At 60.9% G+C, this 113,295-nt stretch carries 110 protein-coding genes and 1 riboswitch (2 of these 111 running past the window's edge); of the genes, 72 read left to right on the top strand and 38 right to left on the bottom strand.

Annotation, left to right across the window (positions count from 1 at the left end; genetic code table 11):
* Together FIV39_RS16245 and FIV39_RS16240 are read left to right on the top strand one after the other, a co-directional pair.
* Nucleotides 1–806, top strand: the 3' portion of a protein-coding gene (locus FIV39_RS16245; protein WP_090400183.1) for a carboxylate/amino acid/amine transporter. It extends 70 nt beyond the left edge of the window; the window shows 806 of its 876 coding nt (coding positions 71–876); its start codon lies off the left edge, out of view; the stop codon is at nt 804–806.
* Nucleotides 807–874: 68 nt separating this feature from the next.
* Complete coding sequence (locus FIV39_RS16240; RefSeq protein WP_027603763.1) at nt 875–1,291, top strand: Lrp/AsnC family transcriptional regulator; 417 nt, start codon at nt 875–877, stop codon at nt 1,289–1,291.
* Nucleotides 1,292–1,541: 250 nt separating this feature from the next.
* Here the strand turns inward: FIV39_RS16240 and FIV39_RS16235 are convergent, their stop codons facing one another.
* The 6 genes from FIV39_RS16235 to FIV39_RS16210 form a co-directional block, all read right to left on the bottom strand.
* Entirely contained in the window at nt 1,542–2,219 is a 678-nt protein-coding gene (locus FIV39_RS16235; protein ID WP_090400181.1) for a phenylalanine--tRNA ligase beta subunit-related protein, read from the bottom strand.
* A gap of 4 nt (nt 2,220–2,223) precedes the next feature.
* Nucleotides 2,224–3,441 (bottom strand): ATP-grasp domain-containing protein, encoded by a 1,218-nt coding sequence (locus FIV39_RS16230; RefSeq protein ID WP_090400179.1) that lies wholly within the window; start codon nt 3,439–3,441, stop codon nt 2,224–2,226.
* Between the two features lie 12 nt (nt 3,442–3,453).
* Nucleotides 3,454–4,635, bottom strand: a complete 1,182-nt coding sequence (locus FIV39_RS16225) for an MFS transporter (protein ID WP_090400176.1) — start codon at nt 4,633–4,635, stop codon at nt 3,454–3,456.
* Between the two features lie 8 nt (nt 4,636–4,643).
* Nucleotides 4,644–4,958, bottom strand: a complete 315-nt coding sequence (locus FIV39_RS16220) for a Rieske 2Fe-2S domain-containing protein (RefSeq protein WP_053133022.1) — start codon at nt 4,956–4,958, stop codon at nt 4,644–4,646.
* A 12-nt stretch (nt 4,959–4,970) separates the two neighbouring features.
* Nucleotides 4,971–6,350, bottom strand: a complete 1,380-nt coding sequence (locus tag FIV39_RS16215; RefSeq protein ID WP_244176212.1) for an iron-containing redox enzyme family protein — start codon at nt 6,348–6,350, stop codon at nt 4,971–4,973.
* 317 nt (nt 6,351–6,667) lie between these two features.
* On the bottom strand, nt 6,668–7,957 hold the full coding sequence (locus FIV39_RS16210; RefSeq protein WP_090400174.1) for a mechanosensitive ion channel family protein: 1,290 nt from the start codon (nt 7,955–7,957) through the stop codon (nt 6,668–6,670).
* Between the two features lie 193 nt (nt 7,958–8,150).
* Here FIV39_RS16210 and FIV39_RS16205 point away from each other — a divergent pair, with 193 nt between their 5' ends.
* Nucleotides 8,151–9,497, top strand: a complete 1,347-nt coding sequence (locus FIV39_RS16205) for a DEAD/DEAH box helicase (RefSeq protein WP_090400172.1) — start codon at nt 8,151–8,153, stop codon at nt 9,495–9,497.
* Nucleotides 9,498–9,549: 52 nt separating this feature from the next.
* Here the strand turns inward: FIV39_RS16205 and FIV39_RS16200 are convergent, their stop codons facing one another.
* Nucleotides 9,550–9,825, bottom strand: coding sequence for a hypothetical protein (locus FIV39_RS16200; protein WP_090400170.1), 276 nt, complete (start codon nt 9,823–9,825; stop codon nt 9,550–9,552).
* A 154-nt stretch (nt 9,826–9,979) separates the two neighbouring features.
* On the opposite strand from FIV39_RS16200, the gene FIV39_RS16195 reads away from it, so the two are divergent.
* The 5 genes from FIV39_RS16195 (at nt 9,980) to copD (ending at nt 14,366) form a co-directional block, all read left to right on the top strand.
* Nucleotides 9,980–10,369 carry a transcriptional regulator gene (locus FIV39_RS16195; protein ID WP_090400168.1) on the top strand — a complete coding sequence of 130 codons (390 nt, stop codon included), beginning with the start codon at nt 9,980–9,982 and terminating at the stop codon, nt 10,367–10,369.
* 131 nt (nt 10,370–10,500) lie between these two features.
* A complete protein-coding gene (locus FIV39_RS16190) occupies nt 10,501–12,216 on the top strand; it encodes a copper resistance system multicopper oxidase (protein ID WP_090400167.1) in 1,716 nt (571 codons plus the stop codon).
* Between the two features lie 10 nt (nt 12,217–12,226).
* Entirely contained in the window at nt 12,227–13,051 is an 825-nt protein-coding gene (locus tag FIV39_RS16185) for a copper resistance protein B (protein ID WP_090400165.1), read from the top strand.
* 50 nt (nt 13,052–13,101) lie between these two features.
* On the top strand, nt 13,102–13,488 hold the full coding sequence (copC, locus tag FIV39_RS16180) for a copper homeostasis periplasmic binding protein CopC (RefSeq protein WP_090400163.1): 387 nt from the start codon (nt 13,102–13,104) through the stop codon (nt 13,486–13,488).
* On the top strand, nt 13,485–14,366 hold the full coding sequence (copD, locus tag FIV39_RS16175; protein ID WP_090400161.1) for a copper homeostasis membrane protein CopD: 882 nt from the start codon (nt 13,485–13,487) through the stop codon (nt 14,364–14,366). The genes copC and copD overlap by 4 nt, the downstream gene beginning before the upstream one ends.
* On the opposite strand, the gene FIV39_RS16170 is transcribed toward copD, so the two are convergent.
* From FIV39_RS16170 to FIV39_RS16160, 3 genes are all read right to left on the bottom strand, one after another.
* Nucleotides 14,363–15,229, bottom strand: a complete 867-nt coding sequence (locus FIV39_RS16170; RefSeq protein ID WP_090400159.1) for a DUF6279 family lipoprotein — start codon at nt 15,227–15,229, stop codon at nt 14,363–14,365. The two genes, copD and FIV39_RS16170, sit on opposite strands and share 4 nt — an antisense overlap.
* A gap of 67 nt (nt 15,230–15,296) precedes the next feature.
* Complete coding sequence (locus FIV39_RS16165; protein ID WP_090400156.1) at nt 15,297–16,019, bottom strand: TorF family putative porin; 723 nt, start codon at nt 16,017–16,019, stop codon at nt 15,297–15,299.
* Nucleotides 16,020–16,225: 206 nt separating this feature from the next.
* A complete protein-coding gene (locus FIV39_RS16160) occupies nt 16,226–16,405 on the bottom strand; it encodes a hypothetical protein (protein WP_017527541.1) in 180 nt (59 codons plus the stop codon).
* A 320-nt stretch (nt 16,406–16,725) separates the two neighbouring features.
* Here FIV39_RS16160 and FIV39_RS16155 point away from each other — a divergent pair, with 320 nt between their 5' ends.
* The 3 genes from FIV39_RS16155 (at nt 16,726) to FIV39_RS16145 (ending at nt 19,716) form a co-directional block, all read left to right on the top strand.
* Complete coding sequence (locus tag FIV39_RS16155; protein ID WP_090400154.1) at nt 16,726–17,562, top strand: CvfB family protein; 837 nt, start codon at nt 16,726–16,728, stop codon at nt 17,560–17,562.
* 113 nt (nt 17,563–17,675) lie between these two features.
* Nucleotides 17,676–18,074 (top strand): DUF2177 family protein, encoded by a 399-nt coding sequence (locus FIV39_RS16150; RefSeq protein WP_090400152.1) that lies wholly within the window; start codon nt 17,676–17,678, stop codon nt 18,072–18,074.
* 199 nt (nt 18,075–18,273) lie between these two features.
* A complete protein-coding gene (locus FIV39_RS16145; protein WP_090400150.1) occupies nt 18,274–19,716 on the top strand; it encodes an NCS1 family nucleobase:cation symporter-1 in 1,443 nt (480 codons plus the stop codon).
* Here FIV39_RS16145 and FIV39_RS16140 read toward each other — a convergent pair.
* Nucleotides 19,628–20,836: an MFS transporter gene (locus FIV39_RS16140; protein WP_090400148.1), complete on the bottom strand. Its 1,209-nt coding sequence runs from the start codon at nt 20,834–20,836 to the stop codon at nt 19,628–19,630. The genes FIV39_RS16145 and FIV39_RS16140 overlap by 89 nt on opposite strands.
* A gap of 103 nt (nt 20,837–20,939) precedes the next feature.
* Between FIV39_RS16140 and ptrR the strand changes: the two genes are divergently transcribed.
* Both ptrR and FIV39_RS33485 read left to right on the top strand, forming a co-directional pair.
* Nucleotides 20,940–21,833: a putrescine utilization regulator PtrR gene (gene ptrR, locus FIV39_RS16135; RefSeq protein WP_090400146.1), complete on the top strand. Its 894-nt coding sequence runs from the start codon at nt 20,940–20,942 to the stop codon at nt 21,831–21,833.
* A 143-nt stretch (nt 21,834–21,976) separates the two neighbouring features.
* Complete coding sequence (locus FIV39_RS33485; protein WP_261384992.1) at nt 21,977–22,099, top strand: PA1414 family protein; 123 nt, start codon at nt 21,977–21,979, stop codon at nt 22,097–22,099.
* Between the two features lie 97 nt (nt 22,100–22,196).
* On the opposite strand, the gene FIV39_RS16130 is transcribed toward FIV39_RS33485, so the two are convergent.
* From FIV39_RS16130 to speB, 5 genes are all read right to left on the bottom strand, one after another.
* Entirely contained in the window at nt 22,197–22,502 is a 306-nt protein-coding gene (locus FIV39_RS16130) for a hypothetical protein (protein ID WP_090400144.1), read from the bottom strand.
* Between the two features lie 205 nt (nt 22,503–22,707).
* Entirely contained in the window at nt 22,708–24,090 is a 1,383-nt protein-coding gene (locus tag FIV39_RS16125) for a sodium:solute symporter (RefSeq protein WP_090400142.1), read from the bottom strand.
* Between the two features lie 25 nt (nt 24,091–24,115).
* Nucleotides 24,116–25,630, bottom strand: a complete 1,515-nt coding sequence (locus FIV39_RS16120) for a purine-cytosine permease family protein (RefSeq protein ID WP_090400140.1) — start codon at nt 25,628–25,630, stop codon at nt 24,116–24,118.
* Nucleotides 25,631–25,651: 21 nt separating this feature from the next.
* Nucleotides 25,652–26,074 (bottom strand): YybH family protein, encoded by a 423-nt coding sequence (locus FIV39_RS16115; RefSeq protein ID WP_090400138.1) that lies wholly within the window; start codon nt 26,072–26,074, stop codon nt 25,652–25,654.
* Complete coding sequence (gene speB / locus FIV39_RS16110) at nt 26,074–27,024, bottom strand: agmatinase (protein WP_027603787.1); 951 nt, start codon at nt 27,022–27,024, stop codon at nt 26,074–26,076. Before speB ends, FIV39_RS16115 begins: the two co-directional genes overlap by 1 nt.
* A gap of 149 nt (nt 27,025–27,173) precedes the next feature.
* On the opposite strand from speB, the gene FIV39_RS16105 reads away from it, so the two are divergent.
* The 7 genes from FIV39_RS16105 to FIV39_RS16075 all read left to right on the top strand — a co-directional run bounded on the left by FIV39_RS16105 (nt 27,174) and on the right by FIV39_RS16075 (nt 35,069).
* On the top strand, nt 27,174–28,067 hold the full coding sequence (locus tag FIV39_RS16105; RefSeq protein WP_090400136.1) for a LysR family transcriptional regulator: 894 nt from the start codon (nt 27,174–27,176) through the stop codon (nt 28,065–28,067).
* Between the two features lie 6 nt (nt 28,068–28,073).
* Nucleotides 28,074–28,679 (top strand): tRNA-uridine aminocarboxypropyltransferase, encoded by a 606-nt coding sequence (locus FIV39_RS16100; RefSeq protein WP_090400134.1) that lies wholly within the window; start codon nt 28,074–28,076, stop codon nt 28,677–28,679.
* A gap of 231 nt (nt 28,680–28,910) precedes the next feature.
* Nucleotides 28,911–29,813, top strand: coding sequence for a cysteine synthase CysM (gene cysM, locus FIV39_RS16095; protein ID WP_015885254.1), 903 nt, complete (start codon nt 28,911–28,913; stop codon nt 29,811–29,813).
* Entirely contained in the window at nt 29,813–31,165 is a 1,353-nt protein-coding gene (gene rlmD / locus FIV39_RS16090) for a 23S rRNA (uracil(1939)-C(5))-methyltransferase RlmD (RefSeq protein WP_090400132.1), read from the top strand. The genes cysM and rlmD overlap by 1 nt, the downstream gene beginning before the upstream one ends.
* A gap of 123 nt (nt 31,166–31,288) precedes the next feature.
* Entirely contained in the window at nt 31,289–33,532 is a 2,244-nt protein-coding gene (gene relA / locus FIV39_RS16085) for a GTP diphosphokinase (RefSeq protein ID WP_027603791.1), read from the top strand.
* Nucleotides 33,533–33,664: 132 nt separating this feature from the next.
* Complete coding sequence (gene mazG / locus FIV39_RS16080; RefSeq protein ID WP_090400130.1) at nt 33,665–34,498, top strand: nucleoside triphosphate pyrophosphohydrolase; 834 nt, start codon at nt 33,665–33,667, stop codon at nt 34,496–34,498.
* 25 nt (nt 34,499–34,523) lie between these two features.
* Nucleotides 34,524–35,069, top strand: coding sequence for a DUF2058 domain-containing protein (locus FIV39_RS16075; protein ID WP_028617375.1), 546 nt, complete (start codon nt 34,524–34,526; stop codon nt 35,067–35,069).
* A 65-nt stretch (nt 35,070–35,134) separates the two neighbouring features.
* On the opposite strand, the gene FIV39_RS16070 is transcribed toward FIV39_RS16075, so the two are convergent.
* The 7 genes from FIV39_RS16070 to purM all read right to left on the bottom strand — a co-directional run bounded on the left by FIV39_RS16070 (nt 35,135) and on the right by purM (nt 43,668).
* Entirely contained in the window at nt 35,135–37,255 is a 2,121-nt protein-coding gene (locus FIV39_RS16070) for a TonB-dependent receptor (protein ID WP_090400128.1), read from the bottom strand.
* Nucleotides 37,256–37,266: 11 nt separating this feature from the next.
* The gene (locus tag FIV39_RS16065; protein ID WP_090400126.1) at nt 37,267–38,478 is read right to left on the bottom strand and encodes an MFS transporter; all 1,212 of its coding nucleotides are present in this window, start codon (nt 38,476–38,478) and stop codon (nt 37,267–37,269) included.
* On the bottom strand, nt 38,468–40,393 hold the full coding sequence (locus FIV39_RS16060) for an IucA/IucC family protein (RefSeq protein ID WP_090400124.1): 1,926 nt from the start codon (nt 40,391–40,393) through the stop codon (nt 38,468–38,470). Before FIV39_RS16060 ends, FIV39_RS16065 begins: the two co-directional genes overlap by 11 nt.
* A 382-nt stretch (nt 40,394–40,775) precedes the next feature.
* Complete coding sequence (locus FIV39_RS16055) at nt 40,776–40,964, bottom strand: hypothetical protein (protein WP_033900685.1); 189 nt, start codon at nt 40,962–40,964, stop codon at nt 40,776–40,778.
* A gap of 273 nt (nt 40,965–41,237) precedes the next feature.
* Entirely contained in the window at nt 41,238–41,951 is a 714-nt protein-coding gene (locus tag FIV39_RS16050) for a DUF3108 domain-containing protein (protein ID WP_090400122.1), read from the bottom strand.
* A gap of 8 nt (nt 41,952–41,959) precedes the next feature.
* Nucleotides 41,960–42,610, bottom strand: coding sequence for a phosphoribosylglycinamide formyltransferase (gene purN / locus FIV39_RS16045; protein ID WP_090400120.1), 651 nt, complete (start codon nt 42,608–42,610; stop codon nt 41,960–41,962).
* The gene (gene purM, locus FIV39_RS16040; protein ID WP_014719398.1) at nt 42,610–43,668 is read right to left on the bottom strand and encodes a phosphoribosylformylglycinamidine cyclo-ligase; all 1,059 of its coding nucleotides are present in this window, start codon (nt 43,666–43,668) and stop codon (nt 42,610–42,612) included. The genes purN and purM overlap by 1 nt, the downstream gene beginning before the upstream one ends.
* A gap of 354 nt (nt 43,669–44,022) precedes the next feature.
* Between purM and FIV39_RS16035 the strand changes: the two genes are divergently transcribed.
* The 5 genes from FIV39_RS16035 (at nt 44,023) to FIV39_RS16015 (ending at nt 48,626) form a co-directional block, all read left to right on the top strand.
* Nucleotides 44,023–45,063 carry a DUF2066 domain-containing protein gene (locus FIV39_RS16035; RefSeq protein ID WP_090400119.1) on the top strand — a complete coding sequence of 347 codons (1,041 nt, stop codon included), beginning with the start codon at nt 44,023–44,025 and terminating at the stop codon, nt 45,061–45,063.
* A gap of 42 nt (nt 45,064–45,105) precedes the next feature.
* A complete protein-coding gene (locus FIV39_RS16030) occupies nt 45,106–46,179 on the top strand; it encodes an AI-2E family transporter (RefSeq protein WP_090400117.1) in 1,074 nt (357 codons plus the stop codon).
* A 203-nt stretch (nt 46,180–46,382) separates the two neighbouring features.
* Nucleotides 46,383–47,087 (top strand): DnaA regulatory inactivator Hda, encoded by a 705-nt coding sequence (gene hda, locus FIV39_RS16025; RefSeq protein WP_027603798.1) that lies wholly within the window; start codon nt 46,383–46,385, stop codon nt 47,085–47,087.
* 213 nt (nt 47,088–47,300) lie between these two features.
* On the top strand, nt 47,301–47,945 hold the full coding sequence (locus tag FIV39_RS16020; RefSeq protein WP_053133099.1) for a C40 family peptidase: 645 nt from the start codon (nt 47,301–47,303) through the stop codon (nt 47,943–47,945).
* Nucleotides 47,946–48,089: 144 nt separating this feature from the next.
* Nucleotides 48,090–48,626 (top strand): C40 family peptidase, encoded by a 537-nt coding sequence (locus FIV39_RS16015; protein WP_090400115.1) that lies wholly within the window; start codon nt 48,090–48,092, stop codon nt 48,624–48,626.
* A gap of 134 nt (nt 48,627–48,760) precedes the next feature.
* Here the strand turns inward: FIV39_RS16015 and FIV39_RS16010 are convergent, their stop codons facing one another.
* The gene (locus FIV39_RS16010; protein ID WP_090400113.1) at nt 48,761–50,074 is read right to left on the bottom strand and encodes a PQQ-dependent sugar dehydrogenase; all 1,314 of its coding nucleotides are present in this window, start codon (nt 50,072–50,074) and stop codon (nt 48,761–48,763) included.
* 99 nt (nt 50,075–50,173) lie between these two features.
* Nucleotides 50,174–50,432: riboswitch (cobalamin riboswitch) on the top strand.
* A 73-nt stretch (nt 50,433–50,505) separates the two neighbouring features.
* Here FIV39_RS16010 and cobO point away from each other — a divergent pair.
* The 14 genes from cobO to FIV39_RS15940 all read left to right on the top strand — a co-directional run bounded on the left by cobO (nt 50,506) and on the right by FIV39_RS15940 (nt 62,150).
* Entirely contained in the window at nt 50,506–51,117 is a 612-nt protein-coding gene (cobO, locus tag FIV39_RS16005; protein ID WP_027603802.1) for a cob(I)yrinic acid a,c-diamide adenosyltransferase, read from the top strand.
* Nucleotides 51,114–52,463 carry a cobyrinate a,c-diamide synthase gene (locus FIV39_RS16000; protein WP_090400111.1) on the top strand — a complete coding sequence of 450 codons (1,350 nt, stop codon included), beginning with the start codon at nt 51,114–51,116 and terminating at the stop codon, nt 52,461–52,463. Before cobO ends, FIV39_RS16000 begins: the two co-directional genes overlap by 4 nt.
* Nucleotides 52,460–53,110 carry a 5,6-dimethylbenzimidazole synthase gene (gene bluB, locus FIV39_RS15995; protein WP_090400109.1) on the top strand — a complete coding sequence of 217 codons (651 nt, stop codon included), beginning with the start codon at nt 52,460–52,462 and terminating at the stop codon, nt 53,108–53,110. The genes FIV39_RS16000 and bluB overlap by 4 nt, the downstream gene beginning before the upstream one ends.
* Entirely contained in the window at nt 53,107–54,015 is a 909-nt protein-coding gene (gene cbiB / locus FIV39_RS15990) for an adenosylcobinamide-phosphate synthase CbiB (protein ID WP_090400108.1), read from the top strand. The genes bluB and cbiB overlap by 4 nt, the downstream gene beginning before the upstream one ends.
* Nucleotides 54,008–54,997 (top strand): threonine-phosphate decarboxylase CobD, encoded by a 990-nt coding sequence (gene cobD, locus FIV39_RS15985; RefSeq protein ID WP_090400106.1) that lies wholly within the window; start codon nt 54,008–54,010, stop codon nt 54,995–54,997. The genes cbiB and cobD overlap by 8 nt, the downstream gene beginning before the upstream one ends.
* The gene (locus tag FIV39_RS15980) at nt 54,994–56,445 is read left to right on the top strand and encodes a cobyric acid synthase (RefSeq protein WP_090400103.1); all 1,452 of its coding nucleotides are present in this window, start codon (nt 54,994–54,996) and stop codon (nt 56,443–56,445) included. The genes cobD and FIV39_RS15980 overlap by 4 nt, the downstream gene beginning before the upstream one ends.
* A 412-nt stretch (nt 56,446–56,857) precedes the next feature.
* Nucleotides 56,858–57,379 (top strand): bifunctional adenosylcobinamide kinase/adenosylcobinamide-phosphate guanylyltransferase, encoded by a 522-nt coding sequence (gene cobU, locus FIV39_RS15970; protein ID WP_090400101.1) that lies wholly within the window; start codon nt 56,858–56,860, stop codon nt 57,377–57,379.
* On the top strand, nt 57,376–58,431 hold the full coding sequence (gene cobT / locus FIV39_RS15965) for a nicotinate-nucleotide--dimethylbenzimidazole phosphoribosyltransferase (RefSeq protein WP_090400099.1): 1,056 nt from the start codon (nt 57,376–57,378) through the stop codon (nt 58,429–58,431). Before cobU ends, cobT begins: the two co-directional genes overlap by 4 nt.
* The gene (gene cobC / locus FIV39_RS15960) at nt 58,428–59,003 is read left to right on the top strand and encodes an alpha-ribazole phosphatase family protein (protein ID WP_090400096.1); all 576 of its coding nucleotides are present in this window, start codon (nt 58,428–58,430) and stop codon (nt 59,001–59,003) included. The genes cobT and cobC overlap by 4 nt, the downstream gene beginning before the upstream one ends.
* Nucleotides 59,004–59,005: 2 nt before the next feature.
* Nucleotides 59,006–59,734, top strand: a complete 729-nt coding sequence (locus FIV39_RS15955; RefSeq protein ID WP_090400094.1) for an adenosylcobinamide-GDP ribazoletransferase — start codon at nt 59,006–59,008, stop codon at nt 59,732–59,734.
* A gap of 42 nt (nt 59,735–59,776) precedes the next feature.
* Entirely contained in the window at nt 59,777–60,181 is a 405-nt protein-coding gene (locus FIV39_RS15950; RefSeq protein ID WP_090400092.1) for a MarR family winged helix-turn-helix transcriptional regulator, read from the top strand.
* 63 nt (nt 60,182–60,244) lie between these two features.
* The gene (locus FIV39_RS15945; protein ID WP_167361137.1) at nt 60,245–61,444 is read left to right on the top strand and encodes an MFS transporter; all 1,200 of its coding nucleotides are present in this window, start codon (nt 60,245–60,247) and stop codon (nt 61,442–61,444) included.
* Nucleotides 61,441–61,563: a hypothetical protein gene (locus FIV39_RS33480; protein WP_261384985.1), complete on the top strand. Its 123-nt coding sequence runs from the start codon at nt 61,441–61,443 to the stop codon at nt 61,561–61,563. Before FIV39_RS15945 ends, FIV39_RS33480 begins: the two co-directional genes overlap by 4 nt.
* Before the next feature lie 35 nt (nt 61,564–61,598).
* Entirely contained in the window at nt 61,599–62,150 is a 552-nt protein-coding gene (locus FIV39_RS15940) for a glutathione peroxidase (RefSeq protein WP_090400088.1), read from the top strand.
* A 65-nt stretch (nt 62,151–62,215) separates the two neighbouring features.
* Here the strand turns inward: FIV39_RS15940 and FIV39_RS15935 are convergent, their stop codons facing one another.
* From FIV39_RS15935 to FIV39_RS15915, 4 genes are all read right to left on the bottom strand, one after another.
* Nucleotides 62,216–63,499: an OmpP1/FadL family transporter gene (locus tag FIV39_RS15935; protein WP_090400086.1), complete on the bottom strand. Its 1,284-nt coding sequence runs from the start codon at nt 63,497–63,499 to the stop codon at nt 62,216–62,218.
* Nucleotides 63,500–63,645: 146 nt separating this feature from the next.
* The gene (locus FIV39_RS15930) at nt 63,646–64,128 is read right to left on the bottom strand and encodes a hypothetical protein (RefSeq protein WP_090400082.1); all 483 of its coding nucleotides are present in this window, start codon (nt 64,126–64,128) and stop codon (nt 63,646–63,648) included.
* A gap of 279 nt (nt 64,129–64,407) precedes the next feature.
* Complete coding sequence (locus FIV39_RS15925; protein WP_010563939.1) at nt 64,408–64,629, bottom strand: hypothetical protein; 222 nt, start codon at nt 64,627–64,629, stop codon at nt 64,408–64,410.
* Between the two features lie 443 nt (nt 64,630–65,072).
* On the bottom strand, nt 65,073–65,378 hold the full coding sequence (locus FIV39_RS15915; RefSeq protein ID WP_090400080.1) for a hypothetical protein: 306 nt from the start codon (nt 65,376–65,378) through the stop codon (nt 65,073–65,075).
* 457 nt (nt 65,379–65,835) lie between these two features.
* On the opposite strand from FIV39_RS15915, the gene FIV39_RS15910 reads away from it, so the two are divergent.
* Nucleotides 65,836–66,159, top strand: coding sequence for an SEL1-like repeat protein (locus FIV39_RS15910; protein ID WP_090400077.1), 324 nt, complete (start codon nt 65,836–65,838; stop codon nt 66,157–66,159).
* Nucleotides 66,160–66,334: 175 nt separating this feature from the next.
* Complete coding sequence (gene rmuC, locus FIV39_RS15905; RefSeq protein ID WP_186731532.1) at nt 66,335–67,699, top strand: DNA recombination protein RmuC; 1,365 nt, start codon at nt 66,335–66,337, stop codon at nt 67,697–67,699.
* A 33-nt stretch (nt 67,700–67,732) separates the two neighbouring features.
* On the opposite strand, the gene FIV39_RS15900 is transcribed toward rmuC, so the two are convergent.
* The 3 genes from FIV39_RS15900 to FIV39_RS15890 all read right to left on the bottom strand — a co-directional run bounded on the left by FIV39_RS15900 (nt 67,733) and on the right by FIV39_RS15890 (nt 72,314).
* A complete protein-coding gene (locus FIV39_RS15900; protein ID WP_090400072.1) occupies nt 67,733–71,203 on the bottom strand; it encodes a hybrid sensor histidine kinase/response regulator in 3,471 nt (1,156 codons plus the stop codon).
* A 119-nt stretch (nt 71,204–71,322) separates the two neighbouring features.
* Nucleotides 71,323–71,706: a YbaN family protein gene (locus FIV39_RS15895; protein WP_027603821.1), complete on the bottom strand. Its 384-nt coding sequence runs from the start codon at nt 71,704–71,706 to the stop codon at nt 71,323–71,325.
* 20 nt (nt 71,707–71,726) lie between these two features.
* Entirely contained in the window at nt 71,727–72,314 is a 588-nt protein-coding gene (locus FIV39_RS15890; RefSeq protein ID WP_090400070.1) for a UPF0149 family protein, read from the bottom strand.
* A 279-nt stretch (nt 72,315–72,593) separates the two neighbouring features.
* Between FIV39_RS15890 and recQ the strand changes: the two genes are divergently transcribed.
* Together recQ and FIV39_RS15880 are read left to right on the top strand one after the other, a co-directional pair.
* Entirely contained in the window at nt 72,594–74,720 is a 2,127-nt protein-coding gene (gene recQ, locus FIV39_RS15885; RefSeq protein WP_090400068.1) for a DNA helicase RecQ, read from the top strand.
* 121 nt (nt 74,721–74,841) lie between these two features.
* Nucleotides 74,842–75,276, top strand: coding sequence for a MarR family transcriptional regulator (locus tag FIV39_RS15880; RefSeq protein ID WP_090400066.1), 435 nt, complete (start codon nt 74,842–74,844; stop codon nt 75,274–75,276).
* Nucleotides 75,277–75,399: 123 nt separating this feature from the next.
* On the opposite strand, the gene FIV39_RS15875 is transcribed toward FIV39_RS15880, so the two are convergent.
* A complete protein-coding gene (locus tag FIV39_RS15875) occupies nt 75,400–77,589 on the bottom strand; it encodes a patatin-like phospholipase family protein (protein ID WP_146371556.1) in 2,190 nt (729 codons plus the stop codon).
* Between the two features lie 84 nt (nt 77,590–77,673).
* On the opposite strand from FIV39_RS15875, the gene FIV39_RS15870 reads away from it, so the two are divergent.
* The gene (locus tag FIV39_RS15870; protein WP_090400062.1) at nt 77,674–77,961 is read left to right on the top strand and encodes a SelT/SelW/SelH family protein; all 288 of its coding nucleotides are present in this window, start codon (nt 77,674–77,676) and stop codon (nt 77,959–77,961) included.
* Nucleotides 77,962–78,001: 40 nt separating this feature from the next.
* Here FIV39_RS15870 and FIV39_RS15865 read toward each other — a convergent pair whose 3' ends face one another.
* From FIV39_RS15865 to FIV39_RS15855, 3 genes are all read right to left on the bottom strand, one after another.
* Entirely contained in the window at nt 78,002–78,283 is a 282-nt protein-coding gene (locus FIV39_RS15865) for a hypothetical protein (protein WP_090400060.1), read from the bottom strand.
* A 131-nt stretch (nt 78,284–78,414) separates the two neighbouring features.
* Nucleotides 78,415–79,299 carry a DMT family transporter gene (locus FIV39_RS15860; RefSeq protein ID WP_090400057.1) on the bottom strand — a complete coding sequence of 295 codons (885 nt, stop codon included), beginning with the start codon at nt 79,297–79,299 and terminating at the stop codon, nt 78,415–78,417.
* A 99-nt stretch (nt 79,300–79,398) separates the two neighbouring features.
* Complete coding sequence (locus FIV39_RS15855; RefSeq protein ID WP_090400055.1) at nt 79,399–80,148, bottom strand: AraC family transcriptional regulator; 750 nt, start codon at nt 80,146–80,148, stop codon at nt 79,399–79,401.
* A 137-nt stretch (nt 80,149–80,285) separates the two neighbouring features.
* Here FIV39_RS15855 and FIV39_RS15850 point away from each other — a divergent pair, with 137 nt between their 5' ends.
* The gene (locus FIV39_RS15850; protein WP_090400052.1) at nt 80,286–81,095 is read left to right on the top strand and encodes a UDP-2,3-diacylglucosamine diphosphatase; all 810 of its coding nucleotides are present in this window, start codon (nt 80,286–80,288) and stop codon (nt 81,093–81,095) included.
* Between the two features lie 125 nt (nt 81,096–81,220).
* On the opposite strand, the gene FIV39_RS15845 is transcribed toward FIV39_RS15850, so the two are convergent.
* The 3 genes from FIV39_RS15845 to phhA form a co-directional block, all read right to left on the bottom strand.
* Nucleotides 81,221–82,414 (bottom strand): amino acid aminotransferase, encoded by a 1,194-nt coding sequence (locus FIV39_RS15845; RefSeq protein ID WP_090400050.1) that lies wholly within the window; start codon nt 82,412–82,414, stop codon nt 81,221–81,223.
* A complete protein-coding gene (locus FIV39_RS15840) occupies nt 82,414–82,770 on the bottom strand; it encodes a 4a-hydroxytetrahydrobiopterin dehydratase (protein ID WP_010208721.1) in 357 nt (118 codons plus the stop codon). The genes FIV39_RS15845 and FIV39_RS15840 overlap by 1 nt, the downstream gene beginning before the upstream one ends.
* A 98-nt stretch (nt 82,771–82,868) precedes the next feature.
* A complete protein-coding gene (gene phhA, locus FIV39_RS15835) occupies nt 82,869–83,660 on the bottom strand; it encodes a phenylalanine 4-monooxygenase (RefSeq protein WP_090400048.1) in 792 nt (263 codons plus the stop codon).
* Nucleotides 83,661–83,918: 258 nt separating this feature from the next.
* Between phhA and FIV39_RS15830 the strand changes: the two genes are divergently transcribed.
* The 27 genes from FIV39_RS15830 to FIV39_RS15700 form a co-directional block, all read left to right on the top strand.
* Complete coding sequence (locus FIV39_RS15830; protein WP_090400046.1) at nt 83,919–85,481, top strand: sigma-54-dependent transcriptional regulator; 1,563 nt, start codon at nt 83,919–83,921, stop codon at nt 85,479–85,481.
* A 232-nt stretch (nt 85,482–85,713) separates the two neighbouring features.
* Entirely contained in the window at nt 85,714–86,454 is a 741-nt protein-coding gene (locus FIV39_RS15825; protein WP_090400044.1) for a flagellar basal body rod protein FlgF, read from the top strand.
* Nucleotides 86,455–86,526: 72 nt separating this feature from the next.
* Nucleotides 86,527–87,312, top strand: a complete 786-nt coding sequence (gene flgG / locus FIV39_RS15820) for a flagellar basal-body rod protein FlgG (RefSeq protein ID WP_027603835.1) — start codon at nt 86,527–86,529, stop codon at nt 87,310–87,312.
* A gap of 53 nt (nt 87,313–87,365) precedes the next feature.
* Nucleotides 87,366–88,061 (top strand): flagellar basal body L-ring protein FlgH, encoded by a 696-nt coding sequence (gene flgH, locus FIV39_RS15815; RefSeq protein WP_090400042.1) that lies wholly within the window; start codon nt 87,366–87,368, stop codon nt 88,059–88,061.
* Between the two features lie 27 nt (nt 88,062–88,088).
* Complete coding sequence (locus FIV39_RS15810) at nt 88,089–89,177, top strand: flagellar basal body P-ring protein FlgI (protein ID WP_033901075.1); 1,089 nt, start codon at nt 88,089–88,091, stop codon at nt 89,175–89,177.
* A 4-nt stretch (nt 89,178–89,181) separates the two neighbouring features.
* On the top strand, nt 89,182–90,450 hold the full coding sequence (gene flgJ / locus FIV39_RS15805) for a flagellar assembly peptidoglycan hydrolase FlgJ (RefSeq protein WP_090400039.1): 1,269 nt from the start codon (nt 89,182–89,184) through the stop codon (nt 90,448–90,450).
* Between the two features lie 10 nt (nt 90,451–90,460).
* Entirely contained in the window at nt 90,461–92,506 is a 2,046-nt protein-coding gene (gene flgK / locus FIV39_RS15800; protein WP_146371554.1) for a flagellar hook-associated protein FlgK, read from the top strand.
* Between the two features lie 14 nt (nt 92,507–92,520).
* Nucleotides 92,521–94,113, top strand: coding sequence for a flagellar hook-associated protein 3 (locus tag FIV39_RS15795; protein ID WP_090400037.1), 1,593 nt, complete (start codon nt 92,521–92,523; stop codon nt 94,111–94,113).
* 274 nt (nt 94,114–94,387) lie between these two features.
* The gene (locus FIV39_RS15790; protein WP_090400034.1) at nt 94,388–95,317 is read left to right on the top strand and encodes a ketoacyl-ACP synthase III; all 930 of its coding nucleotides are present in this window, start codon (nt 94,388–94,390) and stop codon (nt 95,315–95,317) included.
* A 265-nt stretch (nt 95,318–95,582) separates the two neighbouring features.
* Entirely contained in the window at nt 95,583–97,283 is a 1,701-nt protein-coding gene (locus tag FIV39_RS15785; RefSeq protein WP_090400032.1) for a flagellin N-terminal helical domain-containing protein, read from the top strand.
* A gap of 74 nt (nt 97,284–97,357) precedes the next feature.
* On the top strand, nt 97,358–97,702 hold the full coding sequence (locus FIV39_RS15780; protein ID WP_090400030.1) for a flagellar protein FlaG: 345 nt from the start codon (nt 97,358–97,360) through the stop codon (nt 97,700–97,702).
* 83 nt (nt 97,703–97,785) lie between these two features.
* Nucleotides 97,786–99,153 (top strand): flagellar filament capping protein FliD, encoded by a 1,368-nt coding sequence (gene fliD / locus FIV39_RS15775; protein ID WP_090400028.1) that lies wholly within the window; start codon nt 97,786–97,788, stop codon nt 99,151–99,153.
* Between the two features lie 127 nt (nt 99,154–99,280).
* Nucleotides 99,281–99,670, top strand: a complete 390-nt coding sequence (gene fliS, locus FIV39_RS15770) for a flagellar export chaperone FliS (protein WP_034099507.1) — start codon at nt 99,281–99,283, stop codon at nt 99,668–99,670.
* A 25-nt stretch (nt 99,671–99,695) separates the two neighbouring features.
* The gene (locus tag FIV39_RS15765; RefSeq protein ID WP_090400026.1) at nt 99,696–99,992 is read left to right on the top strand and encodes a flagellar protein FliT; all 297 of its coding nucleotides are present in this window, start codon (nt 99,696–99,698) and stop codon (nt 99,990–99,992) included.
* A gap of 171 nt (nt 99,993–100,163) precedes the next feature.
* Complete coding sequence (locus FIV39_RS15760; protein WP_090400023.1) at nt 100,164–101,639, top strand: sigma-54 dependent transcriptional regulator; 1,476 nt, start codon at nt 100,164–100,166, stop codon at nt 101,637–101,639.
* 110 nt (nt 101,640–101,749) lie between these two features.
* Nucleotides 101,750–102,961, top strand: coding sequence for a sensor histidine kinase (locus FIV39_RS15755; protein ID WP_090409760.1), 1,212 nt, complete (start codon nt 101,750–101,752; stop codon nt 102,959–102,961).
* A gap of 4 nt (nt 102,962–102,965) precedes the next feature.
* Nucleotides 102,966–104,342, top strand: coding sequence for a sigma-54-dependent transcriptional regulator (locus FIV39_RS15750; protein WP_090400020.1), 1,377 nt, complete (start codon nt 102,966–102,968; stop codon nt 104,340–104,342).
* Nucleotides 104,343–104,470: 128 nt separating this feature from the next.
* On the top strand, nt 104,471–104,800 hold the full coding sequence (fliE, locus tag FIV39_RS15745; protein WP_015885194.1) for a flagellar hook-basal body complex protein FliE: 330 nt from the start codon (nt 104,471–104,473) through the stop codon (nt 104,798–104,800).
* A 16-nt stretch (nt 104,801–104,816) separates the two neighbouring features.
* Nucleotides 104,817–106,595, top strand: a complete 1,779-nt coding sequence (fliF, locus tag FIV39_RS15740; RefSeq protein ID WP_053133228.1) for a flagellar basal-body MS-ring/collar protein FliF — start codon at nt 104,817–104,819, stop codon at nt 106,593–106,595.
* A complete protein-coding gene (gene fliG / locus FIV39_RS15735) occupies nt 106,588–107,607 on the top strand; it encodes a flagellar motor switch protein FliG (RefSeq protein ID WP_048720872.1) in 1,020 nt (339 codons plus the stop codon). Before fliF ends, fliG begins: the two co-directional genes overlap by 8 nt.
* Nucleotides 107,608–107,617: 10 nt before the next feature.
* Nucleotides 107,618–108,382, top strand: coding sequence for a flagellar assembly protein FliH (gene fliH, locus FIV39_RS15730; protein ID WP_090400018.1), 765 nt, complete (start codon nt 107,618–107,620; stop codon nt 108,380–108,382).
* Nucleotides 108,372–109,730 (top strand): flagellar protein export ATPase FliI, encoded by a 1,359-nt coding sequence (gene fliI / locus FIV39_RS15725; protein ID WP_090400016.1) that lies wholly within the window; start codon nt 108,372–108,374, stop codon nt 109,728–109,730. The genes fliH and fliI overlap by 11 nt, the downstream gene beginning before the upstream one ends.
* Nucleotides 109,731–109,733: 3 nt before the next feature.
* The gene (gene fliJ / locus FIV39_RS15720) at nt 109,734–110,183 is read left to right on the top strand and encodes a flagellar export protein FliJ (RefSeq protein WP_090400014.1); all 450 of its coding nucleotides are present in this window, start codon (nt 109,734–109,736) and stop codon (nt 110,181–110,183) included.
* Nucleotides 110,184–110,350: 167 nt separating this feature from the next.
* Complete coding sequence (locus FIV39_RS15715) at nt 110,351–110,656, top strand: STAS domain-containing protein (RefSeq protein WP_090400011.1); 306 nt, start codon at nt 110,351–110,353, stop codon at nt 110,654–110,656.
* Nucleotides 110,653–112,371, top strand: coding sequence for an ATP-binding SpoIIE family protein phosphatase (locus FIV39_RS15710; protein WP_090400009.1), 1,719 nt, complete (start codon nt 110,653–110,655; stop codon nt 112,369–112,371). The genes FIV39_RS15715 and FIV39_RS15710 overlap by 4 nt, the downstream gene beginning before the upstream one ends.
* A 30-nt stretch (nt 112,372–112,401) precedes the next feature.
* Nucleotides 112,402–112,746 carry an Hpt domain-containing protein gene (locus tag FIV39_RS15705; RefSeq protein ID WP_090400007.1) on the top strand — a complete coding sequence of 115 codons (345 nt, stop codon included), beginning with the start codon at nt 112,402–112,404 and terminating at the stop codon, nt 112,744–112,746.
* A gap of 104 nt (nt 112,747–112,850) precedes the next feature.
* Nucleotides 112,851–113,295: the 5' portion of a flagellar hook-length control protein FliK gene (locus FIV39_RS15700; RefSeq protein ID WP_090400005.1), read on the top strand. It continues 896 nt past the right edge of the window; 445 of the gene's 1,341 nt are visible here — the first part of the coding sequence; it begins with the start codon at nt 112,851–112,853; the stop codon falls past the right edge of the window.

Here is a 113,295-nt window from a genome sequence, read left to right as displayed (position 1 = left end):
GTCACGTCGACAGTTACTTCGCGGTGCTGGTGCGTGTCGTGCTGGCCGGGCTGGTATTTATCCCGCTGACCCGCTGGCGCTCGGTAGAACCTGCCTTTATGCGCGGCCTGCTGGTGATCGGCGCGCTGCAGTTTGGCGTGACCTATGTGTGCCTGTACCTGAGCTTTCGCGTGCTCACGGTGCCGGAGGTGTTGCTGTTCACCATCCTCACGCCGTTGCACGTGACCCTGATCGAAGATGCGCTCAACCGGCGTTTCAACCCGTGGGCACTGGTTGCCGCCCTGGTGGCAGTGGCGGGGGCGGCGGTGATTCGCTTCGACCAGATCACCCCGCACTTCCTGATGGGCTTCTTGCTGCTGCAATTGGCTAACTTCACCTACGCCGCCGGACAAGTGATGTACAAGCACTTGGTGGCACGCTACCCGAGTAACTTGCCGCACTACCGGCGCTTCGGCTACTTCTACCTCGGCGCGTTGCTGGTGGTGCTGCCGGCGTTCCTGATGTTCGGCAAGGCCAACTTCCTGCCCGAGGCGCCGCTGCAGTGGGGCGTGCTGGTGTTCCTCGGGCTGGTCAGCACCGCGCTGGGGATGTACTGGTGGAACAAGGGCGCCTGCCTGGTGCATGGCGGCACGCTGGCGGTGATGAACAACCTGCATGTGCCGGTAGGGTTGCTGCTGAACCTGCTGATCTGGAACCAGCACGAGCCGCTGGGCCGCCTGGCCTTGGGTGGGTTGGTGATTCTGGGGGCGGTGTGGATCAGTCGATTGGGCGTAAAGCCTGTGTCTGGCGTACAGTCTGCGAGGTGATGGGTCGAGGGCATGCGTGAGCGGCAATGAAAGTCTGCTATCGAAAAGAACGGTGTGGGGGCGGCAGAGTGGACAAGATTGATGAACTGATCATTGCAGCCTTGAAGGATGACTCCCGAGTCAGCCTGGCGCAATTGGCGCGGCAAGTTCACAAGTCTCGAACCGCAGTGGAGTCGCGCGTTCAGAAGCTGATTGAAAAAGGTATCATCCTGGGCTTCACCATCAACGTCGCCGAGGGTGATGAGACCCTGCAAGCGGCGTTCTTGATGCTGACGCTCAATGGCAGCAATTGCCATCTGGTGTTTCCGAAGATCCAGCAGTTCAGCCAGGTGGTGCATGCCTACTCACTGTTTGGCGACGTGGACATGATGCTCGACGTTCGGTACAGGAGCTTTGAAGAACTGATGGTCTTCAAGGACAGCCTGCTGAAGATCGAGCATGTGAAGGAAGTCGTGGTCAACCCCGTGCTGAAGGCCTGGCGCTAGGCGCCGGCCACCTCTGCATGGCCTGGCTTCAGTTGCATGGGTATCTATACAACTTTCAGATACTGATAAATCTCCCTGTAGCGAGCGGGCTTGTCGAATCGTCGCACCGCCCGCGTTGGGCTGCGCAGCAGCCCCAATATGAGCGCTGCAGTGTGCCAGGCAGGTCCGGGGCGGTGTTTTGGGGCTGCTTCGCAGCCCAACGCGGGGCAAGCCCGCTCGCCACAATAGCCCTATCTGCTGGATTTATGCTTCAGGCGTGATCGCGGACGGTTTCAAGAAAATGATGGCTCAGGTTCGGCATTTTCTGACGCAGGGTGTCCACGAGTTCTTCGATGACCGCCTGGTTGAATTGGAGCGACGTGTCGTCATGCCCCAGGATCACCACCAACAGCCTCGACGAGTCTTTCGTCAGCCGGAAGTCATGGGCATCGGCGTCAACCTTGCCGATGCTCGCCAACGGCACATCACCGCAGGTATAGACGATATCGCCAACGGGAATCGTGATGGCCTTCTTGGCAAACAGTGGGCGTAGCACCCTCGGCTTGTCCGAGCGCATCACGTAGATGTCATCCTTCTGATGATACGTGTGCACGCCGATGCTGACCCCATGTCGGATCGCGACCGCGTTATAGGCGTCGACGATGTTGTTGATGGGGTACACGCCTTTGGCGATGAAGCGGCGCAGCAGCTTTTCGTTGGCACTGACGGTATTTTCGTAGCCGAGTTTTTTGAGCTGCCTGGCAAACCCTTCGTACACGATGTTTGAGTCCAACTCGTTAAGACGCGAGGCCACGTGGTTCAGGTTACTTTGCAGTACCCCGACGAAGCTCTGGTCATCCGAGACGGTGATGTCTTCGATAACGGCGGCACACGCATTGTTGATGCCCAGCTCACAGGCTGACTTTCTGATGATCAAGCGACTTTTCATAACCTTAGCCCCACAGTTTTTTTCGAAGGTTCGCGGTACTGACGTCCAGTTGCTGCGCCGAAGGGTGCTGCAGCCAGAACAATCCCGGGCAGGTCGCGAAGTCGACGGTGATCGGCGTGGTATCGCTGGCGCTGATGAAGTAACGATGGCCGCAATAGGCCTCGTCCTCTTGCGCGCTTTGGACTACCTGCGGCAAGGGAGGGGTGAAAGTGCGGCGTTCGTCGGAGCAGAAGAACCCGATGCGGCCATGGCTGATCTGGCTGACAGCATCGGCTTGGGGTTTTGGTTGGTCCAGGTAGCTATCAATCGCCAGTGACAGCAAGTCTGGGTGATACACCTGTTGAAACAGCAGGGGGGCAATACCGCCGTGCAGTCGGCCACCGGCCTCGATCATCACGGGGCCGGCAGCGGACCAGATGATTTCCATGTGAATCGGCCCGACCTGCACGCCCAGGGCCGCCGCTGCCTGGCGGGCGTAGTCGGTCAGTGGTTGCAACTGCGCTGCCTGGGGGTCAAGGGTGTCCAGGCTTTCGTAGACAAACTTGCTGCCGTTTTTATGGATCTTGGTGTACTTGCACACCGTAGCAATGATGTATTCGCCGCCGAAAGCGACCATATCCACCACATACTCCGGACCAGAAATGAATGGCTGCACGATAAACCCGAGGTTGATTTCCCCCAGGTCGTTTTTCTGCTTCCAGGCCGCGTTGTTCAATGCGGTCTCAACTTCGCCTCTGCCTTGGGCAAATACCACGCCTTCGGTGGCGGCCGAATTCAGCGGTTTGACGACGTAGGTGGCGGTTTCCTCCAGCGAGTCGACCACCTTGCGAATATGGCTCTGTGAACTCAGCAGTTGTGACTCAATGTTCGCCAGCCCATGGTGTTTGAGCGCTTGCTGCATGGAGAATTTGTTGCGGCGCAAATCACTGGTGACGTGGCTGTTACCCTTGATGCACAGCACTTTCGTGAGGTAATCGGTGAGGTAGATCGCGGTTTCGCAGCCCGCGATCACGGCGTGCAGTGACAGGCTTTCGAGGTCGACCAGCAGGCTCTCTTCCCAGCGGTAGACTTCTTCGAAGTCTTCTCTTATCAGGTCATCGGTGAAGTGTTTGGGCAAGGTGTCTGTCGAGATCACGGCGTAGCACTTCACACCCTGGGCCTTGAGCAGGCGGGCATAGAGCTTGCCCGTGGAGAACGGGTCAACGATCAGTACGGTTTTCACGTCGTGTATTCCTTATTCCGTGGTGGCGGTGGGCGCGGCGGCCGGGGTCAGGTTCCACGCCAGTACGGCAGTGGCCAACAGGCCGGCGGAGACGATCATCAACAGGCGTGCGCCTTCGAGCCCGAGAAACCCCGACGTGGTGAAGAACGTCAGGATCATTGGTGCCGAACCACTGACCAGCAGGTAGTAGAGCGAACTTTTGGCGGCGATCACGTCGGCTACCCGAGCGTTGGGCGCCGACTCGATCAGGGTTTTACGCAACTGGATCCGCAGGCTGTTGATGCAAAAACCCAGCAGGAAGGCTGCGGCCATCATCACGTAGAGGTTCTGGAAGTAGACGATTGCCACGTCCGCCAGGATCACCAGCGAGATGGCCCCGTAGCTGTTGAGCTTGATGCGCGGCAACACGGCGGCGCTGAAAGCCCCCAGGCCCGCCAGGCCACTGGCTACGCCAAACAGGGTGGCATTCCACTCATTGAGTTTTTGGAAAACGATGGGCACCAGGCTGTTGAACGCACCGATATGGAAACCGATCATGCTCAACACGATGATCAGGATGTAGAGGTTTCGCGGCAGCTCCAGCGGCCGCACAGTGGAGGTGCCGGTGGCCTGTTCGGCGGCGTGTTCGTTGGGGGTGTCGGCCACCAGGAGGATGGCCGCGAGCGAGAGAATCGCCGCCAGGCTGATGATCTGCAGCGTGTGGTTGACCGAGAACACGTCCACGATCAACCCGCCCAGGAGTGCACCGCCGAAGGCACCGATCTGTATGGAGGTTTGCATCAACCGTGCGCAGGTATCGCTGTCGGTAAGGCCGGCCAGCACCAGCTTGGTATTTTTCGATTCCAAGGTGCTGATGGTGAAGTAGTCGGTGACGCCCACCACGAAGGCGATGGCCAGGAAGCCGATCGGCAGCAAGGCGGCCTGGGTAAACGACAGCCCCAGTACCGCTGCGAAGGCGGCCAGGCGAATGTACAGCAGCCGTTTCAGGCTGAGTTCAATCGTAAAGAACTTGCCGATGTATTGTTCGCACAAATAGGGCACCACGGTCGCGACGCACAAGGTCGCGCCGACCAGGAATGTCGAGCCGGTAGTCTCCAGGCCGAACCAGACCATCGCGATGACGATCGCCATGTCGAGGCCGGTGAAGAGGGTCACGATTGAATAGAACGCGGTCAGTGTCGATTTAGTCTTCATGGGCTTCATCAGTCGTAACGGGAGATTTTAAGTAACGGCACACAGCGCTCTGTGTCGCCGACGACGGTGCTGATCTGGTTCCTGACGCGCACGGTGGGCAGCGCCTTCTTTTCCAGGTTGCAGACCTTGTAGGCGTTGTCGTGCCAGGGACAGATCACACTTTGGCCGTCGCCTGTCACTTCGCCCATGTGCAGCGGGCCGCCACGATGGGGGCACGCGGTGGGCAGCAATTGCGTCGAATACGCGTGACGCTTGAGAAAGTAGGTTCTTTCCTCCACGGCCACATAGTTGGCGTGGGTGAGATTCAGGCTGATGGCTTTCATTGGGGTGCCCACTCAGATGGCGGTGACGGTGTACGTGCAGGACGGGCTGGTGATGCGGGTGCCATGCAGCATTCCCTTGGGAATCACCACGCCTTCGCCGGCCTTGAGGCGCACCGTCAGTTCGGGGCTGGCGACAAACTCCAGCTCACCGGATTCGACCCAGAACAGTTCGTCATTCGGGTGGGTATGCAGCACCGAGAGCTCGTGTTCAGGTTCGGTAATCCTCAGGTCCACGGGTTTATGGCCCTGGAGCGCCGCTGCCTTGGCGCGATGCTCATCGAACTCGTCATGCCATTTGATATGGGCATACAACTCTTCGTCGGCGATGTCCTGAAGCAGCCTGAACTCTTCAAAGCCGCGAATAAGGTCGGGGATGATCTTGGTGCCGAACTGCTTGATCATGGGAATGATCAGGCGCTGGAGGGCCATTCTTCCGTGGTGTACATCGATGTGTGCATGCTCATCGAAATAGTCGGTGGAGACGCTGCCGTTGAAGATGGTCTTGATCGCGCGTGACTGGTGCTTGGTCGTCAGCGCCAATGTGGCTTCGGTGTAGTACATGGCGCCGATATAGCGGAACAGCTCGCCATGGTTGGCCGACACATAGTGGAAGTAGTTGGTGAGCGACAGCGATGCCGGCGTATAGAACTGCCAGTAGTGATGCACGTGATGCGACATGTCCATGCCCTGGAGCATGTCTTCAAAAATGGTGCTGTGCTTCTTTTTGTCGACGCCGTAGCCATACTCGTCGATCAGGATCTTGAACAATTCGCTGGTGTACACGCCGCTGTTACCCAGCACGTTGCGGGCCATGGCCGAGGCTTCACTGAGGAAGTCTCCCGCACATTGCGTCATGAAAAACCTGGCGGCACGTTCGGGGTGGCGGCTGGTGGTCAGCACTTCATGGAGTTTGGACTCGGACTGGGCGACGTCATCCAATACTTTATCGGTGTGGGCGATAAAAGAGTCCAGGCACCAAGGGCCGTTGATATGCACTTCTTCCTTGAGCCAGTTGTACAGGTAGTGTTCCAGCAACGGGCGGATCTTTTTGCCACTGGCCGCGTGCTGGGGGTCATAGAAGTTCTTGAACGCCTTGAAATCCAGTTCCAATGGCGGCTTGGGCAAGAAGACCAAGTCTTGCTCGTAGATATTCAATAACAACCGTTGCGCCAATAGATGCTGGCTGTTTGAAAGCTGATCGCTGGTCAGGCAGGTTGTGATGATTGCGTCGGTTACATCCTGCGGCCGCGAAGGTCGTTGATAGGGGCTTTGGGTATAGAAGTCGCGAGGTTGAGCAAAGGCAGTAGCACCACAATAGTGGGTCAACGCTTCGGCATTCGAACTTAATACAAAGTCTGCTGCATTATCGGAAAGCTGAGTTGTCCATAACATGAGGGGGGCCTTTTGCTGGCGTTGTTCGATGGCCAGATGCTAAGGCGTTGGTTTTTTTTAAAACAGATTAGAAATGGTGCGCGCAAGTAGTGAAATTCACTAAAGGCGTAGGAAGAATTTTCTTTATGGGGTCAGCCGGTTGAATAATCGGCAGCGACGGCTACACATAGTTGCGTGCTTTTATCGTGGGGTGTGTCAGCGGTGGCTCAAGTTGCACGTGAACGTGCTGTTTTATCAGTGGTGTTCAGATCAATACCGCTCCAGTGTTTGTCGCACCTGCCGGCGAGGCGCTTGCCAGTGCCTCGCCGGTATCGTTGTCAGTACTCCGCGGTTTCCGGGGTGCGGGTATTTTGTGTCAGTGCCAGTATCCCAGTGCGCAAGTCGGTGCCACTGGGTTGCTGGTACAAGTTCAGTCCGAACTCCGGCAACACGGCCAGCAGGTAGTCAAAAATATCCCCCTGGATCCGCTCGTAATCGGCCCACACCGTGGTGCGGGTGAAGCAGTAGATTTCCAGCGGCACGCCTTCGGCGGTGGTTTGCATCTGGCGCACCATGCAGGTCATGTTCGGCTGGATGTCCGGATGGCTCTTAAGGTAGGCCAGGGCGTATGCGCGGAAGGTCCCGAGGTTGGTCATGCGCCGGCGGTTGGCCGACAGTTGCGCGCTGTGGCCCTGGGCTTCGTTCCAGGCCTTGAGTTCGGCCTGCTTGCGCCCGATGTAGTCGGTGAGCAGGTGCACCTGGGTCATGCGTACTTCTTCATCGTCACGCAGGAAGCGCACGCCGCTGGCATCGATGAACAGGCTGCGCTTGATACGTCGCCCACCCGAGGCCTGCATGCCGCGCCAGTTCTTGAACGACTCGGACATCAGGCGCCAGGTGGGGATGGAGACGATGGTCTTGTCGAAATTCTGCACCTTGACCGTGTGCAGGGTGATGTCCACCACATCGCCGTCGGCGCCGACCTGGGGCATTTCGATCCAGTCGCCGACGCGCAGCATGTCGTTGCTGGTCAACTGCACGCTGGCGACGAACGACAGCAGCGTGTCCTTGTAGACCAACAGGATCACCGCCGACATCGCACCCAGGCCTGACAGCAGCAACAGTGGCGAACGGTCGATCAACGTGGCGACGATGATGATCGCGCCAAACACGAACAGCACCATCTTCGCCAGTTGCACATAACCCTTGATCGAGCGGGTACGCGCGTGTTCGGTGCGGGCATAGATGTCCAGCAGGGCGTTGAGCAGGGCGCTCATCGCCAGCACCAGGAACAGGATGGTCAATGCCAGTGCCACGTTGCCGATAAACAGGATCGCGGTCTTGCTCAGGTCCGGCACCAGGTACAGGCCGAACTGGATCACCAGCGAAGGCGTCATCTGCGCCAGGCGGTGGAAGACTTTGTTGTGCCGCAGGTCGTTGAGCCAGTGCAGCGCCGGTTGCCGGCCGAGTAATTTGACGGCGTGGAGGATGAGGTAGCGCGCCACCCGTCCGAGCAGCAGGGCCACCACCAGCAACACCAGGAAACCGAGGCTGGCATGCAGCAGCGGGTGTTCGTCGAGGGCGCCCCAGAGGTCTTGGACGTTGAGCCAGAGCTGTTTGATATCCATGGATGAAACCGATTCTTCTGTAAGACAAGACGGCGCGATTAGAGCATTTAAGTGCAACAAAGTTGATGCCGTGGACAAATGCCCTGACAAAAAAGCAACAGATTAGCGCCGTTCGCGTAAAGACACTCGGTTTGGACGCCCGAAACCGGTACCCTATGCAGCTGATTTTTTGTATTTCTTCGAGGTAGCACCCGTGTTTTCCCAATTCGCCCTGCACGAACGCCTGCTCAAAGCCGTGGCCGAGCTGAAATTTGTCGAGCCTACGCCTGTGCAAGCAGCGGCCATCCCGCTCGCGCTCGAAGGGCGTGACCTGCGGGTGACGGCTCAAACCGGGAGTGGCAAGACCGCCGCTTTCGTCCTGCCGATTCTTAACCGCCTGATCGGCCCGGCCAAAGTCCGCGTCAGCATCAAGACCCTGATCCTGCTGCCAACTCGCGAGCTGGCCCAGCAGACCTTGAAGGAAGTCGAGCGCTTCTCGCAGTTCACCTTCATCAAGTCCGGCCTGATCACCGGTGGCGAAGACTTCAAGGTCCAGGCCGCCATGCTGCGCAAGGTGCCGGACATCCTGATCGGCACTCCTGGCCGCATGATCGAGCAACTCAACGCCGGCAACCTTGACCTCAAGGAAGTCGAGGTGCTGGTGCTCGACGAAGCCGACCGCATGCTCGACATGGGTTTTGCCGACGACGTGCAGCGTCTGGTGGCTGAATGCGTGAACCGCCAGCAGACCATGCTGTTCTCCGCCACCACCGGCGGTTCGACCCTGCGCGACATGGTCGCCAAGGTCCTGAACAACCCTGAGCACCTGCAGGTCAACAACGTCAGCGACCTGAACGCCACCACGCGCCAGCAGATCGTCACCGCTGACCACAACGTGCACAAAGAACAGATCCTCAACTGGTTGCTGGCCAACGAGACCTATCAGAAGGCCATCGTGTTCACCAACACCCGTGCTGCGGCCGACCGCATCTACGGTCGCCTGGTGGCGCAGGACTACAAGGCGTTCGTGCTGCACGGTGAAAAAGACCAGAAGGACCGCAAACTGGCGATCGACCGCCTCAAGGCCGGCGGCGTGAAGATCCTGGTCGCCACCGACGTCGCCGCGCGCGGCCTGGACGTGGACGGCCTGGACATGGTCATCAACTTCGACATGCCTCGCAGCGGCGACGAATACGTGCACCGTATCGGCCGAACCGGGCGTGCGGGCAACGATGGCCTGGCGATCTCGCTGATCTGCCACGGCGACTGGAACCTGATGTCGAGCATCGAGCGCTACCTCAAGCAGTCGTTCGAGCGTCGCACCATCAAGGAAGTCAAAGGCACCTACACCGGGCCGAAGAAGGTCAAGGCGTCGGGCAAGGCCGTTGGCGTGAAGAAGAAAAAGACCGACGCCAAGGGCGACAAGAAAAAGGCCGGTGCCAAGTCGCCGACCAAGCGCAAGATCGCCAACCGGCCGAAGACCGACAACCTGTCGCTCGTCAGCAAGGATGGCATGGCGCCGCTCAAGCGTCGCAAGCCAGAAGCACCTGCGGCCGAGTAAGGCTTAAGGGATGTGAAAAAACCGGACGACCTTGTCCGGTTTTTTTATGTCCTCAATTTTTAGCCTTGGCGGCAGCTTCTTTCAATTCCTTGAGCCGGGCGTCGATCAACTGGCACTTGTCAGGGAACTCTGCGCTTTCAGTATCCAGGTCCATCTTCTGCAGCTCGTCGTTCATCTCCTTGGCCTTGGTCGGGTTCTGCTCGGTGAGCTTGGCCACTTCCTGCGCCAGTTGCTCGCGCTTGGCCGTGGCCTCTTCCGGGGTGCAGGCCCAGGCGGGCAGAGCGGTGAGCAGCGTGGCGACGATGGCCAGGTTTTTCAGGGATTTCATGGTCGGACCTCCTTGGCGGTGATGCTCAGTTGAGGTGGCGAACGTCTGGAAAGTTCAGAGAAATGACGTCCGTCGGTTGGTCTGAACGGCGATAGACGCGCAGGGTCACTCCTATAGGCGGGCTACTTTCCTTAGGCCCGCAGGAGGAATCAGGATGACGACTTACAACTGGGATTTGATCGAACGTCTGCTGCATGAAGTGCAGAACGGCGAGGGTAGCTTTGCCCCGCGCAAGTACGCCGAGCAGGAAGCGGCCGAGAAGGCCACGGCGGGCGAGTCCACCGGCAACCTGGATGCGTTGAAAAAGACCGCTGCGGACTACGAAGCGCTGTTGTTCAAGCGTGGGTTTATCGAGTCGCGGCCTGAGGAAGAGGGCGGCAATGGTGAGAATTTCATTCTGACCGCACTGGGCGCGCAGCTATTGGCGCTGATCGACAGCTCGATCCCGGGCAATGATCACCCGCGCCAGGTGCTGGATGAGCAGGCCGATGCGCTGGACCCGGCGACCTTCGCGCAAGTGGCCTCCAAAGCGCAGATCGCCTGACCCCCCGCAAGCCCCGGCACTCTGGCGGTGCCGGGCACGCCGAAACTGTCGGATCGGTAATCTGCCGCTAAGGTTGCTGACAGCCGGCGAACCCTAATCTGCTGCCATTCAACTGACGGACTTGAATCGGCATGCACTCTATTACCTCCAGACGAACCTTCGTCAAAGGCCTGGCCGCCGGCGGCCTGCTGGGCGGGCTCGGGCTATGGCGCACGCCGGTATGGGCGCTGACAAGTGCGGGCGAGCCCACGGTGCTGGCGGGCACCGAATTCGATCTGTTTATCGACCAGACGCCGGTCAATCTCACCGGTCTGAAGCGCACGGCGTTGACCATCAATGGCGGCTTGCCCGGCCCCTTGCTGCGCTGGCGCGAAGGCGACACCGTGACCCTGCGCGTAAAAAATCGCCTCAGCGAGCCGACGTCGATCCACTGGCACGGCATCTTGTTGCCGTCGACCATGGACGGCGTGCCCGGCCTGAGTTTCAAGGGCATCGAGCCGGGCGGCGTGTTTGTCTATCAGTTCAAGGTCAAGCAGCATGGCACTTACTGGTACCACAGCCATTCCGGGTTCCAGGAGCAGCAGGGGGTGTACGGCCCGCTGGTCATCGATCCGTTGGAGCCCGAGCCATTCACCTATCAGCGTGACTACGTGGTGATGCTCTCGGACTGGACCGACGAAGACCCCGTCGCCCTGATGAAGACCCTCAAGAAGCAGTCCGATTACTACAACCTGCATAAGCCCACCGTGGGCGATTTCGTACGCGATGTGGGCAAGCAGGGCTGGTCGGCCACCGTTTCTGACCGGCTGATGTGGGCACAAATGAAGATGAACCCCACCGACCTCGCGGACGTCAGCGGCGAGACTTACACCTACCTGCTCAATGGCCAGCCGCCCGGGCTCAACTGGACCGGAGTATTTGAGGCCGGGGAGAAAATTCGCCTGCGTTTTATCAACGGTTCGGCGATGACCTATTTCGATGTGCGTATCCCGGGGCTGAAGATGACCGTCATCGCCGCCGATGGCCAGCCGGTCAAGCCGGTCAGCGTCGATGAATTCCGCATTGCCGTCGCCGAAACCTTCGATGTGCTGGTGGAGCCCACGGCAGCGGCCTACACGCTGTTTGCCCAGTCCATGGATCGCACGGGCTATGCCCGTGGCACGCTTGCCCGCCAGGCGGGGGCGACGGCGCCCGTACCGGTGCTTGAGCCGCGCCCGTGGATAACCATGGACGACATGGGCATGGGTGGGATGGATCACGGCGCCATGGCGGACATGCCGGATATGGCGGGCATGGATCACAGTGCGATGGGCGCGATGTCGATGCAGAGCCACCCGGCCAGCGAGCAGCACAACCCTTTGGTGGACATGCAGGCGATGAACCCGGTGCCCAAGCTCGATGACCCCGGCATCGGCCTGCGCAACAACGGTCGTCGGGTGCTGACCTACGCCGACCTGCACAGCACCTTCGACGATCCCGATGGCCGCGATCCCGCGCGTACCCTTGAATTGCATCTCACCGGGCATATGGAGAAGTTTGCCTGGTCATTCAATGGCGTGAAGTTTTCCGATGCCGAGCCCTTGCAACTGACCTATGGCGAGCGTGTCCGGCTGGTGTTGGTCAACGACACCATGATGAGCCACCCGATTCACCTGCACGGCCTGTGGAGCGACCTGGAGGACGAAAACGGCCAATTCCAGGTGCGCAAACACACCATCGACATGCCGCCAGGCTCGCGCCGCAGTTACCGCGTGACCGCCGATGCCCTGGGCCGTTGGGCCTATCACTGCCACCTGCTGTACCACATGGAAATGGGCATGTTCCGTGAAGTGCGCGTGAATGAATGAGGAAGCGAGCATGAGCCGTCGGGTGTTATTTGTGTGTATCGCGCTGGCCTGGTTGGCGTTCGGCTCGCTGGCGCAGGCTGAGGAGTTTCAGGGCATGAGCCCGGCGGTTCCGGCGCTGAGCGAAAGTCGTACGCCGATTCCGCTGCTGACCGACGCGGATCGCGCCGCTGTGTACAACGCGCCGGGCGGGCACATGGTGCATGACAGCGCCATCAACGCCATGCTGCTGATCAACCAGTTGGAATGGCAAGGCGGCGGTGAGAGCGGTGCGCTGAACTGGGACGTCAAGAGCTGGGTCGGTGGCGACATCGACCGCCTGTGGTTGCGCAGTGAGGGCGAGCGCAGTGCCGGCCGCACCGACAGCGCCGAAGCCCAGGCCTTATGGGGGCACGCCATCAGCCCTTGGTGGGACCTGGTTGGCGGTGTGCGCCAGGACTTCAAGCCCGCAGACAGCCAGACCTGGGCAGCCTTCGGCGTACAGGGCTTGGCGCTCTACAACTTCGAGGCCGAGGCGACGCTGTTTGTTGGCGAGTCGGGCCACGCCGCGGCACGCCTGGAAGGTGACTACGACATTTTGCTCACCAACCGCCTGATCCTGCAGCCGACGGCCGAACTCAATTTTTATGCGCAGAACGACCCGCAACGCAGGGTCGGCTCCGGCCTGTCGGAAAGCGAGCTGGGCCTGCGGTTGCGCTATGAGGTGCGCCGGGAGTTTGCGCCGTACGTGGGTGTCAGCTGGAACCGCAGCTATGGCCAGACGGCGCAATACGCTCGCGACGAAGACGAAGACGTCAGCCAACTGCGTTGGGTGGTCGGCGTGCGCTTGTGGTTTTAAACGGTTTCTTATTCTTATAACTCGCCGCCTTGAGCGGCCTGGAGCCTTGCATGTCAATGTTGAAAACCGCGTTAACGAGTGGTGCGCTGTGGGCCGGATTAATGATCAGCCTGCCGGCGTCGGCCCATCCGAAACTGCTGTCGTCCCTCCCTCCCGCCGGGACCCAAGGTGGCGCGCCGACAGTCATTGAACTGCGCTTCTCGGAGAACCTGCTGACGCAGTTTTCCGGGGCCAAGCTGACCATGACCGATATGCCCGGCATGCCCAATTCGCCGATGCCGGTCAAGGCCAGTGTCACGGCGAGCGCCGACCCCAAGGTGATGCTGATCAAGCCAGCCTCTGCGCTGACTACCGGCACCTATCGGGTCGATTGGCGTGCAGTGTCATCGGACACCCACCCGATCACCGGTAACGTGGTGTTCAGCGTCCAGCCATGAGTGAACTGACCCAAGTCGCACTGCGTTTTGCGCTCTATCTTGACCTGATGGTGTTGTTTGGCCTGGGGCTCTTTGGTCTTTATGGGTTGAAAGCGCCGGAGCGCGTGCTGCTGAATTTCAGGGGCCTGCTGCGGCTGACGGCTGGCCTTGGGCTAGTGCTGTCGATGGCGTCGCTGTTGACGCTGACCCAGGCCATGAGTGGTGCCACGGATTGGCAGACGCTGTGGCCGCATCTGCACATGATGCTCTGGCAGACCGACCTGGGGTTGATGTGGTGGCTACGGATGGGGGCGCTGGGCGTGGCTGTGCTTGGCACCCGCCTGCCACTGACCACGTTGTCGGGCGCCACCGCATTGGTGACACTGGCGTGGACCGGGCACGGAGTGATGCATGAAGGCACGCTGGGTGTGTGGCACATCCTCAGCGACGGCGCGCATCTGTTGGCGGCGGGAGGTTGGGTGGGGGCGTTGGCCGCGTTCGGGTTGTTGTTGAGGCGTGCGTCTTTGCACCACGCCGATCACGTTCGGGTGTTGGCAAGAGCGCTGGCGGGGTTCGAGCACGTGGGGGCGGGATTTGTCGCGGTGCTGATCGGCACCGGTGTGGCGAATTATCTGTTGGTGGTCGGACCGAATCTGGACGGCCTTACCGGTGGCGTCTACGCGATCCTGTTATGCCTGAAGCTAGGGCTGTTTGGCCTGATGTTGGGGCTGGCGGCGCTCAATCGTTTCCACCTCACCCCGCTTCTACAACGGTCTGTGGCGGCAGGTGATTATGTCGCTGCCATTGCTGCGCTGCGGCGCAGCATGGTGCTGGAGTTGAGTACGGCTGCGCTGATCCTCGCGCTGGTGGCCTGGCTGGGCACCCTGGCACCCAATTAGGACTGCGCGCTTTTCAGGCATTTGAGTGCCTGGAAGTCACTGCGTACGTTGTCGATTTTCTGGGTGAGTTTCAGCCGTTGCTGCACGCTGCTTTCGGCCATGACGTCGATGATCAGGCCGCGCGCAGCGGCCTCGGTCTGTGCATACGCCGCGCGATATTCCGGTGTCCACAGGCTTTCGCGGTCCACCAGCAGTTGCTGGATTTTCTGCGGGAAATTGGCGCTTTGGCGTTGCTGCACGGCGTCGATGAATTGTGCCTGCCAGTGGGCACGGTTGCCGATCCATTGTTCGTTTTGCTCGCCCAGGCCGATGGACCAGGCCATCACTCGGTTCTTCTGGCTATCGCTCAGTGGCCCCATCCACGTATCCAGGCGCTTGTTCATGCGCTCGGCGCGCTCCTGGATCTGCTTGGCCAGTGGCGGCTTGAGATAGTCGTCCTGGCGTTTGCGCAGGTCCTTGGCCAGGGCATCGTTCATGTCGTTGACCTGTTGGTCATCCAGCCCTTGTAACAATTCAATCGCCGACGGGGTGATTTCCCGCGCCACCTCGGCAATCGCCTGCTTGGCCTCAACCGTGCGGGTTTGCAGCGCTGCATCGGTGACCTGGTTGCTTTCGACCATTGCCTGCAGGCGGTCGAGCCAGTCGAGGTAATCCGGCAATTGCGTGGTGCAGTGCCAGGCCAGGTGTCCCTTGAGTGTGTCGTTGAACCAGCTTTTCTGCCCGGCGTTCATGTCCAGGTAGTCGTTGAGGGTCCAGGGGATGATCACGTCCAGGTTGCGATAGGCCAGGCCCACGCGGTTGCAGCCGGCGAGCACCAGGCTCAGGGTCAGGAATACCACCAGCAGTTTGAGCCGACGCAGCATGGGCGTGTCCTTGCGCAGAGGGGAGTTAATGCATGTGAACCCGCGGCGCACGCGACAGTTCAGCCCATCAATAAAACGACCGCACCGCCTTCAAGGTCAACAGGCCATCGCATTGCGAATTGTGTCCGGAATAGGCCGAGCAATCGCCGCCGCTGAGGCTGGAGTCGCTGTAGATCAGGTCCAGGTCGATGCCATTCCAGGCGCGGGAGAACTGTATCGACCAGTCGCTGAAGCTGCTGATGGACCCCCCCTCCACGGAGGTCGGGGTGCCCAGTTGATGGGTGGTGTATTTCATACTGACGCCGATGCCGAAGGGCTGGGTGCCGGTGAGGTCGGCGAACAGGGTGCTGTCCTGGCGGTCCGGGTCGTTGCTGAAGGAGGCGCCGAAGCGATTGCCCAGCAGGTTGAGGCCGCCGTAGAGCTCCTGGCTGTCGAGGGGGCTGAGTTTGGGATAACTGTAATGGATCAGGCCGACTTCGTAGCCCAGGGTCTGGTCGAAAGGGTGCTTGAACCCCATGTACGAATCGACTTCGAGAGTGCTGGCCGACGACAGGCCCATGTTCGGAGAAAACTGGCCAAAGTACAGGCCGCTGTCGTGGCTCAGGTCCAGCCCGCCATGGAACGAGTCACTGCCCGGCGAGGTCGGCTTGACCAGGCCTTGGGCCATGCTGCGGCTGGGGGTAGTGCCCAATTTCAGGTCGAAGTCACCCAGTTCACGCTGGAAAATCTGCGCTTCGGCGAGAGGGCTGGCTGCCAGGAAACTGGCCACGAAAATGCAGCGTTTAAGCATGCTTCACTCCATGAAAAGCGAGGAGCAGGAACGAAAAAATAGGGCAGATGCCCGTGCTAGACGTGTGCAAGCATACCGGCGAATGTCAGGAGGTGAGGCCCGTTCGTCGATTTGCATGACTTGAAGGTGAAGCGAGAGGGTATTTCAGGCTCTAGTCCTAGCGCCTTGAAGGCAAGACGCATAGGGACCAGGTGTACTGCGCGGTGTTACTTTTTACCCAGGCTGATCTGCTTGGACGGGCCGAAAGTCTGGCCGCTCACGCCCTTGGCAATTTGCTGGATTTCGCCACCGGACTTGAGAAACGCAGCAATCTGGTTGTTGATCGATTCGCTGGTTTCAACGGCGGGAGCTGGCTTTGCTTTGCTGTTGGATGCTTTTACGCGCATGGCGGCCACTAACCTGTAGAAAATTAACTTGGCCAGGCATCGTACAGGAAATACTTGACAATTGCTTGGTAAATATCCCCGGGAATAAGTGCGGCAGCTGAAAACAGCCAAAGTTTATTTTTGAAATTAACCCCTAACTTACTGTTTTAACTCGAAACCACGGGGTGAGCCGGCGTGGGGGCGTGGCAAAATTCAGTCGAATGATCGGACGAGCGGAACGGTGCCACTGGAATGCCAGGCAACCCCGCGATTTTTCAGGTGTGCGCGCGTGTCGAGCGCAACTCGGGTAGAATGCCGCCCACGCAATGAGGGTATTGGAAATGGCTTTAGTCGGGCGCTACAACAGCTTGCAAGTGGTTAAACACACTAACTTTGGTTTGTACCTTGATGGTGCGCAAGATGGCGAAATCCTCTTGCCTAATCGGTATATCCCCAAAGATATTCCCAGTGAAGATGAAGACTGGCTTAACGTTTTCATTTATCTGGACAGCGATGACAAACTTATCGCCACTACCGAAAAACCGAAAGTTCAAGTCGGCGAATTTGCCAGTTTGAAAGTCGTGGAAGTCAACAGCATTGGTGTGTTCCTCGATTGGGGTTTGCCAAAGGATCTGTTGCTGCCGTACTCGGAAGAAAAACGTCAGATGACCGCCGGCGAATACTGCGTGGTGCATGTCTACCTCGATAAACACACCAAGCGTATTACCGCCACCGCACGCCTTGATCGCTATCTGGACAAGACGCCGGCCAACTACGTCGTGGGCCAGGAAGTCGACCTGCTGGTCGCCGAAGCCACCGACATGGGCTTCAAGGCGATCATCAACAACAGGCATTGGGGCCTGATCCACAAGAACGAAGTGTTCAAGTTCCTGCGTCCGGGCAAGGAAGAGAAAGGCTTTATCAAAGAGATTCGTGCCGATGGCAACATCAGCCTGAGCCTGCAACCGGTCGGCCAGGAAGCGGCCTCCAGCCTAAACTCGAAGATCCTCGCCAAGTTGCGTGAAAACAACGGCAGCCTGCCAGTCAGCGACAAGAGCGACCCGGCGGTGATCAGCAACTTGTTTGGCGTGAGCAAGGGCAACTTCAAGAAGGCCATTGGTGCACTCTACAAGCAGGGCCAGATCGTGATTCACGCGGATCGCATTGAACTAAGCTGAGTGCGGTTTGCTCTTCTTTAGGAGCGAGCTTGCTCGCGAAAAAGGTACATCCGACACCGTGATGCGCCTGGAGTATTTTCGCGAGCAAGCTCGCTCCTACAGAGGGTGCATCAATGTCCAAGAAGTCTGTCTTCGCTTACCTCGGCACCTTGCTTGCCTTCCTGATCCTCGACGGTCTCTGGCTCGGCGTCCTCATGGGCCCGACCTACAAATCCCTGCTGGGCCCGCTGATGCTCGATCAGCCTCGCCTGTTGCCCGCAGCGCTGTTCTACCTCTTGTATGTCCTCGGTTGCGTGGTGTTCGTGGTCTTGCCCAGCGCCAGTTGGCAACGCGCTGCGCGGATGGGCGCCATGCTGGGCCTGGTGGCCTACGGCACCTATGACCTGAGCAACTGGGCCACGCTGCAAGGCTGGTCTGGTGGGTTGGCGGTGATGGACATGGCCTGGGGCACCTTCCTCACAGCGGCTTGCTGCACGGTCGGGTACTTGTGTGCACAACGAGTGCACCGATGATTGTGTACAGGATCAATCTGCACCGTTGCTGAGCGCAGTCCCCGTTAATAAACCTCCTTGTCCCCCTTTGGAACGTCGTTGCAGAGGGATTGTGTTCTATTGGCACGTATTCTGCTGACTATCTCGTATACAAACCACGCCGCCTCCCGTATGCACCCCCGTGACGGAAGCGCAGGCCGGTATTACGAGGAGCCCAGCGATGACCGAACAATTGCCCAAAGGCTACAGCCCGCGCCTGTACAACCAGGACCTGGGCCCACTGCCGCAAAAGTGGACCTGGTACAACATCTTCGCCTTCTGGATGAGTGACGTGCACAGCGTGGGTGGCTATGTGTTCGCCGCCAGTCTCTTCGCCTTAGGGCTGGCCAGTTGGCAGGTGTTGATTGCCTTGCTGGCAGGCATCTGCATCGTGCAACTGATTGCCAACCTGGTGGCCAAGCCCAGCCAGCAGGCTGCCGTTCCCTATCCAGTGATCTGCCGGCTGGCGTTTGGTGTGTTCGGCGCAAATATTCCCGCAGTGATTCGCGGCTTGATTGCGGTGGCCTGGTACGGGATTCAGACCTACCTGGCGTCGAGTGCCTTGATCATTGTGGTATTGCGCTTTTTCCCACAGATGGCGGTGTTTGCAGAGCCGCACTTTGCCGGCCTGTCTTACCTGGGCTGGTTTGGTTTCCTCAGTCTATGGGTGTTGCAGGCGGCTGTGTTCTGGGCCGGCATGGAGTCCATTCGCCGCTTTATCGATTGGGCGGGGCCGGTGGTCTATGCGGTGATGTTTGCCCTGGCCGGCTGGATCGTGTGGAAGGCGGGTTGGGCGAATATCAGCTTTACCCTGGCGGAAAAATCCCTGTCGGGCTGGCAGGCATTCGGCCAGGTGATCGTGGCGACGGCGCTGGTGGTCTCGTACTTTTCCGGGCCGACCCTGAATTTCGGTGATTTCAGCCGTTACTGCCGCAGCATGCGGGACGTGCGACGCGGCAACTTCTGGGGCCTGCCGGTGAATTTCCTGGCGTTTTCCCTGGTGACCGTGGTGATCGTCTCGGGCACCTTGCCGGTGTTTGGCGAAATGCTCCATGACCCGATCGCTACCGTCTCGCGAATCGATAACAGCGTGGCGGTGCTGCTTGGCGCTTTTGCATTTGTCACTGCCACGATTGGCATCAACATCGTCGCCAACTTCGTGTCCCCGGCGTTCGACTTCGCTAACGTCGCGCCGAGCAAAATCAGCTGGCGCGCCGGTGGCATGATCGCCGCCGTGGCTTCGATCTTCATCACCCCGTGGAACCTGTTCAATAACCCGCTGATGATCCACTACACCCTGGATATTCTCGCGGCCTTTATCGGCCCGTTGTTCGGGATTCTGCTGGTGGATTTCTACCTGATCAAAAAGCAGAAGATCGACGTGGACGCGCTGTTCGATGACAGCCCGAGCGGGCGCTATTACTTCGATGGCGGTGTTAACTGGACGGCGGTCAAGGCGCTGGTGCCCGCGACACTGGCGGGTGTCGCGATCACCTTCACGCCGGCGTTGCAGGGCATGGCTAACTTTGCCTGGTTCACCGGCTGCTTCCTGGGTGGGCTGTTTTTCCTGGTGTTGGCGCGGCGTGAGCAGGTTCGTGCACCGGCACCGTTGGCCGCGGGCTGACCAACACGCCTCCCGCCACTAACAGGCCTGCACCGGCGATCACTAACGCCGGTTGCAGGCCACCGCTCAGGTGGCTGCTCACCGACGCCAGCAACGGCCCACTCAATTGGCCGATGGCAAAGCTGGCGGTCAGCAGCCCGGTGTTGCGCTGATAGCCGTGGGGGGCAATCTCCCGCAGGCGCGCCATCACCAACTGCATACAGGCCAGGAATGGCGCACCGCACAGCAACACCCCCAGCGCCAGACCCCAACCGTTACCCAGCAGGCAGGCGAATACGCCGGCCGCTTGCAGCCACAACGTGGTCATCAGCCAGCGGCGGGTGGTGTCCGGGTCCTTGCGACGCAGGCTTGCGACCACCACGCCGATCGCCGCGGCCAGGCCAAAGCATGGCCAGAACAGATCGGCTTGCCAGGCGCCTTTGAATTGCGCGCTGGCCATCTGTGACAGGAACGTCGCCGGAATGATGTAGCCCAGGCCGAACAACACATAGATCAAGCACAGGTGGGTAATGCTACCGTTGCTGGCCGTGTCGGCGTGGCTTGCAACAGGCGCAGTGACGCTGGACGGCTGGGGCAAGAAGGGCAAGATTGCCAGTAGCATCGCCAGCGCCACCACACCGTAGATCAGCCACAACGTTGCAGAGCTTTGGCCCCACAGGTTGGAGCCCAACGCCAGCAACCCGGTTAACAGAATCCCCAGCCCTGGCCCGGCAAACACCAGGGCGCCCAGGCGTGGACGCCCGGCGGCAATCGCCAGCGGCTGGCTCAGGCTGGTGATCATCACCAATGCCCAGGCACTTGCAACGCCGGTTCCGAAGCGCAGCAGCAAGTGTGGCCAGAAACCATGGGCCCAGTACGACGCCAGCGTCAGCAGCACACACAGCCATAGCCCGCCATACAGGCGACCCCGCACATGCTGATGGCTGCGCGCAAAAATCGAATCCACCGCACCCACGAAATAGCCCAGGTAATTGGCCGCCGCGATCAGACCGGCGCCGGTCAGGTCGATCTGCCCTTCACTGAGCAAGTGGGGCACTTGCGGGGTGAGAGCGAAGCGACCAATGCCCATGGCCATCATCAGGGCGATAAAACTGGCGAGTAAGCGGATCAGGGGTGACATGGTCAGGTGTCCTGCTGGTAAGCGAATACCGTCAGGCTAAAGCGCATTGACTTTCTGTAAAAATGAATAATAGTGAGCAACTTGTTCAGTTTTGGGGAAAGGCATGGAGTTCAGTCAATTGCGGATATTCCAGGCCGTGGCGGAAGAGGGCTCCATCACCCGCGCTGCCGAGCGTCTGCATCGAGTGCCGTCGAACTTGTCGACCCGGCTCAAGCAGATGGAAGAACAGCTGGGCGTGGAGTTGTTCGTGCGTGAACGCCAGCGCTTGCAGCTTTCTCCGGCGGGCAAGGTATTGCTGGACTACAGCACCCGTCTGCTGGCGCTGCACGATGAAGCCCATGGCGCCGTGCAAGGCGGGCAACCGGCCGGCGACTTTGTACTGGGCAGCATGTACAGCACGGCGGCGGTGCATTTACCGAAATTGTTGGCGCGTTACCACAAGGCCTACCCGATGGTGAACTTGCAGGTGCAATCGGCGCCCAGCGGTGAGTTGCTCGAAGGGTTGATTACCGGTCGCCTGGATGCTGCTTTTGTGGACGGGCCCAGCACTATCGCCTCGCTGGACGGTGTAGCCCTGTGCGAAGAACGCCTGGTGCTGATATGCGAAGCTGACCATCCGCCGGTGCGCGGGCCACAGGACGTTGCTGGCCGTTCGGTGTTCACTTTCCGCCGCAGCTGTGCCTATCGGGCGCGGTTGGAATCCTGGTTTTCCCACGAGCACGTCGCCATGGGGCGGGCGATTGAGATCGAGTCTTATCAGGGCATGCTCGCCTGCGTCATCGCCGGTTCAGGCGTGGCGTTGATGTCCGAATCCATGCTCGACAGCCTGCCGGGCAAGGACAGCGTGTCCGTTCATCCGCTGACAGGGCATTTTGCCACTGCGACCACCTGGCTGATGTGGCGAAAGGGTATGCTCGGCGCTAACCTCAACGCATGGATCGACCTGCAGCGAGAGGGCAGGGCCGAGGTCCTGCAAGACGCACGCGCGATTGCTTGAACGATCCGTCAGGATTTGGATCAATTCAGTAATAGTTCGTTGTGGTTTCGTTCAAGCAATACGTAGGACTTAGGGCTATTATCAATGTAGGAAAAGGCGACAGAACTTGCGCCTACCAGCATTACCCTCAAAGGGGGCAAACCATGAAAGAGGAAATCCAGAACTGGCTCCACGACCTCGGCGTTGCACTGGGCTTGATCGAGCCGCCACTGCAACCGGTGCCGATTCGTACCGATGACGAGCAGCGTCGGCCGCGTCGCCGGTGAGGCCCGCGAGGGAGGCGCTTGCACGATGAAGAACGCTATACGCCGTGAGAGCGCCGCCGGGTAAGTCGAATAATTGCACGACTATTGGAATACATCATTAGTCTCGACTGACGTGGGTAGACCCAAAGCTATGCTGGTGTTCCAGGCCAGTGGCACAGTCGTGATAGTGGCCTTTCACCTCGATCTCTCCTTCGAAACTCCCGTGAACCTCAAAATTGAACGAGTCTTTAAATGCTCGCTGTATAGGCAGCGTGGCGAATGAGGTGCCGTTTTTATAAAACATGAGCTTGTATAGTCCGGTGCAGACGCCTGCGTTGGGACCGTCCAGACGTACGTAGTCCCCTGTCTTAAGTTGAGGTGGAACTGTTGGCGCCGCTGGGTAAGAAGGATCACGTTGTTTCATTTCGATATCTCCTGGGTTGTCGGATGGCAAAGCCAATTTCTTCAAGTTTGAAATGGCCAGGTCAGGCTATTACGGTCCTCAGCAGCGCTTCTACTGTCAGAAATACCAGTTCCGACTAATGGCCAGCGGATAGACCCAGGAAAACAATGGGTGTGACATCCGACGTCGCACACGCTGAAGAAACCGCGCTGAACCCCGTTATGCCTTACACCGCCCGAGCGACCTGCGCCTCTGGCCGGCGCGACAGCAAACTCACCAGCACAAAACTCACCAACGCCACCGCCAGGCTGTAGTAGATCGGCGTGTTCGCATCCAGCCCGTCCTTGAACATGAACACCAGCGCTGTCACAAAACCCAGGGTCATGGAGGTGATTGCCCCCGATGTGGTCGCCCGTTTCCAGAAGATCGCGCCGATCAGCGGGATCAGCATGCCACCCACCAGCAGGTTGTAGGCCAGGGTCAGGGCGCTGATCACGTCATTGACCACCAGTGCGATGCCCAGCACGACGATACCGGTCAGCATCGTGAACAGGCGGTTGATTGCCAGGCTCGATTGTCTGCCGCCGCGCAAACGTGGCAGCAGGTCTTCGGTCAATACGGTGGAGGCGGCGAGCAGGCCGGCGCTGGCTGTCGACATCATCGCCGCCAGTGCCGCCGCGATCACCAGGCCACGGATGCCGTCCGGCAGCGAGACTTTGACGATGGCCGCGAATGCGTTGTTGACGTTGTCCAGATCCGGAATCAGTACATGGGCCGCCATGCCGATCAGTGCACAGGCGAGGCCGTAAAGGATGCAGTAGAAACCGGCGAAAGTGCCTGCGTACTTGGCGACCTTTTCGTCACGGGCGGTGAACACCCGCTGCCAGATGTCCTGGCCGATCAGGATGCCGAAAAAGTAGATCATGAAGTAGGTGATGATCGTGTCCCAGCCGATCGCGGTGAAGCTGAAGCTCGACGCCGGCAGCTTGGCCACCAGTTCGTCCCAGCCGCCGACGCGGTATAGGCAGATCGGCAGCAGGATAAACATCAGGCCGACGGTCTTGATCACGAACTGCACAATGTCGGTGAGGGTCAGCGACCACATGCCGCCGATGGTCGAGTAGACCACCACCACACCACCGCCCAGCAGCACCGAAATCCAGAACGGCAGGCCGAACAGCACTTGCAATACGGTGCCGATGGCCAGGATCGAGGTCACACCGATCATCAGCGCGTAGGCCAGCATGATCACCGCACTCGCTTGGCGGGCCATGGGGTTGTAGCGCTTTTCCAGCACCTGGGTGACGGTGAAGATTTTCAGCTTGAGCAGCGGTTTAGCCAGGAACAGGTTCAGCGCGATGATCCCCATGCCCAGCGCGGCACACAGCCAGAAGCCGGAGATGCCATGCACGTAACCCAGGCGCACGGTACCGACGGTGGATGCACCGCCCAGCACCGTGGCCGCCATGGTGCCCATGTACAGCGACGGGCCCAGGTTGCGACCGGCCACCAGGTAGTCTTCGTGGGTCTTGGCGCGGCGCATGCCGTAATAGCCGAGCACGAGCATGCCGGCGGCGTAGATGAGTACGACGAATAAATCCAAAGCCATGACGGCGGGTCTCCGATTATTGTTTTTAAGTGGTAGGCGCGCGCGTTGTGGCGAGGGCGCTTGCACCCGCTGGGCTGCGAAGCGGCCCCTTGGGGCCATACACCGAAGCCGGCTCCGGGAACACACGCAACAACGTCAGGTACACCACCGACGCCAGCCCCAGCGTCACCGGCAAGCTGATATCGATGCCATCGGCCAAATTACCCAGCGGCCCGACAAACTGCCCCGGCAAGTTGACGAAGCACAGCCCCATCAACGCACTCGGAATCCAGGCCCCCAGCCCGCGCCAGTTCCAGCCATGGCTGAACCAGTAGCGGCCGCCGGTTTCACCACGGGTGAACACCTGCAGGTCATCCGGGCAGTAGAAGCCGCGACGTACGATCAGGCCGATGATCATCATCACCATCCACGGCGTGGTGCAGGTGATGATCAGCACGGCGAAGGTCGACACGCTCTGCACCAGGTTGGCGGCGAAACGTCCGATAAAGATGAAGGCAATCGACATCACCCCGATCAGCAGCGTGGCCTTGACCCGCGACAGCAGGCGCGGGAACACGCTGGACATGTCCAAGCCGGTGCCATACAGCGAGGTGGTGCCGGTGGACATGCCGCCAATCACTGCGATCAGGCACACCGGCAGGAAGAACCAGGTGGGCGCCACCGCCAGCAAGCCGCCGACGTAGTTGTTGGCCGCGATGTAGTCCGGCGCCTTGATCGCCACGATGGTCGCGGTGGCCAGGCCGAACAGGAACGGGATCAAGGTGGCGATTTGTGCCAGGACCACGGCCAGCATGATGCGCATTTTCGACGTCTCACGCGGGATATAGCGCGACCAGTCACCCAGGAACGCCCCGAAGGAAATCGGGTTGCTCATGGCCACCAGCGCCGCGCCGATAAACGCCGCCCAGAAGCCGGTCTGGCCCAGGGCTACGGTGCCGGCGAAGTGGCTGTCGAAGGTCGGTGCGAACGCGAAGATGCCCAATAGAAACAGCAGGCTTGCCGCCCATACCGCAATGCGGTTGACCCACAGCATGAAACGAAAGCCATAGATGCACACCGTCAGTACAAGCATGGCGAATACGCCGTAGGCCAGGCCCAGGGTCAGGTCGGTTTCCGGCAGGCCGATCAGCCGTTTCGCACCGCCGACCAGCGCGTCGCCTGAACTCCACACCGACAGTGAGAAGAAGGCAATCGCCGTCAGCAATGACAGAAACGAGCCAACAATCCGCCCGTGCACGCCGAAGTGCGCACCGGAGGACACGGCGTTGTTGGTGCCATTGATCGGCCCGAACAGGCCCATCGGCGCCAGGATCAGCGCACCCACCAGCACGCCCAGCACAATCGCCCAGACCCCGGCCTGGAACGACAACCCGAACAACACCGGAAAGGAACCGAGTACGGCGGTGGCAAACGTATTGGCACCGCCGAAGATCAGGCGAAACAGGTCTTTGGGCCCGGCGGTACGTTCGTTGTCGGGGATCTGTTCGACCCCGTTGGTTTCTATTTTGCGAATACTGTTTTCGTTGTTTTTATTATTCATGATCAGCTCCGATCACATTGGCTAAGGGGGCGGCAGCCCTTCCGGCATAGCGGACAAATGTTCGTGACAGGCCAGCCACGGGCCTTCTTGTTGTTCTGTGCGAGATCCTTGCCGTTTGAAGACAATGGTCTCGCGTTCCTGGCTAAAGAATTGCTCCCCGTTCATGCGCAGCTCGGTGGCCACGTCATGAATAAAGATCGCCACGTCACCCTGCAGGCTGACAACAGCGTTGCTCGAGGCGCAGGACAGCACCTCGAACCCTTCATCCTGACGCCAGCTGTCCCACAACGCCTGGTAGGCGTCGCGACTGAGCAGCGGCTGGGGGAGGGTGTAGAACACAAAGCTGGCATCGGCCGTGAACGCGCCGAAGTAGGCGGCGCGGTCGTTGCGCGCAAAGGCCGACACCAGGTCGGCGGCGGCTTTCAATACCTGCGGCACGCTCATCAGCGGTGCGCCACGCCAGGCAGTACGCAGAGCATCTCGTACAGCAGGTTGGCGCCCAGCAGTGAGGTGTTGCCGGTGGTGTCGTAGGGCGGCGAAACTTCTACCAGATCGCAACCAACCAGGTCGAGGCCCTGGCAGCCACGGATGATTTCGATCGCCTGGATGGTGGTCAGCCCGCCGATTTCCGGGGTGCCGGTGCCGGGCGCCCAGGCCGGGTCGATGCCGTCGATGTCGAAGCTCAGGTACACCGGGCCGCCGCCGACTTTTTCCCGCACCTCGGCCATCAGTGGCGCAAGGGAGTGGTGCCAGCATTCTTCGGCCTGCACCACACGGAAGCCCTGTTTGCGGCTCCAGTTAAAGTCCTCGGCGGTGTAGCCCTGGGCGCGCAGGCCGATCTGCACCACGCGGTCGCAATCGAGCAGGCCTTCTTCCACGGCGCGGCGGAAGGTGGTGCCGTGGGCGATTTTCTCACCGAACATATGGTCGTTGACGTCGGCGTGGGCATCGATGTGCACCAGCCCGACCTTGCCGTGTTTCTTGTGGATCGCCCGCAGGATCGGCAGGGTAATGGTGTGGTCGCCGCCCAACGTCATCGGGATCACGTTGTGCTCGAGAATCTCATCGTAGGCCTCTTCGATGATGCGCACGGCGTCGAGCAAATTGAAGGTGTTGATCGCCACGTCGCCAATGTCCGCCACCGACAGCGAGTCGAACGGCGCGGCACCGGTGGCCATGTTGTAGGGGCGGATCATCACCGACTCGGCGCGGATTTCACGCGGCCCGAAGCGGGTGCCGGCACGCAGCGAGGTGCCGATGTCCAGGGGCACGCCGATAAAGGCCGCATCCAGGCCCTTGGCCGATTGCAGGTGGGGAAGACGCATCATGGTGGCGATGCCGGCGAAGCGCGGCATTTCGTTGCCGCCCAGTGGTTGGTGGAAAATCTTGTCCACGGGATTGCCTCATCGTTGTTGTGTTTATCAGGGGCCGATTCTGCGAAAAGCGAGGGAAGGGAAGAATCGGCAGGGGCAAATACTTAGTTCAGATTTTTCTAAACTAATGCGGGCGGGTAGACTGCTCAGATCGACACCCGGAGCCGACCATGGCCAACGCCTTGCCCGACCTGAAACTCCTGCGCATCTTCGTCAGCGTCGTGCGCCACCAGGGGTTCGCCAACGCCCAGCACGAACTCAACCTGTCCACGTCGGCCATCAGCACCTACATGAGCCAGTTGGAAAGCGCGTTGGGCCTGGTGCTGTGCCATCGCGGGCGGGGCGGGTTCAGCCTGACCAGCAAAGGCGAGCTGTTTCATCAGGAAACCTTGCGCCTGCTGGGCGAACTGGAAGGCTTCGAGCAATACGCCGCCGCGCTCAAGGGCGAGCTGCGCGGGACACTCAAGCTCGGCGTGCTCGATTCCACCGTGAGCGACAAGGCCTTGCCGTTCGCGGAAGTCATCGGCGCCTACAGCCTGGAGCACCCGGCGGTGCACCTGCATTTATCGGTGATGAGCCCCTACGAACTGCAACTCGGCGTGCAGGACAACCGCCTCGACCTGGCCATCGGCGCATTCTCCAACCGCATGAGTGGGCTGATCTACATGCCGCTGTACCGCGAGCAGCACTGGTTGTACTGCAGCACACGCCATCCGTTGTTCAGCGAACGACGTATCCCCGAACAAGTGATCACCCAGCAGCGCATGGTCGGGCGTGGCTACTGGAGCCAGGCGGAACTGGCGCGCCACGGTTTCAAGCACAGCGCCGCCACCGTGGAAAGCATGGAAGCGCAGCTGATCCTGGTGCTCTCCGGTGCTTACATCGGCTACCTGCCCGAGCACTATGCCCAGGCCTGGGCCGATAAGGGCGACCTGCGCGTATTGCTGCCTGCGACCTTCGGCTACCAGGCGCCGTTCTCGATGATCATGCGCCGGGGGCGCAGCCGCGAGCCGCTGATCCAGACCTTCCGCGATTTACTCAAAGCCCAGCTCAACCAGGCCTGAAGAACCATGTCCCGACCCCAATGTTCCCGCTGCCTCAGGCCCGTTGCCCATTGCTTGTGCGCGCTGATCCCCAGCCTCGACAGCCGCACACGTGTGCTTCTTTTGCAGCACCCGAGCGAGGTCAACCATGCGCTTAACACCGCGCGGTTGGCGGCGCTGGGGCTGAACAATGCGCAGTTGATAGTGGGTGAGGTCTTTGATGATCTGCCGACCCTGTTGAACCCGCCCGGCTATCAGGCGCGGTTGTTGTTTCCTGCTGACGATGCCCAGCCGCTGCAAGCCTATGCCCCCGGCGATCAGCCGCTATTGCTGGTGGTGCCCGACGGCACCTGGCGCAAGGCGCGCAAACTGCTGCACCTCAATCCTTTGTTGGCGGCGTTGCCTCGGGTGACGCTGGCTGAGGCCGCCGTGTCCCGCTATCGACTGCGCAAGGCGCCCGGGCCTGGGGCATTGTCGACAGTGGAGGCGATTGTGCAGGCGTTGCAGGTGCTGGAGGCGCCGGCATCGTTCGAACTGCTGCTCAAACCCTTTGAGGCGCTGATCGAAGGGCAGATTGCGGCGATGGGGGAGGAGGTCTTTCAGAGAAATCATGGCGATGGGCATTTGGGCTAGGCGGGGTATCGAGGCGCGGCCATCGGGAGCAAGCCCCCTCCCACACTGGACCGCATTCTCATGCTGGAACTCGGTCGAATGTGGGAGGGGGCTGGCTCCCGATGGCGTCCTCAAGCTCACCCTCTTTTCTGCTTATTCCTTTAAGCCATAAGCACCACACTTTGCGTGATATGGCCCGCCAGTCTTTCCCGGTATGATGTTCGCCCCCGCAGTCTGGATTGCGAATACGCCATGACCTTGCAGTACCCTACAATCGCCGATTGCGTCGGCAACACGCCCCTGGTCCGCTTGCAACGCATGGCGGGTGAAACCAGCAATACCCTGTTGCTCAAGCTCGAAGGGAACAACCCGGCCGGCTCGGTAAAAGACCGCCCGGCGCTGTCGATGATCACCCGCGCCGAACTGCGCGGGCAGATCAAGCCCGGTGACACCCTGATCGAAGCCACCTCGGGTAATACCGGGATCGCCCTGGCCATGGCCGCCGCGATCAAGGGTTACAAGATGGTGCTGATCATGCCCGACAACGGCAGTGCCGAGCGCAAGGCGGCAATGACCGCCTATGGCGCCGAGCTGGTACTGGTCACCCAGGAAGAAGGCATGGAAGGCGCCCGCGACCTCGCCGAGCGCATGGCCGCCGAAGGCCGTGGCCAGGTGCTGGACCAGTTCGCCAACGGGGACAACCCGGAAGCGCACTACACCACCACCGGTCCGGAAATCTGGCGCCAGACCCAGGGCACCATCACCCATTTCGTCAGCTCCATGGGCACCACCGGCACCATCATGGGCAACTCGCGCTACCTCAAGGAGCAGAACCCGGCGATCCAGATCGTTGGCCTGCAACCGATGGAAGGCGCGGCTATCCCGGGTATCCGGCGCTGGCCCGAAGAGTACTTGCCGAAGATCTACAACGCGACGCGCGTGGACCGCATCATCGACATGGCCCAGCGTGAAGCCGAAGACACCACCCGCCGCCTGGCGCGTGAAGAAGGCATCTTCTGCGGCGTGTCGTCCGGCGGTGCCGTGGCGGGTATGTTGCGTTTGTCCAAGGAAGTGGAAAACGCCGTGATCGTCGCGATCATCTGTGACCGAGGCGACCGTTACCTGTCGACCGGCATTTTCGACGAACCCAACTGATGGCCAAGCACGAGAGAGGTCTGCGCTTCCAACCGACGGGCGGCAGCCGGGCCCCACAGATTCCCGTGGGCAAGAAGCAACGCCTGACCATCGAGCGCCTGGCCAACGACGGCCGCGGCCTCGTGTTCTTTGAAGGCCGCACCTGGTTTGTCAACGGTGCGCTGGCCGGCGAAGAGGTTGAAGCGCGGGTGCTGGGCACCCACGGTAAAGTGGTCGAGGCCCGCACCGAACGCGTGTTCAATGCCAGCGAGCTGCGTCGTCCGGCACCGTGCGCGCACTTCGGCCGCTGTGGCGGTTGCAGCGTGCAGCACTTGCCCCATAACGAACAACTTGCCCTGAAACAGCGCATGCTCGCCGAGCAACTGTCCCGCGTGGCCGGTGTCGAACCGCAGGAATGGGCCGCACCGTTGAGCGGGCCGGAATTCGCTTACCGACGCCGCGCCCGCGTGGCCGTGCGCTGGGATGCCAAGGCGAAAAAACTCGACGTGGGTTTCCGCGCCGTGGCCAGCCAGGACATCGTCGCCATCGATGCTTGCCCGGTGCTGGTACAGGCCTTGCAACCGATCATGCAGCGCCTGCCGAACATGCTGCGCCGCCTGAGCAAACCTCAGGCCCTGGGGCATGTGGAGTTGTTCAGTGGGTCGTCCGTGGCCGTGTTGCTGCGGCATATGGCGCCGTTGTCGGACGCGGACCTGCTGATCCTGAAAGAATTTTGCAGCTTCCATGAAGCCCAGTTGTGGCTGCATGGCGAAGGCCAGCCGGAACCTGTTGAGCCTGATCAGTCACTGGGTTTCCGATTGGACGCATGGGACTTGGCGTTGGCGTACCGACCAGGGGATTTTGTCCAGGTCAACGCCGCGGTCAACGAGGCAATGGTTGCCCAGGCCCTGGACTGGCTGGCGCCGCAGCCTGATGAACGGGTCCTGGACCTGTTCTGCGGCCTGGGCAACTTTGCCCTGCCGCTGGCGAAACAGGTACGCGAAGTGGTGGCGGTGGAAGGTGTGCAGACCATGGTGGACCGGGCTGCACGGAACGCCATCAGCAACAATTTGCATAATGCGCAGTTTTTTCAGGCCGATTTGTCTCAGCCTTTGAATGACGTGGAATGGGCCAAACAGGGCTTTTCTGCGGTACTCTTGGACCCACCCCGCGATGGTGCCCTGGAGGTTGTGCGCAAGCTCGCCACCCTGGGGGCCAAGCGCCTGGTGTATGTGTCCTGCAACCCGGCGACGCTGGCGCGGGACACGGTTGAGCTGGTCAAGCAAGGCTACCGGCTAAAACGTGCCGGGATCCTCGACATGTTTCCGCAGACAGCGCATGTCGAGGCCATGGCGTTATTTGAAGCGGGCTAGGATGCCCGTTTAATCCGACTGGCCTGCGATCTCCAAGGCCTATGATCTGCTACGGAGTTCGCAGTAAAAAGGTCGGCGATGATTTTGGCGCATCCAAGGTGCGTCGTAGGGAAGGTAAGCAAGATGGTACAGGTGAGAGCACACCAGCCGATCAACACCGACGGCAGTATCAATCTCGAGGCATGGCTGGATCATGCCATCAGTGTCGACCCGGCACTGGACCGTGAAGCCTTGAAAGCAGCCTGCGAGTTCGCTCGTGAGTCTGAGCAACAAGACAATGCAGCGAAGAACCTGTGGGCCGAAGGCACTTCCAGCTTTCGCACCGGGTTGGAAATCGCCGAGATCCTTGCCGATCTCAAGCTGGACCAGGACTCGCTGATCGCCGCCGTGCTCTATCGCGGTGTGCGTGAAGGGCACATCCAGTTGCCGACCGTCAGCCAGCGTTTTGGCGCGGTTGTGGCCAAGCTGATCGACGGCGTGCTGCGCATGGCTGCCATCAGCGCTAGCCTCAGCCCGCGCCAGTCCATGGTGCTGGGCACCCAGGGCCAGGTGGAAAACCTGCGCAAGATGCTGGTGGCGATGGTCGACGACGTACGTGTCGCCCTGATCAAGCTGGCCGAGCGCACCTGCGCGATCCGTGCGGTGAAGACCGCCGACGACGAAAAGCGCAACCGCGTCGCCCGCGAAGTCTTCGACATCTACGCGCCGCTGGCCCACCGCCTGGGCATTGGCCATATCAAGTGGGAGCTGGAGGACTTGTCCTTCCGCTACCTCGAACCTGATCAATACAAACAGATCGCCACGCTGCTGCACGAGCGGCGGCTCGACCGCGAGCGCTTTATCAGCGACGTGATGGGCCAGTTGCGCGCCGAGTTGCAGGCCACCGGTGTCGACGCCGACATCAGCGGCCGCGCCAAACACATCTATTCGATCTGGCGCAAAATGCAGCGCAAGGGCCTGGCCTTCAGTCAGATCTACGACGTGCGCGCCGTGCGCGTGCTGGTGCCGGAAATGCGCGACTGCTACACCGCGCTGGGTATCGTCCATACGCTGTGGCGGCACATTCCCAAGGAGTTCGACGACTACATCGCCAACCCCAAGGAAAACGGCTATCGCTCGCTGCATACCGCAGTGATCGGCCCCGAGGGCAAGGTGCTGGAGGTGCAGATCCGCACCCACGCCATGCACGAAGAGGCGGAGCTGGGCGTGTGCGCGCACTGGCGCTACAAGGGCACCGACGTCAAGGCCGGGTCCAACCAGTACGAAGAGAAAATCTCCTGGCTGCGCCAAGTGCTGGAGTGGCACGAAGAACTCGGCGACATCGGCGGCCTGGCCGAACAGTTGCGTGTAGATATAGAGCCGGACCGGGTCTACATCTTCACCCCCGACGGCCATGCCATCGACTTGCCCAAGGGCGCTACGCCGCTGGATTTCGCCTACCGCGTGCACACCGAGATCGGCCATAACTGCCGGGGCGCCAAGATCAACGGGCGCATCGTACCGCTCAACTACAGCCTGCAAACCGGCGAGCAGGTCGAGATCATCACCAGCAAGCACGGCACGCCGAGCCGCGACTGGCTGAACCCGAACCTGGGCTACATCACCACATCGCGGGCGCGGGCCAAGATCGTGCATTGGTTCAAGTTGCAGGCGCGCGACCAGAACGTCGCCGCCGGCAAGACCCTGCTCGAACGCGAACTGGGTCGCTTGGGCCTGCCGCAGGTGGACTTCGACAAGTTGGCCGAAAAGGCCAACATGAAGATTGCCGAAGACATGTTCGCCGCCCTCGGTGCCGGCGACCTGCGCCTGGCGCAACTGGTCAACCTGGCCCAGCAACTGGTCGAGCCGGAGCGCGGCAACGAACAACTGGAGCTGATCCCACGCAAAGCTACCGGCTACAAGCCCGGCAAGCGCGGCGATATCCAGATCCAGGGCGTCGGTAACCTGCTGACGCAAATCGCCGGTTGCTGCCAGCCGTTGCCGGGGGATGCCATCGTCGGCTACATCACCCAGGGCCGTGGCGTGAGCATTCACCGCCAGGACTGCGCCTCGGTGCTGCAACTGGGTGGGCGCGAGCCGGAGCGGATTATCCAGGTCAGTTGGGGCCCGGTGCCGGTGCTCACCTACCCGGTGGATATCATCATTCGTGCCTACGACCGTTCCGGCCTGCTGCGTGACGTCTCGCAAGTGTTGCTCAATGAGCGCATCAACGTGCTGGCGGTCAATACCCGCTCGAATAAGGAGGACAACACTGCGTTGATGTCCCTGACCATCGAGATTCCGGGCCTGGACGCACTGGGGCGATTGCTGGGGCGGATTTCGCAGTTGCCGAACATCATTGAGACGCGGCGCAACCGCACCCCATGATTCGCGGAATGAATGCAGGCTAAATGTGGGAGGGGGCTTGCTCCCGATAGCAGGCTGTCAGTTGATACATCGGGTGGCTGACGCACTGCTATCGGGAGCAAGCCCCCTCCCAGACTGATCGGACACAGAAAGATGTATTCACTTGAAGACCTGCTGCACCTGATGAGCCGCCTGCGGGACCCGCAATACGGGTGCCCGTGGGACATCAAGCAAACCTACGCCACCATTGTCCCGCACACCCTGGAAGAGGCTTACGAAGTGGCCGACGCCATCGAGCGCGGCGACTTTGATCATCTGCAAGGTGAGTTGGGCGACCTGTTGTTCCAGGTGGTGTACTACAGCCAACTGGCGCGGGAAGAGGGGCGTTTCGAATTTGCCGGGGTGATCGACAGCATCACCCGCAAGCTGATTCGCCGTCATCCCCATGTGTTCCCGACCGGTGATCTGTATGCGCCACTGGATATTCCTCAACTGAGCGAAGAGCAGGTCAAGGAGCGTTGGGAGCAGATCAAGGCCGAGGAGCGCGCGGAAAAATCCGACGCGCCGGAGCAACTGTCCCTGCTGGACGATGTGCCGACCGCCTTGCCGTCCTTGTCCCGGGCCGCCAAATTGCAGAAGCGCGCGAGCCAGGTCGGCTTCGACTGGCCATCGGCCTTGCCGGTGGTGGATAACGTGCGCGAAGAGCTGGACGAAGTGCTCGAAGCCATGGCCGATAACGACGCGGTAGCCATCGCCGATGAAGTCGGTGACCTGCTGTTCGCGGCGGTCAACCTGGCCCGTCACCTCAAGGTCGACCCGGAAACAGCGCTGCGTGGCGCCAATGCCAAGTTCGAACGACGTTTCCGATTTATCGAACAGGCATTGCGCGATATGCATCAACCCATAGAAGATTGCACCCTCGAAGAGTTGGACGCCCTGTGGGGCGAAGCCAAACGTCAGGAAAAGAACGTGTCCAGCTGCGGTTGAGCAGTTGCCTAAGTGAGTAAGCACCATGAGCCTTTCCCTTCGCGACCAGTTGCTCAAAGCAGGTCTGGTCAACCAAAAGCAGGCCAAGCAGGTCGGCAAAGAAAAACAGAAGCAGCAGCGGCTGGTCCACAAGGGCCAGATCGAGGCCGATGACACCCAGGCCCGCCTGGCCGCCGAGGCGCATGCCGAGAAGGTCAAGCGTGACCAGGAGCTGAATCGCCAGCAACAGGAAAAAGCCGAGGCCAAGGCCCGTACGGCCCAGGTCAAGCAACTGATCGAGACCTCGCGCCTGCCTAAGCTGACCACCGAGGACTACTACAACTTCGTGGATGACAAGAAGGTCAAGCGCCTGTCGGTCAACACGTTGATGCGCAACAAGCTGAGCAACGGCTCCCTGGCTATCGTGCATCACGGTGGTGGCTACGAGGTGATCCCGCGTGAAGCCGCGCTGAAGATCCAGGAGCGCGCACCGGAGCGTATCGTGCAGCTCAACATCCTCACCGAAAGCCAGGTGCCGGATGAGGACGATCCGTACGCCGCTTACCAGATCCCGGATGATTTGATGTGGTAAGGCGGTAAAACAACAAACCCCGCTCAAAAGGCGGGGTTTGTGTTTTAGCCTGCAGCGTCAGGCTGTTACCAATCCACTGCATAACTCATGCTGAAGGTGCGACCCTCGGCGTTCGGGTAAGGCGCGCGGGCGTTGGCTTGGGCAAACATGTTCTGGTAGTTACGGTTGCTGAGGTTGTACACCGCACCTTCCAGGCGACCCACCGGCAGTCTGACGGAGCCCAACAGGTCGACCAGCGTGTACCCTTCGATATCGCGGCCGTTGTTGTCCTTGAACGCCGCGTCGTAGTCGGCCAGGCGCATGCCTTGCAAGCGCAGGCTGTAGTCGCCACGGTCATAGCCAACAAAGGCGGTCGTCTTGGCGGGGGCGATACGTGTTGCCGGCAAGTCGATCCATTGTCCGTTCTGGCGGGTTTCGCCTTTGGCGTAAGCATAAGTACCACCCACCGACCATTGATCGGTGACGTTGTACGTCAGGCTGGTTTCGATACCGCGTACGCGTTCTTTCTGGTTCACCAGGCGCAACACACGATCAGTGGCATCATAGAACTGAGTGACATCCGAGGTATTTTCATACGCGGTGACATTTGCCAGCCACTTGTCCCAATTACCACGCCAGCCCAGCTCGTAGCTGTCGACCTTCAGGGCCTGGGCATTCAGTTTTTGAATGTCGTAGGTGCTGTTGACGTCACGCAGGAAGCGCTGGATGTCCGGCAGGGAAAAGCCCTGGCTGAAGTTGACGAATACATCCTGGTTTTCGCTCAGGTGGTACACCGCCCCGAGGTTGTAGAGGGTGTCATCGTATTTGAGTGTGCCGCCGGGTAGTGTCGCGCGATTACCGGTCTGGACGATTTCGCCGTAAGCAGTGCTGTCGGCAATGTCGCTTTCGATCCACTCGCGGCGTACACCGCCACGCAGGGTCCAGTCACCGATGTCGTAGGACAGCTGGCCAAAGATGGCTTTGGTTGTTGTCTGGATGTCCGGCCCCAGTTCGAACGTGGTACCGGTCTTGGTGTAGGTGAGACCGTTGACCCGGTACTGGTCGCCACGCTGACGTGAGGTTTCATGATCATAATCGGCACCCCAGACCAGGTTGCCGGTCGCCGTGCCGATGTCCGGCATTTGCGTGTCGATGGCCGCTCGCAGGCCGTAAACATCTTGCACGCTGTTGTTGTCGGACACCCCCGCGCGGCCCCTGGACAGGTCGGGGAAGAACAACGCGTCGGCACGCCGCCAATAACTTTCAATCTGCAAGCCTTGGCCGTAGAAATCCTGATCGGCGTAATTGAGGTTCACTGCCTGGTTGTGGGTGTACGGTTGATCGTCCAGGTCCAGGCCTTTTACGGCGACGGCGGTGTTGGTGACGCGTGGGTTCTTGGTGTAACGCGTGTCTTGTTCGTCCTTGTAGTCTTGCAGGGACAGACTGATTTTCTTGTCGTCATCCAGCGCGTAGCCAAAGCGGCCTTGCAGGTCGTAGGTGTCGGTGTCCATGTTGCTGCCCTGGGACGTGTCCTGGGGAATGCGCTTGCCGTTGCCGTCGAACTGGTCATTGCGTTGCACAGTGTTGGCCGACAGATACCAATCCACCGGGCCGCTGCGGCCCGTGGCGCTTTGGAACGCTTCGTAGGAGAAACCTTTATGGCTGAAGTTGTTGCCGGTGGTCATGCCGATCTTGCTGCTCAACGCCAGGTCTTCACCTTTGTTGCGCTTGGTGATGATGTTGATGATGCCGCCTGACGCGCCCGCACCGTAGACACTGCTGGCGCCGGAAATGACTTCGATACGCTCGATGCTTTCCGGCGCAACGCTGTTGAGCTGGCGGAAGTTGTCACGTGTGGCGTTCTGGGAGACCCCGTCGATCAGGATCAGGGTATTGCGGCCGCGAAGTGTCTGGCCGAAGTTGCTCATGCCGCCGCTGGAAGGGGCGATGCCCGGTACCAATTGCCCGAGGATGTCTGCAACCCGGCGGCCGGCACCCGCTTGCTGGCGGATCTGGTCTTCGTTGATCACCTGCACCGAGCCAGGAATCGCCGCGATGCTGGTTTCACTGCGCGTGGCCGACACTACCGTTGCCTGCAGTTGCAGGTTGGTGGTGGCGGCTTGCGTACCTTCACTCTCATCGGCCCAGGCAGGCACGCTTATCGACCCTAGAAGCGGCAGCAGAACTGCCAGTTGCGATTTGTTCATGACCTTGCCTTTCAGTTATTAGAAGTATTGACAGAAAAACCGGATGTCTCAGGTGTTCGGGTGAACGAACGGATTGCGCGGATGCCCAGGGCGGCCAAGGCGTAAGTGAGCGCCACCAGCCAGAAGCTGTGCGCCAGACCCACGATTCCCATGCCGATACCGCCCATCAGCACGCCGCACAGCGCGCCGGCTTTGGCGGCGCTGTTGCCCAGGCCCAGGGCAAAGCCCTGCTGACTGGGCGCAACGGTGTTGGCGATCAACGTGTAGGCGACCGGCAGCAATGCACCCTGCCAAACGCCCCACAGTAGCCGGCTGGTGAGGAATCCCAGCCATTCGCTGGCCAGTGCCGTAAACGCCAGCGTCAAGGCACAGGACCACGTGACCCACTCGATGACGCGCAACGTGTGCGCCGGTTGATGCCGGTCGAACAGGCGCCCCCATAACGGTGCGGACAGCGCCAGGGTCAGTGCGCTGGCGGCATAGCTGGCGCCGATCAGCCACGCGGGGGCGTGTAACACGTCGGCGACGTACAAGGCGTAAAACGGCTGGGGCATCATCTTGGCCGCCTGGATCAACACGATGATTCCCAGCATCGCACCGAGCCAGCCTTTAGGCAGCGCGGTCGGTTTTGCGGTGCGTGCTGGTCGTGATCGTGGTGCGTCGGTGGGCAAGAACAGGCTGATCACCGCGCACAACACACACACCGCAGTGGCGCTGTAGCACAGCAGTGCAAAGCCCGAGACATCCATCAACCAGCCGCCCAACACCGGCCCGGCCAGAGAGCCCACGGCAGTCGCCGATTGCAGTCGAGCCAGAATGTGCCCGCGCCCGCCGTCGTCGCAGCAGGCCAGTGCATAGGCTTGCGCCGCTGCGATAAAACCGGCCAGTGCCCCTTGCGCTACCCTGATTGCCACGAGCAGCCAGGGATCGAAGGTAACGGCGGCCAGGCCCTGGCATACCGCCAACGCCAGCAGCGCCCGGATGATCATTGGCTTGTGCCCGGTACGGTCACCCAGTCGCCCCCACATGGGGGTCAGGATCATTGCCGCCATCATCGGCCCTGCGTACACCAGCGAGGACAGCAGGCCGGTGTACTGGGCATTGGCGACGCCGAGCAGTTTCTGGATTTGCAGCGGCCAGAAAGGTCCACTCATTTCCATGGCGCCCATCGACACCAACTGAATCACCACCAGCAGCCGCAGTGCGGTGTTGTTAGCCGGCATTGGCGGCGGCGCTCAGCGGGTTCGGCAAGCGCCCGACGATATCGGCATGGCTCTCCAACAGACGCATGCGCATGAACGACTTGGCTGGCCAGTCCTGCTCCAGCAAAGCCTTGCGCTCGGTCTCCCAGCGTTGTGGTTCGACGTCGTTGCGCAAGTCGTCGAAGCACTGGCTGACCTGTGCCGACAGTTCGTTCCAGAGCAGCACTTGGGGCACGTCGAAGTGGCGTGCGCTGAGCAACACGAGTTCGCCCAGGTGGCACATGAATACGGTGTGCAACAGCTTGTCGCGCACGAAACCGGCATCGTCGTACAGGGTCATCTTGGGATCGTGCAGTTCGATGTCCAGGCCATGGGCGTGCAAGGTTTTGCGGTCGATCCGGATATCCCCGAAATCACGCAATAGCAGGCGGCTCAACTGCCCGTCAGCCGCCATGACCATAAAGGAATTCTGCTGATGCGCTTCGAAGGCCACGCCATAACGCAAATACATGCCCAGCAGCGCCGGTACGGCAATCGAGGCGTAATCCCGAAAGAAGGCGAGCAGGGCATCTGTGTCGTCCTTGCCTTGGCTCAGACGTACCCATTGGCGCAGCAGCGGCTGCCCGTGCTGGTCGACCGCGAACAGGCTGCCTACCGGTACGGCCATTTCGCCCGGTTGGAGCAGGCTCTGGGGGGCGTCACGGTACAGTACGGCCAGGTGGCGAGAGTGTTCGTCATTGATCGGTTGCGGCTTGAAATGCACGCCGATCCGCTCGGGGACGATGCTGAGGATCTTCTGGATCGCCGGCTCACGCTCCAGGATCGCCAGCAGCAGGTGGCTGATCCGCGGGCCCATGCGCGCCGAACGTGGTGAAACAGTGCGCTGCACACTGGTCAGGCGCAGTGAAACTGGAAGTTTCACCATCGGTGCGTCACACCGACCTTCAGGCAGCACGGTCCTGAACGACATGGTTGGGTGGGCGGTGAACGCAACGATATCAGTCAGCACCAACAATCGATCGCCAATTTCGTTGGCGAATAGTTGAGGTAATTCCTGGCGCGCCTGCCAAGGGTGAGCGGGCAGCGGCAGATAATCCCCAGCCTCAAGGCCTTGAGCGGTCAACTGCGCCGTCAGTTGCCGGGCGGCCTGGGGGAAATGTTGTTGCCACCATTGCCAGTAATCTGCGGTGCCAGCCAGCATTTCGACATGGGCGAATTGGCGATGCAGAGCGCACAGGAATACCGGAAAACGTGCTTCGAATTCCGGTGAGAAATCGATGACCTGATCGGTATTCAAACCCAGTTTGGTCTTGTAGTTGGGGTGCCAGGGATGGCCCAGCGTGCCCCATTGCTCAAGCGTGGAGGTCGGATTGGTCACGCTGGGGTCATGCTTGAGGTAGCTCAAGAGGTTGCTTTGGTGTGTCGGGCCCATGGCCGTATGGAGCTTGAGTGTCCATTGCTCATGAAAGGCGAGGCACAGCGTGTCGTTGACAAAGCTGTCGTCGATTTCGGTGTTGAGGCGGTCCAGGACTTCCGGGTCTGCAGGTGATTCGAGGCTGCGGTTTAGCAGTGTCAGTAACTGCGACGGGAACTGAATATTCAGGTCAGGATGATCATCACGCAGCAGGGTGACCCGTCCACGCACGTCCCAGCTGGCCATGCGGCCGGGGCGCAGGTGCTCGAAACGCAGGCGGTTCTGGTCAGGCAGTGCGAGCCAGCATTGTCCGTGTTCGTCATAGGTGCGGGTGCTGGGGTCCAGCAATCCTTCACGAAACAGTGCTTGGATCAAACGTTGAAAGCTACGCTCGGCGGCGGGTGCCAGGGCGGTGATCAGAGCGTCGAGGGTGACGTTGTTAGCCTGAAATTGCGGGGTAGCAAGTGCTTCGCTCCAACGTTCAAGCAACGATTGTTCTGGGGTACGGCTGTGTCTGCGCATCAAGTGGAGTTCCCTATCCGTGAGCCTGGGTGAAAAGCGGCTGAATGTTATCGAGAACTATTACCAGTTGTCTATTTATTGTTACTTCCCTGCTGAAAGGATTTAGTCAGAGGCGCCAGGAGAGGAAGGTGGCGAACGATTCGGCTGACAAAAAAAGCACTGTCAAGTGGCGTCTAGGCCTCTGTAACGGGCTACTTCAGCGTCTGAATATTGCCGTGGAGGAGGTGGGCGAGAGGGGCGTGAAATGTATATTTTTCAATACAATTGTCGAGACTAAGGAAAAGACGCTCTGGATTAAAACGGCAAACCCCGCTCATTGGCGGGGTCTGTCATGTGCAGACGGCCTGGCTGCGTGGGCCGGCGTCTACTTGATTTCAGTGTTTCAGGAGCTTTCTGCCTGGCGTTTCATCTCAAGCGATTCAAGCTCGTTTTTATAATTATGAGCATCGCTCTCGTTGTGAAACATGCCGACCAGCAGGTCTTGTTGGTGGACATCCCAGATATGAATCCCATGGCCCAGCGCTTCGTGGGACATATGTTCGTCGTCGCGTTCAGTTACTTTTACAGTCATCTGCTTGCTCCAATTTCTGGTGGGTGTGCGGCAAGTCGTCGCAGGTCTTTTTATACGGTTTGTTAGCTTGCTAAGTAAACCGCTTTAGAGGTTTATGACAGAAGTTTCATGTTGGGCGCCATCGGGAGCAAGCCCCCTCCCACAGGGGAAGGTGTTCGCAGTTCAAATGTGGGAGGGGGCTTGCTCCCGATGACGGCAGACACTTGAACCCAAAACCCCCAGACGAAAAAAAGCCCCGCATTCAGCGAGGCTCTTCTCAGCTCATCAATCCAATCAGCTGCCCTTGATGGCCTTGCCGTCAACGGTGCCGTCTTGCAGCATGATGTTGTATTCCTTGCCGTCGGTTTCCACCTGACGCAGGGCTACCAGGATGCCACCCAGATCCTTGGCAAACCACATCTGGGTGATGCGCTTGCTTTGAGTCGGGTCGCGTACGCGCTCAACCTTGATCGCGTCAATGCTGCCGACCTTGGTCTGGACTTTTTCCGGGCCGATCACACGGAAGTCGTAAGTGTCGACGTCGGTGCCTTCAACCACGTTGTAGCTCATGCTTTTCTTGCCGGCTGCGACGTCGCGCTGCAGGGCCAACTGGTAGGTCGACTTGTCGAGCATGCCGCTTTGCAGGGGGACGTTGACCGGGTCTTTGTTTTCAAAGCCCGTGACTTTTTTGGTCGACGGGTCGAAGTCCAGGTTGATCTTCTTGGTCTTGCCCAGGCCGCCGCGTTCGAAGGAGTAGCTCTTCGGTTGCAGGGCGTCCTTGTCAAACAGGATCACGCTGGTTTCGGTCAGGCTGGCGATCATCATGGAAGCCTTGAAGTTCAAGGTCCAGGTGCCGTCACCATTCTTGGTCAGGCTGCGTTCTGCCGAACCACTCATGGGCAACTGTTTCCAGTCGGCGGTGTAGCTGGCGGAGAACGGGTGTAGATCTGCCGCTTGCACGGCAGGCAAGGCGAACAGCGCAAAAGCGAAGAGCAAGGCGCGACGCATAAAATCTCCTAGGTTCGAATCAAGTGGCCGCTGGCCGCAAGTAACTGACCGTCCAATAATGCACCCTGATTACCAAGAATCAACCGCCCCTCGGCAAACCAGCGAACAGCCAGCGGGTAAATCCTGTGTTCCTGGGTATGAACCCGTTGCGCAAGTGTCTGCGCCGAGTCGTCCGACTCTACCGGAACCACTGCCTGTACGACCAGAGGCCCGCCATCGAGTTCCTCGGTGACGAAGTGCACGCTGCAGCCATGCTCGCTGTCACCCGCATCCAGCGCGCGCTGGTGCGTGTGCATGCCTTTGTACTTGGGCAAAAGGGAAGGGTGGATATTCAGCAGCCGCCCTTCGTAGTGCCGCACGAAATCGGCGCTGAGGATGCGCATGAAACCGGCCAGTACCACGAGCTTGGGGGTGAAAGCGTCGATCAGTTCGACCAAGGCGCTGTCGAAGGCCTCGCGGCCTTCGAAAGCCTTGTGATCCAGCGAGCGGGTTTCGATACCCGCGTCCCTGGCGCGTTGCAGGCCGTAGGCGTCGCTGCGGTTGGAGATCACCGCAGCGATGCGCACCGGGCTGTCGCCGGTGCGCGTGCTGTCGATCAGGGCCTGCAAGTTACTGCCGGTGCCGGAGAGCAGCACCACGACATCACAGGTCTGAGGCATCAGTGAGCCTTGAGGTTCTTCAGTTCAACCTGAGCCGCGCCTTCGGCAGCGGTGGCGATCTGGCCGATGACCCAAGGCTGCTCGCCCGCTTCACGCAGGACGTTCAGCGCGGTTTCAACGTGTTCCTGCGCCACGCAGATCACCATGCCCACACCGCAGTTCAGCACGCGGTGCATCTCGGTTTCATTGACGTTGCCTTTCTCTTGCAGCCAGTCGAAGACCGCAGGACGCTGCCAGCTGGCCACGTCGACGATCGCCTGGGCGCCTTTTGGCAGTACGCGCGGGATGTTGTCCAGCAGGCCGCCGCCGGTGATGTGGGCCATGGCCTTGACCGCGCCGGTGTCCTTGATCAGCTTGAGCAGTGGCTTGACGTAGATGCGGGTCGGGGCCATCAGCAGGTCGGTCAGCGGTTTGCCGTCGAGCTGGATGTTCTCGATGTCGGCACCGGACACTTCGATGATCTTGCGGATCAGCGAGTAGCCGTTGGAGTGCGGGCCGGACGATGGCAGGGCAAGCAGGGCGTCGCCGGCAGCCACTTTGGAGCCGTCGATGATTTCAGCCTTTTCGACCACGCCGACGCAGAAGCCGGCCAGGTCGTAGTCTTCGCCTTCGTACATGCCTGGCATTTCAGCGGTTTCGCCGCCGACCAGGGAGCAACCCGACAGTTCGCAGCCGGCGCCGATGCCGGTCACCACCTGGGTGGCGGTCTCGACGTTCAGCTTGCCGGTGGCATAGTAGTCGAGGAAGAACAACGGCTCGGCACCGCATACCACCAGGTCGTTGACGCACATGGCCACCAGGTCGATGCCGATGCTGTCGTGCTTGTTCAGGTTCAGTGCCAGGCGCAGCTTGGTGCCCACACCGTCGGTGCCGGAAACCAATACAGGCTGCTTGTAGCCGGCCGGGATCTCGCAGAGGGCGCCAAAACCGCCCAGGCCGCCCATGACTTCGGGGCGCGCAGTGCGCTTGGCAACGCTCTTGATGCGTTCGACCAATGCTTCACCGGCGTCGATGTCTACACCGGCGTCCTTGTAGCTCAGGGAGGGTTGCTTGCTCATGATCCAGGCCTTTAGGGGGGATTCAGGGGTAACGACCGAGCGGGCAGGCACTTTTGGTAAAAGGCCCAGCCGTTGACGGTCTGCGAAGGCGCGCGATTTTATCAGGCTTGAGGGGCAGCGGCCATCCTCGGGCCGACGGGCAGGGCCATATAGGCTAAAAAAACCAAGTCAAAAAGCCAATCGCCTCTGCCATGGCACGTATTAAGGTATAGCCTTGAATCCGCTATCGTTATGACGTAGCGAAAACTTACCAGGACCTTGTGAATGTTTTACCGGTCGCTGTGGTCACAGCCTTGGCAAACCGAGTTCACGCGGTCTGTTCCAGCCGCTAAATCTGTTGTTCGGGAATCCTCCATGCGTCTGTGTAAATTCTTCTTTGTAGGCTGCCTGTCGTTAGTCAGCCTGGCGAGTCATGCCGAAACCCTCAATGGTCTTTATCAAGTACTTGAACCGGTCAGCAGCCAGTCTCCGCAAGAGCGAGACCAGGCCACCCAGCGCGCGGTGCAGACCTTGGTCATTCGCCTCACCGGCGATGCCAAGGCTGCCGACGGCCCGGGCCTTGCGGCGGTTCGCAAGGACCCGCAGCAAATTATCAGCCAATACGGCTACGACGCCGGCCCACCCGAGAGCCTGCAAGTGGACTTCGATCCGGTCAGCACCGATCGCGTCTTGCGCGAAGCGGGCTTGTCGATCTGGGGCAGTAACCGGCCGTCGATCCTCGGCTGGTGGCTGAACGACTCCACCGAAGGCAGCAGCCTCGTCGGCGATGGCCAGGCTGCCGCACAGGCCCTGCGCCGCGCGGCACAACACCGTGGCTTGCCGTTGCGCCTGCCGCTGGGGGACCTGGATGAACAGGTCGTCGCCACGGCGCCGAATCTGGAAAGTGCCGATGCCACGCCGTTGCGCGCCGCGTCCGAGCGCTACGGTGCCGACGCCTTGCTCGCCGTGCATGCGCGCCAGGAAGGCAATCAATGGCAGGCCAAATGGCGCCTGTGGTTGGGTGACAAGAGCGAGCAGGGCACTGCGCAAGGCGCCGACACTGGCGCGCTGGCTGATGCGGTCATGCTGGCAGTCAGCCAAAAACTCGCGCCGCGCTTTGCGGTCAAGCCTGGCGTGAGCACCGAACAACTGCTGGAAGTGCAGGGCATGAACCTGGAGCGCTATGCGGCCCTGGGGCATCTGCTCGAGCCGTTTGGTGGCCAACCGCAGCGCGTGGAGGGGGATCGTATTGTGTATCGGGTCCACGGCAGCGCCGATCAGTTGCGTACCCAGTTGAGCCTGGCCAAGTTGCAGGAGGTGCCGGCAGGTGAGGCCCCCGCGCAGCAGCCCGTGGTCGATGGCACACAACCGGCAGCGGCTCCTGAACCCCAGGCGCAACTGCGTTTTCGTTGGTAAACGTTCTTCCTATATAGATAGAAGCAGATAATGGAGTGGTTTATGGCGGATACGCGTCGTTGGGTGTGGCTTGGCGGGATCGTCCTGCTGTGCGTGTTTGTGTTCTTGCTGCATTCGATCCTGACGCCGTTCCTGGTTGCGTTGCTGCTCGCCTATCTGTTCGATCCCGTGGTGGATCGCCTGGAGAAAGCCGGTCTGTCGCGGACATTGGGTGTGGTTGCAGTGTTTGCGCTGTTCACGTTGATCATCACCGCGCTGGTGCTGGTGCTGGTGCCGATGCTGGCCAAGCAACTGTTCCGACTCTATGAGCTGGCACCGCAGATGCTCGACTGGCTGCAGCACACGGCGATGCCGTGGGCTCAAACCAAGCTCGGGCTGGCGGATGGTTTCTGGAAGTTCGACAAGGTCAAGGCGGCGATCAGCGAGCACATGGGCCAGACCACAGATATTGTGGGTGTGATCCTCAGCCAGGCGACCGCGTCCAGCCTGGCACTGATCGGCTGGCTGACCAACCTGGTGCTGATTCCGGTGGTGGCGTTCTACCTGCTGCGCGATTGGGACATCATGATGGCCAAGATCCGCAGCCTGCTGCCGCGCAACCGTGAGGAGCGCATCGTGGCCCTGGCCGGCGAGTGCCATGAGGTGCTTGGCGCCTTTGTGCGCGGGCAGTTGCTGGTGATGCTGGCGCTGGGGATCATCTACGCGGCAGGCTTGATGGCCATCGGCCTGGAGCTGGGCTTGTTGATCGGCTTGATCGCCGGCCTTGCCGCTATCGTGCCGTATATGGGCTTTGTGATTGGTATCGGTGCGGCGCTGGTGGCCGGGCTGTTCCAGTTTGGCGGCGACCTTTACCCGATGCTGGGGATTGTCGCGGTGTTCATGGTCGGCCAGGCCTTGGAGGGCATGGTGCTCACGCCGTTACTGGTGGGGGACCGGATTGGCCTGCACCCGGTGGCGGTGATCTTTGCGATCCTGGCGGGCGGCGAGCTGTTCGGCTTTACCGGCATCCTGCTGGCACTGCCGGTGGCGGCGGTGATCATGGTGCTGGTGCGTCATGTGCACGATCTGTACAAGGATTCCGACGCCTATACGGGGGTCGAAGACCCCGACCTGTAAACGCTGCGTCACAAACCCGGCTTCGGCCGGGTTTGTTGTTTGTGGGGCTATGGCGTCAAACAATCCGCGTAAAACCGGCGAGTTAACGCAAACCTTTGATTTTGCTTGTGGTCTGCTGCATTGTGCGCCCGGCGTCACGGGTATAAACTTTGCAAACTTTACACAGAGGCCACTAACGGTTCGATGGGAGCCGTTCAGTCAGCATGAAACCGATTCAGCTGCCCTTAGGTGTGCGTCTGCGTGATGACGCTACCTTTATCAATTACTACCCAGGCGCCAATGCCGCTGCACTCGGCTATGTCGAGCGGCTCTGCGAAGCCGACGCCGGGTGGACCGAAAGCCTGATCTATCTGTGGGGTAAGCACGGCGTGGGGCGTACCCACCTGTTGCAGGCCGCTTGCCTGCGTTTCGAGCAGATGGGCGAGCCGGCGGTTTACCTGCCCCTGGCCGAGTTGATGGATCGCGGTATCGGGATCTTCGACAACCTTGAGCAATATGAGCTGGTGTGCCTGGACGATCTTCAGGCAGTGGCCGGCAAGGCGGATTGGGAAGAGGCGCTGTTCCATCTGTTCAACCGCTTGCGTGACAGCGGCCGGCGCTTGTTGATCGCCGCCTCTACCTCGCCACGCGAGTTGCCGGTGAAACTGGCTGACCTCAAGTCGCGCCTGACCCTGGCGCTGATCTTCCAGATGCGCCCGCTGTCCGACGAAGACAAATTACGCGCCCTGCAATTGCGCGCATCCCGTCGCGGCCTGCACCTCACCGATGAAGTCGGGCACTTTATCCTCACCCGGGGCACCCGCAGCATGAGCGCGTTGTTCGATTTGCTCGAACAGCTCGACCAGGCCTCTTTGCAGGCCCAGCGCAAGCTGACCATCCCCTTTCTCAAGGAAACCCTCGGCTGGTAGCCCGCCCTTTGTTTTCGGGGCTTTCGGCGAATTACAGGCGCCAAAAAACCCGCGTTTGGGCCGGTTTGGCCACGCAAATGGGTTGCATAGGGTGTTAAGGGCTTAGATGTCATAGTCCAAACAAGAAGTCACATAAAATACGATTGAATTTGCAAATCGATGTGATAGAGGGCATAGTCTCGGCTTCTTTACACATCAGCCACGGTCGTGCCCATGCTAAATCGCTTCGCACCCCTCGTGCCCCTCGCACTCGTTACCCTGTTGTTTGGTTGCGCCTCCCACCCTCAACAGGTGGTTGAGCAGCAAAAAACTCAACAACAGTCCCAGGCAAAATTCGTTGCTGCGCAGTCTGCTTCTGTTTATGAAGAGACTCTTTATAAAGAAGAGCAAGCAACCGAAAAGGAACTGGCCGATTTCTCCGGCAACAAGCCTTACCAGCTTCCAGTTCTGGCCGACAGCATCCTCGAACGCGGCATGTCCCTGATCGGTACCCGTTACCGTTTCGGCGGTACCTCTGAAGCCGGTTTCGATTGCAGCGGTTTCATCGGCTACCTGTTTCGTGAAGAAGCTGGCATGAACCTGCCACGCTCCACTCGCGAAATGATCAACGTGAAAGCACCGTTGGTCGCACGCAACAACCTCAAGCCCGGTGATCTGCTTTTCTTCAGTACTGCAGGCCGTGGTCGTGTGAGTCACGCCGGTATCTACCTGGGCGATAACCAGTTTATCCACTCCAGCAGCCGTCGCAGTGGCGGTGTTCGAGTCGACAGCCTGGGCGACAGCTACTGGAGCAAAACCTTCATCGAAGCCAAGCGCGCACTCGCCATGGCCCCGACTACGGTTACCGCCAGCAAGTAAACTTAAAGTGTTACTTGAAGTTTGACGTGTAAGCGCTAGAATCCCTGGACATTGTTGTAATCCGTTCGCGCGAGCTTTGCTTGCGCGTTCTGGTTTTCAGCGTTCGGCAGCGATAGCCGCATCCAGACCAGGATTGTTCTGCACATGTCGACCTCAGCCCGCCTGATCCTTATTCTCTGCGCCGCGCTTATCAGCGCCTGCGCCAGCCGGCCGCCACCCGCTCCCGTTGCGGTCAAGCCCAAGCCGCTATTCAACTATTCCACCCAGAATTTCTCGCCTGCGGCCGAAGACGTGCTCTTTCGTGCGCTGGGCCTGGTCGGCACGCCTTACCGTTGGGGCGGCAACACGCCGGACTCGGGTTTTGATTGCAGCGGCCTGATCGGCTTCGTCTTCCGCGACGCCGCCGGCATCTCCCTGCCGCGCACCACCCGCGAACTGATCGTGATGCGCGCCCAGGATGTCAGCGAGCAGAACCTGCAGACCGGCGACCTGCTGTTCTTCGCCACCGGTGGCGGTTCCCAGGTCAGCCACGCCGGGATCTATGTGGGTGAAGGCCGCTTTGTCCATGCGCCGCAAACCGGCGGTACGGTGAAGCTGGATACTTTGTCCAAGGCGTATTGGCAGAATGCCTACCTGAGCGCCAAGCGTGTGTTGCCGGCAAATCTGGCACGCAACCCCTGAACCAAACACCGAACTAAATGTGGGAGGGGGCTTGCCCCCGATAGCAGTGGGTCAGGCACAGATACTGTGACTGATACTTCGCTATCGGGGGCAAGCCCCCTCCCACATTGGTTTTATGTTGCGTCTGGGGGCGTTTATTTAGCCGCCGACACCCGCCACACCTTATTCCCCACGTCATCCGCCACCAGCAAATCCCCTTGCTGATCAATCACCACGCCCACCGGGCGGCCCATGGCTTTCTCATCTTTATCGAGGAACCCGGTCAGCACATCCACTGGCTGGCCTTTAGGCTGGCCTGCCTCGAACGGCACGAAGATGACCTTGTAGCCACTGTGCGGCTTGCGATTCCACGAACCATGCTGGCCGATGAACGCGCCGTTGCTGAACGGCGCCGGGAGTTTGCTGCCCTCGGCAAATGTCAGGCCCAAAGAAGCGGTGTGAGGCCCGACCGCATAGTCCGGCGCAATTGCCTTGGCGACCAGGTCCAGGTTTTGCGGTGTGACGCGCACATCCACATGCTGGCCGTAATAGCTGAACGGCCAGCCGTAGAACCCGCCGTCCTTGACCGAGGTGATGTAGTCCGGCACCAGGTCGCTGCCGATCTCATCGCGCTCGTTTACCGCTGTCCATAGCTTGCCGCTCTGGGGTTCCCAGGCCATGCCGTTAGGGTTACGCAGGCCGGAAGCAAAAATGCGGTGCTGGCCGCTGGCGCGGTCCACTTCCCAGATGGCCGCCCGGCCCTGTTCCGCTTCAAGGCCGTTTTCGCCGACGTTACTGTTGGAGCCGACGCTCACATACAGTTTGCTGCCGTCCTTGCTGGCGACCACGTTCTTGGTCCAGTGGTGATTGATGCTGCCGCCTGGCAGGTCGACCACCTTGGTGCCAGGTGCCTTGATCGCGGTTTCGCCCGCTTGATAGGGGAAGCGCAGCAGCTTGTCCGAATCGGCCACGTACAGGTCATTGCCGACCAGTGTCATGCCGAACGGTGAGTTGAGGTTTTCCAGGAACACCGTGCGGGTCTCGGCGACGCCATCGTGATCGGCATCGCGCAGCAGGGTGATGCGGTTCGGGCTTGGTACCCCGGCGCCGGCACGGCCCATGACCTTCTCCATGACCCAGCCGCGAATGCCCGTGGAATCATCCGGCTTGGGCGGCGCATTGGTTTGCGCCACGAGCACATCGCCGTTGGGCAGCACATACAGCCAGCGCGGGTGGTCCAGGCCTTCGGCGAACGCCGCCACTTGGGTGCCGGCCGCGGCTGTCGGCTTCACGCCCTCTGGCCAGCCGATTGCCGGGGCGATGTTCACGGTGGGGATCAGGGTTTTGTTCGGCTCTGGTAGCTGGGGCGACGGCCCGGTGCCATCGGACACCTGCAGGGTGGAGCTTTCACCGCAGGCGGCGAGGCTGCCGGCGAGCATGATGAGTAGGGCGAATCTGGTTTTTTGCATGGTGTTCTCCTTGATACCTGTAAGGGTAGAGGAGAGCGGCGGTGCGATGGTTCAAGTGCAAGGCCAGCTTTAATTGACGCTCCACCCCCAACCCACTAACCTTCGCGGCTTGTTCCAGGTGCTCTGTGACCCATGGGTCGACAGAGTGAAACAGGGAAGCCGGTGAGTGAGCGCACTTGTACACAGTGCTGCCGCGATTCCGGCGCTGCCCCCGCAACGGTAAATGAGTCAAGACGGTGCCTTTTGCCACTGTATCGCCCGCGATATGGGAAGGCGCGCCGTCGGCGTGTTCGCGCTGTAGATGAGAACAAGCGCGCCACTCATGAGCCCGGAGACCGGCCTGGATCATCCAACAGCATCACGGTGGGCGATGCTTGGCTGTCTGTTTTTTCCTGCCTGCCGTTTTTGTCCAGCCCCAACGGAGAGCTGCCATGACCGATACCCCCGACCGCGACGAACGCCACCTGGCGCGCATGCTGCGCAAAAAAGCCGTGATCGACGAGCGCATCGCCAATTCCCCCAATGAGTGCGGCTTGCTGCTGGTGCTGACCGGCAACGGCAAAGGCAAGAGCAGCTCGGCATTCGGCATGCTCGCGCGCGCCATGGGCCACGGCATGCAGTGCGGTGTGGTGCAGTTCATCAAGGGGCGCAACAGCACCGGTGAGGAGTTGTTCTTCCGCCGCTTCCCCGAGCAAGTGCGTTTCCACGTGATGGGCGAAGGCTTCACCTGGGAGACCCAGGATCGCCAGCGTGATATCGCCGCCGCTGAAGCCGCCTGGGCCGTCTCCCGTGAACTGCTGCAAGACCCCACCATCGGCCTGGTGGTGCTGGATGAGCTGAACATCGCCCTCAAGCATGGCTACCTGGACCTCGATCAGGTACTCAGCGACCTGCAGGCCCGTCCGCCGATGCAGCACGTGGTCGTCACCGGCCGTGGCGCCAAGCCTGAATTGATCGAAATGGGCGACACCGTCACCGAAATGGGCATGCTCAAGCACGCGTTCCAGGCCGGTATCAAGGCACAGAAGGGCGTCGAACTTTGAATCAGCCCCGTCATTGCCCGGCCGTCCTGATCGCCGCACCGGCGTCCGGCCAAGGCAAAACCACCGTCACCGCCGCGCTCGCCCGTTTGCACCGCAACCTGGGGCGCAAGGTGCGTGTGTTCAAATGCGGCCCGGACTTCTTGGACCCGATGATCCACGAGCGCGCCAGCGGTGCGCCGGTGTATCAATTGGACATGTGGATGGTAGGCGAGCAGGAAAGTCGCCGCCTGCTGTGGGAAGCAGCGGGGGAGGCCGACCTGATCCTGATCGAAGGTGTGATGGGCCTGTTCGATGGCACGCCGTCCAGCGCCGACCTGGCGCGGCATTTCGGCGTGCCGGTGCTCGGTGTCATCGACGGCACCGCCATGGCCCAGACCTTTGGCGCCCTGGCCCTCGGCCTGGCGCGCTATCAGCCGGACCTGCCGTTCGCCGGGGTGCTGGCCAACCGCGTCGGCACCCTGCGCCATGCGCAACTGCTGGAAGGCAGCCTGACCGAAGGCCTGCGCTGGTATGGCGCATTGTCCCGCGAAACCGGGATCGAACTGCCCAGCCGCCATTTGGGCCTGGTGCAGGCCAGCGAGCTGAATGACCTCGACGTGCGCCTGGACGCCGCCGCCCAGGCATTGGGCAGCAGCTGTGAAGTCGCATTGCCGCCACCGGTGACCTTCGCCGCACCAGCAGTGATCGAGGCCGAGCCGTTGCTGGCCGGTGTGCGCATTGCGGTGGCCCGTGACGAAGCCTTCGCCTTCACCTATGGCGCCAGCCTTGACCTGCTGCGGGCGATGGGGGCCGAACTGACGTTTTTCTCGCCGATCCATGATCGCCAGCTGCCTGCGGCTGACAGCCTCTATCTGCCCGGCGGTTACCCGGAACTTCATCACCAGGCGCTGTCGGAAAACACCCTGATGCTTGAAGCCATTCGTAACCACCATGCCGCCGGCAAACCCTTGCTCGCCGAGTGCGGCGGCATGCTCTACCTGCTGGATTCGCTCACCGATGTCGACGGCACCCGCGCCGAACTGGTCGGTCTGCTGCAAGGCGACGCGGTGATGCAAAAGAAACTCGCGGCCCTGGCCCTGCAAAGCGTAGAGCTGCCGGAAGGCGTGCTGCGCGGGCACACGTATCACCATTCCCTGACCAGCACCGAGTGCCAGCCGATTGCCCGTGGCCTGAGCCCGAACGGTGGGCGCGGTGCCGAAGCGGTCTTCCGACAGGGGCGGATGACGGCCTCTTACGTGCACTTCTATTTCCCCTCGAATCCGACGGCGGTAGCCGCCTTGTTTGCACCGGACCGAGCTGAAACCCTATCCACTGTGGGAGGGGGCTTGCCCCCGCTAGGGCCATGACCGACAACGCTTTCCCCCAGGCCGACCGCGACGCCGTCTACCGCGCCATCGCCGAACGCCGCGACATGCGCCACTTCAGCGGCGGCGTGGTCGCCCCCGAATTGCTGCATCGCCTGCTCCAGGCCGCGCACCAGGCCCCCAGCGTTGGCCTGATGCAGCCCTGGCGGTTTATCCGCATCAGCGACCGCGCGTTGCGAAGCCAGATTCAACACCTGGTGGAAGAAGAGCGCGTGCGCACCGCCGAGGCATTGGGCGAGCGCTCCGACGCGTTCATGCAGCTCAAGGTCGAAGGCATCCACGATTGCGCCGAAGTGCTGGTGGCGGCGTTGATGGATGACCGTGAGCGCCACATCTTCGGACGGCGCACCCTGCCGGAAATGGACCTGGCGTCGCTGTCCTGTGCGATCCAGAACCTGTGGTTGGCTGCCCGGGTCGAGGGGCTGGGCATGGGCTGGGTCTCGCTGTTCGAACCCCAGGCCCTGGCCGACCTGCTGGGCTTGCCGCCTGGCGCGAAACCCCTGGCGGTCTTGTGCCTGGGGCCGGTGACGGAATTTTACCCGGCACCGATGTTGCAGCTCGAAGGCTGGACCGAGCCTCGGCCGTTGAGTGACATGTTGTATGAAAATGCGTGGGGAGTGAGTCAATGAGTGTGGCCTTGCTGTGTGTCGCCGCGGTGGCGCTGGATGCGCTGCTGGGCGAGCCCAGGCGCTGGCATCCGCTGGTGGCGTTCGGTAATTTTGCCGGGCGCATCGAGCAGCGTTTCAACAGCGGTGGCCGTGGCTGGCGCAGCCATGGCGTGACCGCGTGGTTTATCGCCGTGGTGCCGCTGACCCTGCTGGCCACCGCGTTGTCGTGGGCACCGTATATTGGCTGGGCACTGGAGATCCTCGCGTTGTACTGCGCCCTCGGCATGCGCAGCCTCGGCGAACATGTGATCCCGGTGGCCCAGGCCCTGCGCAGCGATGACCTCGACGCGGCCCGCACGCGCGTGAGCTACCTGGTCAGCCGCCAGACCAGCGAGCTGGACCGCACCGAAGTCGCCCGCGCCGCCACCGAGTCGGTGCTGGAAAACGGCAGCGATGCGGTGTTTGCCGCGCTGTTCTGGTTTGTCGTCGCCGGCGTGCCGGGCGTGGTGCTCTACCGCCTGAGCAACACCCTCGACGCCATGTGGGGCTATCGCAATGAACGCTTCGAGCGCTTCGGGTGGGCCGCGGCCAAGATCGATGATGTCCTCAACTATATTCCGGCACGCCTGGTGGCCTTGACCTACGCCGTGCTGGGCAAAACTCGCTTGGCCCTCAAATGCTGGCGCACCCAGGGGCCGACCTGGGACAGTCCCAATGCCGGGCCGGTGATGGCGGCCGGTGCCGGTGCGTTGGGCGTTGAGCTGGGCGGCGCGGCGATTTACCACGGCGAGGTGCACCATCGTCCGCAACTGGGCGAAGGCCCGGCAGCGGATGCCGACTCCATCGATCGCGGCTGGCAGCTGGTGCAGCGCGGCGTATGGTTGTGGCTGCTGATTCTATGCGTGGGGGGGCAGTTTTATGCTTGAGCACGGTGGTCGGCTGCGCAAGGCAGCGATTCAGTACGGGATTGCCGAGGCCGATTGGCTGGACCTTTCCAGCGGCCTCGCGCCTTGGCCGTGGCCGATCCCCGAGATTCCGCTGCGGGCCTGGGCGCGCTTGCCGGAATCCGACGACGGCCTGGAACAGGCGGCCAGCGAGTATTACGGCGCCGCGCATCTGCTGCCGGTGCCCGGCTCGCAGGCGGCGATTCAGTTGCTGCCGCGCCTGCGCCGCGCCGGCAAGGTCGGCGTGCTGTCGCCGTGCTACGCCGAACACGCCGAGGCCTGGCGCCGTGCCGGTTACGTGGTGCGTGAGGTGCAGGAGCAGGAAGTCGACTTCTTCCTCGACGGCCTCGACGTGCTGGTGGTGGTCAATCCCAATAACCCCACCGGACTGAGCCTGACCCCGCGGCGCCTGCTGGACTGGCACTCAAGGCTGGCCCAGCGCGGCGGCTGGCTGGTGGTGGACGAAGCGTTCATGGATGTCACCCCGCAGTTGAGCCTGGCGAGCCAGGCCCATCAGGTCGGCCTGATTGTGCTGCGCTCGTTCGGCAAGTTTTTCGGCCTGGCCGGGGTGCGTCTGGGCTTTGTGCTGGCCGAGCGCAGGCTGCTCAAGCTGCTGGCCGAACAGGTCGGGCCGTGGGCCGTCAGCGGGCCGACGCGGGTGCTGGGCCAAGTGTGCCTGCGCGATACCGCCGGCCATGCGCGGCAGCGGGCACGCTGCATCGAGGCCGCCCAGCGCTTGTTTGAAATGCTCGAGCGCCGTGGCTTTCAACCCCAGGGCGGCTGCGCGTTGTTCCAATGGCTGATCACCCCGCACGCCGAGCGCATGCACGAATTCATGGCCCAGCGCGGCATCTTGCTGCGTCTGTTTGTGCACAACAGCAGCGTGCGTTTTGGCCTGCCTGACACCGAGGCCGATTGGTTGCGCCTCGACGAAGCGCTGGCTGCCTACAAGGACGCCTCATGAGTACGCTGATGGTGCAAGGCACCACCTCCGATGCTGGCAAAAGTACCCTTGTCACCGCGTTGTGCCGTTGGCTGGTGCGCCAGGGTATTGCGGTCGTGCCGTTCAAACCGCAGAACATGGCGCTCAACAGCGCCGTGACGGCCGAAGGCGGCGAGATCGGCCGCGCCCAGGCGGTGCAGGCCCAGGCGGCCAACCTGGCGCCCCACACCGACATGAACCCGGTGCTGCTCAAACCCAACAGCGACACCGGCTCCCAGGTGATCATCCATGGCCGCGCAGTGACCAGCATGAACGCGGTGGCCTATCACGACTACAAAGCCATCGCGATGCAGGCGGTGCTGGCTTCCCACGCGCGGTTGAGCGAAGCCTACCCGGTGGTGATGGTGGAAGGTGCAGGCTCCCCAGCCGAGATCAACCTGCGCGCCAACGACATTGCCAACATGGGCTTCGCCGAGGCCGTCGACTGCCCGGTGCTGCTGATTGCCGATATCAATCGCGGCGGCGTGTTCGCCCATCTGGTGGGCACCCTGGAATTGCTCTCCCCCAGCGAACAGGCGCGGGTCAAAGGTTTCATCATCAACCGCTTTCGCGGCGACATTGCACTGCTGCAACCCGGCCTGGATTGGTTGCAAGCACGCACCGGCAAACCGGTGGTGGGCGTATTGCCCTACGTGATGGACCTGCACCTGGAAGCCGAGGACGGCATCGACCAGCGCCAGATCGACAAGGCGGCGCAGGTGCTCAAGGTGGTGGTGCCGGTGTTGCCGCGCATCAGCAACCATACGGATTTCGATCCGCTGCGCCTGCACCCCCAGGTGGATTTGCAGTTCATCGGGCCGGGCCAGCCGATTCCGGCCGCCGACCTGATCATCCTGCCCGGTTCGAAAAGCGTGCGCAGCGACCTTGCGTACCTGCGGGCCAATGGTTGGGACACTGCCGTGGCGCGGCACTTGCGCTATGGCGGCAAGGTGCTGGGGATTTGCGGCGGCTTGCAGATGCTCGGTGAGCAAGTGCACGACCCGTTAGGTTTGGAAGGGCCAGCCGGTTCCAGCGACGGCCTGGGGCTGCTGGCGTTCAGCACCACCCTGGAAGAAGAGAAGCAACTGCGTAATGTTCGCGGGCGTTTGTTGCTGGAAAATGCCGAGGTCAGCGGGTATGAGATCCATGCGGGCGTGACGTGCGGCGCTGCCCTGTCGAACGCCGCCGTGCTGCTGGATGACGGTCGCAGTGACGGCGCGCAAAGCGCTGACGGGCAGATTCTCGGCACGTATCTGCACGGCTTGTTCGAGACCCCGGCGGCCTGCAGTGCGTTGCTGCGTTGGGCTGGGTTGCAGGATGTGCAGGAGGTGGATTATCACGCTTTGCGCGAGCGCGATATTGAGCGGTTGGCCGACCTGGTGGAGAACCATTTGGATACTGATTTATTGCGCAAGCTGTGCGGGGTTTAACGGTGTGCATGCGATCCAAATGTGGGAGCGGGCTTGCTCGCGAAGGCGGTGTGTCAGGTGCTGAATTGTTCAGGTATACCGAGTACATATCCATTCCTGCGGTAACGGCCACTTATGGTTCCGCTCTTACAGCGGGTCACTTTTGGAAAGACCCAAAAGTAACCAAAAGGTCTTCGCCCCACCACTCGGCACCTTGCTTGGGCTCGGTGTGCCCGAACGCAGGCTTGAATCCGTGGGCCGCCGCAATGGGCCATCCCTGGCCCAGTGCGGCTAACCCGGCCTCCTGCCGGGTTACCCACGGATTCAAGCCTGCGTTCGGCCAGCGTGGTTTACGGGGCGACTTCAGATCAAAAGCAGGATCAAAAGCGACTCGCTTCGCATTGTGGAGTGGTGGGTGGGTAGGGGGTGACTCATGCTTCAACTGATTTTAGGCGGCGCCCGCTCCGGTAAAAGCCGCCTGGCTGAAAAGCTTGCTGCAGAGTGTGGTTTTTCCGTCATTTATATCGCCACCAGCCAGCCGCTTGATGGTGAGATGAGCGCCCGCGTTGCCTTGCATCGCGAGCGTCGTCCTGATGATTGGGGCTTGATTGAAGAGCCTGTCGAGTTGGCGCGAGTCCTGCGCGATAACGCTGCCGAAGGTCGCTGCTTGTTGGTGGATTGCCTGACCCTGTGGCTGACCAACCTGCTGATGCTCGAAGACGCACAGCGCTTGGCCTCTGAGCGCGATCAATTGCTGGAAAGCCTGGCCGTGCTGCCGGGTGAAATCATTTTTGTCAGCAACGAGACCGGTCTGGGTGTCGTGCCGCTGGGCGAATTGACTCGCCGCTATGTGGATGAAGCCGGTTGGCTGCATCAAGCCTTGGCCGAGCGGTGTCAGCGTGTTGTCCTGACGGTTGCCGGCCTGCCCCTGACGTTGAAAGGTACTGCGTTATGACTGACTCCTGGTGGCTCAACCCTTGTAAGGGCATTGACGCCTCGGCGTACGAACAAGCCCTGGTGCGCCAGCAGCAATTGACCAAGCCGGCCGGCTCCCTGGGCCAGTTGGAAGCGTTGGCGGTGCAATTGGCCGGCTTGCAGGGCCAGGTCAAGCCGTCGGTGGAACAGCTGTGGATTGCCATCTTTGCCGGTGACCACGGCGTGGTTGTCGAAGGTGTATCGGCGTTTCCCCAGGAAGTGACCGGGCAGATGCTGCATAACTTTGTCACCGGTGGTGCGGCCATCAGTGTATTGGCGCGGCAACTGGATGCGCGGTTGGAAGTCGTCGACCTCGGCACGGTGACCCCTTCGTTGCGCCTGCCCGGCGTGCGTCACCTGAATATCGGCGCGGGCACCGCCAATTTCGTCAAGGGCCCGGCAATGACCGGCGCCCAGGGCCGATTGGCATTGCAGGCGGGTCGCGACAGTGTGCTGCGCGCCCGTGAAAGCGGTGCGCAGTTGTTTGTCGGCGGCGAGATGGGCATCGGCAACACTACCGCTGCCAGTGCGCTGGCCTGCGCCTTGCTCGATTGCCAGGTGACCGACCTGACGGGCCCGGGCACGGGGTTGAATGCCCAAGGCGTCAGTCACAAGGTGGCGGTGATCGAGCGCGCGCTGGCCTTGCATGCCGCGCAGCGTGGGGATGCGCTGCAAACCCTGTGCAATCTTGGCGGCTTTGAAATCGCTGCCTTGGTGGGCGCTTATCTGGCCTGCGCCCAGGAAGGCATTGTGGTGCTGGTGGATGGGTTTATCTGCACCGTCGCGGCGCTGGTCGCCACGCGCTTGAACCCGGCGTGCCGCGACTGGCTGCTGTTCGGTCATCGCGGTGCCGAGCCTGGCCATCGCCATGTCTTGCAGAGCCTCGACGCACAACCGTTGCTGGAACTGGGCCTGCGCCTGGGCGAGGGCAGTGGCGCGGCGTTAGCGGTGCCGTTGCTGCGCCTGGCCTGTGCGCTGCACGGGCAGATGGCGACGTTTGCCGAAGCGGCCGTGGCAGACCGTCCGGCATGACCTTGCACCTGGACCTGTTGCGCCATGGCGAAACCGAACTGGGGGGTGGCCTGCGCGGCAGCCTGGACGATGCATTGACCGCCAAGGGCTGGGAACAAATGCGCGCCGCCGTGGTGGCACAGGGGCCTTGGGATCGGCTGATCAGCTCGCCGCTGCAACGCTGCGCGCGGTTCGCGGATGAGCTGGGCGCGCGGCTGAATGTGCCGGTGAGCCTGGAAAAGGACCTGCAGGAACTGCACTTCGGTGCATGGGAAGGGCAGAGTGCCGCAGCGCTGATGGAGACCGACGCCGAAGGCTTGGGCCGGTTCTGGGCCGATCCCTATAGCTTCACACCGCCCCAGGGCGAACCGGTTGGCGAGTTTTCCCAGCGGGTGTTGGGCGCCGTCTTACGCCTGCATGAGGCGTATGCCGGTCAGCGTGTGCTGTTGATCAGCCACGGTGGCGTGATGCGTTTGCTGTTGGCCCAGGCTCGGGGGCTGCCCCGTGAGCAGTTGCTGAATGTCGAAGTCGGTCATGGCGGGTTGTTCAACCTGCAGGTCGGCGCCGATGGCGTGCTGAAGGAAGGAATCTGAGGATGCTGCCGTTCTGGATCGCCCTGCAATTTCTCAGCAGCTTACCTATTCGTCTGCCGGGCATGCCGCAACCGCAGGAGCTGGGGCGCTCGTTGCTGTTTTATCCCGTGGTCGGGTTGCTGTTCGGCGTACTGCTGTGGGGCCTGAATACGCTGCTGGTCGGATCACCGCTGTTGTTGCACGCCGCGCTGCTGCTGACGGCCTGGGTGTTGCTCAGTGGCGGCTTGCACCTCGATGGCCTGGCGGACAGCGCCGATGCCTGGCTGGGCGGTTTCGGCGACCGCGAGCGCACTCTCAGCATCATGAAAGATCCACGCAGCGGGCCGATTGCCGTGGTCACCCTGGGCCTGGTGTTGCTGCTCAAGTTCACAGCGCTGGTGGCGTTGATCGAGCAGCACAACGGTGCGGCGTTGATTCTCGCGCCGTTGATCGGGCGGGCGTCGATGCTGGCGTTGTTTCTCACCACGCGGTATGTGCGAGCGGGTGGGCTGGGTCAGGCGCTGTCGGATCATTTACCGCGCATCGTCGGTCAACAGGTGTTGGTCCTCAGTGGCCTGGCCTGCATCCTGATCGGTGGTTTCAGCGGTGGGGTCGCCGTGCTGCTCGCGGCCGTGTGTTTTATGGGCCTGCGCCAACTGATGGTCAATCGCCTCGGCGGCACCACCGGCGACACCGCTGGCGCGCTGCTGGAGCTGCTGGAAGTGGCTGTTCTGGTCGGCCTGGCGTTGTAACACTTTCTTGCATTTCCCTAATCGCGGGTATATACACGTTCCATGCTTGCCTCCCAATGTTTATGCACCAACCTGCGACGTGCCGCCCGTGGCGTCAGCAGGCACTACGACGGCGCCCTCGACGGCTTCGGGATCAACGTTGCCCAGTATTCTTTGCTGTGCAACCTGCAGCGCCTCGATCAACCGAGCATTTCCAGCCTGGCCGACGCCATGGGCCTGGATCGCAGCACCTTGGGGCGCAACCTGCGGGTGCTGGAAGGCGAGGGGCTGGTGCAGATGGTGGAGGGTGATGACCTGCGCAACCGCCTGGTGTTGTTGACCGCAGCCGGTGAAGAGCGACTGGCCGCAGCGTTACCCGCTTGGGAGGCGGCGCAACAGAAATTGATCGATCAACTCGGCGCGGAAAAACGCGAAACCTTGTTGGCCTTGCTGGATGAACTCGCCTGAACGCGGGTTTGTTCGACTACAAGCGGGTATATACCCGCGAGCGGAGAATAAGAAATGACGTCGATGTGGCGCACCAGTGGTTGGATCCTTGTAGGGAGTGCGCTGATCCTGGCGTTGTCTTTGGGCGTGCGGCACGGTTTCGGCCTGTTCCTGGCGCCGATGAGCAGCGAATTCGGCTGGGGCCGTGAGACCTTCGCCTTTGCCATCGCCTTGCAGAACCTGATCTGGGGCCTGGCGCAGCCGTTTACCGGAGCCTTGGCCGACCGTTTCGGCGCCACCAAGGCGGTGTTTGTCGGCGGGGTGTTATACGCCGCAGGCCTGGTGTTGATGGGCATGTCGGATTCGGCGTGGTCGTTGTCCTTGAGTGCGGGCCTGCTGATCGGGATTGGCCTGTCGGGCACGTCGTTCTCGGTGATTCTGGGTGTGGTCGGCCGCGCCGTGGCGCCGGAAAAGCGCAGCATGGCCATGGGCATTGCCAGCGCCGCCGGTTCGTTTGGCCAGTTCGCCATGGTGCCGGGCACCTTGGGCTTGATCAGTTGGCTGGGATGGTCGGCAGCCTTGCTGGTGTTGGGCTTGATGGTGGCACTGATCCTGCCGCTGGTGAGCATGCTCAAGGACCGCCCGCTGCCGGTGATGGCTGGCCAGCAAACCCTGCGTGAAGCCTTGAAGGAAGCTTGCTCCCACTCCGGGTTCTGGTTGCTGGCCTTCGGCTTTTTCGTCTGCGGTTTCCAGGTGGTGTTTATTGGTGTGCACCTGCCGGCTTACCTGGTGGACCAGCACTTGCCGGCCACGGTCGGCACCACGGTGTTGGCGTTGATCGGGCTGTTCAATATCTTCGGCACCTACACCGCCGGCTGGCTCGGCGGGCGCATGTCCAAGCCGCGCTTGTTGACCGGGTTGTACCTGCTGCGCGCGGTGGTGATCATGCTGTTCCTGTGGGCGCCGGTGACCGAAGTCACGGCGTACCTGTTCGGCATGGCCATGGGCTTCCTGTGGCTGTCCACGGTACCGCTGACCAACGGCACGGTCGCTACGTTGTTTGGGGTGCGAAACCTTTCCATGCTGGGTGGGATCGTGTTCCTTTTTCATCAGCTTGGCTCGTTCCTTGGCGGCTGGTTGGGCGGGGTGGTCTATGATCGAACCGGTAACTACGATTTGATCTGGCAAGTGGCGATCCTGTTGAGCGTGCTCGCCGCAGCCCTGAATTGGCCGGTACGTGAGCGGCCGGTGGCGCGATTGCAGGCGCAGATGGAGGCGGCATGAGTTCGAGCTGGTATTGGTTCGGCGGGGCAGCAGCGACTGCGCTGTTGCTGGCGCTGGCCTGGTGGGGATGGCAGCGCGGTGGCCTGGCGTTGATGCAACTGGGTATGTCGATCTGTTAAGTTCGATCCCTGAACTTTTTAAAGGACGTCTCGACATGCAGATGCGCTGGCTTGCTGTACCTGTGCTGATGGCTGCTTTTGGCGGCGTGGCGTTGGCTGCCGACTGCCCGCCGTTGCTGGAGGGCCAATTGCCCAAGCTGCGCGCCAAGGAATCCATCGACCTGTGCCAACGTTTTGCCGGCAAGCCCTTGGTGATCGTCAACACGGCGAGTTTTTGCGGGTTCGCGCCGCAATTCAAAGGTCTCGAAGCGCTGTATCAGCGTTACAAGGGCGAAGGGCTGGAGGTGATCGGTGTGCCATCCGATGACTTCAAGCAGGAGGCCAAGACCGGCGAAGAAACCGCCAAGGTCTGCTACGTGAATTACGGCGTGACCTTCACCATGACCGAGCCGCAGAAGGTCAAGGGGCCGGACGCGGTGCACCTGTTCAAGGTGTTGGCGCAGCAGAGCAACGCGCCGAAGTGGAATTTCTACAAGTACGTGGTCGACCGCCAGGGTAAGGTGATTGCCGATTTCTCCAGCCTCACCAAGCCGGACAGCCCGGATCTGATCAAGGCTGTGGAGCAGGCTATAGCGTCTAAACCCTGATCATCGGGTACTAAAAAGCCCCGCCTCCTTTGCAGGAGAGCGGGGCTTTTTTACACCCGTCTGGATCAGAAGGTGTAGGTCATGCCCAGGCCGAAACCGTTGGCACTGTTTTCGTATTTGGCGCGGTAACTGGCTGTCGACGGAGCGTCAGCAGTCTGGTTGATCTTGATGTCTTCTTCTTTCAGGTACGAATACGCCAGGTCGACGGTCATGTTATCCATGACTTTGTAGCCCAGGCCCACGCTGAAGATCGTACGGTCGCCAGTCGGGATGCGCGGCGAACGATCGGTGTTGTTCGTCGGGGATTGGTCGAAGGTCAGGCCGGTACGCAGCACGACTTGCTTGGTCAACTGATACGAGGTACCCACGGCGTAGGCCCAGGTGTCGTGCCAATTTTGTTCTTCGGTGATGGAACCTAGTTGGCTTGGTGCCAGTAAGCCGCCGGCAGCCGTTACGCCTTCGTTGTTGACGGTGATCTCTTTCAGGCGACTCCAACGCGTCCAGGTTGCACCGCCATAGAGTTTCCAGGCGTCGGTCAGGTCTTGGGTGACCGACAGGTCGTAGGACTCTGGGGTGTCGATTTTCAGCGAGGCGTCGTAACGGTTGTTACGCAGAACTGGCTGAGTGGCCGCTGGGCCGCTGACGGTGGTGTGGCCTTCGAGCTTGTACTTGACCTTCGAGTGGTAGGTCAGGCCCACGCGTGTGGTGTCGGTGGCCTGGACCAATACGCCGACGTTGAAACCCAGGGCGGTATCGTCACCCTTGATTTTTACGTTGGTATCGGGGACGAGCGGGTTGAGGGTCCTGTCCGACTCGAGCACACCGGAAATCCGGTTGATGGTCGGGCCGAAACCGATGGATACACGGTCGTTGAACGCGTAGCTGACAGTTGGCTGGAAGGTCATGACCTTCACTTCGCTCTTGCTGCCAAAGCCACGGCCCTGGAAGCCGTTTTCATAGTCGGTCACCAGGCCGAACGGTGCGTATACACCGAAGCCGATGGCCCACTGGTCGTTGAGTTTGTTGGTGTAGAAACCGAATGGCACCGCGGTGAACGGAACCATGTCGCCTTTGTTGGAACCGCGAGAGTTGCCACCGGTATTGCTGATGTCGGTCGACGCATCAATGGCAGCAACACCGCCGGTGATTTGCTGGCCATTCAGTCGGGACATACCGGCCGGGTTACCGTAGACAGTGCTTGCATCATCGGCAGAAGAGGAGCGACCTGCGAAACCCGTACCCATCCCGCTGACGCTCTGTTCGTTCAGTGCGAAACCGCTTGCGAACAGTTGGGAGGATGCCATGGCAACGGCGAGGCTAAGTGTGGTCTTGAGCATTACTTTTTTCATTATTAGAACTCCGTGGTGATCACCGCAGCGGAAAGTATCAATAAAATTAACATCGCGCTATAGGCTGTAATGCAGGAGATAGAGCGGTTTTGTAGGACAATCCGACCAGAATTCGGGTTTTTTGCCGAATCTTGCAAATTGCCAGGTCAGCAGGCCACGTGATTCATGGGGGAAACACAGGTTTGCCAGGCTTGGGTGAAATCCCGCAGCCTTCCTTGAGGATGAAATATTTCTTTCCAGATACGCGCCATGGCTAAAACATCACCAGGTGGTGGCAGGGCGGGGCTGTGTTGTTCGACCAGGAGCCAAGCGATAGCGGTGGCGTAACGCAGGTTTACGGTGAGCTCCAGTTGGGGCGCACTGAGGAAGGCATGTTGGCTGGCCAGCCCGCGTACCAGGCTGGCACGCTCGGGGTCGAGCGCCAGGTAGTTATCCCACAAGGCGCGATGGCGAGGTTCGGTGATGCTGTATAGGCCATGGCCGCGTCGATCGTGCAAGGCGGAACCCAATTCCGACTGGCTGGCCGCAATACCCAGCAGCAGTGACTCAGCCGTTGGGCTCTGCTGGCCGAGGTAAGTCAGCGTCGGCCGGATCACATAGCGACACAATTCACTGGCTGCGATACCCATACACGCCTCAATCCGTGGAAGTGGTCGACGAGTCCTGAGAAAAGGGGCTTGGCAGCAGTGGATCGGATCTCAGGCTCGTCGGAAGCGGATCATGCCGCTTGAGTTGAAGTGTAGTGTCATATTCATGAGGTAAAGGACTGTTTTTAAAACATCTTCCTCATCCAGTTATAACGTTTATATCGATTTGAACTTAGTACAAATGCTCAAGATACGAATTTCGGGCAATAAAAAACCCTGTGTTTTAAACAGGGTTTTTTGTGTTTCAGCGACTCGGGTCGATCAGGCAACCAGTGCCTGACGGGTACGCTCGATCACGGCCTGCAGCGGTTCAGCGCTGGAGTATTGATCGGGGTACAGGCGTTCGCTGTGACGAGCGATGCCGTGTTCGTTGACCAGGGTGAAGCTGAAGCAGCCTTTGCGAGCGGCCATGATCAGGCAGTTCATTGGAGCAAAAGCATTGGTGAGGGTGCGAATGGCATCCTGAGTGTGGATAGCGGACATATTATTGGTGTTCCTACAAATGACACGGATAAGAACCGTGCAACGTTAAAACGTTCCAGTAACGTTGATCACCATTGATCAAACGAAGAACCCGACTGGAACAAAGCAGCCAGTTTGAAGCGCTAATAAGTTAGGCGCGCTTGGGCTGGCAGGTAGGTACTTAGGAGGGCAGGCAGCACAACAGGGGCAAAGGTTCTGGGCCCAGGGTGAAGATCCTGATCAATTTGCAGGTTGGTTCGGTCAGAGTATGAAAACTTCGCGGCACCCTTTGCTTGTTCAAAGGCAGTGTCGTCGCAAGTGATACCTGGAAACCATCGAGGTGGTCGATCCCGTGTTGTTCAGGGGAGTTGTTCGACCAGAATTGACTTTCAGCTTGGTACTAACGCTGCGGATAGTAACGGATTGAAACAGGTAATGGAAGCGCGCTAATCAAAAAACTTCAATCAGCCGCCCAGCAGGCCGCGATACACCAGTACCGTGACGGCGGCGGCCAGCGAACAACCCAGCCCATAGGCGGCCAGGGTCAGGCGCAAGGATTGGCCGGTCTCGACCACCTTCATCACGTCGCCCATGTCATTGATGCGCCCCTCTCCCAACTCGATGCACAGGCTCACGGCGGTGAAAGCGGCCGACAGCAGGATAGCGATGGCAAACAACGCCCCATCCGGGGATGGCAGCACGACATTGATCCCTAATGAAATGGCGCAGATGGCCAGTAACAACACGGCGAATAACAGCATTCCTTTCATCGGCCCACTCAGCGTTGCGTTGTCCGTCGGGCAGTGTGGCGAGCCGGGAAAGATTTGAAAAGTCCCTGTTTTGCCCCAGCGGTAACATTTTTGAAGCCTGTCGCTTCAAAAAAAGCCGGGGATATAACCATCGGATCGGTACTTGTGCACATTAGTTGCGGCGTGTGTAACCGGGCTGTCAATTGTTGTGCAGGACCGCCATTTGCCTGCAATGGAAATTTAAGTCAATGAAAAATCTGGCTTTTTTTTATTGGTGAAAAAATCGTCAGTTTGACTGCGAGCCCCGTTCCATGGGCCTTTGCGCGTGTTAAAGGCTGGTTGTCCACTGAGTTATCCACAGCTTCTGTGGATTGTCCCGAGCGCTTGCTCTAGAACGGGCGTGCAGGGTTTTTTCAGCTTTACCTGTACGAAAAAAAGAGTAGAGTGGCGCGCCTTCCGTTCTGTCCCACAGTGCTTTATGAAGTTTCGCTCAGTATCACTTTCTGTTACCGACACCCCGCAGACTGTTACCGCACCCAAGCGTTTTTCCTTGAAAGTCGCCCTGTGGTTGCTCGACAGCCCACGCCTGGGGCACAGCACCAACGTCAAACACTTTGCCGGGCGCTTGCTCAAACAGCCGGCCCGTGAGGGCGTAGTGGCTGCGCAAAGCCGTCTGGGCCAATTGATGTGCCGTGAATGCGGCAACGCCCGCGACCGCCGTATCGGCCACGATCTGCTGCGCCTGGCCGCCCGTGCCGGTGATCGCCGCGCCCAGCGTGAACTGGGCCAGGTCGAAGACTGAGCTGTCCTCCCGCTCTACGCTTGGTTAACCTTGCTCCTTTTCGATGATGGCAGAAATGGCTATGGTTTTTGACTGGACCAGTATTGCCCTGGGCCTTGCTGGCGCCGCAGTGCCGTTATTGGCGGTGTGCTGGCAGATTCAGCGGCGGTTGACCGCGCGGACCACCGGCTGGGAACTGCTCGAAGAGCGCCTGGCCACTGCGCAACTGGCCCAGGAGGGCCTCGCCGCTCAATTGGATGCCAGTCGCGATGAAATCAGCGATCTGAGCCAGGCCAACGCCGCCAAGCAAGCGGACCTTGCGGCTGTGCGCCGGGAGGTCGAGCTGTTGCAGATCGACCGCGATAACGCCCGCGACGCCGCCCACGCCTGGAACCTTGACCGCAGCGCCAAGGAAACCGAATTACGCCGCCTCGACGCACTGTCTGCCGCCTTGCGCGCCGAACTGCGCGAGCAGCAGGAAAGTCATCAGCAGCGCTTGGCCGACCTGCAAGGCTCACGGGACGAGTTGCGTGCGCAGTTCGCTGAGCTGGCCGGCAAGATCTTCGATGAGCGTGAGCAGCGCTTTGCCGAAACCAGCCAGGAACGCCTTGGCCAGTTGCTCGATCCCTTGAAGGAGCGCATCCAGTCCTTCGAAAAACGCGTGGAAGAGAGCTATCAGAACGAGGCTCGCGAGCGCTTTTCCCTGGCCAAGGAACTTGAACGCCTGCAGCAACTGAACCTGCGCCTGTCAGACGAAGCCACCAACCTGACCCGCGCCCTCAAGGGCCAGAAAACCCAGGGTAACTGGGGTGAGTTGATCCTCGAACGGGTGTTGGAACACGCAGGTCTGGAGAAGGGCCGTGAGTACCAGACCCAGGTCAGCTTGAAGGGCCCGGACGGTGAGCGCTTCCAGCCGGATGTGCTGATCATGTTGCCCGGTGACAAGCAGGTGGTGGTGGATTCCAAGGTCAGCCTGACGGCGTATCAGCAGTACGTCGCGGCCGATGATGAGGTGATCGGTCGCGAGGCCTTGAAGCAGCATGTGCTGTCGCTGCGTAATCACGTCAAAGGCTTGGCCGGCAAGGACTACAAGCGCCTGGAAGGCTTGCACAGCCTGGATTTCGTGTTGTTGTTCGTGCCGATCGAAGCCGCTTTTTCCGCGGCCTTGCAGGCTGAACCGAATCTGTTCCAAGAGGCTTTCGACCGTCATATCGTGATCGTCAGCCCTACGACGTTACTCGCCACCCTGCGCGTGATCGACAGCCTCTGGAAGCAAGAGCGTCAAAGTCAGAACGCCCGCGAAATCGCCGAACGCGCCGGTTGGCTTTACGACAAGTTCGTGCTGTTTATCCAGGATCTGGACGAAGTGGGCAATCGTCTGCAGCAGTTGGATAAGGCTTACAGCGCAGCGCGGAACAAGCTGACAGATGGACGCGGAAATCTGGTCAGCCGCACCGAGCAATTAAAGTTGCTCGGTGCGCGTGCCAGCAAAAGCCTGCCGGCGGATTTGCTGGAGCGGGCGATGACCGACGCCGACGGCGTCGCGCACCTTCCCGACTAAACGCAATCCGAAATGTGGGAGGGTACATCCGGTTTATAGAGGTAAGTGTCGACTCAGCAACGCTCGTAACGCGGCTGGCTTCACCGGCTTGGCAAGGTAATCCAAGCCCGCCGCATGCACCTCTGCCACCATTTCCGGGCGGCCGTCGGCACTGATGACCACGCCGGGAATCGGCTCCGCCATTTGTGTACGCAGCCAGCCCATCAACTCGGTACCGGTCTCACCGTGATCAAGGTGGTAATCGACCAGCGCCAGTTGCGGGCGTATGCCTTGCGCCAGCAGCGCCGCACATTGCGCTTGATCGGTGGCGGTCCATACTTCACAGCCCCAGCGTGTCAGCAGGCTGCGCATACCGATCAGGATGCTCTCTTCGTTATCCACGCAGAGTACTTGCGCGCCGCTCAAGGGCAGGCCATTTTCCTGTGCGGGCTTGACCTGCGGGCTGGTCTGGTTGCGCGCCAGTGGCACGTGTACGCTGAACACGCTGCCCTTGCCTGGCCAGGAACGTACGCTCAAGCGGTGACCCAGCACCCGGCACAGGCCGTCGGCAATCGCCAGGCCCAGGCCCAGGCCTTTCTCGGCGCGGGTCTGGTGGCTGTCCAGGCGCTTGAACTCTTCGAAGATCACCTTCTGTTTATCCTGCGGGATGCCAGGGCCACGGTCCCACACCTCGAGGCACAGCTCGCCCTTGCGTCGGCGTACGCCCAGCAGCACCGAGCCATCGGAATATCGGAAAGCGTTAGTCAGGAAATTCTGCAGGATCCGCCGCAACAACTTGATGTCACTGTCGACGCGCAAGCGGCTGCCGTGCAGGCGAAAACGCAGGCCTTGCTCCTGGGCCAGGGCCTTGAATTCCGCGCCGAGGGCGTCGAACAGTTCGTTGAGGACAAAGGGCTGGCGCTGCGGGTTGATCTTGCCGTTTTCCAAGCGCGAAATATCCAGCAGGTCGCTGATCAGGTCTTCGGCCGAACGCAGCGAACTGTCGAGGTGCTGTACCAGTTGCCGGGCTTCGCTGGACAGGCCGTCGTTCTGGTGGGAAAGGGCGGCGGAGAACAGCCGGGCGGCGTTCAGCGGTTGCATCAGGTCATGACTGACGGCCGCCAGGAAGCGGGTTTTTGACTGGCTGGCGGACTCGGCAACGCCTTTGGCATCGGTGAGCGCTACATTGAGCTGCGACAGTTCGTGGGTTCGCTCCGTCACCCGTTGCTCAAGCCCTTCGTTGGCCTCGGTGAGTGCCTGCTCGGCCTCGCGGAACGCGGTGATGTCGGTGAAACTCATGACGAAGCCGCCGCCGGGCATCGGGTTGCCGATCAGCTCGATCACCCGCCCATTCGGGAACAGGCGCTCGGACGTATGCGCGCGGCCCTGGCGCATCCAGTGCAGGCGGCGCGCCACATGCACTTCTGCTTCGCCCGGTCCGCACAGGCCGCGCTCGGCGTTGTAGCGAATGATGTCGGCAATCGGTCGGCCTACGCTGATCAACCCGTCCGGGTAATTGAACAACTCCAGGTAGCGCCGGTTCCAGGCCACCAGCTTGAGGGACTGGTCCACCACACTGATGCCCTGGGTGATGTTCTCGATGGCGCCTTGCAGCAATGCGCGATTGAATTGCAGCACTTCCGACGCTTCGTCGGCGATGCGTACGACGTCCTCCAGCTGCATTTCGCGCCCTTCAATCGCAGCTTTTACTACGGCGCGGGTCGAAGAGGCGCCAAGCACACCGGCCAGCAGGCGCTCGGTGTGGGCGATCCAGTCGTTGTCGGCATTCTGGTTGGGGTTAAAGCCTTTGCCCTGGCGATAGGCGAAGCGAATAAAACTCTGCTGGGCCCGTTCTTCACCGACAAAACGCGCGGCCAGGCTGAGCAGGTCGCTGATCTGTACCGAGAGCATCGAGCGGGCGTTGGCGCGCTGGCTGATTTCCTGGCCGATGAAGCGCCCGGCTTGCCAGTGTTCCGACACGCGCGTGCGCGACAGCATCGACACCCACACGAACAGCGTGAAGTTGCCTGCCAGAGAAAACACCGTTCCCAGCGTAAGAGAAGTCACCGACAAACCGAGCGGGTGCGAGTGCATCCACGTCAGCCCCGGGAAAATCGCGAGTGACCAACCCAGGCTTTTCGCGGTGACCGGTAGGACCAAGGTATAGAACCACAGGAACGTACCCGCCGCCAGCCCGGCAAACACACCGCGTCGGTTGGCTTGCTTCCAATACAGTGCGCCGAGCATGGCCGGGGCCAGTTGAGTCACGGCGGCAAAAGCGATCTGGCCGATGGTCGCCAGGCTCGCGGTGGAGCCCAGCAGGCGGTAGCTGACATACGCCAGCAGCAGGATGATCACGATGCTGACCCGGCGTACCGACAGCATCCAGTGGCGGAACACTTCGAACGGTCGCTCGGCGCTGGAGCGGCGCAGCAGCCACGGCAGCAGCATGTCGTTGGAGACCATGGTCGACAAGGCGATGCTCGCCACGATCACCATGCCGGTGGCCGCCGACGCACCGCCGATAAACGCCAGCACGGCGAGGGCCGGATGAGCCTCGGCCAGGGGCAGGCTGATCACGTAGGAGTCCGGAAGCACCGAGCCGGGCAGCATCATTTTGCCGCCCAAGGCGATCGGTACTACAAACAGTGCGGCGAGAATCAGGTAGGCCGGAAACACCCACTTGGCCAGGCGCAGATCCTGGGGGTCGATGTTCTCTACGACAGTCACATGGAACTGCCGAGGCAAGCAGATGATTGCCATCATGGCGACGCCGGTTTGCACCACCATCGACGGCCAGTTGATGGTTTCCTTCCAGTATTCCTCCAGGCGTGGCGCGAGCATCGCCTGGCTGAACAGGTCGCCGAAACCGTCGTACAGGCCGTAGGTCACAAACGCCCCGACTGCGAGAAAGGCGAGCAGCTTCACCAGCGATTCAAACGCAATCGCCAGCACCATGCCTCGGTGGTGTTCGGTGGCGTCGAGGTTGCGGGTACCGAACACAATGGTGAACAACGCCAGCACCAGGGACACGATCAAGGCGGTGTCTTGCGCGCGGGTGCCGGTGGTGTCCGCGCCAGCGCCAATCAGCAGGTTGACCCCCAGCACGATGCCTTTGAGTTGCAGGGCGATATAAGGCAGCACGCCCACCAGGCAGATCAGCGCGACCACCACCGCCAGGGACTGGGATTTGCCATAGCGTGCCGCGATGAAGTCGGCGATGGAGGTGATGTTTTCCTGCTTGCTGATCAGGATCATCTTTTGCAGGACCCAGGGTGCCAACACCAGCAACAGCACCGGTCCCAGGTAGATCGGTAAGAACGCCCACAGTTGTTCGGCGGCCTGGCCTACGGCGCCGAAGAAGGTCCAACTGGTGCAGTAGACGGCCAGCGACAGGCTATAGACCCAGGCACGCATGCGCGGCGGCAGCGGCGCACGGCGGCGGTCACCGTAGAAGGCGATGGCAAACATAATGGCCATATAGGCCAGGGCAACGGCGGCGATCAGCCCGCTGGACAGCGTCATGGTAACTCCGAGCATGAGAACACCCAGGCATTCCAGGCCCGGTTGGACAGTCTCGCATGATGCCTGGGGTTAGTCAGTGTCGACCAAGGTCGTGTGGGATCTAATGTCGCAGTGCGTGCTTAGCGCGGTGGCAGGGTTTTCTGGCGCAGGATGTAGATTGTCACCAGTACGGCGCTGGTCAGCATGAACCCGCGTGCCCATGGTAATGGCACCAGGTAGCAGGAAAAACCAATACTCAACCACATCAGGCCAATGGCGTAGACCTTGCCCTTGAGCGGGATGCCATTGCCATCCAGATAGTCACGAATCCAGGGGCCCAGGCGCGGGTGTTCCACCAGCCACTGGTAGAAACGCGGGGAGCTTCGAGCGAAGCAGGCGGCGGCGAGCAGGAGGAAGGGCGTGGTCGGCAACACGGGTAGGAAAATACCGATCACTCCCAACGCTACGCTCAGCCAGCCGATGGCCAGCAGCACGTAACGCAGGAGCAGCGAGCGATTGCCCATGGGTGTCACGGGCAGGCGACTCAGTGGTGACGTGGCTTGAGGATCGCCGGTTTTTCGTCAGGAGCATTGCACAGCAGGTACAGGGCGGTCAGCGCTTCCGGGATCTGTACGATCATGTCGTCCATCAGGTTGGCGTCGGCGGCGATGTCGGAAAATTCAGCTTCTTCCTCAAACAGCCCCGAACCGACCATGATCGGCAGCAGCATTTCGCTGACTTCTTCCTCGGCGGTTTCGAACCAGGCGGCTTCACGCAGGAACACACCTTCCATAAAGCCGATGCACCAGCCGCGCAGGTCGGAGTCGTCCGGTTCTTCGCCCAGGTCCAGGTCGCACGGCAGCTCGAACTCCTCATCGGAGGCGAGTTGGCGAGAGATGTGGGCCTTGAGGGCCAGCAGGGTGGATTCGATTTCTTCGCGCTGGGCGGCGTCGGCGTAGTGCGGCTCTTCGGCGAACAGCGCGTCGATCCATTCACGGTCGGGAACGACCTCGGAGCAGATCGACAGGGCGGTCAGGTAGCCGTGGGCGGCCACATAGTCCAGCGCCTCGTCATGCAGCTCATCGGCGTCGAGGAAGGCTTGCAGGCGGGTTAGTTGCTCAGCGAAGGACATTGAAGGACTACCTTGGGAATAAACGATGCTGAATTCTAGGCGTTCTTGCGCGCCCAAGCCAGTCGGCGTGCATATTTGCCAGGTTTTAGAGACGGGCTGCAATTCGTCAGCGGCGCCCTTTGCCGGATGACGCTCGGGTATACTGCCGCGTTTTGTGATGCCCCTGCAGGCCAAGCGCCAGGCCGAGAAAACTTCGCTTACGGATTATTTTCCGTGAGGCCGCATTTTTTCGGCCAGCCTGTACAGAGGGATTTCGGCACTATTTTGTTGGAGTTATACATGCTCGATCAGGCTCAACGCGTCCTCAAGGACATCTTCGGCTACGACAGTTTTCGTGGCCGCCAGGGTGCGATCATTGAGCGCGTGGCCAAGGGTGGTGATGCCCTGGTCCTGATGCCTACCGGCGGTGGCAAGTCGTTGTGTTTCCAGGTACCCGCGCTGTTGCGCAACGGGCTGGCGGTGGTGGTGTCGCCGCTGATCGCGTTGATGGACGATCAGGTTGCGACCCTGGAAGAACTCGGCGTCGCTGCCGCGGCCTTGAACTCCACCCTCAGTGCCGAGCAGCAACGCGACCTGGCCGCGCGGATCAAGCGCGGTGAAGTGAAGATGCTCTACCTGGCGCCGGAACGGCTGGTGCAGCCGCGCATGCTGGCGTTTTTGCAGAGCCTGGAAATTGCCCTGTTCGCCATCGACGAAGCTCACTGCGTATCGCAATGGGGTCACGATTTCCGTCGCGAATACCTGCAACTGGGTCAACTGGCGGAGCTGTTTCCCGACGTCCCGCGCATCGCCCTGACCGCCACCGCCGACAAGCGCACCCGTGAAGAAATCGTCGAGCGGCTGCACCTTCAGAACGCCGAGCGTTTCCTGTCGAGCTTCGACCGGCCGAATATTTTCTACCGCATCGTACCCAAGGAGCAGCCGCGCAAGCAGTTGCTGGCGTTCCTTTCCGAACGGCGCAGCGATGCGGGCATTGTCTATTGCCTGTCGCGCAAGAAGGTCGATGAAGTGGCCGCGTTCCTCTGCGAGCAGGGCTACCCGGCGCTGCCGTACCACGCCGGCCTGCCCAACGAAACACGCTCTGCCCACCAGAAACGCTTCCTCAACGAGGAAGGCCTGATCATGGTGGCCACCATCGCATTTGGTATGGGCATCGACAAATCCAACGTGCGCTTCGTTGCCCATATGGATCTGCCCAAGTCCCTTGAGGCCTATTACCAGGAGACCGGGCGTGCCGGCCGTGATGGCCTGCCGGCGGACGCGTGGATGGTCTATGGCCTGCAGGACGTGGTGATGCTCAAGCAGATGCTGCAGAACTCCGAAGGCGACGAGCGCCACAAACGCCTGGAGCAGCACAAGCTCGACGCGATGCTCTCGTTGTGTGAAGAGACCCGCTGCCGCCGCCAGACCTTGCTGGCGTACTTCGACGAGGACATGCCGCAACCGTGCGGCCACTGCGATAACTGCATTGATGGTGTGCAGACCTGGGACGCCACCGAGCCGGCCCGCCAGGCACTGTCGACGATCTACCGCACCGGCCAGCGTTATGGCGTAGGCCATCTGGTGGATGTGTTGCTGGGCAAGGACAACGAAAAAGTACGCAGCTTCGGCCACGAAAAGCTCTCGGTCTACGGCGTCGGCAAGGCCCGTGCCGAAGGTGAGTGGCGTTCGTTGTTCCGGCAGATGGTCGCGCGTGGCCTGGTGGACATCGATATCGAAGGGTATGGCGGCCTGCGCCTGAACGACAGCTGCCGACCGCTGCTCAAGGGCGAGGTGAGCCTGGAGCTGCGCCGCGACCTCAAGCCGCAAACGACCGCCAAGACCAGCACCAGCCAGGCCAGCCAGCTCGTACGGGGTGAGGAACGCGAACAGTGGGAAGCCCTGCGTACCCTGCGACGCAAACTGGCCCAAGAGCACAGCGTGCCGCCGTACGTTATTTTTCCCGACTCCACGTTGCTGGAAATGCTGCGCGAGCAACCCACCACCATGGCCGAAATGGCGCGGGTCAGCGGCGTCGGTGCGCGTAAGCTGGAGCGCTACGGCCAGGCATTCCTTGAAGTGCTCGGTGGCCAGGCCGAAGCGCCGAAGGAAATCGCCGATATTCGCCATGAACTGATCAGTTTGGCACGCGCCGGCATGACCCCGATCCAGATCGCCGGCCAGCTGCAATGCTCGGAGAAAAACGTCTACACCTTGCTGGCCGAATCCATCGGCAAGCAGCAGTTGTCGCTGGAGCAGGCCCTTGATTTGCCGGAAGATTTGCTCGGCGAGATCCAGGACGCATTCCTTGACGGGGAAGGCGAATTGCCACCGGTTACGGAGATTGCACCGCTGTTTGCCGGTCGTGTTCCGGAAGGGGTTTTGTACTGTGTGCGGGCCGCTTTGCAGTCTGAATTCGAAATTTAGTGTGCCAATTACGACAATGTAACGAATCAGTACATAGCAAGTCTTGCCTAGTGACATGGCTCATGCTTAGCTGACTAATAATTAGCCATACTTTATTTTCAGTCTAAACCATGAGTTTTTTATGCCGTTAACCGATCAACACCGTTTTGGCATGCAGCTGGCGCAAATGTCCCGAGGTTGGCGCGCCGAGCTCGACCGCCGTTTGGCCGGGCTGGGTTTGTCCCAGGCGCGCTGGCTGGTGCTGCTGCACCTGGCTCGTTTCGAAGAAGCACCCACCCAGCGTGAGCTGGCGCAAAGCGTCGGCGTAGAAGGGCCGACCCTGGCCCGGTTGCTCGACAGCCTCGAAGGCCAGGGCTTGGTGCAACGCCAGGCCGTGGTAGAAGACCGTCGCGCCAAACGCATCCTGCTGTGTGACACCGCCAAGCCGTTGATCGAGCAGATCGAGACGATCGCCACGGCGTTGCGTCACGAGCTGTTTGCAGGCGTTGACGAAGAAGATATGCGCGTATGCATGCGGGTGCATGGGCACATCCTGGCGAACCTGGAAAAGTCCTGATCCGCCCCCACGTAGCAGCTGCCGAGCGCAAGCGAGGCTGCGTCAGGCGCGCTGCCGACTCAAACTCGAGTCGCGCCCGACGCAGCCTCGCTTGCGCTCGACAGCTGCTACACGAGGGGGGACTTAGAAGGTTTGCCCGAGGTTCAGGTACACCGCCTTCTGATTATCATCGTTGAACCCATAGCTGAAATTCAGCGGCCCCAGCGGCGTATCAAACCCCAGGAAAATACTCGCGGCGTTGATATAGCCGCTGTCGAATTCATTGTCGTTGTTCCATGCCCGACCCCGTTCCAGGGATGCGCCCAGGTACAGCGGGAAATCCAGTGGCAGGTAGGAGCGCGGCGTCAGCCGGCGGTAGTACACCGCCCGCATCAAACTGATGTTCTGGCCGGAAATCGCATCCTGGCGGAAGCCAGATAACTGCCGCGCACCGCCCAGCAGGAAGCTGGAAATCACCACGTCCGAATCATCCAGGGTACGCCCGTAGCGACCGCCCAGCACCAGGGTGTCCGGGCCGTGGCTCATGGCTTTGTCCAGCTTGAACTCCCATTGCCGGTAGCGCTGGTCCGAGCCCAACCCAGGTTCGAATTCGCGAAAGGCCAGGCCGATATCTTCGCCGCTGTGGGGGAAGTACACGTTATCCAGGGAGTCGAAGGAGTACTTCAGTTCATAGAAGCCCTCGCTGAAGCTCACACTTGGCAGGTCGCGGTCGCCGATGCGCACATCCGCCTTGCCCCAGGCCTCGCCGACACCGAAGCGGATCTCGCCGCTGTTGCCGATCTGGCGTCCCACGTTCAGGCCGAAACCGTAGCGTTCCAGGCGGTATTCGGAGATGGGGTCGTTGTCCAGGATCAGCTCGACGTTCTGCGCCTGGGCGCTGATATACGGCGCGACAAAGTAGCGCGAACCGGTATCCATCGGCTGGTAGAACTCGCTATACAGCTCCTGCCGATCACCGATCTGTACCCTCGTCAGCCACTCGGCGCCAAGGCGGTTGATACCGTTCATGCGGTAGCTGGCCCCCAGGTTGAAGGCGCTGTCGCCGCGCATATCGTCCGACAGGTTCAGGCCCAGCCGCAGGTAGTCGGTGCCGCTGCGTTTACCTCGCGCACTGATCACCAGGGTGTTGTCCTGGCCCTTTTTCACCACGCGGTATTGCACCTGCTCGAAGTAATCCAGGCCATACAGAGTGCCCATGTCGGTTTGCAGGCGGCCAAGCTCCAGCGGTTCGCCCAACGGTTGGCGGATGTAGTAGCGGATCACGTCGTCGCTGACTTTCGAGTCGTTCTCCACCTTGATCGCGGTAATCACCGGGGTGCGTTCGCCTGGGGTACGCGCCGCCACCAGTTGCGGGTCGATCGGCTCGGCGGGGCGCAAATGTGCCAGGCGGACGTCGAGGGCGCGGGTGGCACGGTAGCCGGCGTCGATCATGTCCTTGGCGCGGCCGAAATCGGTCACGCCATAGGCGGCCAGGGGCGGCTGGATCAGTACGTCCTTGGGGTGCAGGGCCTTGAGTTGTTCTTCGGAGTTGCGCCGGGTCATCAGGGTGATGGACTGGTTGAGCACGTCCACCACCGTTGCCAGTTGCTTGCGTGAACGCAACGGGGTGCCGATGTCGACCACGATGGCGATGTCTACGCCCATCTCGCGCGCCACATCCAGTGGGATGTTATCGGTCATGCCGCCATCCACCAGCAGCCGGCCGTCCAGCTCCACCGGCGCGAACACGGCCGGAATCGACATGCTGGCGCGAATCACCTGGGGCAGGTGGCCCTTGCTGAACACCACTTTCTCGCCGGTGGTGATGTCGGTGGCCACGGCGCGGAAGGGGATCGGCAGCTTGTCGAAATTACGCGTGTTGCTGGTGTGGGCGAACATGCTCTCCAGCAACAGCGCCAGGTTCTGGCTCTGGATCACGCCCAGGGGCAGGCCGAGGGAGCCGTCATCGCGAAAGCTGAGCTTCTGCTTGACCAGGAAATCGCGGTCATCCTGCTTGCGTCGAAACGGCACGTCTTCCCGCGGCGGTGCGTCGGACAGCGCCTGTTGCCAGTCGATGCCCAGCGCAAGTTTTTCCAGCTCCTCGATCTTGTAGCCCGACGCATACAGCCCGCCAATCACCGCGCCCATGCTGGTGCCGGCAATCGCGTCGATATGAATACCCTGTTCCTCGAGGGCCTTGAGCACGCCGATATGCGCCAAGCCCCGGGCGGCACCGCCGGACAGCACCAGGCCGATTTTGGGACGGGGCGTCTCAACGGCATCGGCAAGAAGAGGGAGTAGGCACAGGAACAGGCAGGACAGCAGGCGGCGCATCATGAATCTCGAGGCTGGGCGATAAAGGCCGGTATTATAGCCATCCGATCCTCATCCCTCGTTATGCCAGGAACCTGTCAAATTATGTCTGCGAGCAAACCCGAGATCGTCATCACCTATTGCACCCAGTGCCAGTGGCTGTTGCGCGCCGCATGGCTGGCCCAGGAGCTGTTGAGTACGTTTGCCGAGGACCTGGGCAAAGTGTCGCTGGAGCCGGCAACCGGCGGGGCGTTTCGCATCACCTGCGATGGTGTGCAGATCTGGGAACGCAAGGTTGACGGTGGCTTTCCTGAAGCCAAGGTGCTCAAGCAACGCGTGCGCGACCAGATCGACCCACAACGCGACCTGGGCCACAACGACCGTACGCAATGAAGGTCACCGCCACATCAGGACGGTGACCCCTGGATGCCCGCTATTTGGCGGCCATCTTGCTCTTGATGAAGCCCACGACCCAGGTCAGCACCAGGCCACCCACGCCGCCGCCGACGATATTGCTGCCGACCGCCGCCACATCCAGCGCCTCGCCGCCCGAAGTGTCAGTCAGCGCCGCTACGACCTGGCCCAGCACCAGGCCGCCGATACCGCCGAGAAAGGTATTGAGCCCGGTGCCCAGGCTTTGTTTGGTCATGCCGGCCAAATTGCCACCGACGGCGCCGCTGATGATCTGAACCAGCAAGCTGATGAGCATTTCCATGATGTAACCCCTGCATAGCGTTGATGGAGTGACCACTCGCTTGCAGCAACTTCAGAAAACACCATGGCTGTCGTCGAGGAGTCTTTATCCGTTGAACGACGGCTGACTGTTGCGGATGTTTAAAGTATAGATCAGGCCGTTGCAGTGGGCTGTTTGGCCTGGCTGGCGCTGCCCATCAGCCCGGAAAGCACGATGGCGACGATGATCAACGCGCCGCCCAACAGCATGCGCAGGGTCGGGGTTTCGGCGAACAGCAGCCAGGCGACGGTGATGCCGTAGACCGGCTCCATGGCGAACACCACCGAGGCGGTACGCGCCTTGATCACCGCGAGGCTGGCGACAAACAGGCTGTGGGCCAGGCCCGTGCAGAACACACCAAGCAGACCGATCCACAACCAGTCCAGCGCGCGAACGTCCGCCAGCCCCGGCGCGGCCACGGGCAGCAGGCACACCGCGACCACTACGTTCTGGCACAGCGCTGCCTGCACGGCGGGAATCCGGCCGGAGCTGGCGCGGTTGTTCAGCGACAGCAATGAGAACAGCAAGCCCGAGACAATCCCCCAAAGCAGGCCGCCGGTGGCTTCGCTGGCGAGATTGAAGTCCGGCGTTACCAGCACCAGGCCGACGGTGACCAGGGCCACCAGCACGATTTCATTGGCGCGAATACGTTCGCGGAAGATCAGCCCTTCGAGGATCACGGTAAAGGCTGGGAATGCGGTGAACCCCAGCGTGGCGACGGCCACGCCGGCGACCTTGACCGCCATGAAGAACGTCACCCAATGGGCCGCCAGCAACACGCCGCTGACCAGCAGGCGGCGCCAATCCTGCAGCGCCAAAGTTTTCCAGGGGGCGTTACTGGCGAAGCGCGCAAATACTGCCAGGGCAAGCACGGCAAACGCGGCGCGACCGAAGACGATGATGGCCGGCGAGGCGGCCGCCAGCTTGCCGAATACGCCGGTAAGGCCAAACATCAATGCGCCGATATGCAGGGCGCCGAGGGCTGAGCGGGGAGTCATTGCGATCCTTGAACCAACGGGAGTGACAGGGTCGCAGTCTAGAGGGTGCCGGTGCGTGCGTCTGTCGTGCGACTCGCGATTTTTAGCGCAAGGCTCGCCCTACGTGGCGCGCCGCAACGCACCGGGAGAGGCGCCAAACTCGCGGAGCATGGCGGCGGCAAAGGCACTTTGTGAGGTGTAGCCAACCCGCTCGGCGATTTCACCGATGAGCAGCGGCGTCTCGCGCAGCAGGTTCAAGGCCAGTTGCAGGCGACGGCTGCGGATGTAATCCATGGGCGTCTGTCCGCATTCGGCGATGAAGCGCGCATGCAGGCGCGCCACCGACAGGCCGGCGATACGCGCCAGGTCGGCGACCTGCAACGGATGTGCGACGTGTCGCTCGATATGCGCATTGAATGCCGCATACGGCAGGCGACGGCTCGTTACCTGCGGGGCTTGCGAATGATTGAGGCTGGCCAGCAACAGCACCGCGCCCTGTTGGACGATCAGTGGGTCATCCACGGGGCTGTTCGCCAGCCATTGCACCAGTTGGTGTTGCCGGGAATCCAGGGCCAGGCGTGCCGGTTGATCGAGCAGGCGGCGGCTGGCGTCGGCGTGTTCGCCCAGGGATTGCAGGACCCAATGCTCCGTGGGCACATCCAGCACCAGGCAGCGGCTGCCATCGCGACTGCCACAGGCGTGGTGGGCGGAGAAGGGCAGTACCATCACGCTGCTTTCGCGCACCTGGCTGCCGCGGCCATCGACTTCCAGATCCAGATGCCCGGACAGGCCGAACACCAACTGCGCATGGTCATGGCTGTGGGCGATGGGGGCTTCGAGGTAGTGGCGTAGCGTGAGGGTGGGGCTCATCGCGGTCTCCTGGGCAGCAAGGCGCCAGTCTACAACGCTTCGCGGCGGGTGAGCGCTGTCATCAGACTGACGCACGACTGTCATGGGCTATTAATCGCCAAGGCGCAAGCTCGCGAAAACAGCGTCGAGGGATGCCCATGACCAGTGCCGAGTTCACCAAGCCCAGCCGCAAGCAGCGGGTTCGTACCCTGTGGATTTCCGACGTGCACTTGGGCACCCGGGATTGCCAGGCCGAACATTTATCGCAGTTCCTCAAGGGCTACCACGCCGACAAGGTCTACCTGGTAGGCGATATTATCGACGGCTGGAAAATGCGCGGCGGCATGTATTGGCCCCAGGCCCACACCAACGTGATCCGCCGCCTGCTGACCATGGCCAAGCGCGGTACCGAGGTCATCTATGTCACCGGCAACCACGACGAGTTCCTGCGCCGCTATTCCACGTTGATCCTGGGCAACATCCAGCTGGTGGATGAGGCCGTGCACGTGACGGCCGACGGCCGCCATCTGCTGGTGATCCACGGCGACCAGTTTGATGTGATCACCCGGTACCACCGTTGGCTGGCGTTCCTGGGCGACTCGGCCTACGAGTTCACCCTCACTTTGAACCGCTGGTTGAACCACTGGCGCGCCCGCTACGGCTATGGCTACTGGTCTCTGTCGGCGTATCTGAAACACAAGGTCAAGACCGCCGTGAGCTTTATCAGCGATTTTGAAGAAGCCATCGCCCACGAAGTGACCAAGCGCGAGTTGCATGGTGTGGTGTGCGGGCATATTCACCATGCGGAGATTCGCAAAGTGGGCGAGGTGGATTACCTCAATTGCGGGGATTGGGTGGAGTCGTGCACGGCGTTGATCGAGCACTGGGATGGGAGCATCGAGTTGTATCGGTTGGCGGATGCGCAGGCGAAAGAGGCGCTGCTCAAGGCCGAGATGATCATAAACTGAAGGCCAACCCAGTCCCAATGTGGGAGGGAGCTTGCTCCCGATGAGGGAGTGTCAGCCAATACACCTGTCACTGACCCACTGCCATCGGGAGCAAGCCCCCTCCCACATTTTCAGTCCCGGTTCCTTCAGTGGGATACGTCGGCGATGGCTTCGGCCAGGAGCGTCAGGCGTGTCGCATCAATACCCGCCACGTTGGCCCGCCCCGAACTGACCATATACACGCTGTGCTTCTCGCGCAGTTGCTTCACCTGCCCGGCACTCAAACCGGTGTAGGAAAACATCCCGCGTTGCGCGCCAATGTGCGCAAACCGCTCAGATAAACCGTGGGGCGCCAACGCCTCCACCAGTCCCGAACGCAACTGCGCGATTCGCGCACGCATGGCTTCGACTTCCTCGCTCCACTGCTTTTTCAGCTCGGCATCACCGAGGATGGTCGCGACCACCGCCGCACCATGGTCCGGCGGCGTCGACCACAGGTTGCGCGCGGTATTCGCCAACTGGCTGCGCACATCCGTCAGCTTCTCGGCATCCGCCGCACACACGATCAACGCGCCGACACGGTCGCGGTACAGGCCGAAGTTCTTCGAGCACGAGCTGGTGATCAGTACTTCCGGCAGTTCAGCCGCAAACAAGCGCACCGCCCAGGCGTCCTGCTCCAGGCCGTCGCCAAAGCCCTGGTAGGCGAAGTCGATCAGCGGCAGCAACTGGCGTTCGCGCACGATCTGCAGCACCTGGCGCCAGTCATCCTGGGACAGGTCGAACCCGGTCGGGTTATGGCAGCAGGCGTGCAACAGCACCACGTCGCCCTTGGGCACAGTGGCCAGCGTTGCCAGCATCGCCGCCACATCCAGGCGGTTATCCGCGCCCACGTACGGGTAGTGGCTGACCTTGAGCCCTGCCTTGGCAAAGATGGTTTCGTGGATCGGCCAGGTCGGGTCGCTCAACCATACGCCACGGCCGGGCAGGTTGTGGGCGATAAAGTCGGCGCTCAGGCGCAGGGCGCCGGTGCCGCCTGGGGTCTGGGTCGCGCCGGCACGGTGTTCGCGCAGCAGGGCGGAGTCGGCGCCCAGCACCAGTTCGCTGATCAGTGTGCCGAAGGCTGCATCACCGTGGCCGCCGATATAGGTCTTGGTCGCCTGGGTATCGACCAGGCGCTGTTCGGCGCGCTTCACCGACGCTGGAATCGGCGTCAGGCCCTGGTCGTCTTTATACACACCTACGCCGAGGTCGAACTTGTTTGGGTTGGCGTCCTGGGCATACAGGTCCATCAATCCGAGGATCGGGTCGCCGGGTACACGGCCGATGGCATCGAAATGCATTACTTGCGGCCCTCGGCGTCCTTGGCCACTTCGTCGGTGCGCGCGGCCATGATGAAGTCGTTGCGGTGCAGGCCCTTGATGGAGTGGCTCCACCAGGTCACGGTGACCTTGCCCCATTCGGTGAGCAGGCCCGGGTGATGGCCTTCGGCTTCGGAGATTTCACCCATGGCGTTGGTAAAGGCCAGGGCGAACTTGAAGTTCTTGAACAGGAAAACCTTTTCCAGCTGCATCACGCCGTCGCGTACTTCGATGTTCCAGTCGGGGATCTGCTTGAGCAGCACCGGCAGTTCTTCATCGCTGACTTGCGGGGCATCGGCGCGGCAGGCTTCGCAGTGGGCTTGGTTCAAGGTGGTCATGGTCGGTGTCCTGAATTCGAATAGGTGAAGGTCAGTGGCGTCACCCTAAAGCAACGCGGGGCCAGGGAACAGACTCACCTGGCCTTAAAAGACGCAGTTCAAGCAGCCTTTGGTTTGGGCGAAAATTTGGGGGCGTGCAAGCCCAGCTGCATACCGCGCTCTACCATGCCCATGATGTCTTCCTGCGCCACTTCAAACAGGCGCTTGAGGTTGGGCAGCACGAAATACAGCGGTTGCAGGATGTCGATGCGATACGGGGTGCGCATCGCTTCCAGCGGGTCGAAGGCTTGGTGCTCAGGCTCGTCGGACAGGCAGTACACGCTTTCCTTGGGCGACGACAGAATCCCGCCACCGTAGATGCGCCGGCCCTCGGGGGTATCCACCAGGCCGAACTCGATGGTCATCCAGTACAGGCGCGCCAGGTACACCCGTTGCTCCTTGGTGGCCGCCAGGCCGAGCTTGCCGTAGGTATGGGTGAATTCGGCGAACCAGGGGTTGGTCAGCAGCGGGCAGTGGCCAAAGATCTCGTGGAAAATATCCGGCTCTTGCAGGTAATCCAGTTCTTCGCGGGTACGAATAAAGGTCGCCACCGGAAACTGCTTGTTGGCGAGCAATTCGAAAAACGTCTGGAAGGGGATCAGCGCCGGTACGCGGGCGACTTGCCAGCCGGTGGTGGCGGACAGCACCTGGTTGATTTCACCCAGTTGCGGAATGCGATCCAGGGGCAGGCCGAGCTTGTCGATGCCGTCCAGGTATTCCTGGCAGGCGCGGCCCTCGATCACTTTCAATTGGCGGGTGATCAGGGTGTTCCACACCGCGTGTTCTTCCGGCGGGTAGTGGATAAAACCTTGCGCATCGGGCTCGCGGGCCACGTAGTGCGTCTGCTTCATACGGCTCTCCTGCTAGGCATTAATTCTTGTTATGTCCTGCGATGAGCCTATTGATACTCCGTGCGGGGCAAGATTCCCATCGGCTTCAAACGCGTCAAAGTAGGAAAAATTACCGATTTTCGTAAAGTATTCGTTACGCTTGCGGAGTTGGTTGCCGTATTGGGCTGGGAAAAGCCTGCAAGCTGTCACATAATCTTGACGACTTTCTGCGCCCAGCGACAAAAAGACGCGGCGCCTACCCACTTTCCGGGCCTTTTCATGCGTATCAAAGTGCACTGCCAGAACCGCATCGGCATCCTGCGGGACATCCTCAACCTGTTGGTGGAATACGGCGTCAACGTCGCCAAGGGTGAGGTGGGTGGCGAGCATGGCAACGCCATTTACCTGTTCTGCCCGAACCTGGTGAACATGCAGTTTCAGGCGTTGCGCCCGCAGTTCGAGGCGATTGCCGGGGTGTTCGGGGTTAAACGGGTAGGGCTGATGCCCAGTGAGCGTCGGCATATGGAGCTCAATGCGCTACTCGGTGCGCTTGAATTTCCGGTGCTGTCGATCGACATGGGCGGTTCAATCGTTGCCGCCAACCGTGCGGCTGCGCAGTTGCTGGGGGTGCGGGTGGATGAGGTGCCGGGCATTCCGCTGTCGCGTTACGCCGAGGATTTCGATTTGCCGGAGCTGGTGCGCGCGAGTAAATCGCGGATCAATGGCCTGCGGGTCAAGGTCAAGGGTGACGTGTTCCTGGCGGACATCGCGCCGCTGCAATCCTCCGAGCACGATGACAGCGAAGCCATGGCCGGTGCCGTCTTGACTCTGCACCGTGCCGACCGCGTGGGCGAGCGTATCTACAATGTGCGCAAACAGGAGCTGCGCGGTTTCGACAGTATCTTCCAAAGCTCCAAGGTCATGGCTGCCGTGGTGCGTGAAGCACGGCGCATGGCGCCGTTGGATGCGCCTCTATTAATAGAAGGCGAAACCGGCACCGGCAAGGAGCTGCTGGCGCGCGCTTGTCACCTGGCCAGCCCGCGCGGGCAATCGCCGTTGATGGCGCTGAACTGCGCCGGGTTGCCCGAGTCGATGGCCGAGACCGAATTGTTCGGCTACGGCCCCGGCGCGTTTGAAGGCGCGCGGGCCGAAGGCAAGCTCGGGCTGCTGGAACTGACGTCAGGCGGTACGTTGTTTCTCGATGGCGTCGGGGAAATGAGCGCGCGCTTGCAGGTGAAATTGCTGCGTTTCCTGCAGGACGGCTGCTTTCGGCGCGTGGGCAGTGACGAAGAGGTGTACCTGGATGTGCGGGTGATCTGCGCCACCCAGGTGGACCTGTCCGAACTTTGCGCCCGTGGCGAATTCCGCCAGGACCTCTATCACCGCCTTAACGTGCTGTCCTTGCATATCCCACCTCTGCGCGAATGCCTCGACGGCCTCGGTCCCTTGGTCGAGCACTTTCTCGATCAGGCCAGTCGGCAGATCGGCTGCCCGCTGCCCAAGCTGGCGCCTGCCGCGATGGACAGACTCAGCCACTACCACTGGCCGGGGAATGTGCGGCAGTTGGAAAACGTGCTGTTCCAGGCGGTGTCGCTGTGTGAGGGCGGGACGGTCAAGGTCGAGCACATTCGCCTGCCGGACTACGGCGTGCGCCAACCGCTTGGCGATTTTTCCCTGGAGGGCGGCTTGGAGGCGATTGTCGGGCGCTTCGAGAAGGCGGTGCTGGAGAGCCTGTATGCCGAACATTCCAGCAGCCGGCAGTTGGGGAAACGCCTGGGGGTGTCGCACACCACCATCGCCAATAAGTTGCGTGATTACGAAATCCTCAAGGCGGACAAATAACCAACTGCCCCTCCTGCATTGGTTCTCTGTCACTCGTAAGACGGGTACTTGCCGTAAGCGGCATAAGTCCGCCGTTTTTTCGACTATCTCCAGTCCTTCAAATCCTGCTGCCTGCCCGCAAACCCCAGCCCCGCCTGGACTTTTCCCTGTTTTTAAAAGTTGGTTCGCAAATTGCTTAAGCCTCATCAGTACAGCGGTGGGCGGCAAGCCTGCGTCAGAAAGAGGAAAGAGCGTGGACAAGTACCTTTATGTGGCAATGACCGGCGCCAGCCAGAATGCACTGGCGCAGAAGGCCCATGCCAACAACTTGGCGAACATTTCCACCAACGGTTTTCAACGTGACCTGGAACAGGCGCGTTCGATGCCGGTGTTCGGTGACAGCTTTCCGGCGCGTGCATTTGCCATGACCGAACGTCCCGCGACCGACTTCAGCCCTGGCGCGATGATCGAGACCGGTCGCGACCTGGATGTGGCGGTGAACGGCAATGGCTGGATGGCGGTGCAAACCCCGGATGGCGGTGAAGCGTACGTGCGCAGTGCCAGCATGAACGTCGATGCGCTGGGTGTGCTGCGCGCCGGCAACGGCATGCCGATCATGGGCAACGGTGGGCCGATTGCCGTGCCGCCGCAGCAGAAAATCGAAGTGGGCGCCGACGGCACCATCAGCATCCGCGCCATGGGCGAAGGCCCGCGGGTGATGGCTGAAGTGGACCGCATCAAGCTGGTCCAGCCCGACCTCAAGAATATGAATAAAGGCCTGGATGGCACCATCCACACCAAGGATGGCCAGCCGGCCGTGGCCGATGCGAACGTCACGCTGACCTCGGGTTTCCTGCAGGCGAGCAACGTCAACGCCGTGGAAGAAATGACCGCGGTCCTGGCGCTTTCCAAGCAGTTCGAGCTGCACATCAAGATGATGAACAGCGCCAAGGAAGACGACCAGGCCATGACCCGCGTCATGGCGATGAGCTGATTGCAGCGTTATTGACCGACTACTAATTTTTGCAGCGCAGCGCCAACAAACAGGCGCACGAAGGAGAACAGCATGCTTCCGGCTCTATGGGTTGCCAAAACAGGTCTGTCCGCCCAGGACACCAACCTGACCACCATTTCCAACAACTTGGCCAACGTGTCGACCACGGGTTTCAAACGTGACCGCGCCGAGTTCCAGGACTTGCTCTACCAGATCAAACGCCAGCCAGGCGCCCAGTCGACCCAGGACAGCGAATTGCCGTCGGGCCTGCAACTGGGTACCGGTGTGAAGATCGTTGGTACCCAGAAGAACTTCAACGCCGGTAACCTGCAGCAGACCGGGCAGCCGCTGGACATGGCCATCAACGGTAAAGGGTTCTTCCAGATCCTGCAGCCGGATGGGACCACTTCCTACACTCGTGACGGTACGTTCCACCTGGACTCCAATGGCCAGATCGTGACGGCCAACGGTTTCGCCCTGGAACCGGCTATCGTCGTGCCGAACAACGCCCAGACCTTCACCGTCGGCAACGACGGCACCGTGTCGATCACCGTGGCCGGTAACCCGGCGTCGCAAGTGATCGGCAACCTGCAAACCGCCGACTTCATCAACCCGGCCGGCCTGCAGGCGATGGGTAATAACCTGTTCCTGGAAACCGCTTCCAGCGGCGCGCCGCAAATCGGCACTCCAGGCCTGAACGGTTTCGGCACCACGCTGCAAAGCACCCTGGAAACGTCCAACGTCAGCACCGTTGAAGAGATGGTCAACATGATCACCACTCAGCGCGCCTACGAGATGAACTCCAAAGTGATCTCCACCGCCGACCAGATGCTTTCGTTCGTAACGCAGAATCTGTAATCAAGTCTATGGGGCGCTCCTTAGAGCGCCTGCAACACCGTGAGGTAAGGGTCATGAATCGCTTTGTTTCTGTCTTGGCATTGAGTGGGATTGCCGTGCTCGCGGGCTGTGTCGCCCCGACGCCAAAACCCAATGACCCGTACTACGCGCCGGTGTTGCCGCGCACGCCATTGCCGGCGGCGGCCAACAATGGCTCGATCTACCAGGCCGGTTTCGAACAGAACCTGTACAGCGACCGCAAGGCGTTCCGCGTGGGTGACATCATCACCATTACCCTGAACGAGCGAACCCAGGCCAGCAAGAACGCCAACTCCCAGATCGACAAGACCAGTACGGCCAGCATTGGTTTGAGCTCGCTGTTTGGCGCCGTGCCCAACACCAATAACCCCCTGGGCAATGGTGACCTGAGTCTGAATGCCGGCTACAGCGGTGATCGCGCCACCAACGGCAAGAGTGCGGCAGCGCAGGGCAACAGCTTGAGCGGTTCGGTCACTGTGACGGTGGCCGATGTATTGCCCAACGGCATCATCGCCGTGCGCGGTGAGAAGTGGATGACGCTCAATACCGGCGACGAGCTGGTGCGCATTGCCGGCATGGTCCGTGCCGATGATATTTCCACCGACAACACGGTGTCGTCGACGCGCATTGCCGATGCACGCATTACCTACTCGGGTACAGGTTCGTTCGCTGATGCGAGTCAGCCGGGCTGGTTCGACCGTTTCTTCCTTAGCCCGCTGTTCCCTTTCTAGGTGGCCACTTTGAAACTCAAACAGCTGATGGCGGCGGCACTCCTGCTGAGTCTGAGCGCAGTCGCCCAGGCCGAACGCCTGAAAGACATCGCCAGCATCTCTGGCGTGCGTTCCAACCAGTTGATCGGCTACGGCCTGGTGGTGGGGCTCAACGGCACGGGTGACCAGACCACCCAGACCCCGTTCACCCTGCAGACCTTCAACAACATGCTCTCGCAGTTCGGCATCAAGGTGCCGGCGGGTTCGGGCAACGTGCAGTTGAAGAACGTCGCGGCGGTGTCGATCAGTGCCGATTTGCCGGCGTTTTCCAAGCCGGGCCAGGTGGTCGACATCACCGTGTCGTCCATCGGTAACTCCAAAAGCCTGCGCGGCGGCACCTTGCTGATGACCCCGCTTAAAGGTATCGACGGCAACGTCTATGCCATCGCCCAGGGCAACCTGGTAGTGGGCGGGTTTGACGCCGAAGGTCGCGACGGTTCGAAGATCACCGTCAACGTGCCGTCGGCCGGTCGCATCCCCGGTGGCGCCACGGTTGAACGCACCGTGCCGAGCGGTTTCAACCAGGGCAACAGCCTGACCCTGAACCTCAACCGTTCGGACTTCACCACCGCCAAGCGTGTGGTCGACAAGATCAACGACATGCTCGGCCCTGGCGTGGCCCAAGCCATCGACGGCGGCTCGATCCGCGTCACCGCGCCGCTGGACCCAAGCCAGCGCGTGGACTACCTGTCGATCCTGGAAAACCTCGAAGTCGACCCCGGCCAGGCGGTGGCCAAGGTCATCATCAATTCGCGTACCGGTACCATCGTGATCGGCCAGAACGTCAAGGTCTCGCCGGCCGCCGTGACACACGGCAGCCTGACCGTGACCATCACCGAAGACCCGATCGTCAGCCAGCCTGGGCCATTGTCCAATGGCCAGACGGCGGTGGTGCCACGCTCGCGAGTGAATGCCCAGCAAGAAGCCAAGCCGATGTTCAAGTTCGGCCCCGGCACCACCCTCGATGAGATTGTGCGTGCAGTGAACCAGGTGGGCGCAGCGCCAGGCGACTTGATGGCGATCCTCGAAGCTTTGAAGCAGGCCGGCGCGTTGCAAGCCGACCTGATCGTGATTTAACGCCATGGCCATGGACATGCGTAACAGCGGCCTGACCAGCACGGCGGATTCGGGTTCGTATTCCGACTTGAATCGCCTGAACCAGCTGAAGGTCGGCGACAAGAACAGCGAAGGCAACATGCGCAAGGTGGCGCAGGAATTCGAGTCGCTGTTCTTGAGCGAGATGCTCAAGTCCATGCGCTCGGCCACCGAGGCCCTGGGTAAGGACAACCCGATGAATACCCCGGCGGCCAAGCAGTACCAGGAAATGTACGACCAGCAACTGGCGGTTTCGATGTCCCGCGAAGGCGGCGGTATCGGCCTGGCCGATGTGCTGATGCGCCAGATGCAGAAGAACAAGCCGGTGGACGCCCAGGCGGCCACCTTGCAGGGCCCGGCGGCGGCCGAGGCGGTCAAGAAAGTCGATGTGCCGACGCAAATTGCTGCCGGTACCCAGGCCGAGGGCCCGTTGGGGCGTTCCAATGGCCAACGTCCACTGTGGGCCTATCGCGTGGCGGAGCCCCAGGCGGGTGCCGCTGCGGCCCACAGCAACGACATCGCACTGATGAACCAGCGCCGTATCGCCTTGCCGAGCAAGCTGACCGATCGCCTGCTCGCCGGCATCGTGCCGAGCACCGACACCACCACCGTTGCCCAGGCGGCGCCGCTGCGTAACAGCGCGGCTGCCGACAACGTGGTCAACAGCACTGCGCGCACGTTTGCCGTACCGAGCGGGCGCATGCAGGTCTACGGTCGCGCTGTGGCCCAGCCGCCATTGGCGCCGGTGAAGAAGGCGTTCAGTTCCCAGGATGAATTTGTCGCGACCATGTTGCCGATGGCCAAGGCGGCCGCCGCGCGTATCGGTGTCGATCCGAAGTACCTGGTGGCTCAGGCCGCCCTGGAAACCGGTTGGGGCAAGTCGGTGATGCGCGCCCAGGATGGCAGCAGCAGCCACAACCTGTTCGGTATCAAGGCCGGCCAGAGTTGGCAGGGCGGTCAAGCACGTGCGATCACCAGCGAGTTTCGTGATGGGGCGATGGTCAAGGAAACGGCGCAGTTCCGGTCCTACGATTCTTACCAGGACAGCTTCCATGACCTCGTGACGTTGCTGCAAAGCAATGATCGCTATAAAGAAGTTGTGAAGTCGGCCGATAACCCGGAACAGTTTGTACGCGAGTTGCAAAAGGCCGGTTATGCAACTGACCCGGACTACGCCAGCAAGATTTCGCAGATCGCGAAAACCATGAACAGTTACCAGAACTACGCTGCCGCGGGCGCGACCACTCATTTATAAGGTCTGAACCATGAGTTTGCTCAATATCGGGATGTCGGGGCTTAACGCCGCTCAAGGATCGTTGTCGGTCTTGAGTAACAACATCGCCAACGTCAATACTCCGGGTTACTCCCGCCAGCAGAGCGCTCAGACCGCCAATGCGTCGAACCAGTTCGGCGGTGTGTTCATCGGCAGCGGCACGACCCTGGCGGATGTGCGTCGGGTGTACAACGAGTATCTGGATACTGCCTACCAAAACAGCACATCGTTGAGTGCGGACGCCAATGCGTACCAGGGCCAAATCGGCAGTGTGGACAAGTTGTTGTCGGACCGCACCACTGGCATGTCGTCGGTACTCAGCTCGTTTTTTGCAACGTTGCAGACGGCTTCGTCGAACCCTAATGACCTTTCGGCCCGGCAACTGCTGGTTGCCAATGCCCAGACCCTGACCAATCGCTTTAACTCGCTGTCGACACAACTGACCCAGCAAAAAGAAACCATCAACAGCCAGTTGAGCACCATGAGTGACCAGGTCAACCAACTGACCGCCTCGATTGCCTCGCTGAACAAGCAGATCTTCCAGGCCCAAGGTTCGGCCAGCAGCGCGCCAGCCAACCTGCTGGACTCGCGTAATGAGGCCGTGCGCTCGCTCAACGAGCTGATCGGTGTGACTGCGACGGAAAAGAACGGCCAATTCAGTATTACCACCGGCACTGGCCAGTCGCTGGTGGAGGGTGGGATTGTCAACACGATTTCTGCGGTGCCGAGCAAATCGGATAACAGTCAGTACACCATTCAACTGAATGTCAGCGGCACCGCCCTGGACCTCGGTTCGGTGGTCAGTGGCGGCAGCATTGGTGGCCTGTTGCGTTATCGCAGCGACGCCCTGATGCCGGCTATCAATGAGCTGGGCCGCCTGGCCATTGCCACCGCCGATACCATCAATAACCAGTTGGGCCAGGGCCTGGACTTGAATGGTGATTTCGGTACCTCGCTGTTCAAGGACATCAACAGCGCTGCCGCCATTGCTTCACGCAGCCAGGGCGCGGCGGGCAACAGTGCCACCGCCAGCAACCTGAACGTGACGATCACTGACAGCAGCAAGCTCACCACGTTCGACTACCAGGTCACCTTCAGCGACAATACCAACCCGAACATGGTCACGGTGCTGCGCTCCGACGGCAAGGCCATGGGCACCTTCGACATCACCGCTGCCAACCAGGTGCCGATGGACGGCTTCACCCTGGCCCTTGATGGCAAGGGCAGCATGAGCTTCCCCGACAGCTATAAAGTCAGCCCTACTGCCACCGGTGCCAGTGCTATCGGCGTGGAGATGGCCGATGCCAACAAGCTCGCATTTGCCGGCCCGCTGATCGGCGAGAGCGGCAAGACCAATGCCGGCACGGGCACGTTTACCCAGCCGTCGTTGAGCGTTCCGTTGGACATCCACGGCGGGGCGGCTACCGCGCAGTTACGTACGGATATTAAAGGCCTGATGCCGGTCAAAATGGTGTTCGGCAAGCCGGCTGCGGACGGCACTCAGTCGTATACGATCAGTAATGCCCAGGGCAAGGCGATCGGTACCGGCACCATCATTCCGGGGCAGGGCAACAAGATCAGCGTCAATGTGCCCGAGTTGGATGCCACCGGCGCCGTGATCCCAGGTTCCGGCTTCAAATTCGACACCACCATCAACGGTTCGCCGGCCGATGGTGACAGCACGACCTTTTCGTTCAACAGCGGCGGCAAGTCCGATGGCCGCAACGCCCAACAGTTGCTTGATCTGCAGACCAAGGCCACTGTGGGTCTGGGGGGGGGTAACGTCGGCGTGAGCCTGACCGGTGCCAACAGCCGCCTGGTCTCCCAGGTCGGCGCCAAGGCCAACCAGTCCGGTGTTGACGTTTCTGCGACCGGCGCCTTACTGGCGGCCAACAAGGCTGCGCGCAACTCCGTGTCCGGGGTCAACCTGGATGACGAGGCGGGCGACATGATCAAGTTCCAGCAGTACTACACCGCGTCGTCGCAGATCATCAAGGCTGCGCAGGAAACCTTCACTACATTGATCAATAGCCTTTAAGGGAGTCTGGGACGATGCGTATTTCTACACAGCAGTATTTCGAAACCAGCTCCGCCAATTACCAGCAGAACTATTCCAGCGTGGTGAAGGCCCAGGATCAGGCAAGCAGCGGTGTGCGCGTGCAAACGGCGGCGGATGATCCGGTGGCGGCGGCGCGGTTGCTGATGCTGCAACAGCAGAAAGACATGCTGGGGCAATTCAACGGCAATATCGACACGCTGAAAAATTCGCTGAGCACCGAAGACAGCGTGCTGGAAAACATCAACATAGCTGTGCAAAGGGCCAGTGAGTTGGCCCTGAAGGCGGGTAACGTCGGTATCAGTGATGCCGACCGCAAGTCGACGGCCGCTGAAATCGGTTCCCTGGAAGACCAGATCATGGGTCTGCTCAATACCAAGGATTCCACCGGCAATTACCTGTTTTCCGGGAGCAAGACCGACACGCCGCCTTATTCGCGCAACAACGACGGCACCTACACCTATCAGGGCGATGACACTCCGCTGACCCTGAAAGTCGCCGAAAACCTGTCGATCTCGATGGGGGATACCGCCAAGAGCATGCTTGAAACCGCGGCCAATACCGGGCGTACGCAAGCCACGCGCGTGCTGCCGAACCCGGCTGTGGATGTGGATGACGGTAAAGTCACCGTATCGGCAGGCCTGATTGCTTCGGGCACCAGCAGCGACAAATTTGCCGACGGCCAGCCGTACAAGCTGACCTTTACCAGCAGTACCCAGTACACCGTCAGCGACAAGGCCGGCAAGGACATCACTTCCGAGATCCCGGGCAACGGCACCTTCGACTCCACCAAGGAAGGCGCCTCCACCCTCAACCTGCGTGGGGTCAAGTTCGACATCGGCTTGAACCTGGGCAAAGACGTATTGCCGGGCGCGCCGTCGGACCTGGTGGTGGCGGGCCGCGAGTTCAGCCTGTCGATCAAGCCTGACTCGTTCAGTGTGTCGCGGACGCCAAGCAATCCGAGCACGGCGCAGTTGACGGGCGGTGCAGTGACCGATCAGGCCGCCTATTCCAGCACGTTCCCCAACTCCGGCCTGGTGATCAAGTTCGGCGCGGCGGGTGCTTACAGCGTCTACGCGCAGCCTTACAGCGCAGACAGCAAAGCCATCGCCAGCGATACGCTGGCCGCCGGTGCCACCTCGATCACGGTGGCGGGCGTTACCCTGGGCGTCAGTGCGGATCCTGCAGACGGCGATCAGTTCCTGGTCGGTGCCACCAGTAACAAGAACGAGAACGTACTCGACACCCTCAGTCGCCTGCGTCGGACCCTCGAGACACCGTCGGATGGCAACCCGGCATTGCAGAAGGAACTCAAGGATGTGGTGGCCAGATCCATCGGCAACCTGACCAATGCCTACAGCCAGATCGACCAGATTCGTGGTGGCATCGGTGCGCGCCTCAACACCCTGGATATCCAGGTGCAGGAAAACACCAGCATTGGCCTGGCCAATACCACAACCATGAACTCGCTGGGCAATGTCGACTTCGCCGAAGCGGCCATCAACCTCAGCCTGCAACAAACCATGCTGCAGGCGTCACAACTGGCCTTCGTGAAAATCTCGCAGTTGAGCCTGTTCAACAAGATGTAAGTGGCGTCACGTCAAGCTGCCCGCTCTGGAAACAGGGCGGGCCGCTGTCGTTTCTGCGGCTAAATTGTTGAAACGTTTTGCACAATCCACACAAAATTGAGTGACCTGTGAGTCATAAAGCGCATCTTCACTGTATCGTGTGAAAAGGATAAGTCGTCACAGGGTCCTTGCGGGGCGGCTTTCAGCGAGATTTTTATGGGGTTACCCCCTTTATTGTCAGCACTCCAGGCCACGTCTGGGGTGTTCTCCAGCTATTTAGTATTGGGAAGCCACAATGATTGGCATAAAAAGCATCGCCAGTTACGTGCCGGCAGACGGGATCGATAACTACGCCCAGGGTGCCAAGTTCGCCAAGGATGAAGAATTCATCATCGGCAAGATCGGCTCGGCGTTCCTGCCGCGCAAGGAAGCCGCGCAGGAAACCTCCGATCTGTGTGTCGAGGCGGTCAACGCTTTGTTTGCCAACAACCCGGATTTGAAGCGCGAGTCGATTGACGCGCTGATCGTCGTCACCCAGAACGGCGATGAAGAAGGCTTGCCCCACACTGCTGCGATCGTCCAGGACAAACTCGGCCTGCCGACCCACGTCGCGGCCTTTGATATCTCCCTGGGGTGCTCCGGCTACGTCTACGGCATCTACGCGATGAAAGGCTTCATGGAAGCCACCGGCCTGAAGAACGGCCTGCTGATCACCGCCGACCCGTACTCCAAGATCGTTGACCCGGAAGACCGCAACACCACCATGCTGTTCGGCGACGCTGCCACCGCCACCTGGATGGGTGAAGATGCGCCGTGGCTACTGGGCAATGCCAAGTTCGGCACCGACGGTTCCGGCGCACCACACCTTAAGGTTAGCGATGGCGTATTTTTCATGAACGGCCGCCAGGTGTTCAACTTCGCCTTGCTCAAGGTGCCGGCGCATTTGCACGAGCTGCTCAATGAGTCGGACCTCAAGGCCGATGACATCGATGCGTTCTGCATTCACCAGGGCAGTGCGGCGATTGTCGACGCCGTGGCGCGTCGCTTTGAAGATGCACCGGTGGACAAGTTCATAAAGGACATGGTCGAGACCGGCAACACCGTGTCGTCGAGTATTCCGTTGCTGCTGGAAAAGCATGTGATCGACGCCACCTGGAAGCGCGTGGCTATCAGTGGTTTTGGTGTGGGGTTGTCGTGGGGGTCGGCGATTCTCTATCGTTCGTGAGGTTTTAACCGGCTTCAAAAGAAACGCCGATGATCGAGAGATCATCGGCGTTTTTTTATTGGCGCCAGAAAAGCCAATGAAACCGGGGTTTTTCGCTGGCCTAAGCCCTTGAATTGCAAGGGGTGGCACGGTGCTAGTAAAAAATTTCAAAAAAACCCTCAAGCAACTGGCTACCACGACGATAACTATTACGTAGGTTCTCTAGGCCACACCCGGCGGTTGCCAGGGCCGGAAGCCGCAGCATCCAATCAACGAGGATTTCGTCATGGCATTATCAGTAAACACCAACATCACTTCCCTGGGTGTCCAGAAGAACCTGAACAAAGCTTCCGACGCTCTGAGCCAGTCGATGAACCGTCTGTCCTCCGGCCTGAAAATCAACAGCGCCAAAGACGACGCCGCCGGCATGCAGATCGCCAACCGTCTGAACAACCAGGTCAAAGGCCTGAACGTTGCCATCGCTAACGCCAACAACGGCGTGTCGATTGCCCAGACCGCTGAGGGCGCGATGCAAGAATCCACCAACACCCTGCAGCGTCTGCGTGAACTCGCCCTGCAAGCGGCGAACGGTGATAAAAGCGACGCTGACCGTGTTTCCCTGCAGCAGGAATTCACCGCTAAAGTGGGCGAGCTGAACCGTATCGCCAGCACCACCACCTTCGGTGGTCGTAACCTGCTGGACGGCTCGTTCAACAACGTAGCATTCCAGATCGGCGCCAACGCCAACGAGACTATCTCGTTCGGTATGACCGACATCAGCTCGACTGCTCTGAAAGGCAACTACAAAGAAGCAGCCGTAAACGGCGCAGCAATGACTGGCCTGGCTGCTACCGCGACCGGTGCGGTGATCGGTGATAAGGCAACTGTGACCGGTGGTGCTGCTGCTACTGCTCTCGCTGCTGGTGATGCCATCACCATCAACGGTACTTCGATCACTCTGGCTTCTGGTGTCGTAGCTGCCGGCGCTGCTGCCGGTGCCGCTGCCGTAACCGCAATCAACGCACAAACCGCTACTACCGGTGTGACTGCAAGCGCTACAGCTGCTGGTATCGTGAGCTTGTCTTCGAGCAGTGCGATTACCATTGGCGCTACCCCTGCTACTGGTCCTACCGCTCTTGGCATGACCGCTGGCACCACAGCTGCCGCTACCCCTACCACCTTGGGGGCTGCCGGTTCCGTTTCTGTAAACGGCAATACCGTGGCTTGGGCTGCAAACGACACCATCGCGAGCGTCGTCACTAACCTGCAAACCGCTGCCGGTACCGGTGGTGTTGCATCGTTCACCAACGGTCGCATCCAGGTGACCTCCGGTCAGGGTGCTGACATCAAGCTGACCAACAACACCAGCGGTTCGCTGTCGCAGTTGGGCTTGTCCGCCGGTACTACTCAGGCCAAGCTGACCGCAGACACTTCGATTAGCTTGAACGGTGTTGAAGTCAAGTTCAAGAAAGGTGATACCGCTGACGCGATCGTTTCTTCGATCAACAGCGCCAGCACTGGTGTACAAGCCAGCAAAAACGCTGCCGGCACTCTGAACCTGTTCGCCGACAAAGATATCACCGTCAAAGACGGTAGTGCTGGTACTGGCCTGGCTGCACTGGGTCTGACCGCTGTTGCCACTGCCGGTACCAAGGTCGCCGTGACTATGGAAACCAGCGTTTCCGACCTGAACGTTCTGACTGCCGCTTCTTCGCAGCAGGCCGTCCAGGCTCTGGACGACGCCATGCAGCAGATCGACAGCCAGCGTTCGCAGCTGGGTGCCGTACAAAACCGCTTCGCCAGCACCGTGGCCAACCTGCAGAGCATTTCGCAGAACTCCTCCGCTGCCAAAGGCCGCGTAGAAGACGCTGACTTCGCTTCTGAAGCTGCTGAGCTGACCAAGCAACAAACCCTGCAACAGGCTTCCACTGCGATCCTGTCCCAGGCCAACCAACTGCCATCCTCTGTTCTGAAGCTGCTTCAGTAATAGGCGACAGCGGTTAAATAACGGGAGGGTGCGTTTAACGTGCCCTTCCGTTTTTTCAGTTTGGAGGTGGTGACATGGACATGAGCATCAAGCTAAGTACTCCCTACGCCTCTGGTACAGCCCAGCCCAGCGCCGCACCGGTGCCCCAGGCAAAGACTGCAGCCAGCAGTGAACCGGTCAAGGGCGAGGAACCGCAGCGCGTCGCGCTGGAAAAAGCGGTAACCGATATTCGCGAGTTTGTGCAGGCTTCACAGCGCAACCTGGATTTTTCCATCGATGACTCCACCGGCAAGGTGGTCGTCAAGGTGATCGCCACGGACAGTGGTGAAGTGATTCGACAGATACCCTCGGAGACTGCGCTGAAGCTGGCGCAGAACCTTAGCGATGCCAGCAGCTTGCTGTTTGATAGCAAGGCCTGAGTTGGCACGAAACATGTCTCTGATTGCGGTCAGAACGCATAAGCGCCAAAAAAACGGCCGCTGCAGGACAAGGAGAATGGCAAATGGCTAGTTCAACGATTTCCGGCCCAGGTTCGGGTTACGACACGCAAGCTATCGTCAAGGCGCTGGTGGGGGCTGAACAAGCGCCCAAGCAAGCGCAGATCACCAACGAGCAGAAAAAGGCCACCGTGCAGTTGTCGGCGGTTGGTTCGGTCAAGACGGCGTTGGAAGCCTACCAGGCGGCGATCACCAAGTTGAACAATGCCTCGGCGTTCAATGGGCTGGCGGCCACTTCTTCGGAAGAGAAAAATGCCAAGGTGACCTTGGCTGACGGCGCGTCCAGCGGCAAGTACGTGCTGAAAGTCACGAACCTGGCGACCGCGTCGAAAGTCACCACCGCAGTGAATGTGGACGGCGCGACGGGCAAGGCCAATAGCACCGACGAAGACCAGACGTTGACGATCAACCAGTCGGGCAAAAGCTATGACGTGGTGATTCCTGGCGGCGCAACCTTGCAACAGGTGCGCGAGTCCATCAATACTCAGCTTTCGTCCCAGGGCATCAGCGCCAACGTGCTGAGTGACTCCAACGGCGCACGTCTGGTACTGACGTCGACCAACATGGGCGAAGGCACCGACATCACCCTCAGTGGCGACTCGCAGCTGGCCACCGGGTATGACAAGGGCGCGGCCCCAAAAAATGCCAAGTACTTCATCGATGACGTTGAAATGTCATCCAACAGCAACAAGATCACGTCTGCGATCAGTGGCGTGACCCTGGATCTGCTGGACACGATTGACTTGACCAAGCCAACGACCATCACCGTGGCCAGCAACACCGACACGTTGAAAACCTCGGTACAGTCGTTCGTCACCGCGTACAACGCGCTGATGACGGCCGTCAATACCCAGACCAAAGTCACCGCCACCGGCGATGCCTCGACCACCACCGCAGGGGCGTTGACCGGTGATGCTTCGATGCGTCAACTGGTGAACAGCCTGCGCTCGGAGTTGGTCAGCGGTTCTGGTGCAGGCAGTATTTCCAGTCTGGCGCAGATGGGTGTAACCACTGATCAGAAAACCGGGCTGTTGAGCCTGGATGACAAAACCTGGAACGCAGCAGTAGTTAAAGGCGCCGGCGATATCGCCAAGCTGTTCACCGGCGACACGGGCTTGATCACGCGGATGAACAAGGCGACCAACAGTTATGTCGGCACCACCGGCACGCTGGCGACCCGTGCCACCGATCTCAACAACAAGTTGACCGACTTGACCAAAGAGACGGATGACCTGACGCGGCGCATGGATGCCTTGCAGAAGTCCCTGACGGCCAAGTACACCGCTATGGACACCATGATCGCCCAGATCAACTCCAGCAGCTCCAGCATCATGACCACCCTCAACTCGCTGAACAATCCGAAGTCGAGCTGATGGACGGCGCGCCCGCGGCCCTGATTCAGGGCCCTGGCCCATGGTTCTGGATTAAAGTTTTTGTCGCCTCAGTCGAAAAACTGGTTAAGCAAACCTATTCGATTGTCGCCAGTAACGAGGTAGCAACATGAACCCGATGAGAGCCCTTCGCCAGTACCAGAAGGTCAATTCCCATGCTCAGGTCTCCGAGGCCAGCCCGCATCGCCTGGTGCAGATGCTGATGGAAGGTGGCCTGGATCGTATGGCGCAGGCCAAGGGGGCGTTGAGTCGCGGTGATATCGCCCAGAAAGGGCTGCTGCTGGGCAAGGCGATCGAAATTATCTCCGGCCTGCGCGATGGCCTGGAGCCGGAGAAAGCCGAAGATCCGGAAGCGATACAGCGTTTGGACGCCCTGTACAACTACATGGGCAATCGTCTGGTCGAGGCGAATCAAGTCAATGACGCCGAGATGATCGACGAAGTCGCCCGCCTGCTGATTACAGTCAAAACCGGCTGGGATGCCATCGCTCCACAATAAGGCGGATCGCCTTGAGGTACAGATCATGAGCCAAGCACTGCAACGCATCGACGAAACCCGCGAAGCCCTGATCGGCGCGCTGGCCGACCGCAATTGGGAGGCCGTTGGCGAGTTGGACCTGGGTTGCCGCGCGGTGATCGATGAGGTGCTCAGCGAAGCGCCGGTGGACGAAGATGCGCTGCGCGAGAAGCTTGAGAGCCTGTTGGTGGTATATCAGCAGTTACTGGAGGTGACGACAGGCGAGCGCCAGGCGATTTTTGAAGAGATGTCGCAGATCAACCAAGCGAAAAATGCGTCAAAGGTTTACCATCTGTTCGGCTGAACAGCCGCAGTTAATCCTACCGGCGCGTCATAAATTTGACCGTGCCAGCTTTTTTGACTTAACTAGTGCTGTTTTCAGATTTCAGACGTCTAGTAAGGTAAGAAGTCTTACAGGCGCCTCGATTGCCCACAATCTCGGGGCAGGAAGTTTTACTAGGGAAGTTGCTATTGCATGTGGCGTGAAACCAAAATTCTGCTGATCGATGACGATAGCGTCCGCCGCCGCGACTTGGCGGTGATTTTGAATTTTCTTGGCGAAGAAAATCTGCCCTGTGGCAGCCATGATTGGCAACAGGTGTCGAGCTCATTGTCATCGAGCCGTGAAGTCATTTGTGTGCTGATCGGGACGGTAAACGCTCCAGGTGGTGTTTTGGGCTTGTTAAAGACACTGTCTACCTGGGATGAGTTCCTTCCGGTGTTGCTAATTGGTGATATTTCTTCTGTCGAGCTGCCGGAAGACCAGCGCCGCCGCGTGCTTTCCAGTCTGGAAATGCCCCCCAGCTACAGCAAATTGCTTGATTCCCTGCACCGTGCCCAGGTCTATCGCGAGATGTACGACCAGGCCCGCGAGCGCGGTCGCCACCGCGAACCCAACCTGTTCCGCAGCCTCGTCGGCACCAGCCGTGCCATCCAGCACGTGCGCCAGATGATGCAGCAGGTGGCCGATACCGACGCCAGTGTGCTGATCCTCGGCGAGTCGGGCACCGGCAAGGAAGTGGTCGCGCGCAACCTGCACTACCACTCCAAGCGTCGCGACGGGCCATTCGTGCCGGTCAACTGCGGGGCGATCCCGGCAGAGCTGCTCGAAAGCGAACTGTTCGGCCACGAGAAGGGCGCCTTTACCGGGGCGATCACCAGCCGTGCCGGGCGTTTCGAGCTGGCCAACGGCGGCACCCTGTTCCTCGACGAAATCGGCGACATGCCGCTGCCGATGCAGGTCAAGCTGCTGCGTGTATTGCAGGAGCGCACCTTTGAGCGCGTGGGCAGCAACAAGACCCAGAGCGTTGACGTGCGCATCATCGCCGCGACCCACAAGAACCTCGAAAGCATGATCGAGGTCGGCAGTTTCCGCGAAGACCTGTACTACCGCCTCAACGTATTCCCGATCGAGATGGCCCCGCTGCGTGAGCGCGTGGAAGACATCCCGCTGCTGATGAACGAACTGATCTCGCGCATGGAGCACGAAAAGCGCGGTTCGATCCGCTTCAACTCGGCCGCGATCATGTCCCTGTGCCGCCACGGCTGGCCGGGCAACGTCCGTGAACTGGCCAACCTGGTGGAACGCATGGCGATCATGCATCCCTACGGGGTGATCGGCGTGGTCGAGTTGCCGAAGAAATTCCGCTACGTCGACGACGAAGACGAGCAACTGGTCGACAGCCTGCGCAGCGACATGGAAGAACGCGTTGCCATCAACGGCCATGCCCCAGACTTCGGCTCCACCGCGATGCTGCCGCCCGAAGGCCTGGACTTGAAGGACTATCTCGGCAACCTCGAGCAGGGGTTGATCCAGCAGGCCCTGGACGACGCCAACGGCATCGTCGCCCGTGCCGCCGAGCGCCTGCGTATCCGTCGAACCACCCTGGTGGAGAAGATGCGCAAGTACGGTATGAGCCGCAAAGAAGGTGATGAACAGGCAGATGATTGACGCCTGTTTTCCAAGCCGCTGATATTTCAGCGGTTTTTTTTCGGCACAACTATTGCTATAGCTCTCGCAACGTTCCGTTTAACTGACGGTCAGCCAAGCGAGAGAGCATGATGCCCCACGCCGCCCAACTATCTTCGACCCCTGCCATCCAGGGGCTGGTTCCGCCTGTAGAGCCGCCGACCCGCCAGGGTCTTGAACAGGCGTTCTCGCAGTTCAGCCAGATGTCGAGCCAACTGACCGACTCCTACAGCCTGCTGGAAGCCCGGGTCTCCGAGCTTAAAGGCGAACTGGCGGTGGTCAGCGCCCAGCGCATGGAAGAGCTGGCCGAGAAAGAGCGCCTGGCCAACCGACTGCAAAACCTGCTGTCGCTGTTGCCCGGTGGCGTGATCGTCATCGATGAAGACGGCCGCGTGCGTGAAGCCAACCCGGCGGCCTGCGACATGCTCGGCCTGCCGCTGGAAGGCGAGCTGTGGCGCCATGTCATCACCCGCTGCTTTGCGCCGCGTGAGGACGATGGTCACGAAATCTCCCTGAAAGACGGTCGTCGCCTGTCCATTGCCACCCGTTCCCTGGATGCGGAACCGGGCCAGTTGGTGCTGCTCAACGACCTGACTGAAACCCGTCACCTGCAAGACCAGTTGGCGCGCCATGAGCGTTTGTCGTCCCTGGGCAGGATGGTCGCTTCGTTGGCGCATCAGATCCGCACGCCGCTGTCGGCCGCGTTGATCTACGCCAGTCATTTGACTGATGAACAGTTGCCCGCCGCCACCCACCAGCGCTTTGCCGGGCGCCTGAAGGAGCGCCTGCATGAATTGGAGCACCAGGTGCGCGACATGTTGGTGTTTGCCCGCGGCGAATTGCCGCTGACCGACCGCGTGACGCCGGCCCAACTGATGCAGGCCCTGCAGGCTGCGGCCGCTACCCATATTCAAGACGTGCAAGTGCGCTGGCAGTGCGACAGCCACCTCGGCGAGCTGCTGTGCAACCGCGACACCTTGGTGGGCTCGCTGCTCAACCTGATCGAAAACGCCACCCAGGCCAGTGGCCCCGGCGCGCGGCTCAAGGTGCACCTGTACAACCGCGAGCAAACCTTGCGCCTGTGCATCAGCGACAGCGGCAGCGGCATCGATCCGCTGGTGCTCAAGCGCCTGGGTGAACCGTTTTTTACCACCAAGACCAACGGTACCGGCCTGGGCCTGACCGTGGTCAAGGCCGTGGCACGTGCCCATCAGGGAGAATTGCAGCTGCATTCCCGCTTGGGGCGTGGCACCTGTGCATTGATGACCTTGCCGCTGTTTTCATGCGCGGCGAGCGCGGAGTAAGGCTATGGCTATCAAGGTTCTATTGGTGGAAGACGATCGCGCCCTGCGTGAAGCATTGGCTGACACGCTGCTGTTGGCGGGCCATGACTACCGGGCGGTCGGGTCTGCCGAGGACGCCTTGGAGGCGGTGGAGCAGGAAACCTTCAGCCTCGTGGTCAGTGACGTGAACATGCCCGGCATGGACGGCCACCAGTTGCTCGGCCTGCTGCGGGCGCGTCAGCCGCAACTGCCGGTGTTGCTGATGACCGCCCATGGCGCGGTGGAGCGTGCCGTGGACGCGATGCGCCAGGGCGCTGCGGATTACCTGGTCAAACCCTTCGAGCCTAAAGCCCTGATCGAACTGGTCGCGCGCCACGCCCTGGGCGTGATCCCGGCCCACGAAGGCGAGGGCCCGATTGCCTTCGAACCCGCCAGTGCCCAATTGCTCGAGTTGGCAGCCCGTGTGGCGCGCAGTGATTCCACGGTGCTGATCTCCGGCGAGTCCGGCACCGGTAAAGAGGTGCTGGCGCGTTATATCCACCAGCAGTCGACCCGCGCCAAACAACCGTTTATCGCCATCAACTGCGCGGCGATCCCCGACAACATGCTTGAAGCCACGCTGTTCGGCCACGAAAAGGGCTCGTTCACCGGCGCCATCGCGGCCCAGGCGGGCAAGTTCGAACAGGCCGATGGCGGCACCATTCTGTTGGATGAGATTTCGGAAATGCCCCTGGGCCTGCAAGCCAAACTGCTGCGGGTGCTGCAGGAGCGCGAAGTGGAGCGAGTCGGCGCGCGCAAGCCGATCCAGCTGGATATCCGCGTGGTCGCCACCACCAACCGTGACCTCGCCGGCGAAGTGGCGGCGGGGCGTTTCCGGGAAGACCTGTTCTATCGGCTCTCGGTGTTCCCGCTGGCCTGGCGACCGCTGCGTGAGCGCCCGGCAGACATCATTCCGCTGGCCGAGCGCCTGCTGAACAACCACGTCAAAAAAATGAAGCACGCCCAGGCGCGGCTGTCGGCCGAAGCCCAGGCCTGCCTGATCAGTTATCCATGGCCCGGCAACGTGCGGGAATTGGACAACGCTATCCAGCGCGCGCTGATTCTGCAGCAGGGCGGCTTGATCCAGCCCCAGGATTTCTGTCTGGCCATGGGCAGTGGTGCCGCGCCATTGCCGACGTTGGCGCCCGTGCCGGTGGTTGCAGAGGCTGAGTCTGCCGGCGCCCTGGGCGACGACCTGCGTCGCCGCGAATTCCAGATGATCATCGACACCCTGCGTGCCGAGCGCGGCCGTCGCAAAGAGGCCGCCGAGCGCCTGGGCATCAGCCCGCGCACCCTGCGCTACAAGCTGGCGCAGATGCGCGACGCCGGGATGGACGTGGAAGCGTATTTATTCGCCACGTAACCGGTAACAAGGTCGACAAGGTTTGTCGCCTTTTCTTACGAGTTGATACAGAGCTGGCACCCTTGTTGCTACCTCCCCTAGTAATCGCTGCGTAGTGTCAAAAATTTGCGGGTTGGAGAGAGAAGGTCATGAGCCAGGGTATTGAGTTCAATCGGTTGATGTTGGATATGCGCTCCATGCAAATGGATGCCATGGCTCAGCCGAAATCCGTCGCGCCAGCGCCGGAATTGGGCCAAAGCAGCTTCGCCGACATGCTCGGCCAGGCCATCAACAAAGTCAGCGACACCCAGCAAGCCTCCAGCCAGTTGGCCAATGCGTTCGAGATCGGCAAAAGCGGCGTGGACCTCACCGATGTGATGGTCGCCTCGCAAAAGGCCAGCGTCTCCTTCCAGGCCCTGACCCAAGTGCGTAACAAGCTGGTCCAGGCCTATCAAGACATCATGCAGATGCCGGTTTAAGGGCGAGATTTAAGTCATGGCAGAAGCAGTCTCCGACAACGTACCCGCCAAGGCAGACGGCAAGCCGCCGCTGTTTGGCCTGTCGTTCCTGGAAAACCTCTCGGAAATGACCATGCTGCGTCAGGTGGGCCTGATGGTCGGCCTGGCTGCCAGCGTGGCGATTGGTTTTGCCGTAGTGCTGTGGTCGCAGCAACCTGATTATCGGCCGCTGTACGGCAGCCTGGCGGGCATGGATTCCAAGCAGATCATGGAAACCCTCGCCGCCGCCGACATCGCCTACACCGTGGAGCCCAACTCCGGCGCCTTGCTGGTCAAGGCCGACGATGTGGCCCGTGCGCGGATGAAGTTGGCCGCCGCCGGCGTGACCCCGTCCGACAGCAACATCGGTTTCGAGATCCTCGACAAGGATCAGGGCCTGGGGACCAGCCAGTTCATGGAAGCCACCCGCTACCGGCGTGGCCTTGAAGGCGAGCTGGCGCGCACCATTTCCAGCCTGAACAACGTCAAGGGTGCCCGCGTGCACTTGGCGATCCCGAAAAGCTCGGTGTTTGTGCGCGACGAGCGCAAGCCAAGTGCTTCGGTACTGGTCGAACTGTTTTCCGGCCGCTCCCTGGAGCCTGGCCAGGTCCTGGCGATCATCAATCTGGTGGCCACCAGCGTTCCCGAACTGAGCAAGTCGCAAATCACCGTGGTCGACCAGAAGGGCAACCTGCTGTCCGACATGGCCGAAAACTCCGCGCTGACCCAGGCCGGCAAGCAGTTCGACTACAGCCGCCGCATGGAAAGCATGCTCACCCAGCGTGTGCACAACATCCTGCAGCCGGTGCTGGGCAATGACCGCTACAAGGCGGAAGTGTCTGCCGACGTGGACTTCAGTGCCGTCGAGTCGACCTCCGAGCAGTTCAACCCGGACCAGCCGGCCCTGCGCAGTGAGCAATCGACCAGCGAACAACGCACCGCCAGCAATGGCCCGCAAGGTGTGCCGGGTGCCCTGAGCAACCAGCCACCGGCCCCGGCCTCGGCGCCGCAAACCACCGGTGGCGCCGCAGCCACCGCTGGCGCGATCCAGCCTGGCCAGCCACTGTTGGATGCCAACGGCCAGCAGATCATGGACCCGGCCACCGGCCAGCCGATGCTCGCGCCGTACCCGGCGGACAAGCGCAACCAGTCCACCAAGAACTTCGAACTCGACCGTTCCATCAGCCACACCAAGCAGCAGCAGGGTCGCGTCAATCGCCTGTCGGTGTCGGTGGTGGTCGATGACCAGGTCAAGGTCAACGCCGCTGACGGTGCTGTAACACGTGCGCCGTGGAGCGCCGACGAATTGGCGCGCTTCACGCGCCTGGTGCAGGACGCCGTTGGTTTTGACGCCAGTCGTGGTGACAGCGTCAGCGTGATCAACATGCCGTTCTCCGCCGAGCGCGGTGAAGTGATCGCCGAAGCGGCGTTCTACACCCAGCCGTGGTTCTGGGACATCGTCAAGCAAGTGCTGGGTGTGTTGTTCATCCTGGTGCTGGTGTTCGGTGTGCTGCGCCCGGTGCTCAACAACATTACCGGCAACGGCAAGAAGCAACTGGCGGCCTTCGGTGGCAGCGATGTCGAGTTGGGTGGCATGGGCGGCCTGGACGGCGAACTGGCCAACGACCGCGTCAGCCTCGGCGGCCCGCAAAGCATCCTGTTGCCGAGCCCGAGCGAAGGCTACGACGCTCAGTTGAACGCAATCAAAAGTCTGGTAGCAGAAGACCCGGGCCGTGTGGCCCAGGTCGTGAAAGAGTGGATTAACGCAGATGAGTGATAGTCGAGCCGCTGTTGCCAAACTTACCAAGGTCGACAAAGCCGCTGTATTGCTGCTGTCCCTTGGTGAAACCGATGCCGCCCAAGTGCTGCGTCACATGGGGCCTAAAGAGGTCCAGCGTGTGGGCGTGGCCATGGCGCAGATGCGCAATGTGCACCGTGAGCAAGTCGAGCAGGTGATGAGCGAGTTCGTCGAGATCGTCGGCGACCAGACCAGCCTGGGCGTCGGCTCCGACAGCTACATCCGCAAGATGCTCACCTCGGCCTTGGGCGAAGACAAGGCCAACGGCCTGATCGACCGCATCCTGCTGGGCGGCAACACCAGTGGCCTGGACAGCCTCAAGTGGATGGAGCCGCGCGCGGTCGCCGACGTGATCCGCTACGAGCACCCGCAGATCCAGGCGATCGTGGTGGCTTACCTCGACCCGGACCAGGCCGGTGAGGTCCTCGGCCACTTCGACCATAAAGTGCGCCTGGACATCATCCTGCGCGTGTCGTCGCTGAACACCGTGCAGCCGGCGGCCCTGAAAGAACTCAACACGATTCTCGAGAAACAGTTCTCGGGCAACTCGAACGCCTCGCGGACCACCTTGGGTGGTATCAAGCGCGCGGCCGACATCATGAACTTCCTCGACAGCTCGGTCGAAGGCCAGTTGATGGACTCGATCCGCGAGATCGACGACACCCTGTCCGGCCAGATCGAAGACCTCATGTTCGTGTTCAACAACCTCTCCGATGTCGACGACCGTGGCATCCAGGCGCTGCTGCGCGAAGTGTCCTCCGATGTGCTGGTACTGGCACTCAAGGGCTCCGACGAAGGCGTCAAGGAGAAGATCTTCAAGAACATGTCCAAGCGTGCCTCCGAGCTGTTGCGCGACGACCTGGAAGCCAAGGGGCCGGTACGCGTCAGCGACGTGGAAACCGCCCAGAAGGAAATCCTCACGATTGCCCGCCGTATGGCCGAAGCCGGAGAAATCGTTCTCGGCGGGAAGGGCGGCGAAGAAATGATCTAAGGCGCTGCTCATGTCGAACAAAGATGAGGCGCCCAGCGATCTGATTCGCGCACGGGACGTCGGTGGGTTCGACATCTGGTCGTTGCCCAGCTTCGATCCGCATGTGCCCGAGCCCGAGCCGGAACCGGTTGAAGAGCCGCCGGTGGAAATGGAAGAAGTGCCGCTGGAGGAAGTCCAGCCACTGACCCTGGAAGAGTTGGAGAGCATCCGTCAGGAGGCCTACAACGAAGGCTTCGCCGCCGGCGAGAAAGACGGTTTTCGCAGCACCACCCTCAAGGTGCGCCAGGAGGCCGAGGCGGCGCTGAGCGTCAAGCTGGAGAGCCTGGATCGGCTGATGGGCAACCTGTTCGCGCCCATCGCCGAGCAGGACTCGCAAATCGAAAAATCCATGGTCGGCCTGGTACAGCACATCGCCCGCCAGGTGATCCAGCGCGAACTGGTGCTGGATTCCAGCCAGATCGAAAGCGTGATGCGCGAAGCTCTCAAGCTGCTGCCCCTGGGCGTCGGCAATGTGCGGCTGTACATCAACCCGCAGGACTTCGAACAGGTCAAAGCGATGCGCGAGCGCCATGAAGAAACCTGGCGCATCGTCGAAGATGCGGCGCTGCAGCCCGGCGGTTGCCGGGTCGAGACCGAGCACAGCCGCATCGATGCCACGGTGGAAACCCGCATCAGCCAGATCATGGCCAAGCTGCTTGATCAGCAACACGAGCAGGCGCTGAACCCGGCCGAGCCGGACCTGAGCGTGGACCTGGACGCCCCCGATGCGCCTTGACCGCACCAGCTTCGCCAAGCGCCTGGGCGGTTACGCCGAGGCCACCGAGTTGCCCGGCCAGCCGATCCTCGAAGGGCGCCTGTTGCGCATGGTCGGCCTGACCCTCGAAGCCGAAGGCCTGCGCGCCGCCATGGGCAGTCGCTGCATGGTGATCAACGACGACAGCTATCACCCGGTGCAGGTCGAAGCCGAAGTGATGGGCTTTTCCGGCAACAAGATTTTCCTGATGCCCGTCGGCAGCCTGGCCGGTATTGCGCCCGGCGCCCGCGTGGTGCCCCTGGCCGATACCGGCCGCCTGCCCATGGGCATGAGCATGCTCGGCCGTGTGCTGGACGGCGCCGGTCGCGCGCTGGACGGCAAGGGCGGCATGAAGGCCGAAGACTGGGTGCCGATGGACGGCCCCACGATCAACCCGCTCAACCGCAACCCCATCAGCGTGCCGCTCGACGTGGGCATTCGCAGCATCAACGGTTTATTGACGGTCGGCCGCGGCCAGCGTCTGGGCCTGTTCGCCGGTACGGGTGTGGGTAAGTCGGTATTGCTCGGCATGATGACGCGCTTTACCGAGGCCGACATCATCGTGGTGGGCCTGATCGGCGAGCGGGGCCGCGAGGTGAAGGAATTCATCGAGCACAGCCTCGGTGAAGAAGGCCTCAAGCGCTCGGTGGTGGTCGCATCCCCTGCGGACGATGCGCCGCTGATGCGTTTGCGCGCGGCCATGTACTGCACGCGCATCGCCGAATATTTTCGCGACAAGGGCAAGAACGTCCTGTTGCTGATGGACTCGCTCACCCGTTTCGCCCAGGCCCAGCGGGAAATCGCCCTGGCCATCGGCGAGCCCCCGGCCACCAAGGGCTACCCGCCGTCGGTGTTCGCCAAGCTGCCCAAGCTGGTGGAGCGCGCCGGTAATGCCGAGGCCGGTGGTGGTTCGATCACCGCGTTCTACACCGTATTGTCCGAAGGCGATGACCAGCAGGATCCCATCGCCGACTCGGCGCGGGGCGTGCTTGACGGCCACATCGTGCTGTCGCGGCGTTTGGCGGAGGAGGGGCACTACCCGGCCATCGACATCGAAGCGTCGATCAGCCGGGTGATGCCGTCGGTGGTCACGCCGGAGCATATGGCCCGCGCGCAGCAGTTCAAGCAGCTGTGGTCGCGTTATCAACAGAGTCGCGATCTGATCAGCGTCGGCGCCTATGTGGCCGGTGGTGATCGCGACACCGACCTGGCGATCGCCCTGCAACCGCAGTTGGTGACCTACTTGCGCCAGGGCCTCAACGACAAGATCAGCATGGGTGAAAGCGAAGCGCACCTGGGTTCGATCTTCGCCCCCGCGCCGGGCGGCTAAGCCATGGCCAACAGCCGCGCTGCGCGCCTGGCCCCGGTGGTGGACATGGCCGAAAAAGCCGAGAAAACCGCCGTCCAGCGCCTGGGGTATTTCCAGGGGCAAGTGCGTTTGGCGGAAAGCAAGCTGGGCGACCTGGAGCGCTTCCGTAGCGAATACCAGCAGCAATGGATCGAACGCGGCACGCAAGGTGTGTCGGGCCAATGGCTGATGAGTTACCAGGGCTTTCTCAATCAGCTCGAAACGGCCGTCGGCCAGCAGCGCCAAAGCCTGGCCTGGCACCAGAACAACCTCGACAAGGCTCGCGAGAGCTGGCAGCAAGCCTTCGCCCGCGTCGAGGGCTTGCGCAAACTGGTGCAGCGCTACATCGACGAAGCGCGGGCATTGGAAGACAAGCGCGAGCAGAAGCTGCTCGACGAACTATCACAGCGTCTTCCCCGCCAATCACAATTCTGAATGGGGGAGGGGGCTTGCTCCCGATAGCGGTAGATCGGCCAATGAGTTTGTTGACTGATCCACGGCTATCGGGAGCAAGCCCCCTCCCGCATTTGACTTGCGGTGTTGCTGGTATCCCATTCGCCTGCTACACCTTGTGTCTATGCCTATGACAAGGAAGCAGTCGCATGTCAATCGAGTCAGAAGTATCCCTGGACGGGAAGAAGTTGACGATCGCCATCAAGGGCCGGTTCGATTTCGGCAGCCACCAGGCGTTTCGCGACGCCTACGAGCGTTACTACAAGGTGCCTGATTCGTATGTGGTCGACCTGAAAGAAACCACCTATATGGACAGTTCGGCCCTGGGCATGCTCCTGCTGTTGCGGGACCATGCCGGTGGCGAGGAGGCGCAGGTCCAGGTGATCAACACCAACTCCGATGTGCGCAAGATCCTCGCCATCTCCAACTTCGATAAATTGTTCGACATCAATTGAGCGCCCTGGCCCCCGCGGTCGAGCCGCTGACGATCCTGATCGCCGAAGACAGCGCCGCCGATCTGCTGTTGCTGTCGACCATCGTGCGACGCCAGGGTCACCACGTGATTACCGCCAGCAACGGCGAGGAAGCCGTTGAAGTGTTCGCCCGTGAGCGTCCGCAACTGGTGTTGATGGACGCATTGATGCCGGTGATGGATGGCTTTGGTGCTGCGCGCAAGATCAAGCAGTTGGCGGGGGAAGAGCTGGTCCCCATCATCTTCCTCACGTCCTTGCGCGAAAGCGCCGCCCTGGCCGAATGCCTGGATGCCGGCGGCGATGACTTCCTGCCCAAACCCTACAACCAGCTGATCCTGGCGGCCAAGATCAACGCCATGGATCGCCTGCGTCGCCTGCAAGCCACGGTGTTGCAGCAGCGTGACCAGATCGCCAGGCACCATGACTACCTGCTGCGTGAGCAACGGGTGGCCAAGGCGGTGTTCGATAAAGTCGCCCACTCCGGCTGCATCAACGCGGCGCCGAATATCCGCTACCTGCAATCGCCCTATGCGCTGTTCAACGGCGACCTGCTGCTGGCGGCGTACACGCCGTCGGGTGACATGCACGTACTGCTCGGCGATTTCACCGGCCATGGCCTGCCGGCAGCGGTGGGCGCCATGCCCCTGGCGGAAGTGTTCTACGGCATGACCGCCAAGGGCTATGGCCTGGCGCAGATCCTGCGGGAGATGAATGCCAAGCTCAAACGCATCCTGCCGGTGGACATGTTCTGCTGCGCCACCTTGTTGTGCCTGAGCACGCAGCGGCGGGTGGTGGAGGTGTGGAACGGCGGCATGCCCGAAGGCTATGTGCATGAAGTCGCCAGCGGCAAGCGCACGCCGTTGCAGTCGCGGCATTTGCCGTTGGGGGTGCTGGCGGCGCCAGCCTTTGATGATCGCACCGAAGTCTGGCCGATGGCCCTGGGTGACCGGGTGTTCCTGTTGTCCGATGGGGTGCTGGATACCGCCGACGCCAATGACCAACTGTTTGGCGCCGAGCGCTTGCAGCAGGTGTTTGCCGCCAACCGTGAGCCCGACCGCCTGTTCGACGACATCGAGCAGGCCCTGGCGGCCTTTTGCGGCGTGGCGCGCGATGACGTGAGCATGGTGGAGATCACGCTGGGTCCCGGGCAGCCGCTGCGGGCGACCGGGCCGTTGTATGCTGACAGCGGCCAGTCGTGCCCGCTGGATTGGTCGGTGAGTTTCGAATTTCGTGCCGAAACCCTCAAGCGTTACAACCCCTTGCCCTACCTGTTGCAACTGCTGCTGGAGATCCAGGGGCTGCGCGAGCAGAGCGGGGCGCTCTACAGCGTAATGGCCGAGTTGTACTCCAATGCGTTGGAACATGGTGTGCTGGGCCTGGACTCGCGGCTCAAGCGCGATGCCCAGGGTTTTGCCGAGTATTACCGTCAGCGCAATGACCGCCTGGCCCAGTTGAGCAGTGGTTATGTGCGCGTGCATGTACAGGTGGTGCCCACCGAGGCGGGCGGCAAGATGACCCTGCGCCTTGAAGACAGCGGGCCAGGGTTCGACGTGGAGCAAGTGCTGGCTCGGCCGCAGGACATCGACCGTCTGTCCGGCCGAGGCCTGAACCTGGTGCGCCAATTGAGCAGCGAGGTGCGCTGGTCCGATGGCGGGCGCAGTGTGTGCGTAGAGTTTTGCTGGGGGGCTCTGGCATAATCCGCCGATTCTTGATCAAGGAGCGAGCAAGTGGTTGATATTCATCTGGACCCGGCGGTGTTATCGGGTTTGCAGGAAGTCATGGAAGGCGAGTACCCCAAGTTGCTCGCGACCTTCCTCGACGATTCCCAGAAGCGCATCGAAGCCTTGCGCCAGGCGCGGGACGATGCCAAGGCGCTGGGCCGGATTGCGCATAGTTTCAAGGGCAGCAGCGGCAACCTTGGCGCGGTGCGATTGGCGCAGTTGTGCCAGCGGTTGGAGGCTGAGTCGGTTGAGGCGGCGGCAGACCTGGGGGCGTTGGTCGATCAGATTGATCACGAGTTTGCGTTGGTGAAACCGATGTATGAATCGGAGCGGCAGCGGTTTCAGATTTGATGATCGTTCCCGCGCAGCGCGTGGGGAACGATCAACCTGGCCCGACTCTTGCTCTACCTCCTGATACTGCATCCCCGATCCCCATGCAGTGGAGACCTTTACCTATGCCAGTCGCCCCGAATTCGCTTCTTCAGGCTGCCCCTGCGGCCAAGCCTCAAGCGCCTGCCGTCAATCCTCCGGCAGTGGCTGCGGACCCACGGGACAAGGGCCCTGGCTTCGCTCAAGTGTTCGCCAGCCAAGGTTCCAAGCCCACGGTCAAGGCCGATGACAACTCGGCCAAGCCCACGCGGGACAAGCCTGCCGATGCCAGCGCCAAGCCTGTGGCGGGCAACGACAAACCTGCCGCCAGCACGCCAGCGGTTGCCGATAGCGGCAATACCTTGCCTGCCAAGCCACCGGCAGCGTCCGACGGCACTGCCAGCAAGGATGACGAGGCACCCGTCGATCCGGCCCTGGCGCAGCAGCCTCCGGTGGACCCGGTGGCCGATCCGGCATTGATTGCCACGGTCACCCCGGTGGTGGTGCCGGTGCCGGTGGAAACCCCGGCAC

It is taken from the genome of Pseudomonas grimontii (assembly GCF_007858185.1).
Lineage (GTDB): Bacteria > Pseudomonadota > Gammaproteobacteria > Pseudomonadales > Pseudomonadaceae > Aquipseudomonas > Aquipseudomonas grimontii.
Note: the sequence above shows the minus strand (reverse complement) of the source record. Positions and strands in the feature narration are given on the sequence as shown.

Coding starts and splice junctions, on each gene's coding strand:
- FIV39_RS15830 (WP_090400046.1), top strand. CDS start 83,919: ATGCGTATCAAAGTGCACTGCCAGAACCGCATCGGCATCCTGCGGGAC.
- FIV39_RS15855 (WP_090400055.1), bottom strand. CDS start 80,148: ATGAGCCCCACCCTCACGCTACGCCACTACCTCGAAGCCCCCATCGCC.
- fliS (WP_034099507.1), top strand. CDS start 99,281: ATGAACCCGATGAGAGCCCTTCGCCAGTACCAGAAGGTCAATTCCCAT.
- rlmD (WP_090400132.1), top strand. CDS start 29,813: ATGGCCAAGCACGAGAGAGGTCTGCGCTTCCAACCGACGGGCGGCAGC.
- FIV39_RS15940 (WP_090400088.1), top strand. CDS start 61,599: ATGCAGATGCGCTGGCTTGCTGTACCTGTGCTGATGGCTGCTTTTGGC.
- FIV39_RS16170 (WP_090400159.1), bottom strand. CDS start 15,229: ATGCTGCGTCGGCTCAAACTGCTGGTGGTATTCCTGACCCTGAGCCTG.
- FIV39_RS16200 (WP_090400170.1), bottom strand. CDS start 9,825: ATGAAATCCCTGAAAAACCTGGCCATCGTCGCCACGCTGCTCACCGCT.
- FIV39_RS16070 (WP_090400128.1), bottom strand. CDS start 37,255: ATGAACAAATCGCAACTGGCAGTTCTGCTGCCGCTTCTAGGGTCGATA.
- FIV39_RS15780 (WP_090400030.1), top strand. CDS start 97,358: ATGGACATGAGCATCAAGCTAAGTACTCCCTACGCCTCTGGTACAGCC.
- FIV39_RS33480 (WP_261384985.1), top strand. CDS start 61,441: ATGAGTTCGAGCTGGTATTGGTTCGGCGGGGCAGCAGCGACTGCGCTG.
- FIV39_RS33485 (WP_261384992.1), top strand. CDS start 21,977: ATGAAAGAGGAAATCCAGAACTGGCTCCACGACCTCGGCGTTGCACTG.
- FIV39_RS15785 (WP_090400032.1), top strand. CDS start 95,583: ATGGCATTATCAGTAAACACCAACATCACTTCCCTGGGTGTCCAGAAG.
- FIV39_RS16195 (WP_090400168.1), top strand. CDS start 9,980: ATGACGACTTACAACTGGGATTTGATCGAACGTCTGCTGCATGAAGTG.
- fliE (WP_015885194.1), top strand. CDS start 104,471: ATGAGCCAGGGTATTGAGTTCAATCGGTTGATGTTGGATATGCGCTCC.
- flgG (WP_027603835.1), top strand. CDS start 86,527: ATGCTTCCGGCTCTATGGGTTGCCAAAACAGGTCTGTCCGCCCAGGAC.
- FIV39_RS16060 (WP_090400124.1), bottom strand. CDS start 40,393: ATGCGCAGACACAGCCGTACCCCAGAACAATCGTTGCTTGAACGTTGG.
- cobC (WP_090400096.1), top strand. CDS start 58,428: ATGACCTTGCACCTGGACCTGTTGCGCCATGGCGAAACCGAACTGGGG.
- FIV39_RS15845 (WP_090400050.1), bottom strand. CDS start 82,414: ATGCATTTCGATGCCATCGGCCGTGTACCCGGCGACCCGATCCTCGGA.
- purM (WP_014719398.1), bottom strand. CDS start 43,668: ATGAGCAAGCAACCCTCCCTGAGCTACAAGGACGCCGGTGTAGACATC.
- fliD (WP_090400028.1), top strand. CDS start 97,786: ATGGCTAGTTCAACGATTTCCGGCCCAGGTTCGGGTTACGACACGCAA.
- cbiB (WP_090400108.1), top strand. CDS start 53,107: ATGAGTGTGGCCTTGCTGTGTGTCGCCGCGGTGGCGCTGGATGCGCTG.
- FIV39_RS16185 (WP_090400165.1), top strand. CDS start 12,227: ATGAGCCGTCGGGTGTTATTTGTGTGTATCGCGCTGGCCTGGTTGGCG.
- FIV39_RS15715 (WP_090400011.1), top strand. CDS start 110,351: ATGTCAATCGAGTCAGAAGTATCCCTGGACGGGAAGAAGTTGACGATC.
- fliI (WP_090400016.1), top strand. CDS start 108,372: ATGCGCCTTGACCGCACCAGCTTCGCCAAGCGCCTGGGCGGTTACGCC.
- recQ (WP_090400068.1), top strand. CDS start 72,594: ATGCTCGATCAGGCTCAACGCGTCCTCAAGGACATCTTCGGCTACGAC.
- FIV39_RS15895 (WP_027603821.1), bottom strand. CDS start 71,706: ATGGGCAATCGCTCGCTGCTCCTGCGTTACGTGCTGCTGGCCATCGGC.
- FIV39_RS16155 (WP_090400154.1), top strand. CDS start 16,726: ATGGCTTTAGTCGGGCGCTACAACAGCTTGCAAGTGGTTAAACACACT.
- FIV39_RS16145 (WP_090400150.1), top strand. CDS start 18,274: ATGACCGAACAATTGCCCAAAGGCTACAGCCCGCGCCTGTACAACCAG.
- FIV39_RS15790 (WP_090400034.1), top strand. CDS start 94,388: ATGATTGGCATAAAAAGCATCGCCAGTTACGTGCCGGCAGACGGGATC.
- cobD (WP_090400106.1), top strand. CDS start 54,008: ATGCTTGAGCACGGTGGTCGGCTGCGCAAGGCAGCGATTCAGTACGGG.
- FIV39_RS15810 (WP_033901075.1), top strand. CDS start 88,089: ATGGCGGCGGCACTCCTGCTGAGTCTGAGCGCAGTCGCCCAGGCCGAA.
- ptrR (WP_090400146.1), top strand. CDS start 20,940: ATGGAGTTCAGTCAATTGCGGATATTCCAGGCCGTGGCGGAAGAGGGC.
- FIV39_RS16035 (WP_090400119.1), top strand. CDS start 44,023: ATGCGTCTGTGTAAATTCTTCTTTGTAGGCTGCCTGTCGTTAGTCAGC.
- FIV39_RS15840 (WP_010208721.1), bottom strand. CDS start 82,770: ATGACCACCTTGAACCAAGCCCACTGCGAAGCCTGCCGCGCCGATGCC.
- FIV39_RS15955 (WP_090400094.1), top strand. CDS start 59,006: ATGCTGCCGTTCTGGATCGCCCTGCAATTTCTCAGCAGCTTACCTATT.
- FIV39_RS16220 (WP_053133022.1), bottom strand. CDS start 4,958: ATGAAAGCCATCAGCCTGAATCTCACCCACGCCAACTATGTGGCCGTG.
- purN (WP_090400120.1), bottom strand. CDS start 42,610: ATGCCTCAGACCTGTGATGTCGTGGTGCTGCTCTCCGGCACCGGCAGT.
- FIV39_RS16015 (WP_090400115.1), top strand. CDS start 48,090: ATGTCGACCTCAGCCCGCCTGATCCTTATTCTCTGCGCCGCGCTTATC.
- FIV39_RS15755 (WP_090409760.1), top strand. CDS start 101,750: ATGCCCCACGCCGCCCAACTATCTTCGACCCCTGCCATCCAGGGGCTG.
- FIV39_RS16120 (WP_090400140.1), bottom strand. CDS start 25,630: ATGAATAATAAAAACAACGAAAACAGTATTCGCAAAATAGAAACCAAC.
- cobU (WP_090400101.1), top strand. CDS start 56,858: ATGCTTCAACTGATTTTAGGCGGCGCCCGCTCCGGTAAAAGCCGCCTG.
- FIV39_RS16150 (WP_090400152.1), top strand. CDS start 17,676: ATGTCCAAGAAGTCTGTCTTCGCTTACCTCGGCACCTTGCTTGCCTTC.
- FIV39_RS16105 (WP_090400136.1), top strand. CDS start 27,174: ATGGCCAACGCCTTGCCCGACCTGAAACTCCTGCGCATCTTCGTCAGC.
- FIV39_RS15875 (WP_146371556.1), bottom strand. CDS start 77,589: ATGCGCCGCCTGCTGTCCTGCCTGTTCCTGTGCCTACTCCCTCTTCTT.
- FIV39_RS15930 (WP_090400082.1), bottom strand. CDS start 64,128: ATGGGTATCGCAGCCAGTGAATTGTGTCGCTATGTGATCCGGCCGACG.
- FIV39_RS16030 (WP_090400117.1), top strand. CDS start 45,106: ATGGCGGATACGCGTCGTTGGGTGTGGCTTGGCGGGATCGTCCTGCTG.
- FIV39_RS15880 (WP_090400066.1), top strand. CDS start 74,842: ATGCCGTTAACCGATCAACACCGTTTTGGCATGCAGCTGGCGCAAATG.
- fliJ (WP_090400014.1), top strand. CDS start 109,734: ATGGCCAACAGCCGCGCTGCGCGCCTGGCCCCGGTGGTGGACATGGCC.
- FIV39_RS16140 (WP_090400148.1), bottom strand. CDS start 20,836: ATGTCACCCCTGATCCGCTTACTCGCCAGTTTTATCGCCCTGATGATG.
- FIV39_RS16065 (WP_090400126.1), bottom strand. CDS start 38,478: ATGCCGGCTAACAACACCGCACTGCGGCTGCTGGTGGTGATTCAGTTG.
- hda (WP_027603798.1), top strand. CDS start 46,383: ATGAAACCGATTCAGCTGCCCTTAGGTGTGCGTCTGCGTGATGACGCT.
- flgK (WP_146371554.1), top strand. CDS start 90,461: ATGAGTTTGCTCAATATCGGGATGTCGGGGCTTAACGCCGCTCAAGGA.
- flgJ (WP_090400039.1), top strand. CDS start 89,182: ATGGCCATGGACATGCGTAACAGCGGCCTGACCAGCACGGCGGATTCG.
- FIV39_RS15980 (WP_090400103.1), top strand. CDS start 54,994: ATGAGTACGCTGATGGTGCAAGGCACCACCTCCGATGCTGGCAAAAGT.
- copC (WP_090400163.1), top strand. CDS start 13,102: ATGTCAATGTTGAAAACCGCGTTAACGAGTGGTGCGCTGTGGGCCGGA.
- FIV39_RS15925 (WP_010563939.1), bottom strand. CDS start 64,629: ATGTCCGCTATCCACACTCAGGATGCCATTCGCACCCTCACCAATGCT.
- FIV39_RS15760 (WP_090400023.1), top strand. CDS start 100,164: ATGTGGCGTGAAACCAAAATTCTGCTGATCGATGACGATAGCGTCCGC.
- FIV39_RS16075 (WP_028617375.1), top strand. CDS start 34,524: ATGAGCCTTTCCCTTCGCGACCAGTTGCTCAAAGCAGGTCTGGTCAAC.
- FIV39_RS15890 (WP_090400070.1), bottom strand. CDS start 72,314: ATGTCCTTCGCTGAGCAACTAACCCGCCTGCAAGCCTTCCTCGACGCC.
- FIV39_RS15860 (WP_090400057.1), bottom strand. CDS start 79,299: ATGACTCCCCGCTCAGCCCTCGGCGCCCTGCATATCGGCGCATTGATG.
- FIV39_RS15765 (WP_090400026.1), top strand. CDS start 99,696: ATGAGCCAAGCACTGCAACGCATCGACGAAACCCGCGAAGCCCTGATC.
- FIV39_RS16225 (WP_090400176.1), bottom strand. CDS start 4,635: ATGAAGACTAAATCGACACTGACCGCGTTCTATTCAATCGTGACCCTC.
- FIV39_RS16130 (WP_090400144.1), bottom strand. CDS start 22,502: ATGAAACAACGTGATCCTTCTTACCCAGCGGCGCCAACAGTTCCACCT.
- FIV39_RS15850 (WP_090400052.1), top strand. CDS start 80,286: ATGACCAGTGCCGAGTTCACCAAGCCCAGCCGCAAGCAGCGGGTTCGT.
- FIV39_RS15910 (WP_090400077.1), top strand. CDS start 65,836: ATGAAGTTTCGCTCAGTATCACTTTCTGTTACCGACACCCCGCAGACT.
- FIV39_RS16020 (WP_053133099.1), top strand. CDS start 47,301: ATGCTAAATCGCTTCGCACCCCTCGTGCCCCTCGCACTCGTTACCCTG.
- FIV39_RS15935 (WP_090400086.1), bottom strand. CDS start 63,499: ATGAAAAAAGTAATGCTCAAGACCACACTTAGCCTCGCCGTTGCCATG.
- FIV39_RS16215 (WP_244176212.1), bottom strand. CDS start 6,350: ATGTTATGGACAACTCAGCTTTCCGATAATGCAGCAGACTTTGTATTA.
- FIV39_RS15900 (WP_090400072.1), bottom strand. CDS start 71,203: ATGACGCTGTCCAGCGGGCTGATCGCCGCCGTTGCCCTGGCCTATATG.
- flgH (WP_090400042.1), top strand. CDS start 87,366: ATGAATCGCTTTGTTTCTGTCTTGGCATTGAGTGGGATTGCCGTGCTC.
- bluB (WP_090400109.1), top strand. CDS start 52,460: ATGACCGACAACGCTTTCCCCCAGGCCGACCGCGACGCCGTCTACCGC.
- cobO (WP_027603802.1), top strand. CDS start 50,506: ATGACCGATACCCCCGACCGCGACGAACGCCACCTGGCGCGCATGCTG.
- FIV39_RS16055 (WP_033900685.1), bottom strand. CDS start 40,964: ATGACTGTAAAAGTAACTGAACGCGACGACGAACATATGTCCCACGAA.
- FIV39_RS15945 (WP_167361137.1), top strand. CDS start 60,245: ATGTGGCGCACCAGTGGTTGGATCCTTGTAGGGAGTGCGCTGATCCTG.
- fliF (WP_053133228.1), top strand. CDS start 104,817: ATGGCAGAAGCAGTCTCCGACAACGTACCCGCCAAGGCAGACGGCAAG.
- copD (WP_090400161.1), top strand. CDS start 13,485: ATGAGTGAACTGACCCAAGTCGCACTGCGTTTTGCGCTCTATCTTGAC.
- FIV39_RS16125 (WP_090400142.1), bottom strand. CDS start 24,090: ATGGCTTTGGATTTATTCGTCGTACTCATCTACGCCGCCGGCATGCTC.
- FIV39_RS15750 (WP_090400020.1), top strand. CDS start 102,966: ATGGCTATCAAGGTTCTATTGGTGGAAGACGATCGCGCCCTGCGTGAA.
- FIV39_RS15870 (WP_090400062.1), top strand. CDS start 77,674: ATGTCTGCGAGCAAACCCGAGATCGTCATCACCTATTGCACCCAGTGC.
- FIV39_RS16210 (WP_090400174.1), bottom strand. CDS start 7,957: ATGGATATCAAACAGCTCTGGCTCAACGTCCAAGACCTCTGGGGCGCC.
- relA (WP_027603791.1), top strand. CDS start 31,289: ATGGTACAGGTGAGAGCACACCAGCCGATCAACACCGACGGCAGTATC.
- FIV39_RS16190 (WP_090400167.1), top strand. CDS start 10,501: ATGCACTCTATTACCTCCAGACGAACCTTCGTCAAAGGCCTGGCCGCC.
- FIV39_RS15865 (WP_090400060.1), bottom strand. CDS start 78,283: ATGGAAATGCTCATCAGCTTGCTGGTTCAGATCATCAGCGGCGCCGTC.
- FIV39_RS16100 (WP_090400134.1), top strand. CDS start 28,074: ATGTCCCGACCCCAATGTTCCCGCTGCCTCAGGCCCGTTGCCCATTGC.
- FIV39_RS16010 (WP_090400113.1), bottom strand. CDS start 50,074: ATGCAAAAAACCAGATTCGCCCTACTCATCATGCTCGCCGGCAGCCTC.
- FIV39_RS16160 (WP_017527541.1), bottom strand. CDS start 16,405: ATGCGCGTAAAAGCATCCAACAGCAAAGCAAAGCCAGCTCCCGCCGTT.
- FIV39_RS16235 (WP_090400181.1), bottom strand. CDS start 2,219: ATGAAAAGTCGCTTGATCATCAGAAAGTCAGCCTGTGAGCTGGGCATC.
- mazG (WP_090400130.1), top strand. CDS start 33,665: ATGTATTCACTTGAAGACCTGCTGCACCTGATGAGCCGCCTGCGGGAC.
- fliG (WP_048720872.1), top strand. CDS start 106,588: ATGAGTGATAGTCGAGCCGCTGTTGCCAAACTTACCAAGGTCGACAAA.
- FIV39_RS15795 (WP_090400037.1), top strand. CDS start 92,521: ATGCGTATTTCTACACAGCAGTATTTCGAAACCAGCTCCGCCAATTAC.
- FIV39_RS15950 (WP_090400092.1), top strand. CDS start 59,777: ATGCTTGCCTCCCAATGTTTATGCACCAACCTGCGACGTGCCGCCCGT.
- FIV39_RS16115 (WP_090400138.1), bottom strand. CDS start 26,074: ATGAGCGTGCCGCAGGTATTGAAAGCCGCCGCCGACCTGGTGTCGGCC.
- FIV39_RS15915 (WP_090400080.1), bottom strand. CDS start 65,378: ATGAAAGGAATGCTGTTATTCGCCGTGTTGTTACTGGCCATCTGCGCC.
- cobT (WP_090400099.1), top strand. CDS start 57,376: ATGACTGACTCCTGGTGGCTCAACCCTTGTAAGGGCATTGACGCCTCG.
- cysM (WP_015885254.1), top strand. CDS start 28,911: ATGACCTTGCAGTACCCTACAATCGCCGATTGCGTCGGCAACACGCCC.
- FIV39_RS16165 (WP_090400156.1), bottom strand. CDS start 16,019: ATGCTTAAACGCTGCATTTTCGTGGCCAGTTTCCTGGCAGCCAGCCCT.
- FIV39_RS16050 (WP_090400122.1), bottom strand. CDS start 41,951: ATGCGTCGCGCCTTGCTCTTCGCTTTTGCGCTGTTCGCCTTGCCTGCC.
- phhA (WP_090400048.1), bottom strand. CDS start 83,660: ATGAAGCAGACGCACTACGTGGCCCGCGAGCCCGATGCGCAAGGTTTT.
- fliH (WP_090400018.1), top strand. CDS start 107,618: ATGTCGAACAAAGATGAGGCGCCCAGCGATCTGATTCGCGCACGGGAC.